The sequence below is a fragment of the Sphingopyxis sp. BE259 genome (assembly GCF_031457495.1).
Taxonomy (GTDB): domain Bacteria; phylum Pseudomonadota; class Alphaproteobacteria; order Sphingomonadales; family Sphingomonadaceae; genus Sphingopyxis.
On the sequence record NZ_JAVDWM010000001.1, the window covers coordinates 1 to 113,395 of the forward strand.

The following is a 113,395-nucleotide window of genomic DNA, read 5'->3' on the forward strand; positions in this document are numbered from 1 at the left end:
TTCGTCATCCCGGACTTGATCCGGGATCCATGCGCCCTCTCAGCAGCGGGCGGCGCATGGCCTCATGGACCCCGGATCAAGTCCGGGGTGACGAGTTCATGAGGGCAGCTTCCCACCCCAATGCTGACGCTCCATCATTAAGCGGTGCGAACGGCCTATCCGTCGTCCGAATCGTTCTGCGGCTTGCGGATTTCGGACACCAGCAACTTGTCGATCTTGCGCCCGTCCATATCGACAATCTCGAACCGCCAACCCTTGTCGGTGAAGCTCTCACCTTCTTTCGGCAGCCGCTTCAGGATCGCCAGCGCATGGCCCGCCGCGGTCGCATAGTCGCGGTCCTCGGCGAGTTCGATCCCCAGCCGTTCGGCCATCTGGTCGGCGGGCATCGATCCGGCGATCAGCAGGCTGCCGTCGTCGCGTTCGACGACGAACGGCTCGCTGCCGATGTCCTGATCCGACGCAAATTCGCCCGCGATCGCCGCCAGCAAGTCGGCCGGGGTCACCAGCCCTTCGAAATGGCCATATTCGTCGTGGACGAACAGCATCGGCACGTCGGCGGCGCGCAGGGCTTCGAGCGCGTCCATCGCATCGATCTGGTCGTGGATGACCTTTGCCGCGCGCATCAGCTGCTCCAGGTCGAGCGCTTCGCCGCGAAACAGCGCCGCGGCGATGTCGCGCGCCTGCACCACGCCGACGATGTTGTCGACCGACCCGCGCGCCACCGGCAGGCGGCTGTGCGGGCTTTCGACCAGTTTGTCGCGCACCCCTTGGGCATCGAGCGCGATGTCGATCCAGTCGACATCCTTGCGCGGCGTCATCACCTCGCGCACCGGACGGTCGGCCAGGCGGACGACGCCCGAAATGATCGCGCGCTCGCTTTCTTCGATCAGCCCCGATTTGGACGCTTCGGCGACGATCAGATGCAATTCCTCGGCGGTCACCCGATCTTCCGATTCCCGGTTCAGGCCGAGAGCGCGAAACACCAGCGCCGAGCTGCGATCGAGCAGCCACACCAGCGGCGCGCCGATTTTCGACAGCCACAGCATCGGCAGCGCCATGAAGATCGCGATCGGTTCGGGCGCGCGCAGCGCGAATTGCTTGGGCACCAGCTCGCCCGCGATCAACGAGAAATAGGTGGTGACCGCGATCACCACCGCAAATCCGGCGGTCAGCGCGGTTTCGTCGTCGAGCCCGAACAGCGGCTGCAACCGGTCGCCGACCGGCCCGCCCAGACTGGCGCCCGAATAGGCACCCGCCAAGATGCCGATCAGCGTGATGCCGACCTGAACCGTCGATAGAAACCGCCCCGGATCGGCGGCGAGTTGGCGCGCGATCGCCGCGCCGCGGCTGCCGCGCTTTTCGGCGGCCTGCAAACGCGGGGCGCGGGCCGACACGATCGCCAGTTCGGACATCGCGAAAACGCCGTTGAGCAGGATCAGGACGGCGATGATCGCCACGTCGGACCAGGGAAATGGGGTCATGCGCGAATCGCGGGGTGGGCGGTCGGGCGGCGCGTCGGCGCCCCGCCCCTGTCGTCGTCGGTCATGCCGCCGCTATAGGGCAAAGGCGCGGCAATGCACAATGGCGGCTGAACACCTGCCTCAGCGATGGTTCAGCCGGATTCGGGAACCAGTTCGCCAGCCATATGTTATCGGCATGACCGGCGGTGCGCGCAGGACCAGTTGCGGCCGCCAAAAAAAGGGAGCGACCAATGAATATCAAGACCATCAAACTCGCCGCAATGGCAACCATCAGCGCCGTGGCGCTGACCGGCTGCGTCACCGATCCGGTGACCGGCGAGCGCAAGATTTCCAAAGCCGCGATCGGCGGCGTCGGCGGCGCGCTCGGCGGCTATCTGCTCGGCGATCTGATCGGCGGCAAGAACAGCCGGACCGAGGAAATCGTCGGCGCGGGCATCGGCGCGGTCGCCGGCGCCGGGGTCGGCTATTATATGGACGAGCAGGAAAAGAAGCTGCGCCAGCGCACCGCAGGCACCGGCATCGACGTCGAACGGCAGGGCGACCAGCTGGTGCTCAACATGCCCGGCGATGTCACCTTCGACTATAACAGCGCGCTGGTGAAATCGCAGTTCCGCACCGCGCTTGACAACGTCGCCTCGACGCTGGCCGAATATCCCAGCACCTATATCGACGTCTATGGCCACACCGATTCGACCGGCAGCGACAGCTATAACCAGGGTCTGTCCGAACGCCGCGCCTCGTCGGTCGCCGACTATCTCGGCGGCCGCGGCATCCAGCGGGCGCGTATGGCGACGATGGGTTATGGCGAATCGCAGCTGAAATGTTCGCCCGAACGCGGCGAGGCCGATTATCAGTGCAACCGCCGCGTCGAAATCCGCATCGCGCCGGTCACTCAGGCCGACGTCAACGCCGCCGGCTGAATTTCCTGCCCGTGGAAGAAAAAAGGGCGTCGCCAACCGGCGGCGCCCTTTTTCATGCGCCCGCGTCGTCGTAGAGCAACCCGCCGCTAACGCGTCACGTCACAAAGGTGAGCGGCGCCGACGCCCCAACCCCGCCCCCGCCAGCGCCACGGCGCGCTGCCCCTGGCACAGAAAAGGGCCGCGAATTGCTTCGCGGCCCCATCCGTTTCCGTACCTTTGATCAGCGATCAGAAGACGCGGGCATATTGTTCGTTGCCGACGAAACCGAGCTTGCCGACGCCGCTGCGCTTGATCACCGCCATCACATTGTCGACGACGATATAGCGCGAGAAGGGATCGGGCTGGACCTGCAGTTCGGGCTCGACCGGCAAAGCCTTGGTCTGTTCCAGATACTGCGCCAGCTGCGCCAGATCGACCGGCGTCCCGTTCCAGGTGATCGTCCCGGCGGGGTCGATCATCACCTTGTTCTTTTCGGGGTCGACATTGCTGGCCGCATCGGTCGGCACCGGCAGATCGATCTTCACCGCGTGGGTCTGGACCGGGATGGTGATGATGAACATGATGAGGAGCACGAGCATGACGTCGATCAACGGCGTCGTGTTCATGTCCATCATCGGTTCGTTTTCGTCCCGATCTCCAACTGCCATGGACATGCGATTATTCCTTCATTCCTAAACGTCGGGCGCCCTTACAGGCGGCCGACCGTGCCCGAGCCAGGAGCCGGTTCCGAAATGAACCCGATCTTCTGGAAGCCGGCATATTGCATCGTATAGATCACCCCGCCGATGCACTGATACGGCGTGTTGACGTCGCCGCGGATATGCACTTCGGGGAAATTTTCCTCGGTGATATTCTGCGGACCGCCGATATCTTCAAGCAGCTGCTCGAGTTTCGCCTGGCCACGTTCCAGCAATTGCTTGGAATCGACCGGCGTTTGGCCCCAATAGACTTCACACGCGGTGCTTTCGGCATTGGGTTCGCCATCGCCATCGGTATCGGCCGAGCGGATCGACAGCAGCACATTTTCAGGCTTGGTCGTCGTCACCTCGAACGCCACGCTCGGCAGCTTGAGGTTCACCGTCTCCAGCACCACGGGAACCGTGATGAGGAAGATGATGAGCAACACAAGCATGATATCCACGAGCGGAGTCGTGTTGATCTCGGACATTGGGGCCTCTTCGCCCCCCTTGTCGCCTACACTCATCGACATAGGATTTTATCCTGTCACAAAATTTCTGTCACGGACATCGGGTCGACGCGCCACCGGCGTATCGCCCTGTCCAGCGGACCCCGCCTGCCGCCACCGGGCGACAGGCAGGGATCCCTTCAGGCCGTTCAGGCCTTTTTCGGTGCCGCGACGGGGGCAGCAGCCTTGGGCGCCTGCGCCGCCGGCTTCACCTGGCCGTTCGACATGATCGAACCAAGCACGTCGTTCGAGAAGGTCGACAGACGGCGGGCGATCGCCTTGTTGCGGCTCTGCAGCCAGTTAAAGGCAAGCACCGCGGGAACCGCCACGATCAGGCCGATGGCGGTCATGATCAATGCTTCACCGACCGGACCGGCAACGGTGTCGATCGACGCCTGACCCGACGCACCGATTTTCACGAGAGCGCGAAGAATACCGATAACGGTACCGAACAGCCCGACGAACGGTGCGGTCGAACCCACGGTCGCGAGGAACGCGAGGCCGCCGTTGAGCTTCGAGTTGATGTGGTTCTGCGAACGTTCCAGCGTGCCGTGCATCCAGTCATGCGCTTCGACGGGGTCGGTCAGCTTGTTATGCTCTTCGTTGGCGCGCAGACCGTCTTCGACGACCTGGCGATAGGCGCTGTTCTTTTCCAGCTTGGCGGCGCCGTCGGCGAGCGTCGGGGCGCGCCAGAAATTGGCATCGACCGCCTTGCCCTGGCTCATCACCTTATTCTGTTCGAACAGCTTGGTGAACAGGATGTAGAGCGTGCCGATGAACATGATCAGCAGCACCAGGAAGGTGACCTGCGACACGATACCGCCTTCGCACAGCGCGGGGATCATGCCGTACGGGCTCGCGCCCTCTTCTTTGACGCACATCGCGGCGGGCATGAGGCTCAGCCCCGCTTCGTGTGCCGGTGCCGCAGCAGCGGCATTTGCGATCAGATTAAACATATTGGATATTCCCTCTCAAGAAATTCGATAAAATTCGAAGCCAGACAGCCGCGCGCCAAATCAGCGCGGAATCTGCCAACGGATACGATTGCTGTAGCTGCCACCCGTCGGGTTGCCCGCCCGGTCCTTGCCCGGATTGAACCGGCCACGACGCTGGATGAGCTTGCAGGTTTCGGCATCAAGGTCAGCATGACCGCTCGACGACGTGACATCGCACGACGTGATACGACCATCGGCCCCATAGGTGACGCGGAAACCCGTCGTGCCTTCGCGTTCTTCACGCATGGCACGCGCCGGATAGTCGTCGTTCGTCGCCCAGCGACCCGGATTGCCGCGCGGTGTACCGGCGGCACTGAGGTCAGGCGACGGCGGTGGTGCGGGCGGAGCCGGCGGCACATAAACGGGCGCAGGCGGACGCGGCGGCGCGACCGGCACCGACTGGACCGTGTTGGTCGTGACCGGCGGCGGAATCGGCGACGGCGGCGTCACCACCGGCGGCGGCGGCGGCAGCTGGTTATCCGGCGGCGGCGGCGGCGGCGGTTCTTCCGGTGGCGGCGGCTCTTCGATGTCCACCACGTCCAATTTTTCGGCGATTTTCTTGACGATGCTGATATTCAGGCCGTTGACCAGGCCGTAGCCCAGAACCGCTGTAAGCAAACCAACCAAGACAATCGCCACTACCCTGTTTTTAGGGTCGACATTATCACCATAAGCCATTCAGGGACGACGCTCCTTGCTAGATCATCCTGACACCAATTCCCTGCCGACGGGTTCGGTTGCCAAATGCCCGGATGATTTCCGATGCGTTCCACAGACCCGGCGGCGCTACGTTCGGCTTATTATGTTCTTGCCGGACGCTTCGACGCCCGTCCTATCGCGGTGGCGGCAAGTTCGCAAACCCTTTATCAGGGGTTAATGTGGCTTGTCCCATGATGGGGACTGATGCACCGCTACCGGTGTCAACAATGATGGAAAGTCAATCGACCATGCGCGTGTACCTGGCAGCAACGATCGCGGGAATTTTGGCTCTCAGCCCCGGATTCGCTGGCGTTTCCGCGATGCAACCGGCGGCAACAACGGCGGCGGCGAGCCCGTATAGCTATGCCGACATCGCCGATCTGGCGAGCGCTGCGCCGATGGCGCTCCATGCGCGTATTCACAGTAGCGTGGCGCTGAAACCCGCGCAGGCGCCGGGCGTCGCAGCGGGTCATAGCCGATTCTATGTCGAGGCTGATGTGATCAGCCTGATTCGCGGCTCGGGTCCGCTGGCATCGCGCGTTTCCTATCTCGTCGACCTGCCGCTGGACGCCAAGGGCAAACCGGCGAAGCTGAAAAAGAAACAGGCGGTCCTGCTGTTCGCCCGCCCCGTCGCGGGCGCCGCAGCGGGCAGCAGCAGCACCGGCAGCGTGCGGTTGATCGCCCCCGACGCCCAACTGCCGTGGGACGCGGCGACCGAGGCGCAATTGCGTGCGATCCTGACCGAACTGGTCAAGCCCGGGGCGCCGCCCGCGATCACCGGCATTGCCAACGGCTTCCACGTTCCCGGTACCTTGCCCGGCGAGGGCGAAACGCAATTGTTTCTCAACACGCGCACCGGCGAGCCGGTATCGCTGACTATCCTGACCGCGGCCGACGGGTCGCGGCGCTGGGCCGCCGCGTTCGGCGAAATCGTCGATGGTTCGGCGGCGGTGCCGGCGCGCGGCACCCTGGCCTGGTACCGACTCGCCTGCGGCCTGCCGCGCCAGCTGGCGCTGAACAAGCTGGCGGGGACGGCGCCCGAGGATCGCCGCAAGGCAGCGTCGGACTATGGCGTGGTGCTGGGCGCGCTCGGCGAATGCACCCGCACCCGCAAACCGCCGATGGGTTGATAAAGTTTTGCTTCAACACCCTCTAGGCGTGCCGGGGTTGTTTCCATTGCAAAAGCCGATAGGGCGCTCGCTAGGCGGGGCTTGACCCCGCGCTTTGCCCGGAGTCTCCCTATGTCGCCTGTTCCCGCCCCGACCGCGCCCCGCCCGCCGCTCCGCGTCGCGCTTGCCGGAATCGGCGTTGTTGGCGGCGGCGTCGTGCGGCTGCTGGAAACGAACCGCGACCTGATCGCCCGCCGCGCCGGGCGCGCGATCGAAATCGTCGCGGTGTCGGCGCGCGACCGGCACAAGGACCGCGGCATCGACCTGGCGCCCTATCGCTGGGAAGATGATATGGACGCGCTGGTCGCGGCGGACGATGTCGATGTTGTCGTCGAGATGATCGGCGGCGCCGACGGATCGGCGCTCACTCTGGCGCGCCACACGCTCGGCGCGGGCAAGGCGCTGGTCACCGCGAACAAGGCGATGATCGCGCATCATGGGCTGGATCTGGCGCGACTCGCCGAGGACCGCGACACCCCACTGAAATATGAGGCCGCGGTCGCGGGCGGCATCCCGGTGATCAAGGCGATCCGCGAGGGTGCGTCGGCGAACGAAATCGCGCGCGTCTATGGCATCCTCAACGGCACCTGCAATTATATCCTCACGCAAATGGAGCGTAACGGCGCGAGTTTCGCCGACGCCCTCGCCGCGGCGCAGGCCGAAGGCTATGCCGAAGCCGACCCGAGCTTCGACGTCGACGGGATCGACGCCGCGCACAAGCTGTCGATCCTGGCGGCGCTGTGTTTCGGCACCCGGCTCGACATCGCGGCGGTGGCCGCCGACGGCATCCGCGGCCTGATCGCCGCCGACATTCGCGAGGCCGAGGCACTGGGGCACCGTGTCCGCCTGATCGGCATGGCCGAGCGTAACGAAACCGGCCTGTATCAGCATGTCCAGCCGTGCCTGGTCCCCGCCGACCATCCGCTCGCCTATGTCCCCGGCGCCTTGAACGCCGTGGTCGCCGAGGGCAATTTTGTCGGGCGACTGTTCTTCGAGGGCGCGGGCGCGGGTGCGGGGCCGACGGCATCGGCGATCGTCGCCGACATCATCGACATTGCGCGCGACGAATATGGCCCTGCCTTTGCGATGCCGGTCGCCTCGCTCGACGCCGCACCGGTCGCCGACGCCGGGGCGCGGGTCGGCAAACATTATGTCCGCCTTATCGTCGAGGACCGCATCGGCGTACTTGCCGAAATCGCGGCAGCGATGCGCGATGCCGGGGTGTCGATCGAAAGTTTCATTCAACGCGGCACCGACGAGGAGGATGGCGTCGTCATCGTGCTGGTTACCCATGAAGGTCCGGCACGGGCAATCCACGCGGCGCTGGCGATGCTGGCCGGATCGGACCATATCGTCGCGGCGCCGATGCTGATGCCGATTCTGGCACTTTAAGCCCGCTTGAAATCGCCGCGCACTTTGTTACCCCGGTCACGGGAGCAGGGGGCGTCATGGACATCGAAATCAGAAGCGGGCTCGCCGAAGCGCGGGCGCTGGCCGGCGAGCATAAGGGCGCACTCGCCGCCTATGTCGCCATGGGGGTGGTGCTGCCGTTCCTGCTGTTGTCGAGCGAACCCATCTTCGATCTTCGGACCGTGATCGCGCTGCTCGCCAACCCCTATGGCTCGCACGTCAGCGGCTCGATCGCGGGGCCGCTCTATCTGCTGGGCATCGTCGCGGCGATCGTCGCGGGCGCCATGCTCGCCGCGTGGAACGCGCTGCTTGCCGAGATGCGCGAAGGCTATGTGTCGGAGATCATGTACGGGATGGTTGCGGGCGCCGCCTTTCTGATCGCCAATATCCTCGTCTATGTCGGGACAGGTCTGCTGGTCGTGCTGCCGATCATCACGACGATCGGCATCTATGAATGGAACGCGCTCGCGGGCGGGTGGATCAGCGAAGCCTATCGCCTGCTGCTGTCCTTGCTCGGAACCTGGATCGGCGCCCGGCTGTGCCTGACCGGTGCGATCATGGGCGCGTCGTCCAGGCTCGAACCCGTGTCGGCCTTTGCCGAATCCTGGCGGCTGACGCGCGAAGCGCAGTGGCGGCTGTTCGGCTTTTATTTCCTCGTCGGCCTGCTCGTCGCCGCGGCGTTCGGCGGGCTGGTCCTGCTGCACGGCGCGGTCATCTGGAACAACGCCCATGTGCCGGGCACCGTGCTGGAAACGGCGATGAGCTTTGGCTGGGTGCTGTTGTTCGCTGTCTATTTCCTGGCGCAAATCTTGTTCGCCGCAGGGTTCTTGCGCGCCGCCCGGCCCGGCGCCGCGCCGGCCGAAGTGTTCGCTTGAAATCACCTGGCCTTGTAGGTCGGATCAATCATCACCGTAGCCCTGAGCCGGTCGAAGGGCGCCTCACTGCGATAGGCGCCCTTCGACAGGCTCAGGGCTACGGTTCAATCTTTATTGAATAGGCTTCAGGGGTCCGGCTCGGGCGGCGGCGGCGTTCCGGTTTCGGGGTCGGTCGCGCGCTTCGCCATCTCGTAAAGCGCATTATATTCGGGGCCAGGGGCATAACGCCCACCCATCGACATCCAGTTATAGGGCAGCTTGTCGAGGCTCATCGCCTTTGCCTCGGCGCGCGGCAGTTTGGGCGGGGCGTCGCGGCCCACGCCCGCGATCGCGCGCAATTCGGGGGTCAGCCGGTGCAACTGGGTGTCGGTGCCGCACACATTGATCGACCCGTCGTCGGCGGGTTTGCAGCGGCGGATCGGATCGACCAGCTCTTTGGCGTTGGCAGCTGCGGTTTCGGCATCGCGGGGCGGAGGCGGTGCTGGCGGGCCCTGGACCTGTGCGGCGGCTGTCACGGGCAGGACGCACAATAGCGCGACGGCAGCTCCGAATCGGGCGAAGCATCCTCGACAAGCAGTGCGACCGGCCATATGGCGCGCACCATGCCAACATGGCACAGCAAGTAAAGGCGGAGAGTGACCCATGACGAATAGCGGCAGCAACCTTGACCGGGTGCTCGTGCTCGAAATGGTGCGCGTCACCGAAGCCGCGGCGATCGCCGCTGCCAAGCTGATCGGTCGCGGCGACGAAAAGGCTGCCGATGCCGCCGCGGTCGAAGCGATGCGGACCGCGTTCAACACGCTGTATATGGACGGCACCATCGTTATCGGTGAAGGCGAACGCGACGAAGCGCCGATGCTGTATATCGGCGAAAAGGTCGGCAATGCGCCCGGCAAAGGCCCGAAAATCGACATCGCGGTCGATCCGCTGGAAGGCACGACGATCACCGCCAAGGCCGGTCCCAACGCGCTCGCGGTATTGGCGATCGCCGAAGAAGGCTGCCTGCTCAACGCCCCCGACGTCTATATGGACAAACTGGCGGTCGGCCCGGGCTATTCGCCGGGCATCGTCAATTTCGACAACAGCATCCGCCAGAATGTCGAAGCCGTTGCCAGGGAAAAGGGCTGCACCGCCGCCGAGGTGATGGTGTGCGTGCTCGACCGCCCGCGCCACGAGGCGATGATCGCCGAGCTGCGCGCGCTGGGCTGCGGCGTCGCGCTGATCCCCGATGGTGACGTCGCTGGGGTGATCGCGACGACCAATCCCGACACCAATATCGACATCTATATGGGCAGCGGCGGTGCCCCGGAAGGCGTGCTGGCAGCGGCGGCGCTGCGCTGCGTCGGCGGCCAGTTCAAGGGCCGGTTGCTGTTCCGCAACGACGACGAGCGTCGGCGCGCCGCCAAATGGGGGGTCGAGGATCTCGACCGCGTCTACGACCTGGAAGACCTCGCCAAGGGCGACGTCATTTTCGCCGCTACCGGGGTCACCGACGGGTCGCTGCTGCGCGGCGTCAAGCACCGCCGCGACGGCGTGATGACCACCGAGACGGTGGTGATGCGCGCGTCGTCAGGCACGGTGCGCTGGGTGCGCGGCGAACACCGCGCGGGATGAGCTAGTTCGCCGCCGGGAAGTCGGCGGTCGCGACGCCCGTATCGTCATAGACCGGCGCTTCCCGCGCAACCGCGAATTTGCGGCTGACCGCATGGGTTAGCCCGAAGCCCGAGATATGCGCCAGCATACCGCGATATTGCGGCCCGGCGAGGTGACTGGCCAACGCCGCGGCGTTTTCCCATTCTTCGAACACATGCACGCGCGCTGGATCGTGCGGATCGGCGGTCCAGAAATAACCGAGGCAGCCGGGCTGCGCCTGCGCGCCTGCGATCCATTGGCGCGCGCCCTCCAGCGCCGCGGCCCGCCGCGCCGGATCAAGATCGACCTTGGCCTCGATGACGATCTTCATGCCGCGTCCTCCTGGCGATGCAGCGCGCGAAAGCGCCGGCTGACGAAATACCAGCGTCCGTCGATCCTGGCGCATTGGTCGTCATATTCGCCCAGATCGCGATGGATCACCCCGCCCCGTCGATAGGTTTCGGCGGTGTAGGACCGCATCGTCGCGCCATCGCCGTCGATCCTCATCGCGCCGGGCCACGCCTGAAAAACCAGACCGGGAAAGCCCTGCATTGCCGCTGTCCAGGTGTCGACCACCGCCGCCTTGCCCGAAAACGCGCCGAAACCGGGAAGCTCCCATTGGCAGTCGTCGGCCCATGTCGCGGCCCAAGCGGCGGCGTCATGGCGGCATACCGCATCGGCATAGCTGTCGAGCAGATCGCGCAATGCGATGCGATCTTCCAGCGGCCCCGAAAAGCCCATCCGTCCCTCCATTTTCCGATCTGCTGGCAAAGCCGATGCTTCACGCCCGACGGACTATGCCGCGCGCTGCGGCGCAACGGGACTAATCATTGCGCTAAGCGCGCGGATCAAAAGATTCCGGCCACCAGTCCCTCGGCCAGCGCTGCCCCCAGATCGCGCGCTTCAGCCAGCCGGTCCGTGGCGATCGTCTTGGGCGCGAGGATCGCTTCGGGTGTCTGCGCCGCGGTGTTGACGATCACCCCTTCGGCCACGCGCTTCAACCGCCACCCCGTCGCGATACGGTCGAGTTGGCGCTGGGCGTTCTCGCCGTCCGATCCGGCGCAGATGATCGTCGCATAGGGGCGCCCCTCCAACTGGCCGAGGCACGGGTAATAGCAGCGGTCGAACATTTCCTTCATCGCGCCCGACAGCGCCGCGAGATTTTCGGGACCGACGAACAGATAGCCGCTCGCTGCCCTCAACCGGTCGGGGGTCACGTCCTCGGCGCGGACGAGCCGGGCCGCCTTGCCCGCCCCCGTCACCGCAGCACGCGCCAGCGCTTCGCTGCCGCCGGTGCGGCTGTGCCAGACGATCAGCAGGGCGGGCGCATCGGTCATCCGCCATGCTTGCCAAGCGCCGGAGCGCGGCGCAAGCTGGCGTCCAAATATGGGGGAGAGACGATATGCGCCGACTGACCACCCTGCTGCTTGCCAGCACCCTGCCCTTCGCCGCCGCCGCGCAGGATGCCGCGAGCGAGGCGACCCGCGCCGCGCAGGCCGAAATCGCCGCGCGCCTGCCGCTCGATGACCCGCGCGACGAAGCCAATGTGCTGCGCGGCAAGCTGGCCGAGATTCCTGGCGGGGTGATTCTGGGCAAGGATGGGAAGACGGTGTGGGACCGGCGGCCTTATGCATTTCTCGACGTCAAGACTGCACCCGATACGGTCAATCCGTCGCTTTGGCGGCAGGCGCGGCTGAACGCGGTGCATGGCTTGTTCGAGGTGGTGCCGGGTCAGATCTGGCAGCTGCGCGGTTATGATATTTCGGTGATGACGATCATCCGCGGGAAGACGGGATGGATCGTCGTTGATCCCTTGCTGTCCGAAGAGGCCGCAGCGGCAGGATGGAAGCTGTTCGCCGATACGGTCGAGGCGAAATCGGGTCGGCGGCCGATCAAGGCGGTGATTTTTTCGCACAGCCATAGCGACCATTTCGGCGGGGTCGGCGGCATCGTGACCCCCGAGCAGGTGAAAAAGGAAAAGATCCGCATCATCGCGCCACACGGCTTTTCGGAAGAAGCGACCGCCGAAAATGTGCTCGCCGGGACCGCGATGGGACGGCGCGCGCTATATATGTTCGGTGCGATCCTGCCGCCCGGACCGGCGGGGCAGGTCGATACCGGGCTGGGACCGAAGCTGTCGTCGGGGACGATCGGCTATATGGAGCCGACCGAGGTCGTCGGCGCGAACGGCGGCACCCTGACGATCGACGGGCTGGCGTTCGATTTCCTCGACGCGGGCGGAACCGAGGCGCCGTCGGAGTTCGTTTTCTATATCCCGGCGTATAAGGCGCTGCACACGACGGAGGTCGTCACCCACACGCTGCACAATGTGCTGACCCTGCGCGGGGCGCAGGTGCGCGATGCGCTGCACTGGTCGAAGGTCATCGACGCGACATTGCTGAAATGGGGCGGCAAGGCCGAGGTGGCATTGGCGTCGCATCACTGGCCGACTTGGGGGGCGGGCGAGGTATCGGCGCTGCTGACGAGCCAGCGCGACATTTATCGCTATGTCCACGACCGCACCCTGTTCCTCGCGAACCGCGGCGCGACGCTGCACGAGCTGGCCGATGCGACGCCCGAGGCACCGGGGCAGGCCAGCGATTTCAGCGCGCGCGGCTATTATGGCACGGTCAACCACGACATGAAGGCGGTGTATCAGCGCTATTTCGGCTGGTGGGACGGCAATCCCGCCAATTTCAACCCGCTGCCCCCCGAAGCGTCGGCGCCCAAATATGTCGAACTGGCGGGCGGCACCGACAAGCTGCTCGCGGCGGGGCGGGCAGCGATCAAGGCGGGCGATTATCGCTGGGCAGCCGAGCTGCTGAACAAGCTGGTGTTCGCCCAGCCCGACAACCAGGCCGCCCGCGCCGCGCTGGCGTCGGCCTACGACCAGATGGGGTATCAGGCCGAATCGGGGGCGTGGCGCAACTATTATCTGGCCGGGGCGGCGACGCTGCGCGGCAATGCGGTGCAGAGCCTGTCGGGCAACGGCCAGAGCCGGTCGTTCGTCAGCGCGATCCCGACCGCGGTCTTTTTCGATGCGCTGGCGACGCGCTTCGACGCCGCCAAGGGCGTGACGCTGAAAGGCACATTCCAGTTCGTCATGCCCGACAGCAAGGAGACGGTGGCGGTGGTCGTCGGCGGCGGGGTTGAGGTGCCACGCTATGGCGTCAAGGATGCGGCGCCGACCGCGACGATCACGCTGAACCGCACCACGCTCGACGATGTCATGCTGGGGCAGGCGCAATTTCCGGCGTTGATGCAATCGGGGGCGATCAAGATCGATGGCGACCGCATGGCGTTCCTATCGTGGTTCGCTCTCCACCCGCCCGCCGACCCGCGCTTCAATATTGTTGTGCCATAGGCCTCTAACACGGTAACGAGGGAGGATGATCGACACCCCTGCCGTCCACCCGACCGATCCGTTCGACCCCGAGGCGCTGAACGCCGCCGAAGGGCTCGATCCGGTCGATCCCGCTTATGCCCAGGCGCTGCGCATCGCGACGGCGCTCAACCTGATCCCGCTGGCGATCGGGGCGAGCGTGTTCGATTATCTGCTGATCCGCCATATCGAGGGGCCATATGGGCTGATCACCGCGCTGGCGTGGCTGATCGCTCTCATCGTCATCATCACCTTTCCGTCGCGGCGCGTGTCGCGCTGGGGGTATAAAATCGGCGACGGGCAGCTGCGCGTCGCGCGCGGCTGGCTGTTCCGCACCGACACCATCGTGCCGTTCGTGCGCGTCCAGCATATCGACGTCGGACAGGGGCCGATCGAACGCTGGTTCGGGTTGTCGCACCTGATCGTCCACACGTCGGGGACGCATAACAGCACCGTCACCCTGCCCGGCCTGCCCGCCGACCTGGCCGCCGCGATGCGCGAGACGATCCGGCGCCACATCCAGACCGATTTCGCATGAGCCAGACCGCCGCGGCTGTGGCCGTTCCGATCAGCGACGATGACGCGGGCTGGCAGCGGCTGCACCCGGCGACGCTGGCGCTGGCGATCGTCAAGCTCGGGCCGCGATCGCTCCAGTTCCTGCCCGCCGTCGCGGCGCTCGGTTTCACTGGAAACTGGGTCTATATCGTCCCGGCGATCCTCGCCTTCCTGCTGTTCTCGCTGGTTGCCGCCTGGTTCCATTGGCTACGTTTTCGCTTCCGCGTCGGCGACGACGAAGTCGTGATCGAAAGCGGGGTCCTGTCGCGCCAGCACCGCACCATCCCCTTCGACCGCATCCAGGACGTCAGCATCGAACAGGGGCTGGTGTCGCGCGCGCTGGGCATCGCCAAGGTCGGGTTCGAAACCGGGGCGGGCGGCAAGGAGAATGACGCGAGCCTCGACGCCATCGGCCTCGACGCGGCGCAGGCGCTGCGGACGACGATTCGCGCCCACCGCAGCGGCGAGGCCGCGGTCGTGGCAACGGCGACGGATACCCCTGACGCCGCGCCGGTCGCCGCCGACCGCTTGCTGTTCGCGATGACGCCGCGCCAGCTGCTGGTCGCCGGGCTGTTCAACTTCTCGCTCGCCGCGCTCGCCGTGGTCGGCGCGGGCATGCAGTTTTTCGACAATCTGCTGCCGTTCGATTTCAACGTCTTTAACCCGCGGGACTGGATCGACATCGCCGAAGATTATGGCCTCGACCAATGGCTGCTCGCGCATCGGTGTATCGCGGGGGTCGGCGCGGCCATTTCGCTCCTCTTCATCGGCTTTGCGAGCGGCATCGCGACGATGGTCTTTGCCAACTGGAATTTCCGCCTGACCCGCGAGCCCCGCACGCTGCGCCGCACCCGCGGGTTGACGACGCGCACCGACGTCGCCGTGCCGGTCAAGCGGGTGCAGGCGGCGATCCTGATCACCGGCTGGTTTCGGCGGCGCTTCGGCTGGCACGAACTACGGTTGCAAAGTCTGGCGAGCGACGGTGAGAAGGAACGCGACCATCAGGTCGTGCCGTTCGCCAAGCTGACCGCAATCGACCCGGTGCTGGACGAGGTTGCGATCGCGCGTCCTGACGCCGCCGCGCCGTGGCAGCACAGCCACCGCGTCATCGCGCTGGGCGGGCTGATCGGCGCGCTGGGGGCGACCACAGGCGGGCTGGTCGCGGTCGGCTTCGGGCAGGCGCTCGGCTGGTTCGGGCCGGGCATCGGCGTGTTGATCGGCGCGGTGTCGCTGTTCGGCGCGCGCTTTCACCGCTGGACCGACATGGGCGAGCAGGTCGCGATCCGCCGCGGCTTCTGGAAACCCAAACTGACCCTGCTGCCGCACGCATCGGTGCAGAGCGTCGACCTCAAGACCGACTTCATCCTGCGTCCGCTGGGCCTCGCGACCTTGGTGTTCGGGGTTCCCGGCGGCAGTTCGCTGGCCAGCCACGAGATTCCTGCCATCCCGCTGGCGACCGCACAGGATTTGCGCGCCCGTATCCTGGCTGCACGAGCGCGGGCATGAGCGAGACAGCACTCGGCATTACCCGGTCGATTCTGGGCCAGCCATGGCATTGGCGCCGTGCCAGCGCCGATATGGCCAGCGAAAATCTCGCCCCCGACGATCTGGTCACCCAGCTGCTGCTGGCGCGCGGGGTTGCCCGCGACGATCTCGATCGCCAGCGCGCGCCTACGCTGCGCGGTTTCATGCCCGATCCGTCGCGGTTCCGCGATATGGACGCCGCTGCGGCGCGGCTCGCCGATGCGGTCGAGCGGCGCGAGGCGGTGACGATCTTCGGCGACTATGACGTCGATGGCGCGACCTCTGCGGCGTTGCTCGTCCGCCTGCTGCGCGGGCTCGGGCTGCCCGCGGGCGCCTATATCCCTGACCGGTTGATGGAAGGCTATGGCCCGTCGGGCGCCGCGCTGGTCAAGATCGGCGAAGCCGGGTCGAAACTGATCGTCACCGTCGATTGCGGTGCGCAGGCGTTCGAGGCGATCGCCGAGGCCAATGCCGCGGGGGTCGAGGTCATCGTCGTCGATCACCACCAATGCGCCACCACCCTGCCTAAGGCGCTGGCGCTGGTGAACCCCAACCGGCTCGACGAAGCCCCCGACGCCGCGATCCACGGCAATCTGGCCGCGGTCGGAGTCGCGTTCCTGCTCGGCGCTGCGCTGCTCCGCACCTTACGCGGGCGCGGCTTTTTCGCGAGCCGCGACGAGCCCGCGCTGATCGACCTACTCGATCTGGTCGCATTGGGCACCGTCGCCGATGTAGCGCGGCTGACCGGGTTCAACCGCGCGCTGGTGACGCAAGGGCTGAAGGTGATGGCGCGGCGCGGCAACACCGGGCTGGCGGCGTTGATGGACGCGGCGCGGCTGACCAAACCGCCGACCGCCAGCGACATGGGCTTTGCCCTCGGCCCGCGGATCAACGCGGGCGGGCGGGTCGGCAAATCGGACCTGGGCGTGCGGCTGCTGACGACATCGGACCCGCAGGAAGCCGCCGACATATCGCTGGAACTCAACCGATTGAACGAGGAACGCCGCGCGATCGAGGCGGGGGTGCTCGACGAAGCCATCGCCGCCAGCACCGCGTGCGGCAACGCTCCGGTGGCGATCGTCGCCGGGCAGGGTTGGCATCCCGGGGTGATCGGTATCGTCGCCGGACGTCTGAAGGAACGGCTGCACCGCCCGGCAATCGTCATTGCCATCGATGACGCGGGGGTCGGCAAGGGATCGGGACGCTCGATCAGCGGCGTCGATCTGGGCGCCGCGATCCTCGCCGCCAAGGAAAACGGGCTGCTGGTCGCGGGCGGCGGTCATGCGATGGCGGCGGGGCTGACCGTCGCCGCCGATCAGGTCGATGCCCTGGGCGCGTTCCTCAATGACCGGCTCGCCGCCGATGTGGCGCGCGCCAGCGGCGACAAATCACTGCTCATCGATGCGGTGCTGGCGCCGCGCGGCATCTCGCCGCTCTGGTGCGAGGCAATCGAAAGCGCCGGACCCTATGGCGCCGGTTGGCCCGCGCCGCGCGTTGCCACCGGGCCGGTGCGAATCGTCGAGGCCAGCATCGTCGGCACCGACCACGTCCGGCTGATCGTGGCGGGCGACGACGGCGCGCGGTTCAAGGCGGTCGCCTTTCGCAGCGCCGAAACCGAACTGGGCCAGACCCTGCTCCACGCGCGCGGCGGCCGCAAACTATGGCTTGCAGGCCGCGCCAAACGCGACGATTGGGGCAGCCGCCCCGCGGCCGAGCTCCACTTGGAGGACGCGGCGTGGGCGGATTGATGGCCGATTGAACGCAGCCCGCGCAACATTTTACGCGCGGCGCCCTGCGAGCGTGTCGAACGGCGCTTGACCGCATCAAGATGCCCGTCTAATGCGCCGCTTCACCGAACGACGGCCCCTTCGTCTAGCGGTCTAGGACGTCGCCCTTTCACGGCGAAAACACGGGTTCGAGTCCCGTAGGGGTCACCACGGTCAAGCGCGCGGTCGGCGGGCTTTCTTTCCGAAAATTTCCGACCCTGCGGCCCCTTCGTCTAGCGGTCAGGACGTCGCCCTCTCACGGCGAAAACACGGGTTCGATTCCCGTAGGGGTCACCAGCGCCACGTCCCGCTTAAACTATCCTTCACAGCAACTCCGGGCATCCTGCCGCTCCGGCAGCAGCACCGGAAAATGGCGCGCCGAAGGGGTTGGCGACGACCCGTGCACGCCGCCTTAACCCATCGCTCCCCCCCGATTAATCGAGCGTCAGCGGCCCATGGTCGAGATGCGGCAGGACATGGCGCGCGAACAGGTCGCATTCGGCAGCGTGCGGATAGCCCGACAGGATGAAGGCATCGATGCCTTCGGCCTGATAGGCGCGCAGCTTGGCGAGTACCTGATCGGGATCGCCGACGATCGCCGCGCCGCAGCCCGAACGCGCCCTGCCGATCCCGGTCCACAGATTATCCTCCACAAATCCGTCGTCGCCCGCCGAGGCGCGCAATTCGGTCTGGCGCGCGACCCCGGCGGTCGCGGTATCGAGCGATTTCTGGCGAATCGCCTCGCCGACCCCGGCGTCGAGTTTCGAGAGCAGGCGGCCCGCGTAGGCGCGGGCTTCGGCCTCGGTCTCGCGGACGATGACATGGGCGCGATAGCCGAATTTCAGCTGGCGCCCTTTGGCCGCCGCACGCGCGGTCAGGTCGCCGACGACGTCGCGCACCTTGTCCATCGTGTCAGGCCACATCAGATACACGTCCGCCGCTTCCGCCGCCGCGTCGCGCGCCGCGGGGCTGAGCCCGCCGAAATAGAGCGGCGGGCAGCGGCCCGACACCGTCGTCATCCGCGGCGGGTCGAGCTCGAGATCGTAAAATTCGCCATGGTGCGACAGATGCTGCCCCGACAGCATCGTCTTCAGGATTTTCATCACCTCGACCGTGCGTGCATAGCGCGGTTCGCTGTCGAGCGTCTGGCCCGGCAGGTCCGATGAGATGATGTTGACGGTCAGGCGGCCGCCCAGGATACGATCGAGGGTGGCGATGCGCCGCGCCAGCTGCGGCGGCCAGTCCTCGCCGATCCGCACCGCCATCAGCAGGCGCATCCGGTCGAGGAACGGCGCGATCGCCGCAGCGAACACCGTGGTGTCGAGCCCGAGCTGATAGCCCGACGGCAGCAATATATTGTCGAAACCGCCCTTTTCGGCGGTCAGAACGATATTGCGGCAATGCTCCCAGCTCGATTGCAGCATCGGATCGGGCTGGCCCAGAAATTCATAATCATCGTCGCACAGCGCCGAAAACCAGCTCACCTCGCACGGACGATGCGCTTCACCCTGGGTCATGGCAATTTCTCTCCTCGCGCCGCGACGAACACGTCGTACCAGCTGGTCCGCGTCCAGCCGACGGCAAAGGCGTCGGCCGCCTCGGCGATCCGCGCGACATTCTGCGTCCCGACGATCGGGATGGGCCGCGCCGGATGCGCCATCAGCCAGCTATACGCCGCCGCGGTGCGGCTGACCCCATGCGCCGCGGCCACGGCATCGAGCGCCGCGACGACCGCGCGTTCGCGGTCATTGGTCGGTTCGGCCAGACGCCCGCCGCCCAGCGGCGACCAGGCGAGCACCGCCATGCCCATCTGCATCGCCTGATCCAGTTCGCCATTTTCGAACGGGTCGATCCGCAAGGGAGACAGTTCGGGCTGGGTGCTGGCGAGCGGCACGTCGAGGAAATGCTGGAGCGCCGCGATCTGTGCCGGGGTGCAGTTGGACACGCCGATCGCACGGATTTTCCCGGCGGCCAGCGCCTTGTGCACCGCGCCCGCGACCTCCTGCGGATGGGTCAATATGTCGGGCCGGTGGACCTGCCACAGGTCGATGACGTCGGTCTGGAGCCGCTGCAGCGACGCATCGATCGCCTGCACCAGATAGGCGGCGCTGCTGTCGTACGGCAGCGGCGGCATGATCCCGCCCTTGCTGGCCAGCACCATGCGCCCGCGCAGGCCGGGATCGGCGGCGAACAGTTCGCCGAGCAGGCTTTCGGCGTCGCCAAAGCCGCCGCTGCCGTCAAAGCCATAGATGTCGGCAGTGTCGAACAGCGTAATCCCGATGTCGAGCGCCGCATCGACCAGTTGGCGGGCGGCGGCGGCGGGTCCGGCAAAGCGCCACATGCCCCACGCAAGCGAGGATATGGTGATGCCGCTCTGGCCGAGGGCGCGGGTGGTGGGGACGGCGGGAAGGTCGCTCATATACCAATCTATTCCTTATTGGGTCGCAGGATCGCGCACGCGGACCGAATCGCGCTCGACAAGGTCGTGTTGCAGACGGCGGTGGACAAGATTTTGGCCGGTCAGCAGCAGGTCGGTGGCGGTGTGCGCCAGATCGAACACCGGCTGGCGGATCGTGGTCAGCGCAGGCCACACCATCCGCGCCAGTGTCGTATCGTCGAACCCCGCCACCGACAGGTCGTTTGGCAGATCGAACCCGGCACGGTGCGCCGCGGCCAGTACCCCGGCCGCCATATCGTCGTTTGCGGCAAAAATGGCGGTGGGGCGGTGCGGCATCAGCAAAAACCGCTCGCACGCCGCATAACCACTGTCGAAATCGAACAATCCGTCGGCGATCATCTGCGGTTCGAAAGGCAGCCCGGCGCGGTCGAGGGCGCGGCGATACCCGAACAATCGTTCGTCCGACGCCATATGATTGGGATGGCCCTTGATAAAGCCGATGCGGCGGTGCCCCATGTTGATGAGGTGGGTGGTCATGTCGTCGGCCGCCTGCGCGTCGTCCATGAACACCGACGACGTCATCGCGTGGTTGGTGCCCGGCGAGATGCGGACAAAGGGGATGCCAAGCTGTTCCAGCGTTCGCAGCACCGGGTCGCAATCGGTCACCGGCGACGACAGGATGATGCCGTCGACATGGGTTTCGCTGACCAGTCCGCGCACCTGATCGCCGACGTCGGGATCGTCGACATCGACCGGCTGGCCAAGCAGGCGGATACCGTCCTGATGACAGCGCGCCCAGCACCCGGCCTGGATCTGGTTGATGTAATAGGGGCTGTGGTTGTCATAGATCAGCGCAATCTGCGCCGACTTGGTCCCGGCCAGGATGCGCGCCGCAACGCTGGGGCGAAATTCCAGATCGCGGATCGCGGCTTCGACCTTTTTGCGGGTATCCTGGCTGACATAGGGATGGTCGTTGAGCACCCGGCTGACCGTCTTGACCGACACCCCGGCGCGCGCCGACACATCGCGGATATTGCTGCGCTGGCTCATCAAACAAGCTCCCCCCGCTGCACGGATAGCGACTCGAACACCGACGTAAAGGCGCTACCGGCGCGATAAAAGACCGGCGGGGCACCAAAGGGCGCGGCGACGTTGTGCCATCCGGCGGCCATCGCCTCCCCGGTCCATACATCGATCCATGTCTCGCCCGCGGGGATCAGGACGTCGCGGTCAACCGCACCTTCGTGAAGGATCGGGGCCACCAGCAGATCGCCGCCGAGCAGATACTGATCCTCGCAGGCGTAGCAGGCTTCGGTCGGGTAATGCAGGAACAACGGGCGTTGCACGGGCAGTCCCAGGTCGGCGGCGTCATCGCACAGCGACCGCATATACGGGGCGAGCGCCGCGTGGACCCGCGTCATCGCCGCGAAATGATGCAGAATGTCGTCACTGCTGTCGATTTGCAGATTGTCGTCGGGGCGGTTGCCCTCATGCGTCCGCATCACCGGCGAAAATGCCCCCAGTTCGGCCCACCGCTTGAGCAGGTCGGCGGTGCGGACCAACCCGTGGAGCGACGTGTAGCCGCCGACGTCGCCGTGGCTATAGGCGTTGCCGACCAGCCCCGCGGACAGCGCCGCGGTGATCACTGTGCCGATCCCGTCGTGGCGCGAAAAATCGACGCACTGGTCGCCCGCCCACAGCAACGGACAATGTGCCTGCACCCCACTATGCCCGGCGCGCATGAAGAACAGCGCCTCGCCGGTGAGCCCCCTGGCGGCGATCGCGCGGGCGTTGACCTCGGCCCACAGCACCGGCCAGCGATTATGCGCCAGCATCGGATCGCTGCCGTCGTAAAGCCGCAGGTCAGTCGGCAGATATTCGCCGAAATCGGCCATCCAGCCCGTCATGCCAATGTCCAGCATCTCGCGCCCGATGACCCGGTCGGCAAACCAGGCGGCGGCGGCGGGGTTGGTGAAATCGACGATCCCGCAGTCGAATTCGCCGAAATCGACGACATAGACCTCGTCGCAGTCCAGCCGCAGCGCCAGCAGTCCCAGATCGCGCGCCTCGGCGAACATGCCGCCGTCAATCGCCAGATAAGGGTTCACATAGCCCAGAAAACGGACGCCGTCGGCGCGCAGCTTGGCGATCCGTTCGGGGAGGTCGGGGTAGCGCGCCGCGCTCCAGCGCCAGTCCCAGAACAGGCGGCGGCCAAAGCTGGTTTCGCGGATGCCGACCCAATCCTCACACCACAGCCCGGAAACCACCGCACCCGCGTCGCGAATGCGTTGCAGCCGGTCAAAACTCTGGATCCCCTGCTTCAGACCGATGATCGCGCCTTCCATCGCCCAATCGGGCAATTTCGGTTGCCGGCCAAAGCGGCTCGACACGATGCCGACCAGATCGGGCAAGCTGCTCGCAAAGCTGAACTCGATCCGACCGCGCCCTTCCCACCATGCGATCCGGTTCACCGCCGGATCGGTAAAATCGAGCACCGCATGAGCGGTGCTGGTCAAATGGCAGGCATAATGGTGCGACGACAGAAAGGTTGGCTGGGGGTAGTTGGTGGTCCAATAATCGCCGCCCGCCATCCCCTCGCGGTCCATGATCTGCGTCAATTCGCGATCCTTGTCACGCCCCACCCCGGGTTCGCTGGTCCAGATCGGAAAACGGCGACCATTCAGGCGCAGATAACTCATCTGCTCGCCGCCGCCCCAAATATGTTCATCCGGCAGCGCCGCCAGATCGAGGGCCAGGCGATTGCAGGCCGGATCGTGGCTTTCGACGTCCAGCGCGAAGCCTTCGCCGAGCGGGACAAGGCTGAGCGTCACGCCCGGCGCCGCCCCCGCCTGCGGTCGCAGTTCGACCCGGTCGGGCAAGACATCGACGATCGGCAGGGACGCCAGATCGGTGCACCTATCGTCCATCCGGAAATTGCCACGCACCATGACGACATCGGGGTCACCGATGGCGGCGGCAATCGCCGGGTCGGCGGCGCGGTGGCGCAGCAGGGTCATCGTGCCCGCGACCAGGTCGAACCCGCCTTTCTGTACTCGAAACTCCGCGTTCACGGTCGCTTCCCATCCCCCATCACCATGTTGCCATCGCGCCACAGGTCCCAAACAAAAGGCCATATCGCGTCGTTACAACGGTCATTGTCTATATGACACCGCTTGACATATCAATCGTCATATTTCATTTCAGCAGCGGTTGAAGGCCAACAGGCCGCCGCCCGCGACATTCGCTCGGGCACCGATATTGGGAGGGATATGACATGAATCGCAAGTCCGAAATCACGACCCGCGCGCGCAAATTCTGGCTCGCCGGATCGGCGTCGCTGCTCGCGATCGGCGTGGCAACCCCCGCCGCGGCCCAGGTCGAAGAAATCATCGTAACGGCACAAAAAGTCGAGGAAAATGTGCAGGATGTGCCGATTTCGATCACCGCCGTCACCGGCGATCGGCTGATCCAGAGCGGCACCAGCAGCCTCGAGAATATCGGCGATCTGGTTCCTTCGGTCACCTTCCGCAAGGGCACGACCAGCGCCAACAGTGCGATCATCATGCGCGGCGTCGGCACCATCACCTTTTCGGTCGCGGCCGAACCCAGTGTGTCCACCGTTGTCGACGGCGTCGTGCTGAGTCGGTCGGGACAGGCGTTCAGCGATCTGCTCGACATCGACCGGATCGAGGTGCTGCGCGGGCCGCAGGGGACGCTGTTCGGCAAGAATGCGTCGGCCGGCCTCGTCAACATCGTGTCGAAAGGCGGCACCGACACACTCGAAGCCGATTTGCGCGGCGAATATTATGAAGGCAGCGAATATCGCATCAAGGGATCGGTGTCGGGCCCGCTCGCGCCCGACCTGTCGGCGCGCGTCACCGGTTTTTACGGCAGCTATGACGGCAATATCCGCAACGTCTTTTTCGACACCGACGTCAACGGCTATGAACATTATGGCGCGCGCGGCATCCTGGATTATGATGGCGACGGCGCCCGGCTGCGCTTCATCGCCGATTATTTCAAGGCCAACGACGATTGCTGCGCCGACGTCACCGGGGTTAGCCGCGGCGCCGTGCTCGATGCCGAGCTGGGCTTTCCGGTCGCGCTTGGCACCGACCAGCGCACGGTCAATCACAATCTGATCACCCGCACCCGCGACAAGCAGTGGAGCCTGACCGGCAGCCTCGACCTCGACGTCCCCGGCGAGCATGTGCTGAGCGTCATCCTGGGCTATCGCAACTGGCAGAACACCGAAATCCGCGAGGGCGATTTCCTGCCGCGCGCGATCGTCGGGACCAACGAACTGCACGACAATGGCTTTGTCAAAACCGACCAGATGTCGGCGGAAATCCGCCTGTCGTCGGATCAGGCGATGCCGTTTTTCTATCAGGTCGGCACCTTCATCTGGCATTCGAACAACCAACAGGATTTCACCCGCCGCGACATCGTTTGCGCATCATCGACCCTGCCGCTGGCATCCAGCGGGGCGCGGCCGTGCAACCTTAATGACCCGGTCAACACCACATATCCGACCGCGACGTCGTTCAGCGACGTCAACAGCAACAATTTCGCGGTGTTCGGCCAGGCAACCTATCGCCTGACCGAGCAGCTCAGCCTGACCGGCGGGCTGCGCTGGACGCGCGACACGCTGAGCTACACCCACACCCGCGCGCCCGGGGTCAACGCCGCCACAGGCCTGCCCCTGTCGGGGCCGGGCGTGTCGGGCAGCCCGGCGGGCGGCACCATCGCGGGCGGCGGCACGGGGCTCAACACCTCGAGCGGCAGCACCCAGAACAACAATATCTCGGGCAAGGCGTCGATCCAGTTCGAACCGAGTGACGACCTGTTATTCTATGGCAGTTTTACCCGCGGCTATAAGGGGCCGGCGTTCAATATCTTCTTCAACTACACCGCGCCGACCAACGCGGTGCCGATCGACGAAGAATCGTCCGACGCCTATGAAGTGGGCGTGAAATCGCAGTTCTGGGATCGCCGTATCCAGTTCAACGCCGCGTTGTTCCAGGCGACCTATGACGGGTTTCAGGCGAACAACTTCGTCCTCTTGAACGGCCAGATCATCACCAACCTGACCAACGCCGGGACGGTGCGGACCAAGGGCTTCGAAGTCGATACGATCATCGCGCCGGTCGATGGGCTGACCCTGCGCGGCAGCGTCGCCTATGCCGATGCCAAGGTACGCCGCTTCAACCCCAATCCGCTGACCAACGCCCCCGACGCGCGCGACGGGACGCGCTTGCCGCTGGCTCCGAAGTGGAGCTGGAACGTCGGCGCCGATTATGAAACCCCGATCGGCAGCGCGCTGAAATTCTTCGCCGGGACCAGCTACAGCTACACCGGCAAGCAATTTTCGGACCTGGGCGAAGGCGGGCCGCTGGACAGCTATGGCATCTGGAATGCGTCGGTCGGGTTCAGCGACGCCGAAGAACTGTACCGCCTGACGTTCCATGCCCGCAACATCGGCGACAAAAGCTACGCGTTGCTGAACGTCGGCAATGGCCAACGCTATCAGATCCCGCGCGACGCCGACCGCTATTTCGGGGTCAGCCTAAGCGCCAAGATCCGCTGACCACGCAAGGTCGGCCAACATAAAAGGGGCGCCGTGGTCACAAACCGCGGCGCCCCCTTTTTTATGTGTGATGGCCAAACCACGCGAAGCGAAGCCATGACGATACCAGCTTAAGGTTGGCAGCTATCCCTTCGATCACGTATCTGTTCCCCGGCGAAAGCCGGTGGCCCAGAGCGTCAGAAACCGGCGTCCGCTTGCCAACGCCTTGGGCCCCGGCTTTCGCCGCGGAATGGTCGCCTATTTGGCTCAAGGGGACAATTGCCGATAAGGTCACCCTTAATTGCCCCGTCATCAGCCGGAGGCGTTAACCCTCCTCGCTGTTCACCACCACCAGCCGCGGCTGCATCAGATGGATCCAGCCCAGCGCCAGCAGATAGGCACTCGCCGACATCAGGAACATCGGCGCATAGCCAAGCCCGGTATCGAGCGCCCAACCGGTGAATTCCAGCATCGCCGCGCCCGACAGATTGCCCGCCAGCGCCCCCATCGCGATCACGCTGCCGACCTGACGCGCCGGGACGATGTCGGCGGTCATGCCGAAAATGTTGGTCGAAAAGCCCTGATGCGCGAACAGTCCAAGGCCGATCACCAGGGCCGCGATCCACTGGTTCGGCGCCATCAGCGCCAGCGGCAGCGGCAGGATGAGCAGCGCATAAAAGAACATCGACGATTTGCGCGCCCGGTTCTCGCTGAGGCCGCGGCTGAGCAGCGCCGGAAACAGGAAGCCGCTCGACAGCGCGCCGGCCGCCGCCATGACATAGACGATCGCGGTCGGATAACCGATCTCCGCCTGCCCCAGCGAGAATTGGCGGGCAAAGAAATCGGGGGCCCAGAACAGGATGAACCACCACACCAGATCGGTCAGCGTCTTGGCTCCGATGACCGCCAGGGTGCGCCGGTCCTTTATCAGCTTGCGCCACGGATCGGCGCGCTCCTGCGCCGCATCCGCCGTCGTTGGCGTGCCCACCGGGCGCAGCTTGGCGGTGCCGAGCCACCAGAAGAACAGCCAGACAAAGCCCAGCGCGCCGGTGATCAGGAACGCCGCCTGCCAGCCGAGCGCCAAGGCCAGCACCGGGACCGCCAGCGGCGCCAGAATCGCCCCAATGTTCGACGCGCTGTTGATCACGCCAAGCCCGACCGAACGTTCCTTGACCGGCAGATAGGTTGCCGCCGCCTTGATCGCCGCGGGGGTGTTGACCGATTCCGCCACCGCCAGCGCAACGCGTGCCGCGACAAATTGCTGGACGCTGGCCGCCAGCGCATGGGCCATCCCCGCCAGACTCCAGATACCGACGGCAAGGCCATAGCCCCAGCGGACCCCGACCCGGTCGATGAACCAGCCGACGCCGAGCAGCGAAAATGCCGCCGCAATCTGGAACGACGAGCCAAAATGCGCGAAATCCTGGTCGCTCCACTGGAAGTCGGCCTGCAACATCGGCTTGAGCAGCGCGAGCACCTGGCGGTCGAGATAATTGAGCGCAGTGCCGAAAAAGATCAGTGCGATCAGGCCGATACGAATGGCACGCTGTGCTGCGTCGGTTCTCGATACGCTAGTGTCAGCCATGTCGGCCCTCCCTCTCAGGGCCGCACGCTATGGGCTGCGCGTCGACCGTTCTAGCCCAATTAAGGCTTGCGTTGCGCCATTTCAAAGGCCTAGAGAATCGTATGACACCGTGAGACATAAGGCAAGCCGCTTTGCCGTCCGCGTTGGCGCGTTACCGACGAAAGCAGGAGCCCGGACCATGAGATCGATCGTTGCGCTTGGCGGCACGCCGCGTCCCGGGTCATCGACCGAAAAGATACTGGAGATCTGCTGCCGCGCCGCCGCAGCGGAGGGCGCTGCGATCACCCGGTTTGATGGCGCCTATATGAGCGCCCTGCCCTATTACCGCGGCCCGGGCCACAATGACCAGGCGGGTGCCGAAATGGTCGCCGCCGTCCGCGATGCCGACGGTTTGATCATCGCCTCGCCCGGCTATCACGGCAGCATTTCAGGGCTGGTCAAAAACGCCCTCGACTATTTCGAGGATCTATCGACCGACGCGCGCCCCTATTTCCACGGTCGCCCGGTCGGTCTGATCGCGACCGCGTTCGGCCATCAGGCCGCGATGAGCACCTTGCTGACCCTACGCAGCATCACTCATGCTCTGCGCGGGTGGCCGACACCGATCGGCGCCGCGATCCGCACGACCCCTGAAACCTTTGACGACCTGGGCGAAATCCTGGACGTCGGGGCGCGGATGCAGCTGGAATTGGTCGGCAAACAGGTCGTCGGAGCGGCGGGCATCCTGTCATGAACGCCTTCGGCGACAGCGCGCTGGACGCCATTGGCCAGCATCTGGCGGACGGCGGGCTGATCATATTGGCGGGCGACGCGCTGCGCGATGGCGACCTCGACTTTGCGATGGCGGCAAGCCGGGTGACACCGCAGGCGATCAATTTCATGGCGCGCCATGGCCGCGGCCTGATCTGCCTGGGACTGACCCAGCCGCGGGCGTGGAAATTGGGGATCACACCACAAAACAGCGGCGAAGGCGGCGACAGCGGGCGACCGTTCGGGGTGTCGATCGAAGCACGACATGGTGTCGAAACCGGAATTTCGGCGCATGATCGCGCGCACACCATCGCGGTCGCCATGGCGCCCGATGCGCGCGCCGCCGATCTGGTCAAACCCGGCCATGTCTTTCCGCTGATCGCGAATCCGGAGGGCCTTGCCGCCCGACGCTCGACGCTCGAGGCGGGGATCGCGCTATGCGATCGTTTCGATCTGGGGGAAGGCGTCGTGCTGTGCGCGATCATGCGCGACGACGGCACGATGGCGCGCCGCGCCGACATGGAAGGTTTCGCCACCGAGCATGACACGCCGATCGTCGACATCGGCAATCTGCTCGTTGGATAGCAAGCGTCGGACGGCGCGGGTCGGCGCCGACCTTTACGGCGAAATCTGGCTCGCCGACGCGACGTCCCGCGCGGCACGATCGTCGGTCAAATTGTGGCTTCCCGGCCTTTGCGTCATCGCCATCGCAGCGGCGGCGGCGGCGTGGCTGTCCGACCATTATGCCATGCCGATCATTCTGGCCGGTTTGCTGATCGGACTCGCACTCAATTTTCTGGCCGCCAATCCGCGCCTGCATCCCGGCATGGACCTGTGCGGCACGGCGGGACTGCGGTGGGGGATTGTGCTGCTCGGCACGCAGGTGACGGCGGCGCAAATCGCCACGCTGGGAGTCGCCAGCTTTGTCGCCTTGATCGTGATCGTAGCGCTGGTCCTTGCCGCTGGTCTGGTCGGGGCGCGGCTGAGCGGCGACAGCCGCTTCGTCGGCCTGCTGGCGGGCGGCGCGACCGCGATCTGCGGCGCATCGGCGGCCTTGGCGATCTACGCCGTGATCGGGCGCGAGCGGCTGGACCAGCACCGCTTTACCTTTACCTTGGTTGGGATTTCGCTCGCCAGTGCCATTGCAATGTCCTTTTATCCCGTGCTCGCAGCGCAATTTCACTTCACCGACCGCCAGGCCGGATTTCTGATGGGCGCCGCCATTCACGACGTCGCCCAGTCGCTGGGCGCGGGATACAATTATTCGGCGGGGGCCGGCGAAGTGGCGGCGATCGTCAAGCTCACCCGGGTGGCTTTGCTGGCGCCGGTGGTGGCGGTGCTGGCGCTGATCGTCGGCCGCTCAGATCAAGCGGTGCGGCGGCGTTTCGAACCGCTGGGGATGCCATGGTTCATCTGGGCCTTTTTGGCGGTGGTCTTGGCCGGATCGCTTTTCCCACTGCCCGCATGGCTCAAGGATTATGGCCTGTTGGCGTCGAAAGCGCTGCTGTTGTTTGCGGTCATCGCGACGGCGATGCGGTCCCGGCTCGACACCTTGCTGTCGGACGGTTGGCGGGGGCTTATCCCGATCCTGGTCGCGACCCTGGTCTCGCTGTTCGCCGCATTCGGTTTTGCGTGGCGATACCTCTGACCTCAGTGTTGGCGGAGCCTATGACAATTTACGGCCGCTCATAGCGATTGTCGGCGACGAGTTGCCAGCAGGTTTCGGTCGGATAGAGCAAGAGCTGGCCATCAACCCGGCCACCAGCGTCATAGGGTTGACCGTCCAGATCGACAGCTTGGCCCAGATCGTCGCCGCCTTCCGATTTCCCGTCATAATGGACGCGCGTCCACTCGACCGAAATCTGGTTGCTCTGGCTCTGGTTGAATTGCAGGATGACATGCTCGTCGGTGTCACCGGGGCGCGCCGGAACGACGCTTTGGCGATAATGATCCACCATCTTGATCGGAAAGTCGCTGTAGTCGGACGCCGCGATCTTTTTCGTTTCGATCGCGGTGTAGGGCGTTCGCGCCGCATCGTAACGGACGACGTCGATCTTCGCCGCCGAATAGGTCCGGCGCACCGCCACCGACGCGATCATCGCATCGAAAAAGGCCTTATAGTCTTCCGCTTTGCACGCCGAACCGGCCGCGGCGAGCATGATCGCGTCGGTTTCGTCCGGAGCGGTTGGCGCAGGAGCCGTTGGCGCAGCCGACACAGTGGCGGCGACAGGCACCATTTCGTCGTCGTCGGCCGCCGCCGCGCCACCGGGTGCGCCGCACGCGGCAAGGGTAATCAGCGTCAGGGCGGCAAGCGTGGGGCGCATGGTCGCGATACTCCTTCATATTTCAGACAAGGCTATGACGTTGAACGCGAAATGAAAAGCGCTGGCGGCCGCGGATGTATCGGTACGGCCACGCGCCAATCGTCGCGAACTCCCCAGCGCTGGGCAATCGCGGCCCGCGCACCGGTTCATTTCAACTCGATCCGCATCGGCGCCGATGCCGCGCGATCCGCGCTGTTCGCGGTCGCGCGGTCGCGCCAGACGGGACGTGTGAGCGATTTCGCGGCCCATATCCACCTTGTCCTGCCCGACCCGACCGAGCGCACCGCCTGTTTTCGCGCGCTGTCGGGGGACGGGAACCGCATCGTGCGCAGCTTTGCCAACGGCGATGCATGGCTGGATGCTGATGGCGATAGCGGCGGCGCGATTCTGGTCTTTCGCTGGTACCAACCGGGCCGGATCGACGGCGCGGCGCTGCTCGACAGGATCGCCGCGCGTGACGACATCGCCGCCTTTGTCGTCGCCGAACAGCTGAGCATCGCCGAATCGCGCGCGATCCTGCGCGGCGGTGCGCGCGATCTGCTGCCCGCGCCGCTCGATCCGCGCGTTGTTTGCCGCGCCATCGATGCCCAACTGGGGGACTGGACGGCGCAGCGCGCGGCGCAGCGCAAGCGCCGCGACGCCGCGGCGCGGCTGGCGGCGCTGACCCCGCGTGAGCGCGACATATTGGAGGCGATCGCGGCGGGGCTGGGGAACAAGGCGATCGCGCGGCAACTGGATTTGAGCCCGCGGACGGTCGAGGTGCACCGCGCCAACATCATGCGGCGCGCCGGGGCGAGCAATGTCGCCGAACTGCTGCGGTTGCAGTTTACCGCCGAACAGGCGCGCGGCGCGGCAGGCAATCCGGTCCATTATGGCGCATGATCCACCGACCGCGCGGCCAAGGTCGCGCCATGCCGTCTATAAGGACGATGAACGGCGCCCCGCCCTTGTGTTGGTCCCCATGGGCGCTGCCGTTCATCCGCAACGGGTCAACCCCACCTGACCCCGCGCAACCGACAGGGCCGGCAGAGGATGTTCCTTCCTCTGCCGGTTCTATCCGTGGCCGCCTTTACGCCCCAACGACCATCGCGCGCTGATCGGCGCGGCCCATCGCGAGCACGACCGGATCGGTCGCCTGTCGCGCCGCGAAATCGGCCTTGCTGGCGATCCCCTGCCAGCCGATGCCGATCAGCGCCTGCGCGATCGCGCCGCCCAGCGTGTCGCCGGGGCCGGGCAGGATGATGACGTCGGGGGCAAATTCCCTGACCGCGACCTGCACGGATAGCGCAAAGTCATAAGGCGCGAGGATCTGGTCGCCGAAGGTATAATCCCACACGGCGGCCGGGTCTGACGCGAAACGGCGCCAGATATGGCCGCGGCCATCGACCATCGGCAGCGTCGGCGCGCCGAACAGCGCGGGCGGCAATTCGGCCTTTGCCTTGTCTGAGCTGCCGAACATCAGCGGGGTGTGGAACGGGCCATGCCCCGCGAGGCGCAGCGGATCGCGGCCGGGGATCGACGGCGCTTCGGCGAGCAGCGCGGCGAGGCCCGCCTCATTGCCCGCGAAGACGAGCATCCCGGCGAGGTCGATCGACAGCGCGAGGGCGTTGTCGGGGCGCGACGCGATGGCAGCGGCGAGGTTGAGGAGCTGCTCGCGAAGGCCGGGAACGGGGCGCCAATCCTCATCGACGACTTGCAGCAAAATCTGGCCGCCGGGGCCGTGCGTCTGGCTGTTAAGCCCCATCGCGTTGCTGATGCGGAAACCATCCTCGACCGACACCGCACCGCCGAGCGCCAGCGCGCTGTACCACCCCATCGAATTGCCCGCGACGCCGACGATGTCATAGGCGTCGCGGTCGATGCTGAGAAAATCGAGCGCGGTCGCGGTGTAGATCAGCGGCGCCGCGACATCGCCGCGCATATGCGTCGCGACGCTGAAGCGGTCGGCACCGTCAAGTTCGGTCACCGTCGGCTGGCCGCGTTCACGGCGCTGGGTATCGAAATTGGCAATGAGGTCCGCGAAGCGCGCGCCATGAAGCCGCGCGATGCTGCCGAGCTCGTTCTTGCCATAGGTGCCGCGCCCCGGAGCGACGACGAGCGCAGTTTTGCGGGCGCTCATGCCAAGAGCTCCTGCGCCGCGGCAACGATGCTGTCGCGGCTGGGCAGGGTCAGCGTCGCGGCCTTGCCCAGCGGGATGAAGCTGTCGTCGGCGGCAAGACGCGCCACCTTCTTGTCCGGCGTGCGCTCGACGAACAGCGCCATCAGCGCCTCGCTCTGCGAACCCGTGATGCGGCATTCGTCGACGATCAGGATGCGCTTGGCGTCCCCGACCGCCGCCACCAACTTGTCCTCGTCAACCGGGCCGAGCCAGCGCAGGTCGATCACGCGCGCCTTGACGCCATCGGCCGCGAGGAGTTTTTCGGCCTGGCGAGAGAGGTAATAGCCATTGCCATAGGTCACGATCGCGAGGTCGCTCCCGTCGCCGTGCACGCCGACATCGCCGAAGGCGATCGGCGCACCCTCGCCCGGCGTCTCATAGACACTGGTCCACAGGCCATCGCCTTCCTCATTGAGGTCGCGGGTCATGTAGAGCGCGATCGGTTCGACAAAGACGACCACCCGCTGCTCCTCGCGCGCCAGCCTTACGCATTCGCGCAGCATTGCGACCGCATCGTGCCCGTTCGAAGGCACCGCGAGGATGACGCCCGGAATATCGCGGAAGACCGCCAGGCTGTTGTCATTATGGAAATGACCGCCGAAACCCTTTTGGTACCCAAGCCCCGCGATGCGCAGCACCATCGGGTTGGTATATTGCCCGTCCGAGAAGAAGCTGAGCGTCGCTGCCTCGCCGCGAATCTGGTCCTCGGCATTGTGGACATAGGCGAGGAACTGGATTTCAGGCATCGGCAGGAAGCCGTTGTGCGCCATACCGATTGCGAGCCCGAGGATCGCCTGTTCGTCGAGCAGCGTGTTGACGACGCGCGCCGATCCGAAACGCTGATGCAGCTTTGCGGTGACGTTATAGACGCCGCCCTTGGGGCCGACATCCTCGCCCGCGACGACTATCTCCTTGTGCGCGAGCATCAAGTCGGCAAGCGCCCAACTGAGGAGCCGCGCCATATGCTGCGGCTTGTCCATCGCGCCCGCGTCGCTGCCGAACATCGTGCGGCGATCCTCGTCCGACGGGGTGTTGGCGCGGGCAAGCTCGCGCCTGGGCGGGACGATGCTTTGCATGACATGCGCGGGGGTGGTTATCTTGGGGCGCAGGATTGCCGCCTCGGCTTGCCGTGCCAGCGTGGCGCCGATGTCCTCATAGGCATCGGCGATCTCGGCGGGGGTCATCCAGCCTTGCTGGGCCATCAGCGCCGCGCCGGCGAGCAAGGGGTCGCGCGCCTCGTCGGCCTCGATCAGCGCCTTGGGCAGATAGGCGCCCTGCACGTCGGACCCGGCATGGCCATAAAGCCTTACCGTCGCCATGTGGAGGAACACCGGTTTGCGGAACCGCCGCGCATAGTCGGCCGCTTCGCACGCGCCGGCATAGGCCGAGACAAGGTCGCTGCCGTCGCACTGAATATAATGCAGCCCGGCGCGGTGGCGGAATTGCGCCTCGATCCAGCCCGTCGGGGTGCGCGTCGAGATGCCGATACCATTGTCTTCGCAGAGGAAAATCAGCGGCATCGGCGACCCTTGGAACGCTGCCCAGCCCGCGGTGTTGAACGCGCCCTGCGCGGTGGAATGATTCGCCGAGGCGTCGCCGAAGCTGGTCAGCACGACCGCATCGTCGGGCAGCGGCAGCCCGGTCATGCCCAGCCGGCGCGCGATGCCGATCGAAAAGGCAGCGCCGACCGCCTTCGGCAGGTGCGAGGCGATGGTCGAGGTCTGCGGCGGAATATTGAGCGGTTTCGACCCGATCACCTTGTGTCGTCCGCCCGAGATCGGGTCTTCGCTCGACGCGGCAAAGCTGAGCAGCATGTCCCAAGTCGGGGTCTGCCCCGGCACCTGCCGCGCGCGGTGCAACTGGAAGGCGTTCGAGCGATAGTGGAGAAACGCCATGTCGGTGACGCGCAGCGCCGCGGCGACCGCGGCATTGCCCTCGTGCCCCGACGATCCGATCGTATAAAACCCCTCGCCGCGCGCTTGCAGCGTGCGCGACAGCCGGTCCATCTGGCGGCTGGTCAGCTGCGACAGGAAAATATCGGTGGCGTCGGCGCGCGACAGTCCGATCGCGGCGGGATCGGGCGCGTCGCCGCGGTCGGGCAGCTTGTTATTCGCCAGCGCGGCGAGGAATTTTTCATGTACTGCCTGCGCCGCGTCCACCGACATCCTCCCCTTCGGCCCTGCCTAAGTGTGGCGGCTGGTTACCCGCGCGACCATCGGACCCGTGCGTCCGCGCGCTATAACGGGGCAGACCGGTACGCAAGCATCTCTTGCCTTGGCGCGCCGCCTCGCGCTACCAACGGTGCTGATGAGCGACCGGGGCGGAACCAATATTTCAACATGATATCGCTGTGGATCGCTCAGGCGTCGGCAGCCGCCGACACGTCCGACCGGGGGTGGCTGGTCGATCCCGAGCTGGTCGATCCGGCCTATAGCCAGACGATCGCCGGCGGCGAGATCCAGACCGGCTTTCCGCCCCCCGAACTGCCGAGCCCGCCGCCCGAATGGCTGGCATCGCTGTTCGACGCGATCGCGAGCTTTTTTCGGTGGAGCGCGCCGGCTGCCAAGCCGCTGCTATGGCTGTTTGTCGCGCTGGTGGCGCTGTTCCTGCTCTATCATTTCGTGCCCGCCTTTGCGCGCTGGGTCGACAATCTGCCGTTTCGGCGCAAGGCGGGCGATGATGATGCGGCGGACGACATCGGGCTGGCCGAAGCGGGGGCGGCGCGCGCGCTGCTCGCCGAGGCCGACGCGTTGGCCGCGGCGGGACGCTTTGGCGAAGCGGTGCATCTGCTGCTCTATCGCAGCGTTGAGGACATCGAGGGCCGCCGTCCCGGACTGGTCAAACCCGCGATGACGTCGCGCGACCTGGCCGAGGCGCGCGACCTGCCGGTGGCGGCGCAGGGCGCGTTCAGCCGCATCGCGCGCGCGGTCGAAATCAGCCTGTTCGGCGGCCGCTCGATCGACGCCGGGGCGTGGGACCAGTGCCGCGCCGCCTATGCCGAACTGACCGTGCCGAAGAATTGGGCGCGCACATGAGCGGGAACGCGGCAAGCGACGGCGGTTTCAATCCGCGGCTGGTCGCAGGCGTCGTCGCCATCGGCATCGTCGCATTTATCGCACTCTGGGCGCTGATCGCGCTCGGACCCCAGCTTAGCAGCGGCAATGACGGCGGCGGCCACGCGCTGTCGAAAGCGGCGCCCGGCTATGCCGGGATCGTCGATCTGCTCGAACGCAGCGACGCGCTGGTTGACCTGCGGCGCAGCGAAGAGGCGCCCGAATATGACGATGACTGGCGCGAGTTGCTGGTGCTGACCCCGACGCACAACACCAAGCCCGACGATCTGGCACGGTTGATCAAGGGGAATCGCGGCGGCCCGATCCTGATCGTGCTGCCAAAATGGCAGACCGGACGGCATCCGGAAAAGGCGGGCTGGTCGGGAAATGCTGCGCCCATCAGCCCGTCGCCCAAGCTGTTGCCGGCGACCGTCGGTTCGATCGACAAAATCGTCAGCGAGCCACATGCGCGCGGCGCCACGGCGACGGGGTTTGTCGGGGGACGCAATATTGCGCTGCCGCTGCGCGGGCTCCGCGCGCAGGTGATGATGTCCGACGGCTTTGACACGATGATCGGCTTCCCGCACGGCGGCACGCTGCTCGCCAAGCGGACGCGCGACGACGTCTACATCCTGTCCGACCCGGATTTCGTCAACAATCTGGCCTTTGCGAGCCGCGACAGCGCGCGCGCCGCGGCGATGCTGGTTGATGCGGTGGCCGAGGATGCCGACGCCGACGGGCTCGCTTTCGACCTGACACTAAACGGCTTCGGCAGTCAGCGTTCGCTGCTGCGCTTTGCCTTTGTGCCGCCGTTCATCGGGATCACCCTGTGCCTGATCGCCGCCGGGCTGCTCGCCTTGTGGCAGGCGTGGATGCGCTTTGGTCCGGCGCTGAAACCGGCGCGCGCGATTGCGGTGTCGAAGGCGGCATTGATCGCCAACAGCGCCGACCTGATCAAGCAGGCGCGGCGCGAACTCGACGGCGCCGACGCCTATGTCCGCAGCCAGCGCAGCGCGATCGCGCGGCGGCTGCACGCGCCCGGCGGGCTCGACGAGGCGGCGACCGACCGCTGGATCGACAAGCATCTGCGCGGCGGCAGCGAATTGTTTTCGGCGCTCGCGCGGCGGCTGCCGCTCGCACGCAACACCCACGAATTTTTGGCAGACGCACAGGCGCTGCACGACATCAGGAAGGATCTACTGCGTGACAGCCAATAATGACATCGCGAGCGTTCAGGCGCTCGGCGCCGCGATCGAGGCCGAGGTCGCCAAGGTCGTGTTCGGGCAGGGACCGCTGACCCGCATGGTGACGATCGCGCTGCTCGCGGGCGGCCATGTCCTGCTCGAAGGCCCGCCGGGGACGGCCAAGACCTTACTGGCGCAGGCCTTTGCCCGCGCCACCGGGCTGGATTTCGGGCGCATCCAGTTCACCCCCGATCTGATGCCCGGCGACATTTTGGGATCGAACCTGTTCAATTTCCAGACGTCGAGCTTCACCCTGACCAAGGGGCCGATCTTTACCGAACTGCTGCTCGCCGACGAAATCAACCGCACCCCGCCGAAGACGCAGGCCGCGCTGCTGGAAGCGATGCAGGAGCGGCGGGTGACGATCAACGGCGAGGCGCATGTGATGAGCCCGCGCTTTACCGTGCTGGCGACGCAGAACCCGATCGAACAGCAGGGCGTCTATCCGCTGCCCGAAGCGCAGCTCGACCGCTTCCTGTTCAAACTGGTCGTCGATTACCCTGCCGCCGACGAGGAACGGCGCATCGTCGCCGACCATGGCGGGCGCTTCAAAAGCCCCGCGGTCGCCGATTTCGGCGTGACGCAGGTCGCCGACGCCAAGACGATCGGCGAAGCGATCGACGCCATCGCGACCGTCCGGCTGGCCGACGAGATCGTCGATTATATCGTCCGCCTGGTCCGCGCGACGCGCGAGAGCGCCGATCTGGAATGCGGCGCCAGCCCCCGCGCCGCGACGCTGCTGGCGCGCGCTGCCTGCGCCGCGGCGGCCCTCGACGGGCGCGACTATGTGATCCCCGATGACATCCAGCGGCTGGCATCGGGCGTGCTGCGCCACCGCGTCATCCTGTCGGCGGCCGCCGAGATCGAAGGCCGCAACGTCGAACAGGTCGTCGCCGCACTGCTCGATCGCGAGGAAGTGCCGCGGTGATCTACCCAACCCGGCGAGCGATCTATCTGCTGCTGCTCGGCGCGCCGATGGCGCTCGCGCTGGGGCTGGTGCGGCCCGAGCTGTGGCTTGTCGCGCCCGGCTGGATCGGCGTCATCGCCGCCTGCCTGATCCTCGACGCGATTGCCGGCGCCAATCCGCGCCACCTCAGTCTCGACGCCCGTTTTCCGGACCAGGTCGGGGTCGGCGACGCCTTCGGCCTCTCGCTTGCTGCCAGCGGCGGCGCGGTGCCGCCGCGCGCCGAACTGGCGCTCGCGCTCGACGATCGGCTCGCCGAGGGCGGACGGCTGGCGGGCGACATGCGCGCCGTCGCGGTCGACAGCGGCGCCCCTCACACGCTGGCCCGCACGCTTTCGCTCACTGCGTCGCGGCGCGGTCAGGCGCTGGTCGAGGCGCTGTGGATCCGCTGGGCCGGGCCGCTCGGTCTGGTCTGGAAGCAGCGCAAGTTTGCGATCGGCGGCACGATCAGCGTCGTCCCCAGCCTGCGCGCGGTGACCGAGGAAGGCAGCCGGTTGTTCCAGCGCGACAGCTGGTTCGGGCTACGCCAGCAACGGTTGCGCGGCGAAGGCACCGAGTTCGAGGCGCTGGCCGAATATCAGCCGGGGATGGACCGGCGCGCGATCGACTGGAACGCGTCGGCGCGCCACGTCAAATTGCTGGCCAAGGAATATCGCGTCGAGCGCGACAACCGCGTGGTGCTGGCGATCGACAGCGGACGGACGATGGCCGAGCCGGTCGGCGGGATGCCGCGTGTCGACCGCGCCGTATCGGCGGCGCTGCTGCTTGCCTATGTCGGGCTGAAGCTGAACGACCGGATCAGCCTGTTTTCCTTCGCGGCCAAGCCGCAGGCGCTGACTCCCGCCTATATGCACACCCAGGATTTCCCGGCGTTGCAGCGCGCCGCGAGCCTGATCGACTATGCTCATGTCGAAAGCAATTTCATCCTCGCCCTCACCACCTTGTCGGCGCAGCTCAGCCGCCGTTCGCTGATCATCCTGTTCACGGAATTCACCGATGCAACAAGCGCCGACCTGATGATCCGCGCCGCCGGACGGCTGGTGAAGAAACACCGGCTGCTGTTCGTCGTCATCAAGGACGAAGAGGTCGAGAGTGAGGAGCGCCGCCGCCCCGAAACCGGCGCCGACGTCACCCGGTCGAACGTCGCCGCGGCGATGCTGCGCGACCGCCAGCTGGTGATCGCGCGGCTCCAGCGGCTGGGCGCCGATGTCGTTGAAGTGCCCGCCGACGCGATGGGCGCCAGCGCGGTCGAGGCCTATCTGGGCATCAAGCGGGCGGGCACCTTATGATCGCGGCCACTCCCACCATGCGCGCGCTCGACGCGCCGAGTTTTTCGACCAGCCGCTTTCGCGCCGAACGCGAGGCCGACTGGATCGCGTTCGACCTGTTGCTGACGACGCTGGAAAAAAAGGGCGCCAAGGCGCTGACCAGCGACGAACTGCTGCAACTGCCTTTGCTCTATCGGGCTACGCTGTCGTCGCTGTCGATCGCGCGGGCGACCAGCCTCGACAAGGCGCTGCTCGATCATCTCGAGGCGCTCTCGATCCGCGGCTATTTCCTGGTTTACGGCGTGCGCGAGACGCGGCTCAACCGTCTGCGCCGCTTCTTCCTCTACGACTGGCCTGCGGCGGTGCGGTCGGTGTGGAAAGAGACGATCATCATCGCGCTGGTCATCTTGTTGGGGGCGCTGACCAGCTATTCGCTCGTCGCCAGCAACCCCGAATGGTATTTCAATTTCGTCGACGAGGAGATGGCGGGCGGGCGCGATCCGCGCGCGACAAAGGAATTTCTGCAATCGACGCTGGGACATGGCAAGGCGGCGGCGGGCAACAGCGAAAGCGGCCTCCACGTCTTTGCGACCTATCTCTTCACCCACAACAGCCGGGTGTCGATCCTGTCCTTTGCGCTGGGCTTTGCCTTTGGCGTCCCGACGATGATGCTCGAATATTATCAGGGCATCGGGCTGGGGGCGATGATCGCGGTGTTCGCAGGCAAAGGGCTGGGTTTCGATTTCGGCGGCTGGCTGTTCATCCACGGCACCACCGAGCTGTTCGCGGCGGCGCTATCGGGGGCCGCGGGCCTTAGAATCGGGACCGCAGTCGTCTTTCCCGGCGCCAAGGGCCGGTTGCAGGCTGCCGCCGATGCCGGGCGGACCGCGGGCAAAGTGATGGTCGGGGTCATTTTGATGCTGTTCGCGGCGGGGCTGCTCGAAGGATTCGGGCGCCAGCTGATTACCGATACGATGCTGCGCTATGCGATCGGGTCGCTAATGCTGCTCGCGTGGATCGCCTATTATTACATTCCGCGGCGCGAGGATGTCGCATGACCGCCGCCGCCAGCAATGCCCGGCGCCATGCATCCGATGCCAAGAAAATCCGCCAGTTCATCACCCCGGAGGGGGTCGATCTGGAGTTGAAAATCGCGAGTTCGGGGCTACGGTTCGGCGCCCTGATGATCGATCTGGGCATCATCCTGATCGCGCTTATCCTGTTCACGCTGCTCGTTGCCTGGTTTGCGCCGGGGGCGGGCGACGACATCAGTACGATTATCTGGATGCTCGGCTTTTTCATCCTGCGGACCTTCTGGTTCATCGGTTTCGAGCTGGGTTCACGCGCCGCGACGCCGGGCAAGCGGTTGATGGGTATTCGCGTCGTGGCGCGCGACGGTGGCCGCCTGACCGCTGATGCGGTGGTCGCGCGCAACCTGATCCGCGAGCTGGAGCTGTTCCTGCCTCTGATGATGCTGGGCGTCAGCGCCGCCGAAGATATGGCGTCGACCTGGACCATCGTCGCCGGGGTGGCGTGGTCGCTGACGCTCAGCCTGTTCCTGCTGTTCAATCGCGACCGGATGCGGATGGGCGACCTGATCGCCGGCACCTGGGTGGTGATGGCGCGGCGCGCCAAGCTGGACGCCGACATTGCCGTCGATGCAGCGGGCGATGCGATGATGTTCAGCGAGACCGAACTGGCGGTCTACGGCATTTTCGAATTACAGGAGCTCGAACGGGTATTGCGCGGCCGCGACCCGCGCGCGATGCGCGAGGTCGCCGACGCGATCCGCGGCAAGATCGGCCGCCCGGTCGCCGAAGAGGATGACGTCTTCCTGCTCAGCTACTATCGCCAGCTCAAATCCCGGCTCGAACGCAAATTGCTGTTCGGCAAACGGCGCGAGGATAAATATGCCAGTGACTGACCCGCTTTCCGTAACCGCCGCCCTGCACCAGCGACGATCGATCCGCAAATTCACCGATCAGGCGGTCGATGAGGCGCTGCTCCGCGACATTTTCGCCGCGGCGCAGCGCGCGCCGTCGGGCGGCAATCTTCAGCCGTGGCAAGCGGTGGTGGTCACCGGCGATCGCTGGGCGGCGGTCAAGGACGCGGTCGCGGCGCGGCTGGCGATGGGGCGCGAAGGCTATCAGCCCGAATATGATATTTATCCCAAGGGGCTGACCGACCCGTGGGAAGCGCGGCGCTTCGGGGTCGGCGAGGGGCTTTATGCGGCGCTCGGCATCCCGCGCGAGGACAAGGCGGGGCGGCTGGCTCAGTTCGTGGAGAATTACCGGGGTTTCGGCGCACCGGTGATGCTTTTCCTCCACTGCTCGCGCATCATGGGGCCGCCGCAATGGTCGGACATGGGCATGTGGCTGCAATCGGTGATGCTGCTACTCGTCGAGGCCGGTCTGGCCAGTTGCCCGCAGGAATGCTGGGCGATGTATGGGGCGACAGTGCGGCAGGCGCTGGCGCTGGGCGACGACCAGATTTTGTTTACCGGGCTGGCGATCGGCTATGCTGACGAGGGTGCTTCGGTGAACCAGTGGCCAGTGCCGCGCGTATCGCTGGATGACGTGATTGATTGGCAGGGATTTTGAGGATGAAGCGGCAGGCGATGTGGACAGGATATGGGCTGGTGGTGCCGGTGATGCTGGCGGTCGCAGGTTGCGCCGCTGTCCCGACCCCTGCGCCGCCACCGCCACGCCCGGCACCGGTCGCGGCTGCGCCGACCCCCGCCCCGCTGCCAACCCCGACCCAAGGCTGGGAGGACCGCGCCGTCGATGCCGGTGCTTGGCGCTATGATGCTGGCAGCCGCACCGCGGCGTTCGTGCCGACGGGCGCCGCGAGCCCGTTGCTGACGATGGCGTGCAGCGGCGGCGGCATCCGCCTGACCTCGACGCTGTCGGGCAATGTCAGCTTGCGGACCAGCGCCGGAACCGATCAGATCCGCTTCGACGGCGGCAGCGCGAGTTTGGCAAACCGCGACCCACGGCTCGACCGCATTGCCTTCAGCCGCGGGCGCTTTGCGCTCGAGACGCCGGGTGGCGGCGCGTTGACGCTGCCAGTGCAGTCGGAAATCGGCCGAGTGATCGAGGATTGCCGGTAACGCAGCGGCGCCCCGCCTGAGCAAGGTGACGGCTGGACTTACCCGCCCAACTGCACCGTGCCGCCCTTGATCCAGCCCCAGCGGCATGGGCCCTGATATTCGCGGGCGTTGCGGACCGATTTGCCGACCCCGCACATATCGGGATCGGTCCCCGGAGCGGCAAAGACGATGCCGAACCACGCGTCGCTCTCGGCCGCCTCGCACAGCGACACATTGGCGCCGCCGGCGAGCTTCGCTTTGACCGCGCGCGTTTCGCCGGGCGCCCAAAACACGTCAGTGCCGCCGGGCTTGACCCGGCTGATGCTGGAACAGGCAGGGAGGCTGGGTCCTTCGGTGCCGACCATTACCGCGCGGGTCGCCAGCGGCTCGCCCCCGACGGCGGGAGCGTTTTCGGCGGGCGGCGCGGGCTGGCTGCACGCGGCGAGCGGCAGGGCCAGCACGGCGATCAGCGGCAGCGACAGGCGAGGGGGTAATAGGGTTTTCATGCCCTGAATCTAGCCGCCACAGGCGGACCATGCAACGATCGTCGCGAAAGCGCCAAGACCCGCATTTTCGCTTGGGTTTTGCCGCCTGCGACCCTATATAATCGGCATGACGGACACCCCTGAAAATAAGGCGCCGAGCGCCAATACCAACCTGCCCAATGCCAACACCTATGGCGCCGATTCGATCAAGGTTCTCAAGGGCCTGGATGCGGTCCGCAAGCGCCCTGGCATGTATATCGGCGACACCGACGACGGGTCGGGGTTGCATCACATGGTGTTCGAGGTGTCGGACAATGCGATCGACGAGGCGCTCGCGGGGCATTGCGACCTGGTTCTGATCACGCTCAACAGCGACGGATCGGTCAGCGTCGAGGATAATGGCCGCGGCATTCCGACCGGCATTCACGCCGAGGAAGGCATTTCGGCGGCCGAGGTCATCATGACCCAGCTTCACGCCGGCGGGAAGTTCGAGAATACCAGCGACGACAATGCGTATAAGGTGTCGGGCGGCCTCCACGGCGTCGGCGTTAGCGTCGTCAACGCGCTGTCCGAATGGCTGGAGCTGACGATCTGGCGCGACGGCGAAGAACATTGGATGCGCTTCGAACATGGCGATTCGGTCGGCCCGCTCAAGGTCACTGGCCCCGCTCCCGCGGGCAAGAAGGGCACGCGCGTCACCTTTCAGGCATCGACTGAGACGTTCAAAAATGTGCTGGAGTTCGATTTCGAGAAGCTCGAGCATCGTTATCGCGAACTCGCCTTCCTCAATTCGGGGGTCCGCATCAAGCTGGTCGATGCGCGCCACGCCGAGCATGTCAGCCACGACCTGTTTTACGAAGGCGGCATCGCGGCGTTCGTCAAATATCTGGACCGCAACAAGAATGCGCTGCTGCCCGATCCGATCGCGATCAGCAGCGAGCGCGACGGCATCGGCATCGACGTCGCGCTGGAATGGAACGACAGCTATTATGAAAATGTGCTGTGTTTCACCAACAACATCCCGCAGCGCGACGGCGGCACGCATCTGGCCGCCTTCCGCGCCGCGCTGACCCGCACGATCAACGGTTATGGCGACAAATCGGGCATCCTGAAGAAAGAGAAAGTCTCGCTGACCGGCGACGACATGCGCGAAGGGCTGACCGCGATTGTATCGGTCAAGCTGCCCGACCCCAAGTTCAGTTCGCAGACCAAGGACAAGCTGGTCAGCAGCGAGGTGCGCCAGCCGCTCGAAAGCCTGATGGCCGACCGGATGACCGAATGGCTCGAGGAAAATCCCGCTTATGCCAAGGCGGTGATCCAGAAGGTCATCGACGCCGCCGCGGCGCGCGAAGCGGCGAAAAAGGCGCGCGAATTGACGCGGCGCAAGGGGGCGATGGACATTGCGAGCCTGCCCGGCAAGCTCGCCGATTGCCAGGAACGCGACCCGGCCAAATGCGAATTATTTCTGGTCGAGGGTGATTCGGCAGGTGGATCGGCCAAACAGGGCCGCGACCGCCATGTCCAGGCGATCCTGCCGCTGAAGGGCAAGATCCTGAACGTCGAGCGCGCGCGGTTCGACCGCATCATCTCGTCGAAAGAAGTCGGCACGCTAATCCAGGCGCTCGGCACCGGCATCCGCGACGAATTCAACCTCGAAAAGCTGCGCTATCACAAGATTGTGATCATGACCGACGCCGACGTCGATGGCGCGCATATCCGCACCTTGCTGCTCACCTTCTTCTATCGCCAGATGCCCGAAATCATCGAAAATGGTCATCTCTACATCGCCCAGCCGCCGCTCTACAAAGTCGCCAAGGGGCGCAGCGAAGTCTATGTGAAGGACGATAGCGCGCTCGAAAACTATCTGGTCGACGGCGGCATCGACGCGCTGATGCTCGAAACCGCCGGCGGCGCACGGTCGGGCGCCGACCTGCGCGAGCTGATCGAACATGGCCGCCGCCTGCGCGCGCTGATGCGCTATGTGCCGCGCGGTCATAATTATGAGTTGATTGAGGCGCTGGCACTGAACGGCGCACTCGATCCGGCGCTCGACAGCGCCGAGCGCACCGCCGCCGCGGTGCGCGCCGCCGGATGGCTCAACGCCGCCGAACGCGCGCTGACCGGCGGCGCCGAGGCGAAATGGACGATCGTGGCGAGCGACGGCGGCTACACGCTGGAAAAACGCTGGCGCGGGGTCAGCGATCATCATGCGATCGACGCGGCGTTTCTCGCCAGCCAAGAAGGCCGCCGCCTGCACAAGCTGGCTGCTGAACAGGCCGAAACCTATGCGCACCCCAGCCGCCTGGTGAAGGGCAGCAGCGCCGCGGCGCTGGCGGCCGATGCCGCCGCGCTCGCCGCCGCTGAAGCCGTAGAGAGTGAGGCCGAAGCGGGCGACAGCGATCTGCCCACTTCAACGGCAGGCAAGGTCACGCCGATCACCCGGCCATCCGAGCTGCTGGAGGCGATTTTTGCGCACAGCCGCAAAGGGCTGGCGATCAGCCGCTACAAGGGGCTGGGCGAAATGAACGCCGAACAATTGTGGGAAACCACGCTTGATCCCGCCAACCGTTCGCTGCTGCGCGTCGAGGCCGAACAGGCCGACATCGCGCATGAAATCTTTGAACGGCTGATGGGTGACGAGGTCGAACCGCGGCGCGATTTCATCCAGACCAACGCGCTGTCGGTGGCCAACCTCGACGTCTGACGGCTCGGCAACGCCGGTCGTGGCCGCCGTTACGCTAGTTCTGATCCTCGGCGACCAGCTGAGCACGGAGATCAGCAGTCTTGCTGGCGCCGACCCTGCGACGTCGATCATTCTGATGGCCGAGGTAGCGGCGGAGGCCGACTATGTGTGGCACCACCGCAAGAAACTGGCGTTCGTGTTCAGTGCGATGCGGCACCATGCCGATGCGCTGCGCGCCGCAGGCTGGACGGTCGATTACGTCCGCCTCGACGATCCGCAGAACCGTGGCAGTTTGGAGGGCGAGGTCGCGCGGGCGCTGACGCGCCACGACGCTGAGCGGTTGATCGTCACCGAAGCGGGCGAATGGCGGTTGCGACGGGCGATGGCTGGTTGGGCGGCGGCGCTCGCGGTGCCGGTGGAGATTCGCGCCGACGACCGCTTTTTCGCCGACGACGCCGATTTCGCCGCATGGGCCAACGGGCGCAAGGCGCTGCGGATGGAATATTTCTATCGCCAAATGCGGCGCGCCACCGGATTGCTGATGGAGGGCGACGATCCGGCAGGCGGCCGCTGGAATTTCGACAGCGAGAACCGCAAACCCGCAGCGCGCGACCTGCTGATGCCGCGCCCGCGGCGGACCACGCCCGACCCGATCACGCAGGACGTGCTAACCACGGTCGCGGCGCACTTTGCCGATCGCTTCGGCAGTCTTGACGATTTCTGGTTCGCGGTGACCGCGGAAGATGCCGAGGCGCAGTTCGATGCCTTCGTCGCCGAGGCGCTGCCGCGGTTCGGCGATTATCAGGACGCGATGCTGGTCGGCGAACCCTGGCTCTATCACAGCGTCATCGCGCTCTACCTCAACATCGGCTTGCTCGACGCCCGCGCTGTGTGCTGGCGTGTCGATGCAGCATGGCGCGCGGGCGATGTGCCGATCAACGCCGCCGAAGGCTTTATCCGGCAGATTTTGGGCTGGCGCGAATATGTCCGCGGCATTTATTGGCGCGAGGGGGCGGATTATGCGCAGCGCAATGCGCTGGATGCCCGCCATCCACTGCCCGATTTTTATTGGACCGCCGACACCGACATGGCGTGCGTGCGCGCTTGCGTCGAACAAACGCGCGATACCGCTTATGCCCATCATATCCAGCGGCTCATGGTCACGGGCAATTTTGCACTGCTGGCGGGGATCGATCCGCACGCGCTGCATCTTTGGTATCTGGCGGTCTATGCCGATGCCTATGAATGGGTCGAGCTGCCCAATACGGTGGGGATGAGCCAGTTCGCCGACGGCGGGCTGCTGGCGTCAAAGCCCTATGCGGCGAGCGGCGCCTATATCGACCGCATGTCGGATTATTGCCGCGGTTGCCGCTATGATGTGAAGGCGAAAACGGGTTCCGGTGCCTGCCCGTTCAACCGCCTGTACTGGCCGTTCCTGATCCGTCACCAGCGGCTGTTGAGTGGCAATCCCCGTATGGCGCCGATGTACCGCACCCTGGCGAAATGGGACGCCGGACGGCGCGCGGCGCTGGTCGCCGACGGCGAAGCCTGTCTGGCCGAATTGGGGATCGGTGGCGCCTGAGCCCGCGCGCCCGACCGCAATTTCGGCGCGGCATGTCGCTGCCCGCTTGCATCAAGCGCATCTGCGGCGAAGAAGCGGCCCCGCAATTTGGGGGATGACATCATGCGCCGTCTTGTCGCTTTCGCGCTGCCGCTTTTGCTGGCCCTTCCGGTAGCCGCGCAGGATCTGCCGGGCGAAGAAGGGATCGAAGAGACCGCCGAACACACCGAAATTGGCGGCGGCATGGCCAGCTATTACGGCCGCGAACTTGCCGGAAATCGCACCGCCAGCGGCGAACGCTTCGACCCCGCCCAGCTCACCGCCGCACATCGCACGCTACCCTTTGGCAGCCTCGTCCGCGTGACCAACGTTGCCAACGGCGACAGCGTCATCGTCCGCATCAACGACCGCGGCCCCTTTTCGCACGGCCGGGTGATCGACGTCAGCCACGCCGCGGCGCGCGAAATCGGCATGCACCGCAGCGGTACGGCGCGGGTGAAACTGGCGCTGCTGGACGATTGAGCTAGGCGCCGGCCCGCCCGCCCCCCTTCTGGCGGGCCGGTGTCGTTTCCCGATCAGCCAGAATCAATCGAACACCGACCACCCCGCCGCATAAGCGAAATGTTCGAGTGCCACCGCCCCCGCCAGCGACGTCCCCGCCTCGTTGAGCCCCGGCGACCATACCGCGATCGATCCCTGCCCCGGCGCGATGCACAAGATGCCGCCGCCGACGCCGCTCTTGCCCGGCAGGCCGACGCGGAAGGCGAATTCGCCGCTATTGTCGTAGTGACCGCACAGCATCATGATCGCGTTGATGCGCCGCGCCCGGTGCGGTTCGACCAGCTGCTCGCCGGTGAGCGGATCGCGCCCCTCCATCGCCAGGAACAGCCCGGCGCGAGCCAATTGGCGGCAGGACATCGCAATCGCGCATTGACGGAAATAGACCCCGACGACGGTTTCAACCGGATGCTGCAAATTGCCGAAGGCATCCATGAAATGCGCCAGGCTGCGGTTGCGGGCGCCCGTGGCGGATTCGGAAAAAGCGACGTCGAAATCGATGGCGACACCCTCATCGCCCGCCCGCGCCCGCATGAAATCGACGATTTCGTCCGCCACCGCATCGCCCTCGCGGCCATCGATCAGCCGGTCGGTCGTGGCGATCGCCCCGGCGTTGATCAGCGGATTGCGCGGGATGCCACCCTCGTTTTCGAGCTGGACGATCGAATTGAACGCGCTGCCCGATGGTTCGCGCCCGACGCTGGTCCACAGGTCGCTGCCAACGCGGCGCAGCGCCAGCGCCAACGTAAACACCTTCGACACCGACTGGATCGAAAACGCTTCGTCGGCGTCGCCCGCAGTGTGGACGGTGCCATCGGGAAGCGCGAGCGCAAAGCCGAGCTTGTGCGGGTCGACCTGTGCCAGGGCGGGGATATAATCGGCGACGCGGCCTTGGCCAAGCTGCGCGGCGGCGAGCCGCATCGCTTCGTCGATATGCTGTGCAAGATCGGTCATGCCCGGTGCCTAGCATAGTTGCCGACGCGATGCGCCTGTGACACGACAGCCCCATGGCCCTCCCCGCCCCCTTCACCGACTGGTTCGCGGCGCGCGGGTGGCGGCTGCGGCGGCATCAGGCCGACATGCTGCGGGCGGGCGAGCGCGGCGAACACGCCTTGCTGGTCGCCGCGACGGGGGCGGGCAAAACGCTGTCGGGGTTTCTGCCGACGTTGGTCGATCTGGCCCAAAGCCCGACCGACCGGCTGCACACGCTCTATGTCTCGCCGCTGAAGGCCTTGGCCGCCGACGTCGAGCGCAATCTGCTCGGCCCGATCGCCGACATGGTCCTCGATATCAGCGTCGAGAGCCGCAGCGGCGACACCTCGTCGGACAAGAAGGCGCGTCAGCGCAGCAGGCCGCCGAACATCCTCCTGACCACCCCCGAATCGCTGTCGCTGCTCATTTCCTATCCCGACAGCTTCACGATGTTCGCCGACCTGAAGACGGTGGTGATTGACGAAATCCACGCCTTTGCGCCGGGCAAGCGCGGCGATTTGCTCAGCCTCGCGCTGGCAAGGCTGCAACGGATCGCGCCCGGACTGCGCCGCGTCGGCCTGTCGGCGACGATCGCCGACACCGACGCCTATTGCACGTGGCTGGCGCCGGAAAGCAATGCCGAAAGCGTGACGCTGGTCGAAGGCGAGGCGGGCGCCGATCCCGACATCCAGATCTTGCTGCCCGAAGGCGCGGTGCCATGGGCCGGCCATTCGGGGCGCTATGCGGTGCATCAGGTGATGGCCGAGGTCGCGAAGAACCGCACCACGATCATCTTTTGCAACACCCGCGGGCTGGCCGAGTTGATCTTTCAGGAGCTGTGGAAGGTCAACGACCTGTCGCTCCCGATCGGCATCCATCATGGCAGCCTCGACCGCGAAGCCCGCCAGCGCGCCGAGGCGGCGATGGCCGAGGGGCGTTTGCGCGCGCTCGTCGCGACCTCCAGCCTCGACCTCGGGCTCGATTGGGGCAACGTCGATTGCGTGATCCAGATGGGCGCGCCGAAGGGGTCGTCGCGGCTGCTCCAGCGCATTGGGCGCGCCAATCACCGGCTCGACGAACCGAGCAAGGCGCTGATCGTACCGGGCAACCGCTTCGAGTATCTCGAGGCGCAGGCAGCATTGGATGCGGTCGAGGCGGGCGAGCGCGACGCCGACCGCTTCCGCCCCGGCGCGCTCGACGTGCTGGCGCAGCATGTCATGGCGCTGGCCTGCGCGGCGCCGTTCAAGGAAGACGACCTGCTCGCCGAAATCCGCAGCGCCGCCCCCTATGCCTGGGTCGATGCCGCGCTGTTCACCCGGCTGCTGGGGTTTGTCCGTGACGGCGGCTATGCGCTCAAAAGCTATGACCGCTTTCGCCGCCTTGCCCCCGACGGACAAGGTGGGTGGCGCATCGCGCACCCGCGGCTGGCCGCGCAGCACCGGCTGAACGCCGGGATCATCGTCGATGCCCCGACGCTCGACGTGCGGTTCAGGAACGGCCGGCGGCTGGGCACCGTCGAGGAATATTTCGCCAGTAGCTTGAGCCCCGGCGACACCATCGCATTCGCGGGGCTCAGCCTGGAGGTCGAAGGCATCCGCGACACCGACATCCTGGTTCGCGCGACGAGCAAGCCGGCGCGCATCCCATCCTACGTCGGCGCGCGCATGGCGCTATCGACGCGGCTCGCCGACCGCGTGCGCCGTTTCCTTGCCGATCCGGCGAGCTGGGCGCGCTTTCCTGCCGATGTGCGCTTCTGGCTGGAAATGCAGGCACTGCGCTCGGTGCTGCCGCGTCCCGGCGAGCTGCTCGTCGAGACCTTTCCGCACGAGGGCAATCATTATCTGGTCGCCTATCCTTTCGAGGGGTGGAACGCGCATCAGTCGCTGGGCATGTTGATCACCAAGCGGATGGAGCGCGCCGGGTTGCAGCCGCTGGGCTTCGTCGCCTCCGACTATGCGCTGGCGATCTGGTCGCTGCGCCCGGTCACCGATCCGGCGGCGCTGTTCGACCCGGCGATCCTTGAGGCTGAATTTGTGGAATGGGTCGAGGGATCGCACCTGCTGAAGCGAGCATTTCGTGAGGTCGCGGTGATCGGCGGGCTGATCGAACGCCAGCACCCCGGCAAGCGCAAGACCGGCAAGCAGGTGACCTTTTCGACCGACCTGATTTTCGACGTGCTGCGCAAATATGAGCCCGATCATTTGCTGCTGGAGGCGGCGTGGGCCGATGCGCGCGAGCGGTTGACCGATGTGGCGCGATTGGGAGACCTGCTCGACCGCGCGGCGGGAACGATGCTCCACCAAAAACTTCCGCGGATCAGCCCGCTGGCGATCCCGGTGCTGGTGCTGATCGGCCGCGAAAGCGTCGCGGGCGCCGATGTCGACGATGCGCTGCTCGGCGAGATGGCCGACAGCTTGGCTGAGCAGGCGATGGGGCCAGCGTAGCGGCCACCGCATTCGTCATTAGGGCGTTTCGCTTGCTGCGCCGGGGGATGAGGCGTAGATTGCGCCAAAATACATAGAGGATGCCCGCGATGAACCACCCTTTCAGGCGGTCGATGGTCTGGACGGCACTACTCGCCGCGCCGGTGCTGATCGGCGCCACCCAAGTCCCACCTGCGCCGCCCGCCGTTGCGGTGCCAGCCGCGTCCGATGCAATCGACGAGGTCGTCGAACCGGGCATGGCGAGCGACATCGTCCCGTTCATTCAGCCCTTCGACCTTGATGCGACACGGCGGATGTCGGTGAAGGTCATGGTCGGCGGCAAAGGGCCGTTCGCCTTTCTGGTCGATACCGGCGCCGAACGGACGGTGATCGCGCGCGAACTCGCCGCGCGGCTCGACCTGATCGAGGGCGCGAAATTGCGGCTGGCGACGATCGGCGGATCGGCGACGGTGCCCAGTTTCCGCATAGCAGCCCTCCAAATGTCAAACCTGCACCTCGCCGCAGTCGACGCCCCGGCGTTTTACGGTCGCCACATCGGGGCGGCGGGGCTGATTGGCGTCGACATGCTCGAAGAGCGGCGGGTGCTGATCGATTTCCGCAAGGAGACGATGCAGGTGCTGGAAACGCGCAAGCGCGCGCAGCCGATCATCCGCGATGACGACGCGATCGTCGTCACGGCGCGCAATTCGGCGGGGCGCCTGATCCTGTCCGACGCGCGGCTGAACGGCAAACGCATCGACGTCATCGTCGATACCGGCGCCCAGACCAGCGTGGGCAACATGGCGCTGCAAAAATTGGTCGCCAGCAAACGCGCCAACCGTTTCCCCTTTTTCCCCACCGAATTGATGGCGGTGACTGGCGAAGACGTTCCGGCACTCCGCACCGCGATCAAACGGATCGTCATCAATGGCATGGACGTCAACGACCTGCCGGTCAGCTTTGCCGACAGTCAGGCGTTCCGCGCGCTGGGGCTCGAAGACCGGCCGGCCATGCTGCTCGGCATGGACAGCCTGTCGCTGTTCGACCGGGTCGAGATCGACTTCCCCAACCGCCGCGTCGTTTTCGACCTGCCCGATGCAGCGGGCCGCCAGAGCGGACAGCGGATGGCGCTGAATATCGTCGCCAGCGGCGGTTAGGGCGCTTGTCGGCGGCGAAGCGCGGCGGCATAGCAGCGCAATGACCGCCGCCGCCGCTTTCGATTTTGCCGACCAGAAATTTTTCATGCTGGCCGACCGGGCGCTGTTCTGGCCGCGCCACGCCGCGCTGATCGTCGCCGACCTGCATCTGGAAAAGGGCAGCTGGTATGCGGCGCTCGGCCAGCCGCTACCCCCCTATGACAGCCACGATACGCTCGACCGGCTCGCACTACTGGCCGCCGAAACCGGCGCTCAGGCGATCTGGTGCCTGGGTGACAGTTTTCACGACCGCGACGCCGCCAGTCGCATCGCCCCCACGATCGCGGCGCGCCTGCACGGACAGGCGGCAGCGACGCGGTTGCTGTGGATCGCGGGCAACCATGACGGGCTGACCGCCGGTGCCTGGGGCGGCGAAATCGCCGATGAACATATCGTCGATGGCATCGTCTTTCGCCACCAGAGCCGGGCCAGCGAGATACGGCCCGAAATTTCGGGGCATTTTCACCCCAAGCTGCGGCTGACGGTCCGCGGCCGCAACGTCTCGCGCCCGTGCTTTGCAGGCGATGAACAGCGCTTGATTCTGCCCGCCTTCGGCAGTCTGACCGGCGGACTCGCCGCCACCGACCCGGTGATCGCCGAAAATTTCACCGGTCCCTATCGGGCGATGCTCGTCGCAGGCGGGCGGCAACTTTGCTTCCCCTGCCCCGGCCGCGGGCGCGATGACGCTACGGCAACCCGCCTCCTCCGCGCGAACTAGCCGCTAAGCATCACCGAACGGGTGCTTTTTTGGCTGTGGCCAAAAAGCATCACACTGCCAAAAACGACGCAAATGCGGGCCTCCAGCTAGATCGCGCACGCAATTGAGTTATGTTCCGGCGGCAACAAAAATAATGAAATGTTGAGAGGAGTGCCCGACATGAAATCATCTTCCCTTTGTGCTGCCCGATTTATGCGCACCAGCGCGCTCGGTGTTTCGCTGGCGATCGCGGTCGTTGCCGCGCCCGCCTTCGCGCAGGATGCACCGGCTGACGAGACTGTCGTCGATGACAGCGACAACACCCCGATCATCGTCACCGCGCAGGGCCGCTCGCAGCTCTTGTCCGACGTGCCGGTCGCCATTTCGGCGGTGAACGCCGAAACGCTGCAGAACAGCGGCGCGAACGACATTCGTCAGCTCAACCAGGTCGCGCCGTCGCTGCTCGTGTCGTCGACCGGTTCGGAAGCCAATGGTTCGGCGCGTATCCGCGGTATCGGTACCGTCGGCGACAACCCCGGCCTCGAAAGTTCGGTCCCGGTGTTCATTGACGGCGTGTATCGCTCGCGTTCGGGCATCGGCCTCAACGAACTCGGCGAAATCGACCGCGTCGAAGTGCAGCGCGGCCCGCAGGGCACACTGGGCGGTCGCAACTCGTCGGCGGGTCTGATCAGCATCTATTCGAAAAAGCCCGAGTTTGATTTCGGCGCCAATGGCGAAATCACTTACGGCAACTATGACTTCCTGCGCTTCACCGGCAGCGTCACCGGCCCGATCAGCGAAACGATCGCGGCACGGCTCGACGGTGTTTATGTCCAACGCGACGGGTTCTATCGCGACACGACGAACAACACCGACGTCAACGACCGCGACCGCTATTTCCTGCGCGGCCAGATCCTGTTCGAACCGACCGACGCGCTGTCGATCCGGTTGATCGCCGACTATACCTATCGCGACGAGAAATGCTGCGCCGCGACCTATGTCGACAACAGCGTCAACCCGTTCATCGGCAATCTGAACAACCCGTCGACGCCGCTGGCGCCGCTGCAAACCACCGGCAATAACATCATCAACGTGCTGCGCGATCTGGGCCAGCCGCTGTCGGCGTTTAACCAAGGCTATGCCCGCAATATTTCGGTCAGCCCCGGTCGCAGCTATGCCGGTCAGACCAAGGATTACGGCTTTTCGGGCCAGATCGATTATGATTTCGGCGGCGCGACGCTGACCTCGATCACCGCGTACCGCGAATATCGTTCGGGTCAGGCGGGTGACGTCGATTACGGCTCGGTTGATATCCTCTATCGCGGCGAAAGCGACGACGCCTATCGCCAGTTCCACACCTTTACCCAGGAGCTGCGGTTGCAGGGCGAAGCGTTCGACGGGACGCTCGACTGGCTGGTCGGCGGTTTCTACGCCAATGAAAAGCTGACCGTGCAGGACAATCTGCGTTTCGGCAGTCAATATGGCCGCTTCGCAAACTGCCGCATCGTGTCGGGCGGCGCGCTGGCCGCCGGTTATTCGCCGACCTCGCAAAGCTGCCTTGCCGCGCCGGTGCGCGGCCTGATTGCCAGCGGCGGCTCGGCGCTCGGCGCGGGCGGGCCGGCAATCCTTGCCGCACTCGACCGGCTCGACACGCTGAACGACCGGGGGAGCACCATCGACCGCTATTTCCAGAATGGCACGAACTGGGCACTGTTCACCCACAATATCATCCACATTACCGACCAGCTCGATCTGACGCTGGGGCTGCGGTATACCAACGACAAGAAGAAGTTCGACGCGACCTTCGGCAACGACAATAACATCTGCACCGCCAACCAGGCGGCGCTGGCGCCGTTCCTCGCAGGCCCCCTCGCTGCCACCGCAGGCGGCATCATCGGGCTGTCGTGCCAAGGCAATTCGACCGCCGAGCTGAACGGTGTGTCGATCAACGACGAACGGAGCGAGGACGAATGGACCGGTACTGCGATCCTGTCGTACAAGCCCACCGACGATCTGCTGCTCTACGCCAGCTTTGCCCGCGGGTATAAAGCGGGCGGGTTCAACCTGGATCGCTCGGCGCTCAAGAACCCGGTGGTCACCTTTGCCTCGGCAGGTGGAGCTCAGGCACTGGTCGGCAATCTGCAATTCGACCCCGAGCTGGTCGACAGTTATGAAGTCGGCGCCAAATATTCGACCGGTCCGTTCAGCCTGAGCTTGTCGGGTTTCCGGTCGGATTTCAGCAATTTTCAGCTGAACACGTTTAACGGCACCGTCTTTCTGGTCGCGACCGTCAACGGCTGTGACAATCTGATCGGGGGGTCCGGGGCCGATAGCGACTTCGGGACGACCGCCAACGCCACCGGCGCCTGCGCGCCGGGTGATGTGACTTATGGCGTGCGCACGCAGGGCGTCGAGATCGAAGCCCAGCTGGTTCCAGCCCCCAACTTCCGCCTTGCGGCCGGTCTGACCTATGCGCGCACCAAATATCGCAGCGACCTGATCGGCAATAAAAATGGCACGCCGCTCGACCAGGCGCTGCGTAAATTGCCCGGCGACAATCTGTCGAACGCGCCCGAACTGGTCGCCACCGGCAGCGTGACCTGGACCCCCGACATCGGCAGCAGCGGCCTGAGCGGCCTGGTCTATATCGATGGCCGCATGACCAGCGATTACAACACCGGGTCCGATCTGTTCCCGCAAAAGGCGCAGGACGGCTACGCCCTGTTTAACGCTCGCGTCGGGGTGCGCGGCCCCGATGAGAAATGGGGCGTCGAATTGTGGGCGCAGAATATCTTCAACAAGAACTACGCTCAGGTCGCGTTCAACTCGCCGTTCCAGGCAGGGACGACGTCGGCCCCGTTCACCGACCCGCAATATCCGGGCGGCCGCCAGATTTTCTCGCAGTTCCTGGCCGAACCGCGGACCTATGGCGTGACGCTACGCGGCAAATTCTGACCGCACGTCATCTTGAAAAGATTGAGGGCGGGGCCATTGGTCCCGCCCTCTTTTTTTCCATTGCGCGCCGCGGCAAGTCGATTTTTCGCGTTGGACAGCTGTGACCAAAAAGCCGCGCTTGCGCAGCAATCCTATCATGTCGGCGGCTGGCGCTAGCGTCCCACCACGATGTCGTGATACGTTCATTTTCAAATATAAAGTCACGCTGCTCTCCCGCGAAAAACAGAACCGTTTGAGGAGGGCCAGATCCATGCAAACCAATTCCTATCGTGCCGCCCGCTTGCTGCGCGCCAGCGCCGCCGGCCTGTCACTGTCATTCGCCATGCTGGCACCGCCCGCCATGGCGCAGGACGCCGGGGCCGAGGCCAGCGACGAAACGATCATCGTCACCGCCACCCGGCGCAGCGAAGCATTGTCCGATGTGCCGATCGCCGTATCGGCGGTCACCGGCGAAACGCTGGAAAAGACGGGCGCGACCGATGTCCGCGCCCTGGGCCAGGTCGCGCCGTCGCTGCTGGTGTCGGGGGCGACCAGCGAGGTCAATTTTTCGGCGCGCATCCGCGGCATCGGCACGGTAGGGGAAAATCCCGGACTGGAATCGTCGGTCGGGCTGTTCATCGACGGGGTGTATCGCAGCCGCACCGGGGTCGGCCTGTCCGAACTGGGCGACATCGAACGCGTCGAAGTGCTGCGCGGCCCGCAAGGCACTTTGTTCGGCCGCAACTCGACCGCGGGTCTGATCAACATCGTCACCAAAGGCCCCGATCTTGGCGCATTCGGCGCCAAGGGGTCGATCAGCTATGGAAATTATGACTATTGGCGCATCGACGGCATGGTCAACGCGCCGCTGGGCGAAAAGGCCGCGGTGCGCGTTGATGGGGTGTGGCAGCGCCGCGACGGCTTTATCGAGAATGCAACCGCGGGCGAGCCCGACATCAACGACCGCGACCGCTGGCTGGCGCGCGGCCAGTTGCTGCTCGAACCGAGCGAGACGGTGAAGCTGCGCCTGATCGCCGATTATAGCGAGCGCAGCGAAAATTGCTGCGGCGGCGTGCTGCTCAATCCCGTTCGCAACCTGACCCGCGGCGCCGACGGTTTTCCGGTCGCGTCGGCGAACACATTGCTGCCGGTGCTGCAAGCGCTGGGCGCCAACCATCAGGTGCCGCCCGCCGGCACCAGCTTTATCCGGAGCCAGGCGACCACGCCCGGCGTGACCTATCGGTCGGACACCAAGGATTGGGGCGTTTCGGGCGAGGTCAATTGGGATCTGGGGGCGGCGTCGCTAACCGCGATCACCGCCTATCGCGATTACAAGAATGCGCAGGGTCAGGACGCCGATTTCAGCGCGCTCGACATCCTGCGCCGTACCGATCTCGACCGACGGTTCCGCCTGTTCACGCAGGAATTGCGGCTACAGGGTGAAGCGTTCGACGGGCGGCTCGACTGGCTGGTCGGCGGCTATTACGCCAACGAAAAGCTCAACGTCGACGACGACATCGTCTACGGCAATAATTACGAGCAATTCGCCAATTGCCTGCTGTTCGCCAGCGCGCTGCCGACCGCGGTGCTGCCGTCGAACCCGCAATGCGTGAATGTGCCGGTCGTGCAAGGAACGATCGCCGGGCTGAACGCCTTACCCGTCGGCGACCCGCGCCGTGCGTCGATTCCGCTGCTGTCCGCGCTGATCGCCAATCCGGCGCGCCCCGGCTTCGGCTCGCTCGCCGCGGCATTGGGTCAACCGGCGCTGGCGATCAACGGCACCGGTAACCAGGGATCGACCTTCGCCCAAAAAAGCCGCAACTTCGCGATCTTCACCCACAACAGCTTCGACATTGTCCAGGACGTGCTGACCCTGACCGTCGGTGCGCGCTATACCAGCGAGCGCAAGACGCTGGATGCTGACGCCAATTTCAACAACGGCATCTGTTCGCTGGTGGTCAATTCGCCGTTCCAGTCGCTCGCGACTTTGCCCTGCGTCATCAACGGTACTGCGCCCGACCTGCCGCGCGGCACCGCCGGGACCAAGTTCAAGGACAATGAATGGACCGGCACCGCGGTGCTCAGCTGGAAACCAACCCCCGACGTGCTGGTCTACGGCTCGGTGTCCAAGGGGTATAAGGCCGGGGGGTTCAACCTCGACTTCTCGGCGCTCGACCGCACCTGCAACGCCGCCTTTGACACCGCCTGCGCAGCGCGGCTGGCGCTGCCCGCGAACACCAGCGGCAATGGCCGTCCCGAGGCGAGCGACCTGCAATTCGCCAGCGAAAAGGTCGATGCCTATGAACTCGGGGTCAAATATGACGGCCCCGGTTTTGACCTCAACGTCGCCGCCTTTTTTCAGGAATATAGCAATTACCAGCTCAACACCTTCAACGGGGTCAATTTCGAAGTCACCAACATCCAGGCGTGCAAGGACGATCTGAACGGCGCCGATGCCGACGGGTCGGCGACCACCGGCGGCTGTGCCGCCGATCGGCTGAAACCCGGGGTGCGGTCGAAGGGGGTCGAGATCGAGGCGTTTATTCGCCCCGCCCGCTATCTGTCGGTGAACATGGGGCTGACCTATGTCGACACCCTCTATCGCCGCAATCTGGTCGGCACCGGTGGACGACCGCTGTCGCCGGTGTTGTTCCAGCTGCCCGGCCGCGGGGTATCGAACGCGCCGCGCTATGTGGCGACGGCGGGGATCAGCTGGACGCCGCCGATCGGCAGCTCGGGGATGAGCGCGCTCGTCTATTTCGACACCCGCCTGCAAAGCGACACCAACACCGGGTCCGACCTCGACATCGAAAAGGTGCAGGACGGTTTTGCAATCTTTAACGGGCGCATCGGCCTCTATGGTCCAGATCGGCGCTGGGGCATCGAGCTGTGGGGCCAGAATTTGTTCAACAAGCGTTATTACCAGATCGGCGCCGATATGCCGTTGCAGGGCGGCGGCACCTTCCGCGCCGTCGCGGCCCCGGCATCAAGCGGACTCAGCGGCACCGCCAACCAGCTGTTCGTCGGCTTCCCCGGCGAGCCGCGCACCTATGGGGTGACGCTTCGCGGCCAGTTCTGATCCGGCCTCTCCCCCTCCCCGACCGGGGAGGGTGTCGGAGGGCCTGCCGCAACCGGGCACTGTTGCGGTGGGCTCTCTTGCTTTAGGGAACCCATCTCGTCATCCCGGACTAGATCCGGGATCCATCCGCTCTCTCGGAATAGGGGGGCAAGGGGTCGTGAATCGCGGATCAAGTCCGGGATGACGAAGGTGTCGGTCTGCGTCCGGCTATCAACCGCTCCAGTTCCTACCGCGCGCGCGCTGCCTGATGCGCGATGTCGGTCATCAACTTGCGGAACAAGATCCCGCCGGGCGTCCCCGATGATTTGAGCGCGCGCTCGCAGTCGATCAGGCGGCTCATCAATCGCGCGACGCGCACCGAATCCCAGATACGCAGCTGCGCGGTCACCGCGTCGCGCTCTTTCCAGAAAATTCCGCTGGTGCGCGCCGCGACGACGGTCGCGGGATGCGCTCCGGCATCGACCTCGGCGCGCAACCGCGCAAGCGCCATTGCCCGGATCGCCAGCGCGCGGATGATGCGGATTTCGGCGACGCCGACGGCGGTCGCCTTCGCCAGCATCGCAGGCAGGTCGCGCACTTTTCCGCCTAGGGCGACGTTGATGCACTCGCTGACGTCTTCCTCATGGGTTGCGGCGCCCAGCGCGGCGATGTCGGCGGCGGTGACCTGCCGCTGGCGATCGGCGGCGGCGTCGAGATACAGCGCCATTTTCTCTATTTCGCGACGCATCAACGCCTGATCGCCCGACACCAGATCGATCAGTAATTGCGCCTCGGCATTGGCCAGCCGCAGACCCTGCTCCTGCGCGGCCGCCATCGCGATGCCGACCAGTGCGCGGCGATCGGGCTGGTAACAGATCGCGGCGACGGCGTGGTTCGATCCTTCGACCAGCTTGACCAGTTTCGATTTGGCGGTGACCGACGCGCCGGTGGCGATCACCGGGTTGATGACGATGTCGGCGGCTAGCAGCGCCTCGACCGCCGCCAGGCTGTCATCGCCGCTGCCAGCGAGTTCGAGCCGGATGACCCGCGCCGAAGAAAAGAGCGACATTGATGCGGCTTCGGCGGCGAGCAGCGAGGGATCCTGCGCCAGCTGCGATCCCGACAGGTCGAGCCGTTCGGCATCCTTGCCCGCGAGACCGACCAGATGATTCGCAACTGCGGCCATCGTCGCCTCGTCGGGACCAGTCAGCAGGATGAAGCGGACCGCAGGTTCGAGGCGCGACTGGCGTTCGAGGTCGGCGGGCTTGACCGTCTTCATCGCCGGTTACGGGGTTGGCGCGGGCATCGCCGGTGGCAGGGCCGATGTTCGCCCGCCGCCGCGATCGGCATAGACGGCGAGCCGCGCGACAATCTGATCCGAGATTCCAGAGGCAAGCCGCTCGAGCACCGACGATTCGGCAGCGATCGTCGCATATTCGCTGCCGACGACATCGATCCCGGCATCTTGCGCCGCGGTCGCGTCGAGCAGCACCTCGCCCGATGCGGCATCGACGAGCTGATAGCGCGCGCGCAACGTCCGGCGTTCGCGGGTGACCGCATCATCGGCGCGGACCCCGAAACCAGTGATCGAATCTTCGAGCCGGACGTCGAGCCGCAGCCGCTTGCCGGCGCCTTGGCCGCCCTGCGTCGCCTGCAACCGGTCGCGCAGCGCGTTGCGGACCAGCCAGCCGCTATGCCCCTCGATCGCAGCGACATCGACGTCGGCCAGCACCTGCGCCACCGCGCCCTGACTGCCGTTGGCATACAAGGGACGCAGCCCGCAACCGCCAAGGGTCAGCGAGGCGGCGACAAGGGTGGAGGTTAGGAGGCTGCGCATCTTGGACACTAATGACCCTTATTCCGTTCGTGTCGAGCGAAGTCGAGACACCTCGACGGCGTGCACGAACGATTGGCATCTCGACTTCGCTCGATGCGAACGGAGTTGGCGAGATGCGTTTGAAACCATCTTCTAAGGTACGATATTCACCAAACGGTCGGGGACCACAATCACCTTCTTCGGCACTGCGCCGCCCAGCAGTTCGGCGATGCGTGGGCGCGACAGCGCTGCGGCTTCGATCGCGTCCTTGTCGAGCCCTTTGGCGAGCGTCATCGTGTCGCGCAGCTTGCCCGCCATCTGGATCGCGATGGTCACCTCGTCATCGACGAGCAGCGCCGGATCGGCGGCGGGCCATGCGGCATCGGCGATCATCGCGGTCGTCCGCTGCGCCGGGGGCAGCGCCGCCCACGCTTCCTCGGCGAGATGCGGCAGCATCGGCGCGACGAGGCGGATCAGCGTCAGACAGGCTTCGGCGCGGGTCGCCGACGGTTTCGCCTTTTCGATGTCGTTGGCAAGCGCGTGGATCTTCGCCACCGCCTTGTTGAAGCCAAGCGATTCGATGTCCGCTGCGACGCCAGCGATCGCTTGGTGCAGCTTGCGGGCGAGACCCTTGTCTTCACCGCCGTCGCCGATGTTTTCGGTGTCGCCGAACAGCCGCCATAGACGCTGGACGAAACGCCAGGCGCCCTCGATGCCGGCCTCGCTCCACGGCAGGTCACGCTCGGGTGGGCTGTCGGACAGCATGAACCACCGCGCCGCGTCGGCGCCGTACTGGTCGAGGATGGCGTCGGGATCGACGACATTCTTCTTCGACTTCGACATCTTGATCACGCGGCCGACATTGAGTGGGGCTTGCGGATAATTGCCTTCAACATAAGGCTTTCCATCGTGCCACTCGATTTCGGCAGGGCTAAAAAACACCTCTCTGTCGCCGACATCCTCTTGCATGAGCATCGAATAGGTTTCGTGCGTCACCATGCCCTGCGTGAACAGGCTGGCGAAGGGTTCCTTGATATCGATCATCCCCAGCTTGTTCAGCGCGCGCGTCCAGAAGCGCGCGTAGAGCAGGTGGAGAATCGCATGTTCGATGCCGCCGATATATTGGTCGACGGGCAGCCAGCGGCGGATGACGTCGGGATCGAAAGGCTTGTCCGACGGCGCGCTGGCGAAGCGCAGGAAATACCAGGACGAATCGACGAAGGTGTCGAGCGTGTCGGTTTCGCGCACCGCCGCACCGCCGCAAGTCGGGCATTGGGCGTGCTTCCATGTCGGATGGCGGTCGAGCGGATTGCCGGGGACCGAAAAATCAGCGTCCTCGGGCAGCACGATCGGCAGCTGGCTCTTTGGCACCGGCACCAGGCCGCAGGCGTCGCAATGGATGAAGGGGATGGGCGTGCCCCAGTAACGCTGGCGCGACACGCCCCAGTCGCGCAGGCGCCAGACAGTCGTGCCCTTGCCCCAGCCCTCATGCTCGGCACGCGCGATCACCGCGGCCTTCGCCTCGTCGATGCTCATGCCATCGAGGAAATGACTGTTCACCAGCTTGCCGGGGCCGGTATAGGCCTCGGTGCCGGTGAAATGCTGGGCGGTTTCGTCGCTCCCCGCTTTCGCGAGGGCAGGCTCGGCAATCACGCGGTGAACCTGCAGGCCATATTTATGTGCGAAATCAAGGTCGCGCTGGTCGTGCGCCGGGCAACCGAAAATCGCGCCGGTACCATAATCCATCAGCACATAGTTCACCACCCAGACCGGCATATGCCAGTTCGGATCGAGCGGATGTTCGACCGCCAGGCCGGTGTCGAAACCCATCTTCTCGGCGGTGTCGATCTGTTCAGCGGCGGTGCCCTGACGGCGGCATTCCGCGATGAACGCCGCCAGTTCGGGCGAATCCTTCGCCAGTTTCTCCGCCAGCGGATGGTCGGGCGAAATCGCGGCGAAGCTCGCGCCATAGAGCGTGTCGGGGCGCGTCGTGAAGACGTCGAATCCCGGTGCACCGCCCGCGAGTTTGAACGAGAACTCCAGCCCCTGCGACTTGCCGATCCAGTTTTCCTGCATCAGCCGAACCTTGTCGGGCCAGCTTTCGAGGCTGTCCAGCCCCTCAAGCAATTCCTCGGCAAAGTCGGTGATCTTCAGGAACCACTGCGACAGCTTTTTCTTTTCGACCAGCGCGCCCGATCGCCAGCCGCGACCGTCGATCACCTGCTCATTGGCGAGCACGGTCATGTCGACCGGGTCCCAATTGACATAGCTGTGCTTGCGCGTGACCAGACCCGCGGCGAACAGATCGAGGAACAGCGCCTGTTCCTGGCCGTAATAATCGGGCTCGCACGTCGCGAGTTCGCGGCTCCAGTCGATCGCCAGGCCGAGGCGTTTGAGTTGCCCGCGCATCGCCGCGATATTGTCGCGGGTCCAGCCGCCCGGATGGACGCCCTTTTCCATCGCGGCATTTTCGGCGGGCATACCGAAGGCGTCCCAGCCCATCGGGTGGAGCACGTCGTGGCCGGTCATCCGCTTGAAGCGCGCCAGCACGTCGCCCATCGCATAGTTGCGGACATGCCCCATATGGATGCGCCCCGACGGATAGGGGAACATCTCGAGGATGTAGGCTTTCGGCCGATCTGCGCTGTCGGTCGTGGCAAAGCTGTTCGCCGCCTCCCACGCCTTTTGCCAGCGGGCGTCAGCGGCGAGGGCGCCAAAGCGCGGTTCGCGGGTCATTCGTCGGTTACCCCGTTCGTCTGTCGTGTCGGCGCGGGCGCGCCGCCGGATTAGCCCTCGATGGCGCTACGGCGCAGGTCGCGGGCGCGGGTGAGGATGATTTCCTCGAGCTTTTGCACGGTCGCCGCCTGCACCGGGGCATCGACCCAGGCGCCGCCCTGGGCGACCTGGCGCGATGCCGCGACGCGCAGCGCATCGGCCCGAAGATCGCGGTCGAGGATCGACACGGTGACCTTCATCCGCTCGCCCGGATTGCCGGGGTTCGCATACCAGTCGGTAATGATGACGCCGCCCGACGAATCGGCCTGGAGCAGCGGCATGAACGACAAGGCGTCGAGCGAGGCGCGCCACAAATAGCTGTTCACGCCGATGGTCGTGACCTGGCTGGCGGCGAGGTCGGCGCGCGGCCGGTCCTTGCTGGCGCAGGCCGAAAGCCCGAGCGCCGCGAGCCCGAGCAGCACGAACTGGGCCGGACGGCGACCACGTGCGGCAGTGCGCTGGGCAAAGACGGAAAGCTGGGACATGCCGATAACACCTTATATTATAGGCGCCGCCGGATCATAAGATCCGCGCCGCGCAGAACGGAATTGCCAGCGTCTCTATCGTCGTTGCCGCCGCCGGGCAAGCGCGGCAATTTCGGTGGGGTGGCGGTTCAGATTCTGGTCAGATTGAGGACCGACTGTGGTGATCGCGCAACAATTTTACCCAAAAACGGTTTTGCCATAATAATTTGCCGGGATTCACTGGCAAAATCATGCCAGGAGGCCTATCTCCTGAATCACTTGGGGTTGGAGTCGCAGGGTCATGGCGCGGAAATCGCGACATTTTTGGAAGGGCAGTCTCACCGCTTTGGCGGTGGTTTCGCTTGCCTTGCCGCCTGCTCTCGCTGCGATGTCACGCTCTGAGCGCATCCGCGATACAGCTTTGTCCGAAACGCTGCTGGGTCAATTTACCCCGGCATCGGGCGATCCGCGACTGATCGCGCGCTATGCCAAAATGTCGGCCGAACAGCGCCGCAGCTTCAGCTTCACTCCCGCGCTGACCGATGACAGCCGCAAGAACCGCGCAATCACCGTCGTGATTCGCGCCCGCGACGATGCATCGAGCGCCGCACGCACCTCCGCCATTGCCGCGGGACGCACGGCACCGATCGCGATCACGCCCGTGGCCTACAATCTGGGCGCATCGGTCGGGTTCGAAAAATTCGTCACGCCTACGCTGCCGCGCGGCACCGACCTGCGCAACTTGCCGGTCGCCAAAGCGCCCGAACAGGCCGAGAAAAAGTCCCGTTTTGCGACGCGCATGCTCAACCGGCCGAGCGATCCCAGCGGCGCGACCGACCGCATCACCACACCCGGCGAAGCCTCTGCGGTCGATGTCGTCAGCAGCTATCGCCTGACCAAGAATATCGATGTCACCGCCGGGGTCCGCTATCGCAGCGACGATCGCGTCGAACCGTTGACCGATACCCGCCGCGACAGCCAGGCGGTCTATGTCGGAACCGCGTTCCGCTTCTGACGCGTCCGGCGCTTCACCGCCGCATTTTCCCAAGCATCGATCGCCGCCCAGCCGGGTATGATCCGACTCATCCGGCGGTTCAGTTCGCGCGCCCGCGCGGGAGTCATTCCGCCAAGCGCGACCGGCTGCCCCCCCGCGAGACGCGCCAGCCGCAGCCAAGCGGCCAAGCCGAGCGCCGCGACGCTACGATGCGAGCGCGTCGAATGCAGTGGCGAGATGAAAGCGCCGGTGGCTCCTACGCGGCGGGCGCGGCGCGCCTCGCGCCCATCATGGACCGGCATCGTCAACAGCAAGTCCAGCCGCAGCGCCTGCGCGGCGCGGTGCGTGTCGTGCTGCCGCAGATGGACGCCATGAGCGCCCCAGCGCCGCGCGAGTTCGGGCGGGCCGGCGAGAAATATCGTCAGGCTCCGTGTCCGCGCCATATGCATCAGCCGCCGCAACAGGCGCCAGCGCGCGCCGGGGGCCAGGCTGTCATGGCGCAGGACGATCCCGCTGCCAGGTGGCAGCAGCGCCGCCAGCCGCGCGACACTGACCGTCAGCCGTTCGTCGCTAAATAGCCATTGCGGCGGCAGGGGGTGGCGTCGGACCATCGCCCTTCCTATAGGCGCGTCGCGGGCGCACGCAACGCGCCGGGATGGGACGAATGATGAGCGACGCGGCAGACAGGCTGGCTGAAGTAAAGGCAAAGATCGCCGACGCGGCAACGCGCGCGCGGCGGCGCGCCGACGACATCTGCCTGATCGCGGTGTCGAAAACGCACGACGCCGCCGCGATCCGCCCGCTGATTGCGGCGGGCCAGCGCCACTTCGGAGAGAACCGCGTTCAGGAGGCAGCGGCGAAATGGCCCGAACTGCGCGCCAAAACCCCCGACGTCAAACTCCACCTGATCGGCCAGCTGCAATCGAACAAGGCCGACGAAGCGGTCGCGCTGTTCGACGCCATCCATTCGGTCGATCGCAGCTCGCTGGTGCAGGCACTCGCCAAGGCTTGTGAACAGGCGGGCAAGCAGCCGCAGCTGTTCGTTCAGGTCAATATCGGCGACGAGGCGCAAAAGGGCGGCTGCAAGGTCGCCGACCTGCCCGCATTGCTGGCCGAAGCCGCGGCCGCAGGGCTGACGATCGACGGCCTGATGGCCATCCCCCCCGCCGACATCGAACCCGCGCCTTTCTTTGCGCTGCTCGACGAACTGGCCGAGCGGAACGACTTGCCCGGACGCTCGATGGGGATGAGCGGCGATTATGAAACCGGGGTGATACTGGGCGCGACGCATGTGCGCGTCGGGACGGCGTTGTTCGGGATACGTGGGCAGGTAGACGGCTAGCGATCGAGAACTAGCCGTCGCCCCCGCGAAGGCGGGGGCCGCTGTCGGTTTGCGCAGCAGCGTACGGAAAGGATGCTTGCGGCCCCCGCCTTCGCGGGTGCGACATTGGGGTGAAACGTCCACTTCCTACCCCGAAGCACACCTCAAACGCCCGATCTACTGATACTCCACCGTCACCGGAATTCGCCCGCGATAGTCGCCGTCGTCGGCGCCTGCGATCTGCAGACGACCGCCGAAGCGAAAGACAAGGCGGCCATCGGGGCCGAGGCGCGGGGCGGCGTTGAGGTCGGTGGCGAGGCCGGTGACGCGCGCGGTGCGGCCGTGACTGCCCTCCAGATCGACGCTGGTCGGCAGGATGACACGCACTTCGGCGCCCGGGGCGCCGCGCACGGTGACCACACCCGTCAATGCAAAGCCGCCGAGATCAACGACGTCGCCGCTGAGGCGGCGCGTGCCCGATACCGGGTCGACCGCGACCTCGCCGCCCATCGCGCCGACCGCGATTCGCCCCATGTCGAGCCGCGTTTCGACCTCGACGCGCAGCGGCACCTCGGCCTCGCGCGCCGCCAAGCTGGACGCCTTTTCCGGCGCGCAGAGCAGGCACTGCGCCGATGCCGCGGGCGCGGTGGCGAACATCAGCACACAGGCAAGGAAAAGGCGCAGTTTCACCCCTGAACGCATAGCCGCGCTATGGTTAACCCCGCGTAAAACGCCCGCGCCGCTAATCGCTGGCTAGTTTTCCGCTTTTCGGCCACAGATGCGCGATGCAGACACCCCCGCCGTCCCCCCGGCTGAACGCGCTCGCCACCGCCGTGCCGGGCCACGACATCCATCAGGCCTTTATCGACTGGGCGACCCCGCGGCTGGCCGACGAACGCGTGCGCGCGGTGTTTTCGCGGATGACCGCGCGGTCGGGGATCGACCATCGCTGGTCGGTGCTGCCCCCCACAGCGGGCGGCGGATCGCCGGTTGCGGCGGGCGGCTTTTACGACGTTCCCGGGCTGCCGCCGACGTCGGTGCGGATGCGCGCTTATGCCGACCATGCGCCTGAGCTCGCGATGCAAGCGATTGCGGCGCTGGGCGATGCGTTCGATGCGGCGCGCATCACCCATATCGTCGTCGCCAGCTGCACGGGCTTTGTCGCGCCGGGGATCGACCAGATATTGGCGCGGCGGCTGGGGCTGGCGGCGACCGTCGAGCGGGTGCTGATCGGGTTCATGGGCTGCTACGCCGGGGTCACCGCGCTGCGCACCGCGCGGCATATCGTACGGTCCGAGGCCGATGCGGTGGTGCTGGTGGTCAGCGTCGAATTGTCCACCTTGCACCTGCAGCTCGCCGATCAGCCCGAACCTTTGCTCGCGATGCTCCAGTTCAGTGACGGCGCCGCAGCGGCGATCGTGTCCGCCGATGCCGCCGGGTTCGAATTGGGCGACGGCGCCAGTCTGGCGCTGGAGGACAGCGCCGACCTGATCCGCTGGGACATCGGCGACACCGGCTTTGCGATGCAATTGTCGGGCGAAGTGCCGGGTCGGCTGCGCGATGCCTTGTCTGCCCTGGAGGTACGAAGCCAGCTGTTCGGCGCGGGCAATCCGCCGCCGCTGCTCGCTGTCCATGCCGGGGGCCGGTCGGTGCTCGATGCGGTCGAACATGCGCTCGGCGTTCCCTCCGAAGCGCTGGCCGACAGCCGCGCCGTGCTCGCGCGCTTTGGCAACATGTCGTCGGCAACGATATTGTTCGTGCTGGCCGACATGATGGCCCGCGGTGCAAAGGGCGACGGGCTGGCGATCGCCTTCGGTCCCGGACTCGCCGCCGAAGCGATCCGCTTCACGGCATGACCCCCTTCACCAGCCTTCGCGCGCCGATCGACGCCGAGGAGGAAATGGACGCGGTAGAGCTGGCGCCCGCACGCTACGCCAAAGTGCTCGCCGACCTGTCGCGGATCAACGCGCTGACGCTGGCGGCGCGGCCCACGCTGGGGTTTCTGGACCGCGTCGCCGCACGCGGGGTGGGGACAAGGCCGTGGCGCATCCTCGATGTCGGCTTCGGCAGCGGCGACATGCTGGCGCGGATCGACCGTTGGGGAGCGCATCGCGGCGTCGCGCTCGATCTGGTCGGCGTCGATCTCAACCCGAACAGCGCGCCGGTTGCCGACGCGCGGCTCGGCGGGCGGGCGCGGCTGGTCACCGGCGATTATCGCGATCTGGCGGGGCAGGGGTGGGACATCATCCTGTCCAGCCTGGTCACCCATCATATGAGTGCGGCCCAGCGCACGGAATTCCTGCGCTTCATGGACGCCGAAAGCGCGCGCGGCTGGCTCGTCAACGATCTCCACCGTCAGCGCCTGCCCTTTGCCGGTTATCCGCTGCTCGCGGCGCTCGCGCGGGTCGATCCGATCGTCCGCCGCGACGGTCAGCTGTCGGTCGGGCGCAGCTTCCGCCGCGCCGAATGGCAAGCGATGCTGGCGGAGGCTTTGCCCGAAACCGCCACCCACGCGCGCATCTTTCGCAGCTTTCCCTATCGGTTGTGCGTCGAGCGCCTGAGATGACCGATGCAATCATTATCGGCGCCGGACCGGCGGGTGCCGCAGCCGCGATCGGGCTGGCGCGCGCCGGGGCCAAAACATTGTTGCTCGAACGGATGCGTGAAACCGGCGATGCGCTGTGCGGCGGGTTCTTGAGTTGGCACTCGCTGGCGCGGCTCGACGCGCTCGGGATCGATCGCGCCGCGCTGGGCGGGCAGCAGCTTACGCAGGTGCGGCTGTTTGCCGGGCGGCGGTCCAGCGAAACCAACTTGCCGCAAACAGCCATGGGCGTATCGCGCCGCCGTCTCGATACGCTCTTGCAGGCAGCGGCGGTTGCCGCCGGGGCGGATATGCAGCGCGGCGTGTATGCGACGATGATCGATGGAGCGACCGTCCAGACCCGCGACGGCGCGACGCTGGCCGCGCCCGCGTTATTTCTGGCTGCGGGCAAGCACGGTTTTCGCGGCCAACCGCGCGCCCCGGCGCCGTGGCAGCAGCGCGATCCGGTGATGGGTCTGCGCTTGCGGCTGCCACACCACATCGCGCTCGACCGCCTTATCGGCGACGCGGTCGAGCTCCACCTGTTCGACCGCGGCTATGCCGGGTTGGTGCGGCAGGAGGACGGCAGCGCGAACCTGTGCCTGGCGACCCACAAGTCGCGGCTCGACGAAGCAGGCGGCGATCCGGAGGCGCTGCTCCGCGCGCTCGGCGCCGCCCATCCGGTGCTGGGCGAGCGGCTGGCATATGCCGACTGGTCGCAATCGATCGATGCGATCGGGCATGTCCCCTATGGCTGGCGCACCGCCGATGCCATGCCGGGACTGTTCCGCCTCGGCGATCAGGCGGGGGTGATCCCCAGTCTGGCAGGCGAAGGCATGGGGTTGGCGCTCGCCAGCGGCAACGCGGCGGTGGCGGCATGGCGCCGCGGCGGCGGCGATGCTGCGCCCGCGTTCCAGCGCGCGCTTGCGGCGCGCATGACGCGGCCGTTTGGCATCGCGAGCGCTGTTTGGCGTACCGGCGAAAATCCGCGCACCGCGGGCGGTTTGACCTCGCTGGCGGCGGCCTTTCCATCGCTGGTCCGCTGGGCGTCGCAAGCAACGCGGATCCGGGACGACTGAACGGCCCGCCCCTTGCGGGACCGCGGTTTCGACCCGATATTAGGGGCAACCGTAATGCCGCCGACCATTGGCCCGCATCCACTGCCGCACGCCCGAGGAGAAATCCGCCATGACCGATCCGAACCCCGACAAGCCGCTCGACCCGATGGCGCACCATGTGCTGCGCGAAGGCGGCACCGAGCGCGCCTTCACCGGCAAATATACCGATCACAAGGGTGACGGCATGTACCGCTGCGCCGGATGCGGCGAGCCCTTGTTCGACAGCCGCACCAAATATGACAGCGGCTCGGGCTGGCCCAGCTATTCCGCACCTGCCCAGGGCGGCGCAGTGACGGAGTTGACCGACACCAGCCACGGAATGGTCCGCACCGAAGTGCGCTGCGCCAATTGTGAAGGCCATCTCGGCCATGTCTTTCCCGACGGCCCCGGACCGACGGGGCTGCGCTATTGCATCAACAGCGCGGCGCTTGACTTCGCGGGGCGCGCGCCGGATGAGGCGCAGACCGACGAAGGCTGAACCAGCCATCGCCGGGGGGCTGCAATGAAGGGCTGGCGCTGACAGGGCGCGGCGAGGGAAGGAATACACCGCTTTGCGCCGCGAACGAAAGTCGTCATCGTCAGGTAATTCATCATCGTCGGGTCAGCGCGGCGGCAAGACGCCAACAAGCGAGCCGTCGCGCTTTCGCATCTGGGTGCGGCGGCTTTTCCGCTGGGGGCTGGGCTTGGCCGTCGTCGCGCTCGTCGCGCTGGCGGTCGCGGTCGGCATCGCCGTGCAGCGGATGCCGAGTTTCGAGGAACTCAAGAAATCTCCGGCGGGTCAGACGATCCGCGTCCGCGCCGCCGATGGCACCGTGTTCCTGTCGCTCGGTCCCAATTACGGGCGCTGGCTGACGCTGCGCGAAACGCCGCAGGTGATGCAGGACGCGATGGTCGCGGTCGAGGACCGGCGCTTTCGCTATCATCCGGGGCTCGATCCGGTCGGCATGGCGCGCGCCGCGGTGGTCGCGGTGCAGAATCGCGGCAGCGGGCGGCGGCTGCAGGGGGCCTCGACAATCACCCAGCAACTGGCGCGCAACGTGTTCCTGTCGAACAGCTATGATTTCAAGCGCAAGGCGCGCGAAATGATCCTGGCGATGGCGCTCGAATGGAAATTTTCGAAGGACGAGATCCTCGAACTCTATTTGAACAAGGTCTATTTCGGCGGCGGCAGTTATGGCATCGATGCCGCCTCACGCCGTTTTTTCGGGCATAGCGCCACCGAAATGTCGCTATCCGAAGCTGCCGTGGTCGCGGGACTGGTCAAGGCGCCGTCGCGCTATTCGCCGACCGCCGACGCGGGCGCGGCGCTGGGCCGCGCCGGGGTCGTGCTGAGCGTCATGGTCGATGCCGGGGTGATCACCCAGAGTCAGGCCGACAGCGCCAAGCCTGCCGATGTCCAGCTGGCACAGGAAACCGGCCAGAACAGCGCCCGATATTTCAGCGACTGGGCATTGCCCCAGCTCGACATGCTGATCGACGAAGGCAGCGAGGCGCTCGACGTGTACACGACGATCGACCTCAATATGCAGCGCGCCGCGACCGCGGCAATCCAGGCGAACACTCCGCGCGGGGTGCAGGGCGCACTGGTCTCGCTCGACCGCGACGGCGCGGTGCGCGCGATGGTCGGCGGCACCGATTATGTCACCTCCAACTATAACCGCGCAACGCAGGCATTGCGCCAGCCGGGGTCTGCGTGGAAATTGTTCGTCTATATGGCGGCGCTCGAAGCCGGATATAAGGTCGACGATCCCGTGGTCGATGAGCCGGTGACGATCAACGGCTGGAGCCCGCGCAACTCGTCGGGGCGCTTTGCCGGGACGATGGATCTGCGCAGCGCCTTTGCCTATTCGGTCAACACCGTCGCCGCCAAGCTGGGCGACGAGGTCGGATTTTCGTCGGTCGCCAACATGGCGCGGCGGTTCGGCATCACCACCCCGGTCAACACTCACCCGTCGATGGTGCTGGGCAGCGCCGAAGTGCGGGTGATCGACATGGCGGCCGCCTTTGCCGCGGTGTCGCGCGGCGGCATTTCGGTCGAACCTTACGGCATCACCAAGGTGACGACCGCCGACGGCCGCCTGCTGTACCAACGCCCCGCGACCCGCGGCCAGGTGCTGGTCGACAATTGGGTCGCCGCGGGCATCACCGACCTGCTCCAGACCGCGGTCAACACCGGCACCGGCCGCGCGGCGCAGATCGGCCGCCCCGTCGCGGGCAAGACCGGGACGACGTCGAGCAACAAGGACGGCTGGTTCCTGGGCTTTTCCAGCGGGCTGACGACGGGCGTGTGGATGGGCCGCGACGATGCCAAGGCGGTCGGCGGGCTGCAGGGCGGCCGCGCCCCGGCACAGGCCTTTGCCGATTATATGCGGGTCGCTGTCGCGCGGCGGCCGGTCGAGGCATTCGACACCGAAGTCGTCCTGCCCGAATGGCAGCTGGAGGACGAAGGCGAGGCCTATATGGGCGAGCCCGGCGAGGGCGGGCTGGTCGATGAGAATGGCATGCCGATCGAACTGCCTTATGACCTGCGCCCGCCCGAAAGCACCGAACCTGCCCCGGCGCCGGAGGACGGTCCGGTGCTTGATCAACAATGGATCGAGGAACAGACCGGACGGCGTGGCCCCGGCGACCCCGGCGCAGCGCCCAAGAACGGCGCGCCACCCAAGGGACAACCGCCGGTGGCAAAGGCACCGGCGCAGCGCCCGCCGCCGGCCGAGTTCAATTAGGTCAAAAACCTACTTTTATGAACCGTTTGTCCTGAGGAGCCATTGAGCTTGTCGAAATGGCGTCTCGAAGGACGCTCCCACCCACGTCCTTCGAGACGGGCCTTCGCAAAGCTCAGACCCTCCTCAGGACCAACGGTCTTTTGAATCTGTCTAATCAGAACCGAACTCAGGCCTCAAACCGATACCGGTGCAGCCCGCGTCCCTCGCGGCGCAACCAGCCGCGCGCCGCGGCGACATCGCCGTCGTGCAATTCGTCGACCAGCGCGTGGAAAGCGGCGCCATGATCCATATGCACCAGATGTGCGACCTCGTGTGCCACGGTGGCGCGGCGGACATGGTCGGGCGCCATGATCAGTCGCCAGCTATAGCGCAGGTCGCCGTCATAGGTGCAACTACCCCAGCGGCTGCGCGGATCGCCGACCCCGACACGCCCGACTGACAGTCCGGCGCGGGCGGCAATGTCGCGGCTTTCACGGTCAAGCAGCGCCAGTGCCTGCCCTTTCAGCCAGCGCTCGACGCGACGTCCGACGGTTTCGGCGGGACCGCCCACGCACAACGCATCGGGGCCGACAGCAATGGCGCGCGGCGCGGCAGGCATCCAGTCGATATGGCGATCGATGCCGAGGAACGGCACTGAAGCGCCGGGGCCGACGATGACCGGCTGCGCCGCCTTGCCCACCTGTTCGGCGAGCCAGGCCTGCTGCTCGCTCGCCCATTTCAGCGCCGCGCGGACGTTGGTGCGGCGCGGCACGGTCAGCCGCAACTGGCCGCGCGCCGCGTCGAACACCAGCCGGTAGCGTCGCGACTGGGCGTGGTGGACGACGCGCACCGGCCACGCCTCGTCACCGACCTGGATGTGCGGCGCCTCGGCGCGCGAATCAAACCACGCGTTCGACAAGATGATTTTCCAGCGGCCCGGCGACATCCTCGCTGACGGTCCAGCCGACGATCGACTGACCCGCGCGATGGACCGCATCGCGGTCGCCCGACACCAGATAATGCCACGCGGGCAGCGGCCGGTCCTCGGCGCGCAGGCGGTAAGCGCAGCTTTGCGGCAACCATTCGATGTCGGCGACCTTCGCCTTGGTCAGCGTCAGGCAGTCGGGAACGTGACGACGGCGATGCTTGTAATCGCCGCAGCGCGCGGTGGCGAGGTCGAGCAGGCGGCACGCGACGTTGGTGGGATAGATGCGCCCCGTATCTTCATCCTCGATCTTGTGCAGACAGCATTTGCCGCAGCCGTCGCACAGGGCTTCCCACTGGCCGGCGTCGAGGCTGGCGAGCGGCGCTTCCCAAAAGGGACGGGGCGCCGCAGCGCCGGTCACTTGACCCATTTCGCCAGATCGGCGGCAACCGCTGCGGGGGCACCCTCGTCGGCGTCGGTCGACGGATCGTCCAGCGGCAGCAGCGCGAGCGGCTTGCCCGCCGGGTCCATCAGAAACGCGAGCTGGCTGTGCGCCATCAGATAGCGGTCGGGGGCGGACCCATCGACCTTGTTATAGGTGACGACATAGGCTTTGGCGACCGTGGCAATCTGTTCGGGGGTGCCGGTCAGGCCCAGCAGGCGCGGATGATAGCGCGCCACGAAGGGTTTCAGCGCCGCGGGGGTATCGCGCGCCGGATCGACGGTGATGAACAGCGGCGCAATCTTCGCGCCGCGTGCCGCGTCAGCCTTTTCGAACTGCGCCAGCCCGCGCATCAGCTTTTGCAAGTCGACCGGACAGATGTCGGGGCAGAAGCTGTAGCCGAAATAGACGAGGCGATACTGGCCTTTGAAATCCGTATCGCGCACGGTCTTGCCGGTCTGATCGGTGAGCGTGAAGGGACCGCCGATGCGCGCGCCTTCGAGCGGCGGGGTCGACGGCGGCGCCTCGGCCGCGCCATTGCATCCCGACAGCATCGCGCCGAAAGCGACGATCAGGCTTGCACGGATCAGCGTTTGTCCCATATTTGCGATATTCATCATGTGGCCAGCCTTGGTCGGCTAGGCCGCGAAAATCAACCATTGTCGTCGCGGCGTCGCGGCGGTGCTTGCCAAGGGTCACCCAGATCATGTTCCGACGCGCGGAGTTCCGCCTCGCCACTCTCCTCCTTGCCGTCATCGCGGCGGCGAGCCTGCTCCACGGCCCGGCCCAAGCGCAGTTCCGCGGCGGTTACGCCTTTTTGCAGGCGGTCGAAAACCGTGATGGGACCAAGGCGACCGACGCGCTGAAAGATGACGCGACGCTGATCAACACCCGCAATCCCGACACCGGTGAAACCGCGCTGGCCATCGTCGCGAAGCGCCGCGACGGTACCTGGCTGCGTTTTTTGCTGGCGAAGAACGCCGACCCGGCGATCGCGGACCGCCAGGGCATGACCCCGCTGATGCACGCGGCGCTGCTCAACTTTACCGACGGCGCGCAGGAATTGCTCGATGCGAAGGCACCGATCGACCAGACCAACCGCCGTGGCGAAACCGCGCTGATCCTGGCGGTGCAGACCAAAAATGTGGCGATGGTCCGCCTGCTGGTGCGGGCCGGCGCCAATCCCGGTAAGGCCGACCATGCCACCGGGATGAGTGCCCGCGACTACGCCAAGCGCGACGACCGCACCGGACAAATCGTGACGATCCTCGACGCCAAACCCGATGGGCCGACGCGCAATCTGGGGCCCAGCTTCGGCCCCAATTGATCTCTAAATGTGATGTACTGATTGACAGTCACATCACAGTGTGAGACAGTCCGCCCATGTCCACACAGTTGATCGAGCGCATCCGCGCCATCGTCGATGACGGCAGCATGTCGCGGTCGGGCCTTGCCCGCGCCGCGGGTCTGCACGCCAACAGCCTGCGCGATCTGGATTCGCCCGGCTGGAACCCCACCGCCGAAACCTTGCGCAAGCTGGAACATTGGCTCGCGCACGGCAGCGACCTGTCGCCGATGGCGACGCCGGAAGAGATTATCGCCGAGGCGCGCAACGGCCGGATGTTCATTCTGGTCGATGACGAGGATCGCGAAAATGAGGGTGATCTGGTCATTCCGGCGCAGATGGCGACACCCGACGCAGTCAATTTCATGGCGACCCACGGCCGCGGCCTGATCTGCCTGACGCTGACCAGGGCGCGCGTCGATCAGCTCGGGCTCGAGTTGATGAGCCGCGCAAACGGCACCCGCCACGAAACCGCGTTCACCACGTCGATCGAGGCGCGCGAGGGCGTCACCACGGGTATTTCGGCGGCCGATCGCGCGCGCACCGTGTCGGTCGCGATCGACGGCGGCAAGGGCCGCGACGACATCGTCACCCCCGGCCACGTCTTTCCGCTGATCGCCCGCGACGGCGGCGTGCTCGTCCGCGCCGGCCATACCGAGGCGTCGGTCGATATTTCGCGGCTCGCCGGGCTAAATCCGTCGGGGGTGATCTGCGAGATCATGAACGACGACGGGTCGATGGCGCGGCTCGACGACCTGATCCCCTTCGCACGGCGCCACGGGCTGAAGATCGGGACGATCGCCGACCTGATCGCCTATCGCCACCGCAACGACCGGCTGGTCGAATGCGTCGCCGACGACCCGTTCGAATCGGATTATGGCGGCGACTGGCGACTCAAATCCTATCGCAACAAGATCGACGGCAGCGTCAATCTGGTGCTGCAAAAGGGCGCGATCGATCCCGCAGGCGTGACGCTGGTCCGGATGCATCCGGTGTCGATCTTTGACGACATCATGGGTCGTCCCGGCCCAAAGAAGCGCCGGCTGCAACGCTCGATGGAAGCGATCGGCGAGGCCGGGTCGGGGGTCATCGTCATGCTGATGCGCCCGCTACCCGGATCAGCGGCGGCCGAGGAAATCCCGCCGCCATCGGGCGGCATGGACCTTCGCACCTATGGCATCGGCGCCCAGATCCTTGCCGACCTGGGCGTCCATGCGATGGAATTGCTGACGCCGTCGCACAACAATCTCGTCGGGCTGGAGGGCTATGGCCTGTCGGTCGTCGGCGAACGTTCGATCCCCGGGGAGGCCGCATAATGGCGCATGTTCTGATCGTCGAAGCCCGTTTCTACAGCCAGCTCAACGACATGCTGCTCGACGGCGTGCGTAGCGCGCTCGACGCGGGCGGCCATAGCCACGAGACGGTGACCGTCCCCGGCGCGCTCGAAGTGCCCGCGGCGATCTCGCTCGCCGCCGACACCGGCCGCTACGACGCTTATGTCGCGCTTGGCGTCGTGATCCGCGGCGAAACCTATCATTTCGAGGTGGTGTCGAACGAAAGCGCGCGCGGCATCATGGCGCTGACCCTCGATGGCTTGGCGATCGGCAACGGCATCTTGACCGTCGAGAATGACGAACAGGCGCTTGCGCGCGCCGACAAGACGCGCAAGGATAAAGGCGGCGAAGCGGCAAAGGCCGCGCTCGCCATGCTGTCCCTGAAGGAACAATTCGGCATTGGTTGATCGCCCGCCCCCGAGCCGTTTTTCCGTCGTCGAGCGCGGCGGGCGGCTGGTGGTGATCGACAAGGAAACCGGCCAGACGCCGCTTAGCGCCGCCGAGCGCATGGAAATTCACGATCGCCAGCTGGGCATCGAATCAGTCCGACCCGAACGGCGGGCCAATGCGCCCGACCTGTCGGCATCCGCGCGCGCCGAATCGGGTCTCAGCGCGCGGCCCGCGCCGAACCAGCCGCAGGCGGTGACCCCCGCCCCCAGCAAGCCGCGCAGCGCCGCCGCGCCGCAGCAGCAGCAGGGCAAGCGGCCCTGGACAACCGAGCCCGGTGACCGGCCAGCCCTGAAATCGAATAGCGCGCCCGCGCCAGCCCGCGTCCCCAGCCGTCCGGCACCGCAAGGCGGCGCCCGCAAGACGATCGTCACCGGCAAATGGTGGGACAGCAAAGGCCCGCGCATGATCGAGCTGGGGCCAAAGGGGCAGCAGACGCTGAGCGGCGGGTTCGTCACACTGTTCGCCGTCGCAGTCATCGCAGCGATCGTCGCGCTGATCATTCAGCCGGTGCTGCTGTTCGTGGGCGGCTTCCTGCTGTTCCGGTTCGGCAGTAATATCCTCGGCCCGCTGGGCGCAGGGATTGTCGATAAGGCGATTGCGGAGAGGAACTGATCGTCGCCCCCGCGCTAGCAAGGGCGACGATGACGTTTTACGCGTCCACCAGCGCCGGATAGTCGGTGTAACCCTCGGCGCCCGGCGAGTACCAGGTCTGCGGGTTATCCGCGGCCCATGCGGCGCCGCTTTTGATCCGTTCGACCAGATCGGGGTTGCCGATATAGGGGCGACCAAAGGCGATTGCGTCCGCCACCCCGCTCGCCAGCGCCGCTTCGGCCTTGGCGACATCATAGTCGCTGTTGAGGATCAGCGGGCCTTTGAACACCTTGCGGATCGCCGGCGACTGCTTCGGCACGTCGGTGTTGCCGAAGGTGCCGTCAGGACCGGGCTCGCGCAGTTCGAGGAAGCCGATGCCGAGCGTATCGAGCGCCGCCGCGGCCGCCGTGAACAAGGGCTCGGGATTGCTGTCATCGACACCCTGCGAATTGCCATTGGGCGACAGGCGCACCGAGACGCGGTCGGCGCCCCAGACGCCGATCAACGCTTCGGTCACTTCGCGCAACAGCCGGATGCGATTCTCGACCGGGCCGCCATAATCATCATCGCGCAAATTGCTGTTGTCGCGCAGGAACTGGTCGATCAGATAGCCGTTGGCGCCGTGGAGCTGGACCCCGTCGAACCCGGCGCGCTTCGCATTCTCGGCCGCCTTGGCATAATCGGCAATCAGTCGCGGAATTTCAGCCAATTCGAGCGGGCGCGCGACTTCAAGATCGCGGCGACCGACCGGCGTATGCGCCCGGCCCTCACCCTGCGTTGCCGATGCCGACACCGGCGGCTTGCCATCGTTGAACACCGAATGGACCAGCCGCCCCATGTGCCACAGCTGTGCCACGATGCGTCCGCCCGCGGCATGGACAGCGTCGGTCACCGGCTTCCAGCCTTCAACCTGTGCGTCGGTCCACAGCCCGGGCGCCGACGGCCAGCCGAGGCCTTCCTGCGAAATGCCGGTTGCTTCCGAAATGATCAGCCCCGCCGAGGCGCGCTGGCGGTAATATTCGACCGCGAGTTCAGTCGGGACAAACCCGGCGGCCGCGCGGCCGCGGGTCAGTGGCGCCATGATGATGCGGTTCGGCGCCGCGATGGCGCCCAGCTTGATCGGGTCGAAAAGCGATACGGCCATAAATCCTCCACGTTCCAAATTTCCGGCGACGACCGTTCGGGGCGCCGCTATGGCCCGCAGAGCTATGGATGCTGCGGTGCCTGCACAATGGTGAGTATCAAAAGAAAATCTAAATGACAGCCAAGATCGAAAGCCTCGACGCGAAAGACGCTGCGCTGCCGATCACCGGGCGCTGGGCCTTTCTGGCCTTGCTGGCGGGCAATATTTCGCTGTCGATCGGCGCGCTGCTCGTCCGACTGGCCGACTCCGGACCCACCGCCTCGGCCTTTTGGCGCATGGCGATTGCGCTGCCCTTCCTGCTCGCGCTGGCGTGGCGCGAGAGTGGCGGGCGGCTGCCGCCGCGAAACGCCATCATCGTGGCGAGCGCCGCGGGCATTTTCTTCGCGCTCGACCTCGTCGCCTGGCACATCGGCATCCTCCAGACCAAGGTCGCCAACGCCACCCTGTTCGGCAATTGCGCCAGCCTGCTGCTGGTGATCTGGGGGATTTTTCTCGCGCGCAGCTGGCCGCGCGGGTGGCAGGCGCTGGCGATCCTGCTCGCTTTTGCCGGATCGGCGCTGCTGATGGGGCAAAGTTACGAACTGTCGCCCGCCTATCTGGTCGGCGACCTGCTCAGCCTGCTCGCGGGGGTGCTCTACACCGTCTATGTGATCCTGATGCAGCGGGTGCGCGACACGCTCGAACCGTGGACCGCGCTGGGCATTTCGTCGATCGTCTGCGTCCCGATCCTGCTCGGCACCGCGCTGGCGCTGGGCGAGGCGATCATGCCGCAGAACTGGACCCCGCTGATTCTGCTGGCGCTGACCAGCCAGATCATCGGGCAGGGGCTGATGACCTGGTCGCTGCCGCGTTTCTCGCCGCTCGTCATCGGACTGACCCTGCTGGTTCAGCCCGCGGTCGCCGCGCTGGCGGGCTGGCTGGCGTTCGGCGAACTGCTGGGGCCGATCGACATTTTCGGCGGAATGCTGGTCGGTGCGGCGCTGGTGCTGATCCGGTTGCCGAACCGCCGCGCCGCGCCTATCTGATGCCTATGGCCTCGATCCTTCCTGCCGATCCGACCCTCGACGAGATTCGCGCCGCGCTGGCGCCGCTGATCGCGCAATCGGCGGCGTTCGACGGATTCAGCGCCGCCGCACTCGCCGATGCCGCGCAGCGCGCGGCGGTCGATCCCGACGTCGCCCGCCTCGCCTTTCCGGGCGGCGGGCGCGACATGGTCAGTGCGTGGTTCGCCGCCATCGATGATCGCATGGCGGAGAAATGGCCCGCCGAAAAGCTGGCGGCGCTCAAAATCCGCGAGCGCATCACCACCCTCGTCGAAACGCGCATCGACCTGCTGGCCCCCGATCGCGAGGCGCTGCGCCGCGCGCTCGCGCTGCTGGCGCTGCCCACCAATGTGCCATTTGCTGCCAAGCTCGGCTGGCGCAGCGCCGATGCGATGTGGCGGCTCGCGGGCGACACCGCGACCGACTATAATCACTACAGCAAGCGCGCGATCCTCGGCGCCGTCTATGCCGCTACGATGGCTGTATTCCTGAATGACGAGAGCGAGGGGTTCGCCGATACCCGCGCCTTTTTGGGCCGCCGGATCGATCAGGTGATGCGTTTCGAAAGCTGGAAATACCGCCGCGCGTCACGCAGCATCGAACGCCCCAGCCTCGCCCGCTTCGTCGGGCGGCTCCGCTATCCGGGGCGTTAGGCTGTATCCACGCGCATCAATCTTCGGACTGGCGCTCGCGCACCGATATTGATAATCGCTCGCAAATGACAGCTTTGCTCGACAAGACGCCGCTCGGCGTCACCGTGCGGATTACCCGTATCGACTGGAACGCGATGTCCGAAGACGAGGGGCGCCGCCTGCGTGAATTCGGCTTGCTGGAAGGGTGCGAGGTCACCCCTCACCACCGCGGCAGCATTTTTTCGCGCGATCCGCTGGCGCTGACGATCGGGCGGATGAAGGTGATCATCCGCAGCAGTCAGGCCGCGGCGATCGCCGTCGAGGACATCGTGGGCCAAGAGGGCGCCGCATGACCGCCGCCATTCCCTCCATCGCGCTCGTCGGCAATCCCAATGCGGGGAAATCGAGCCTGTTCAACGCGTTGACCGGCGCGCGGCAAAAGATCGCCAACTATCCGGGGGTCACCGTCGAGCGCAAGGCGGGGCATAGCAGCTTTTCCGATGGCCGGCCGCTGTCGCTGATCGATCTGCCCGGCACCTACAGCCTGACCCCCGCCAGCCTTGACGAAGCGGTGACGCGCGACGTGATTCTGGGTCGTCAGGCGGGCGAGACGCAGCCCGACGCCTTGATCGTCGTGCTCGACGCGGCGAACCTCGACAATCATCTTTGCTTCGCGCTCGAACTGCTCGCCCTTGGTCTGCCAACCGTGGTCGCGCTTAACATGCTCGATCTGGCGACACGCGACGGGCTGACCCTCGATGCCGAGCGACTGTCGAAAGAACTCGGCGTCCCGGTCGTGCCGACGGTCGCGGTGCGCAAGCGCGGCCTCACCGAATTGCTCGCTGCGGTCGATGGCGCGATCCGGTCGCACCAGCCGCGCGCCGCCCTCGCTGCTCCGTTAAACGACGCCGCGCTGCACCAGCGCGCCCGGGCGATCGCGCGCGCCGCGACCGTCGACGAGACGCCGGTGCGGCGCTGGACCCAGCGCGTCGACAATATTGCGCTCCACCCTGTCGGCGGACTCGTCATCCTGGTCGCGTTGATGTTTTTGATGTTCCAGGCGGTCTTTTCCTGGGCAACACCGTTCGCCGACGCGCTCGAAGGCGTGATCGGCGTAGTCCAGGCATGGGTGGTCGGCACGTTCGCCGACAATTTCCTGCGCGGGCTGGTGGTCGAGGGGCTGCTCGCGGGGGTCGGCGCGGTCGTCGTCTTTCTGCCGCAGATCCTGATCCTGTTCCTGTTCATCCTGCTGCTCGAAGCGTCGGGTTATATGACGCGCGCCGCCTTTCTGATGGACGGGCTGATGGGCAAGGTCGGGCTGTCTGGCCGCGGCTTCATCCCGCTGCTGTCCAGCTTTGCCTGTGCGGTGCCCGGGATCATGGCAACGCGCGCGATCCCGGATGAAAAGGACCGGCTGACGACGATCCTGATCGCGCCGCTGATGACCTGTTCGGCGCGCATGCCTGTCTATACGCTGATCATCGGCGCCTTCATCCCGGCGCGGAATGTCGGCAATACGCCGATCGGGTTGCAGGGGCTCGTCTTGTTCGGCCTGTTCCTGAGCGGCATCGTCGGCGCGCTGCTCGTCGCCTTTTTCCTCCGCCGTTCGGTGACCAAGGGCAATGCCACGGGCTTCATGATGGAAATGCCGCGCTATCAATGGCCGCGGGTGAATGACATCGCCATCGCGCTATGGCAGCGCGCCTGGATCTTCCTGCGCCGCGCCGGGACGATCATCGCTGCGACGACGGTGGTCCTGTGGCTGCTGCTGACCTTTCCGCAGGCACCGGCCGGTCAGAGCCAGGTCGAATATAGCGCCGGCGGCCGCATCGCGAGCGCGATCGAGGTCGTCGTCCAGCCGATCGGTTTCAACCACGATATCGCGCTGGCACTGATCCCCGCCATGGCGGCGCGCGAGGTTGCGGTGTCGGCGATGGCAACCGCCAATGCGATCGACGCAGGCGACGATGAGGAAGCAATGGCCGAGGCGCTCGGCGACCGCATCGCCGGTCGCTGGAGCATCGCGACAGCGCTCGCCTTCTTGGCGTGGTTCGTGTTCGCGCCGCAGTGCATTTCGACGATCGCGATCACCCGGCGCGAGACCAATGGGTGGAAATGGCCGCTGTTCATGGTTGGCTATTTGTTCGCGCTCGCCTATGCCGCGGCAGGTATCACTTACTGGACAGCCGTTGCCTTCGGACTAGGCTGATCCTTCCCACAATCAAGCGGAGCGGAGCGGCATGGCTGGCAGCGTCAACAAGGTAATATTGATCGGCAATCTGGGCGCCGATCCCGAAATCAAGTCGTTCCAGAATGGCGGCAAGATCGCCAACATCCGCATCGCGACGTCCGAACAGTGGAAGGATCGGATGACCGGCGAGCGCAAGGAGCGCACCGAATGGCATAATGTCGTGATCAACGGCGAAGGGCTGGTCGGGGTCGTCGAACGTTTCCTGAAAAAAGGCTCGAAAGTCTATATCGAGGGCAGCCTGCGCACCCGCAAATGGCAGGACCGCGACGGCAACGACAAATATACCACCGAAGTGGTGATCGCCGGCATGGGCGGCACGCTGACGATGCTCGACGGCGCGCCCGGCGGCGGCGGCGGTTCGCGCGGCGGCGGCGGCGGGAACGATGACTGGAGCGGCGGTTCGTCGGGCGGTGGTGCGGGCGGCGGCTGGAACCAGGGCGGCGGCGGCTCATCGGGCGGCGGCTTTGGCGGCGGTTCGAGTGGCAGCGGCAGCGGCGGCGGACGCCCGCCCTTCGACGACGATCTGGACGACGACGTTCCGTTCTGAGCAAAACCCCAAATCCGTTCGTGCTGAGCTTGTCGAAGCACCGTCCTTTCTTATGACGTCGCAGCAAAGAAGAACGGCCCTTCGACAAGCTCAGGGCGAACGGTGGTAGGTAAGACCGTGGTTGGACTAGTCGGCACCAGCGCCGAGATGGGAATCACCGCCGCCGACGTCGCGCGCGGCGTGTGCCGCCTGTTCGCGCAGGCGGGACTGGTTGCGATCCCGGAAGTGCCATTGCCGAACGGACGGCGTACCGACCTGACCGCGATCGACGCCAAGGGCAACATCACCATCGTCGAGATCAAGGTCAGCCGCGCCGACCTGCACGGCGACGGCAAATGGCCCGACTATTGCGACTGGTGCGACCGTTTTTACTGGGCATTAGCGTCGGGGCTCGACCCCGCGATCCTCGACACCGCCGATTATCGTCCTGCAACATCCGGATTGATCATCGCCGACCGCTATGGCGCCGCCGTGGTGCGCGAGGCGGCGAGCTGCAACCTCGCCCCCGCGCGCCGCAAGGCCGAACTGCTGCGAATCGGACGGCTCGCAATGCGGCGGTCGATGGTGGCGGCGGATCCGGAGCTGGCGGCGGGTTGGGTCGACGGATAGTCGGTCACAAACTTCGTCATTGCGACGAGCGAAGCGACGCGGCAATCCAAGAGTGTGCGTAGACCGCTCTGGATTGCTTCGCTTCGCTCGCAATGACAAAAAGAAACTAGGCGCCGCGCGCCTGCATCCGCGCCAGATAGCGCGCGAGAATGTCGATTTCGAGATTGACCGGGCGCCCCGCCGCTGCTTCGTCCAGCGTCGTCATTTCCTGGGTATGCGGGATGATGTTGAGCGTGAAATGCGCTTCGCCATTCGGCTGGTCGGTCACGTCGTTCACGGTCAGCGATACGCCGTCGACGGTAATCGATCCCTTCGGCGCGATATGCGGCGCGAGCGACGCGGGCGCTGCGACGGTGACCGTCACGCTGTCGCCGACCGGGACGACCGACACGATGGTCCCCACCGCATCGACATGCCCGGTGACAATATGCCCGCCCAACTCATCGCCGACCCTCAGCGCGCGTTCGAGATTCAGGCGGCGACCCGCATCCCACATTCCCGCCGCGGTGCGCGCCAGCGTTTCGGCACTCGCATCGATCGCGAACCAGTCGCCGTCGGCGTCAGCACCCTTGTCGACCACCGTCAGGCACGCCCCCGAACAGGCGATCGACGCCCCCAGGTCGATGGTCCCGGTGTCATAGCGCGTGGCGATGACCAGCCGTGTGTCGCCGCGATCCTCGCGCGAACGGACGGCGCCGATGTCGGTAATGATGCCGGTGAACATGGGGAACGCTTATCCTTCTCTGACCCGCTGGTAGACGTCCAGCCGGTCGCTGCCAAGCAGGCGGCTGTCGGTCAGGTGCCAGCGGCCGTGGGCGTCACTTAGATCGGTGAGACCAATGTCCCCCAGCGCAGCTTTGCCGCCACCGATCAGGATCGGAGCGCGGTAAAGCAGCAGCCGATCGACGCGGTCGGCGGCAAGGAAGGCAGATGCTGCCCCCGCGCCGCCCTCGACCAGCACCGAATCGACGTCGAGCGAATCGACTCCCGCCGGCGCGCGCACCGCCGTCCAGCCGTCGGGAGCATCGCCGCTCGTGAGCAACAGCTTGCGCGGGCTGCGCGCAGCAAGGTCGGGGAGGCGCACGTCGAGCCTCGGCGCATCGGCTTCGAGCGTCCCGCGCCCGACGAGGATCGCCTGATGCTGGGCGCGTTCGAGATGACCATGCGCCCGCGCGCGCTCGCCAGTGATCCAGCGGCTCGATCCATCGGACCGCGCGATGCAGCCGTCGAGCGACGTCGCGAGCTTGAGCGTGACGAAAGGCCGACCAGCAGCCTGCCGCGTCCACCACGGCGCCATCGCGGTGCGCGCCTCGGCGGACAAGACGCCTACGACCACCTCGGTCCCGGCATCGCGCAGGCGCGCAATGCCCGCTCCATCGGTGCGCGGATCAGGATCCTGCGCCGCGATGACAACGCGCGCGATACCCGCGGCGATCAGCGCGTCGGTGCAGCAGGGGCCGCGCGGGCTGGGGTGGGCGCAGGGTTCGAGGGTGATGTATGCGGTGGCGCCCTGCGCCGCGTCGCCCGCTGCGGCGAGTGCTGTCGCCTCGGCATGCGGGCGGCCACCGGGCTGGGTCCAGCCGCGCGCGACGACCCGGTGATCCTTGACGATCAAGCAGCCGACATTGGGATTGGGCGCCGACGCGGGCCGGCCGCGCCGCGACAGCGCAATGGCGGCCGCCATCCAGTCGGCGTCGGCTGGCGGACGCTGCATAAGCTCAGTCGGCAGTTTGCGGTTGCGGTGCGCGCGCGGCGCGTTCGGCGAGGGTCGAACGCGTGGCAGCCACCGGCTTTTGCTGCTTCGCCGCCGCCGCCGCTTCGGCGCCCAACGTTTCGCGCGTCACCTTGTCGGCCTCGGCCGAATCATATTCGACCCCCAGCCGATCGGCGAGCCGCTGATATTCGGCGCGCTTTTCGGCGTTGGCGCGGGTGGTTTCCTTGGCGCGCGCAACCCAGTCGGCGCGAATCTCGGCCGCGCTGCGGTCTACCGACCAGTTTTCGAAATAGATGATCTCGGCCTTCGGCTCTTCGGTGCGAATCAGATGTTCGGAAAAGCCGTACAAGATAACGAACGGCAGGACGATCGCCACGCCCCAGCTGGCCCAGCGGTGCGGACGCGGTTCGCGGATATACGCCCAGAAATCGGACAGGCCGCCGCCGACATCGACGTTGTTGAACATTCCCATGTGTTCAATTTAGGCGATGTCGCGGCAATTTGCGAGGGGGAGGTGGATTGCACCGGATGATGGCTTGGCCCGCCGACGATTGCAAAAAATGCAAGTGCAGATGTCTATTTCGCAGTTGCACAATTTTTTGTGCGCTGCAATATGAGCATGCCTTTTAGGCATCCTCTCCCAAAACTTTCATGGGCCACCCCCGGGTGGCCCTTTTTTTTCGACCTTTTTGGTTGAGAGATTGCGATTTCCGGCGCCGCCTGTGCTTCGCGAATCACGCCTGCGCTGGCATCCGCTTTTCGAATCGGCGCACTTCAGCGATAAAACTACCCGGCAGCGGGGTAGCACCACCGCTGTCCAAGTCGAGATGCGCATAGCTGATCGCGATATCGGTCAGCCGTTCGGTGCCGCGAAAAATCGCGCAATGAACGGTGAAGCTGGTCCGTTCGAACTGGCTTACCCGTGCCGCGATCGTGATCTGCTCGTCCAGCCGCGCGGGCGCATGATATTCGATTTCGCACCGCGTCTCGCGAATATCCGTACCATATTGGTGAAAATAGGGCCCAGGCTGGCCTTCTCCGAGGGCGCGGAAATATTCGGTCACGCCGATATCGGCATAGACCAGATAATTGCCGTTGAAGACGATGTTCTGGCCGTCGATCTCGTTGAAACGCACCCGAATCGTCTCATGAACGCGAAAATCTTCACGCGGCACGTCCCAGTTGCTGCGATCCATGACCGCGTCAGGCCGCGAGTGCGGCGGGGGTGCGGTCGAGCGGCGCGCACGCCGCTTCGAGCCAGGCGCGATCGACGTCCGTCATCCCAGGTGCCAGCTTGGCGAACACGCTGGCATGATAGGCGTCGAGCCAATCGGCCTCGGTGGGCGACAGCAGCGCGGTTTCGACCAGATTCTGCGCGATCGGGGCGAAGGTGATCGTCTCGAACCCCAGCATGTCCTCCTCTGCCCCGTCGATCGCCAGCGGCACGACGATGACCAGATTTTCGATGCGGATGCCAAAGCTGCCCGCCTTGTAATAGCCGGGCTCGTTCGACAGGATCATGCCCGCGTGCAGCGGTTCTTCGGTCCCCGCCTGCCCGCCGGCGGGCTTGGCGATGCGCTGCGGCCCCTCATGCACCGCCAGATAGGCGCCGACACCATGGCCGGTGCCGTGGGCATAATCGACCCCGTCGGCCCACAGATATTGGCGCGCGAGGATGTCGAGCTGGCTGCCGCGCGTCCCTTTCGGAAAGCGTGCCGTCGCGAGCGCGATATGGCCCTTCAGCACCTGCGTGAAGCGGCGGCGCATCTCGGCGGTCGGCGCGCCGATCGCAATCGTTCGCGTGATGTCGGTGGTGCCGTCGGCATATTGGCCGCCCGAATCGACCAGATACAGCGTCCCGGTCTCGATCGCCCGGTTCGTCGTTTCATCGACCTTGTAATGCGGCAGCGCGCCGTTCGGCCCCGCCGCCGAAATGGTATCGAAGCTCAGATCGACCAGCGCGCCATTTTCGTCGCGGAACGCGCGCAGCTTGGCGGCGGCGCCGAGTTCGTCGAGGCCGCCTTGCGGCGCGACATCCTCCATCCATCGCAGGAAGCGCGACACCGCGACCCCGTCGCGGACATGCGCGGCGCGGGTGCCGCCGAGTTCGGTCTCGTTCTTGATCGCCTTGGGCAGCACCGCGGGATCGCGGTGGCGTTCGATCTTCGCGCCCGCGGCGTCGAGGGCGGTGAAGATCGCGGCGACCGCACGGTCAGGGTCGACCGCGACCTTTTTGTCCTTGAGCGCGGCCAGCGCCGCTTCGAACGCATCGCGATCATGGATGCGCACGCTGTTGCCCAGATGCGCGCGCACCGCATCGGTCATTTTCTCGGGCGCGATGAACAGATCGGCGGTCGCGTCGGCATGGAGCAAGGCAAAGGCCAGCCCCACCGGGGTGTGGCTGACGTCGGTGCCGCGAATGTTGAAGGCCCAGGCGATCGAATCGAGCGCGGTCATCACCGTGGTGTCGAGACCCTGCGCCTTCAGCCAGTCGGCGATGACTTCGCGCTTCTCGACCGCGCTCTGGCCAGCCAGCGCGGCATCATGGACCGTCACCACCGCGGCGCTCGGCGCGGGCTGGTCTTCCCACGCTGCGTCGATCGGGTTCTGATCCACCGCGACCAGCTGCGCGCCTTTGGCAGTCAGCGCCTTGCCCAGGCTGCGCGCCCAGTCGATGCCGTGCAGCCACGGGTCGAAGCCGATTTTCTGCCCCGCGCTGACGTTCGCGCTCAGCCATTCGGCCACGCTCGACTGCGGCACCCCGACATAGTCGAACAACGACCCGTCGACCTGATCGCGGACCTGCACCGTATAGCGCCCGTCGATGAACACCGCCGCCTTTTCGGGCAGCACCGCCGCAGTCCCCGCCGACCCGCCAAAGCCGGTCAACCACGCCATGCGCTGGGCATAATCGCCGACATATTCGCTCATATGCTCGTCGCTGATCGGCACGACAAAGCCGTCGAGCCCGCGCGCAGCGAGCGCCGCGCGGACGCGGGCGAGACGATCGGCATATGACAATCCGGGGATGGCGCTGGACATCACAGGTTCCTTGTTCCTACATCGCGGACGATCCCGCCCATATCGGGCGACACCGCGGGGGATTTTCCGATGCGCGCTATTTGGCTGTTTCTGGCAGTAATTGCCACCCCGCTTGTCGCATCATCGCCCCTGCTTGCCCAACAGAAAGACCCCGCATTGACCAGCCCAACCCCTGCCCTGCCCGCCGCGCCCGTCGCCGCCAAGCGTCCGCACGACACGGTGCTGCACGGCAAAAAACTGTCCGATCCCTATCATTGGCTGAAGGACGACAGCTATCCGGTGATCGATGATCCGGATGTTCTCGATTATGTGAAGCAGGAAAACGCCTATTTCGACGCGGCGATGAAACCGCACGCGGCGCTGGTCGAAACGTTGTTTCAGGAGATGAAGGGGCGGATCAAGGAGGCCGATTCGAGCGTGCCGCAAAAGGACGGCGACTGGATTTACTGGGTCGAATATGAAGAAGGTGCCGAGTATAAGAAATGGTATCGCAAGTCGGCGTCAGGCTCCGGCGATCCGGTCCTGATTCTCGATGAGGTCGCGATGGCAGCGGGCAAGGAATATTTCCGCCTGTCCGACGTGTCGATCAGCCCGAATGGCACGCTGATGGCCTATGCCGTCGATGACAATGGTTCCGAACGGTTCGAGGTGCGCTTCACCGATTTGTCGACCGGCAAGGCATTGCCCGACGTCATTCCCGGCACGCTGTCTTCGTTGGTGTGGACCGCGAATAACGACGCGCTGCTCTATGGCCTGGCCAACGAAAATTGGCGGACTGACAATGTCCGGCTGCACAAGCTCGGCACCCCGGTAAGCACGGACAAATTGCTCTATAAGGAGGCGGACATCGGTTTCGGGGTCGGCATCGGCAAGACCGCCGCGGACAATTATATCGTCATCGCGACGGGCGATAATGAGACGAGCGAAGTCTATCTGCTGCCCGCCGACAATCCCGAGGCGACGATGCAGCTGGTATCGGCGCGCAAAAAGGGCCGCGAATATAGCGTCGATGAGCGCGACGGCACGCTCTACGTCCATACCAATGACGAGCACGCCAATTTCCGCGTTGCGACCGCGAGCCTCGCCAAGCCCGACGCGTGGACGACTTTGATCGCCGGGTCGGACACAACATACATCACCGGACTCGCGATATTCCGCGACTATTTCGTCCTCGAATCGCGCGAAAAGGGGGTCGATCAGGTCGATGTCCGCCGCTACGACGCGCCGCTGACTGCGGGCCGGATCCAGTTCCCCGAGGCGACCTATGTCGCGGGTCTTGGCGACAATCCCGAATATCATCAGGACAAGCTGCGGCTCGATTATGAATCGATGGTCACCCCCGATACGGTGTTCGATTATGATCTGGCGAGCGGCAAACTGGAAACGCTGAAGGTGCAGGAAATTCCATCGGGTTATAATCACGATGACTATGTAACCGAATTGGTAAATATGCCAGCGCGTGACGGCACCCCGGTGCCGGTGTCGCTGGTCTATAAGAAAGGCACGCCGCGCGACGGCAGCGCGCCGACGCACCTCTATGTCTATGGCTCCTACGGCTACCGCGTCCCGCCGGGGTTCTCGACGACGCGGCTCAGCCTGGTCGATCGCGGCATGATCTATGCCATCGCGCATGTCCGCGGCGGCGACGACCTAGGCCGGGCCTGGTATCTGGCGGGCAAGACCACCGAACGCAAAAACACGTTCCACGATTTCATCGACGTCGCCAAAGGCCTGATCGCGGCGAAATATACCAGCGCGGGCAAGATTGCGATCGAGGGCCGTTCGGCCGGCGGGCAGGTGATGGGGGTCGTTTATAACGAGGCGCCCGAGCTGTGGGGCGCCGTGCTTGCGGGCGTCCCCTTCGTCGATGTGATCAACACGATGGTCGACGAAACGCTGCCGCTGACCCCCGGCGAATGGCCCGAATGGGGCAATCCGATCACCGACAAGGCGGCGTTCGACTATATGCTGAGCTACAGCCCCTATGACAATGTCACCGCGAAAGCCTATCCGCCGATGCTGGTGTCGGCGGGCCTCAACGATCCGCGCGTGACCTATTGGGAGCCCGCCAAATGGGTCGCCAAGCTGCGCGCCACGCGCACCAACGATGCCCAGCTGCTGCTCCGCACCAACATGGGCGCGGGCCATGCGGGCAAATCGGGCCGCTGGGGCGCGCTGCGCGAAGATGCTGAGGAGTTTGCGTTCGTGCTAACGCAGCTCGGCGTGGAGAAATGATGTACCGGTACCGATAGCCCGAAGGCCTGCGACAAGCGCACGACATTTCGGCACATCGGTGCGACAGCTCGCGATCACCGCCTCCCCTTTACCGAGGGAGAGACGGAATGAAGACAAGATCGACCGCGTGCGTTGCAGGCCTCATGGCTTTGCTGGCGAGCGCATCAACCGCCCAAGCCGAAACGGTCGCCGACGCCGCCATCATAGCCCAGCGCCTGCTCGATACACTGCGCGAGAGCAACGGCGTGCCGGGCATGGGCGCCGCTGTGTGGCAGGAGGGGCAGATCGTCTGGGAGGGATCGAGCGGGCTGCGCGATGTCGAAGGCGATGCGCCGGTGACGCGCGATACACTGTTCCGCCTCGCCAGCGTGTCCAAGCTTTTCACTGTCACCGCCGCCGCGAAGCTCGCCGAAGAGGGCGCGCTCGACCTTGACGAACCGGTGCAAGCGCAGCTGCCATGGCTCGACGCCCGCTGGCCCGCGATCACCCCACGCCAGCTCGCCGCGCATACATCGGGGCTGCCGCATTATCAGGACGTCGATCGCGATCGCGGCGCCGTGCATTATCGCACCGGGCGCGAGGCGGTCGCGATTTTCGCCAATCGCGACCTGCTCAGCACGCCCGGCACCGCCTACAGCTATTCGTCATGGGGATACACTCTGCTCGGCACCCTGGTCGAGGAGCACGCGGGCCGATCCTTCCCCGACTATGTGGCGCAGAAGCTGGTGCCGGGACTCGCGATCCGCGCCGACGCAACACACGGCGGCGATCCCAATGCATCGCTCGCCTATGGCTTCGAAACCGGACGCATGGTCGAAATGCCGCGGCACGACTTCAGCTATACCTGGGGCGGCGGCGGGCTGAGCGGGACGGCGGGCGCGGTCGCCACCTTCGGTGGGCAGATGATCGACGCCAAGATTGTTCGCCCCGCCACCTTCGATGCCATGCTGGTGCCGGTGCTGCTCGCCGACGGGCGGCCTGCGGGCGAACCCGATTATGACGTCGGCTTTGGCTGGCGGATCAGCCGCGACCCCGATGGCGCACCTTTTGTCCATCACAATGGCAGCGCGATCGGCGCGCGCAGCACCGTCGGTCTGTGGCGCGCCGAACGCTCCGCGGTCAGCGTGCTGGCAAATGCCTCATGGGTGTCGCGGATGGAGCCGACGGCACAGATGATCGCGGCGCCGTTCCGGCCAGCCCCGGCAGAGCTGACCGCCGCCGCCTGCCCGATCGACACGCAGCGCTACAGCGGCACCTTCGGTGACGTCGCGGTCGAGGGCACCGTCCGCTTTCGGATCAAACAGGGCCTGTGCATCGGCACCGCCGACCAGCATACGGCGATGCGCCGCTATTTCGGTACCGCGATGCAGCGGACCGACGCGCCGCTCACGCTGATCGGGCTCGACCCGAAAGGCGGCCTCGCCCGCGCCGGACTCGTCAATCCGTTCGGTATCGCCGATCTGCGCGCGCAGGCTGATGGCAGCTTTGCCGCGGAGATTGCGACCGGACGACGCCTCGTGCTGCGCTTCGATCAGCCCGGCAAATAGCCGCGCCGGACCAGATCACCTTCGAGCATCGCCGCGCCTTTGAACAGATGTCCCGCAATTCCGACCGATTCGGCGCCCGCGACATTTGCCGCCACATCGTCGATGAAAAGCGCGCCCGCGGGGTCGATGCCGAATTGCTCGATCGCGAGGCGGTAGATCGCGGGGTCGGGCTTCATCAATTTCTCGGTCCCCGACACGATGATGTCCTGGAAGCGGTCGAAGATCGGTTGGGTCGGGCGGAAGCCTTCCCAGAATTCATGGCCAAAATTGGTGATTGCGAACAGCGGCACGCCCGCATCGTCCAGCCGTTGGATCAGCTCGAGACTGCCCGGCATTGGGCCGGGGATCGTTTCGTTGAAGCGTGCGGCATAGGCGTCGATCAGCGACGCATGATCGGGAAACTCGGCCTTGAGCTCGGGCAGCATGTCGGCGAGCGGGCGGCCCGCGTCGTGCTGAAAATGCCACTGCGGCGTCACCACGTTCGACACGAACCATTCCAGCTCGTCCGAATCGGTGATCAGCTTGGCAAACAGATAACGCAGGTCCCAGTCGAACAGGACGCGCCCGACGTCGAAGATCACGCTTTGCCGAATCATGCCCGTTCCACCCACGCGAAAGCGCCGCCGGAAGTATCCGACGGCGGTTCGCTGTTCGTCAAAAGCAAACGGGGCGATTCTGCCCCGCGCCGGGGCATCAGCCCTGGCGCGCCTTGAAGCGGCGGTTGGTCTTGTTGATCACATAGGTGCGGCCACGGCGGCGGATAACGCGGTTATCGCGGTGGCGGTCCTTCAGCGACTTCAGGCTGTTGCGAATCTTCATGGTTCTTATCCGTAAATCTTGGCGTGTTGACGCGAAGCGGCGCAACTATGGGGATGCGGGTAAAAAGTCAACCGGCTGCCGCCCTTTTTCGTCATCCCGGACGTGATCCGGGATCCATCGCCGCGCTCGACCGCGTGGACCCCGGATCACGTCCGGGGTGACGAGGGTAGGGCGGCGCTTTACCCCGCCAACGCCTTTTGCCGCCGCCTTTGCACCGACGAGCCATAACCCATCGCCTCGCGGTATTTCACCACGGTGCGCCGCGCGATGTCGTGGCCTTCGGCCGACAATTTCTGTGCGATCGTCTCGTCGGACAGGATCGCCTTGCCGTCTTCGGCCTCGATCATTGCCTTGATTCGGCTCTTCACCGCTTCGGCCGACACCGCACCATCGCCCTCGGTCGCCGAAATGCCGCTCGAGAAGAAATATTTGAGTTCGAACAGTCCGCGCGGGCAGCTGAGATATTTGTTGCTGGTGACGCGGCTGACGGTCGATTCGTGCATACCGATTTCCTCGGCGACCTGGCGCAGGGTCAGCGGGCGCATGTGCGCGACGCCGTGCAGGAAAAAGCCCTCCTGCTGCTTCACGATCTCGCTCGCGACCTTGACGATCGTGCGCTGGCGCTGATCGAGCGCGCGGACCAGCCAGTTGGCGCCCGCCAGTTGCTCGGACAGCCACGCCTTGCTCTTCGCCGCGGCGCCGGTCGCCAGTTCGGTGTAATAGCGGCGGTTGACGAGCAGCCGCGGCAAGGTGCCGCTGTTGATTTCGACCGCCCAGCCTGCCGCGGTGCGGCGGATATAGAGGTCGGGGACGACCGCCTGCGCCGCATCGCCGCCGAATTTCAGCCCCGGCCGGGGATCATAGCCGCGCAGCTCGCGGATCATGTCGGCCAAATCCTCGTCATCGACCCCGCAGATGCGCTTCAATTGCGGAAAGGCACCCTTGGCGACCAGATCGAGATGCGCGATCAACGTCGCCATCGCGGGGTCGTAGCGGTCGGCCTCGCGCGCCTGGATCGCGATGCATTCGGCGAGGTCGCGGCCGCCGACGCCCGACGGATCGAAGCCTTGTACCCCCGCGAGCACGCGCTCGACCAGCGCCAGCGGCACGCCCAGCCGCTGCGCGACGTCGGCGAGGTCGGCGCGCAGATACCCCGCCTCGTCGATCAGCGCGACCAGCTGTTCGGCGATCATCGCCTCCAGCCCGCCGAAGCGTTCGCCAACCTGCGCCAGCAGATGGGCGTGCAGCGTTTCATCCTCGCCCGCGAAGCTGTCGAAATCGATGCCTTCGCTGTCGGCCCCCGACAGGCCGACGTTGTCGCTGGCGCTGTCGTGGTGAAAGCTGTCGGCGGTCAGATCGACGTCGAGGTCGTTGGCGGTGCCGCTGTCCGCCGCCAGCGCCTGATCGGCGTCGAGCGACGCCGCCTCGGTCGCGGGGGCATCGTCACCGCGATCATCGGTCAAGTCGTTTGCGCCGCCATCGCTGTCGGGCGACGCCGTATCGAGCAGCGGATTGCCCTCCAGCGCCTCGGCCAGATAGGTTTCGAGTTCGAGGTTCGACAGCGCCAGCAGCTTGATCGCTTGCTGCAGCTGCGGCGTCATCACCAGCGATTGCGACTGGCGGAGATCGAGGCGCGGACCCAACGCCATGGATCGTTATGACCTCACAGGGAAAAGCCTTCGCCGAGGTAGAGGCGGCGCACTTCGGGGTCGGCGACCAGCTCTTCGGGCGAACCCGCGAGCAGCACCTTGCCGTCATAGATGATGCAGGCGCGGTCGACGAGGTCGAGCGTTTCGCGGACATTGTGATCGGTGATCAGCACCCCGATGCCCCGTGTCTTCAGATCGGCAACGAGGTCGCGAATGTCGCTGATCGACAGCGGGTCGATCCCGGCAAAAGGTTCGTCGAGCAGCATGATCGACGGGTTCGCGGCCAGCGCGCGGGCGATTTCGGCGCGGCGCCGTTCGCCGCCCGACAGCGCCATCGCCGCCGAATCGCGCAGCCGGGTGAGGCCGAATTCGTCGAGCAATTCTTCGAGCCGCCGCTCGCGCGACACCTTGTCGGGCTCGCTGAGTTCGAGCACCGCGCCGATGTTCTGCGCAACGGTCATGCCGCGAAAGATCGAGGTTTCCTGGGGCAGATAGCCGAGGCCAAGAATCGCGCGGCGGTACATCGGCAGTGCGGTAATGTCCGATCCGTCGAGCATGATGCGCCCGGCGTCGGGCTTCACCAGCCCCATGATCGAATAGAAACAGGTGGTCTTGCCAGCGCCGTTGGGGCCGAGCAGGCCAACCACCTCGCCCTTGCCGACCGACAGCGACACGTCGGACAGGACGGTACGCTTGTCATAGCTTTTGGCGATCGAAATGACCGCGAGGCCGTTGCCCGACGCGGCATCGTCGCGTGCGTGCGCCTGATGTTCGGCGACGCCGTGGTCGGCGTCGGAAAGCGTATTCACCGTGGATTCGTCGGTCATAGGCTGGTCAGTTCCATGTCTACCCTCATGCAGCCGTTACCCCAGCGACGCGGCGAAGGTCAATCTGGCAAGATATTTGCAGGGCAGTCTGCTCCCCTCCCGCTTGCGGGAGGGGAGAAAAGGCTAATGCCCCGCCTGCTCCCCGCGCACGATCCCCGACAGCGCCAGTTGTTCGTCGATCGCAGCGAGCAGGCGTGCCAGCGCCGCTTCGTCGGTGGCCTCGGCGCGCGCCACCAGCACATCCTGGGTATTCGAGGCGCGCAGCAGCCACCAGCCATCATCGGTCAGCACCCGCGCGCCATCGGTGCGATCGACCTTGGCCCCCGATGCGGTGAGCCGCGCCAGAACTTCCTCCACAATGGCAAACTTTCGCACCTCATCGACCTGAAAGCGCAGCTCGGGGGTGTTGACCATCGGCGCCATGCCGCCGCGCAAGTCGGTGACGCTCTGTCCCAGCTTCGTCGCCGCCTCGATCAGCCGCACCGCAGCATAGGGCGCATCGTCGTAGCCGTAATAACGGTCGGCAAAAAACACATGGCCGCTCATCTCGCCCGCCAGCGGGCTGCCGGTTTCCTTCATCTTCGCCTTGATCAGGCTGTGGCCGGTCTTCCACATCAAAGGCGTTCCGCCGAGCTCGGCGACGCGGTCGAACAGCGCCTGGCTGGCCTTCACATCGGCGATGATCGTTGCCCCCGGCAGATCCCGCAGCAGCGCCGCGGCATAGATTTGCAATAGCTGGTCGCCCCAGATCACGCGACCTTCGCCATCGATCGCACCGATGCGGTCGCCGTCTCCATCGAATGCGACGCCAAAATCGAGGCGCTTGTCGGCGACCAGCGCCTTCAGGTCGGCCAGATTCTTTTCCTCGGTGGGATCGGGATGGTGGTTGGGAAAATGGCCGTCGATGTCGGTAAACAACAGATGATGCTCGCCCGGCAGCTTCGCGGTCAGCTTTTCGATGACGGTTCCGGCGGCGCCGTTGCCGGCGTCCCAGCCGATGCGGAAAGCGCCGCCGCTGAACCCGTTGACCAGCCGGTCGACATAGGCGTCGACGATGTCGATGCTCTGCACCGTGCCCTCGCCCGCCTCCCAATCACCCGCGGCGGCCATTTCGCCGATCCGCTGAATATCGGCGCCATAGAAGGGCCGCCCCTGCATCACAAATTTGAAGCCGTTATAGTCGGGGGGATTGTGGCTGCCGGTTATCTGTATGCCGCCGTCCACCTCTTCGGTTGAAGCCGCATAATAGAGCATTGGCGTCGGCCCCAGCCCGACATTCAGCGCGTCGATCCCCGCCGCGTTGATCCCCGCGACCAGCGCATCGCACAGCATCGGCGACGACAGCCGCCCGTCATAGCCCACCGCGACCCGGCTGCCCCCGGCGCGCGCGACCAGCGTCGCAAAACTGCGCCCGATCGCATAGGCGTCGGCGGCGGACAAAGTGTCGCCGACGACGCCGCGGATGTCATATTCGCGCAGCATCGTGGGATGGAAGATATGAGTCATTGGGGTGTCCTCATTGGGGGGAGAGAAGATTGGGAGCATGGCGCCATTCTCTTAACCCGTTCGCCCTGAACTTGTCGAAGCCTGTCCTGAGAGCGTGCCTTGCAGGCAGTCGAAGGGGGCCGTTCTTGCCTTTACCTCAAGATAAGAGCGGTGCTTCGACAAGCTCAGCACGAACGGAAAATTGGGTAGCGGATGACTTTCTAGGCGGCGGCGAAGAGGTCGCCGTCGGGATGGAAGCGTTCGCGCGCGGGCAGGTTCAAGCCGCCCATCGCCTCGCGTAACTCCTGCCGCGCGACGACATGGCCGATGCCCATGCCGCCCAGATGCGCCTTGTCGAGCAAGGTCAGCCCGGCGGGAAATAATTCGCGATAGATGACGCGCTCGCCCAGCCCGGGGATGACGCGAAAGCCGACGCGGCGCGACAGCTGGCTGAGCGCCTCACCGACGCGGCGCATATTGTGCGCGTCGACATGCTGGAGCCGGTTGCGCAGGATGATCCAGTCGATCGTCCGCCCGTCGGTCTTGGCACGCGCCTTGCGCGTGTCCCAGATCAGTTCGGAATAAAAGCTGGGGCGGGTGACCTGAAACGTCTCGGGATCGACCTGCCCAATCAGGTCGAAATCGATGAAGCTGTCGTTGATCGGGGTGACCAGCGTGTCGGCGGTCATCGCCAGATGGCGCGCGAACACATCGTCGCGGCCGGGGGTGTCAGCGACAAAATAGTCGCAATCGGCGGTCAACCGCGCGACCTGCGCGTCGAGTTCCTCGATCGTGGAGCCTTCGAACACCTCGAAATGCGGCATCGGCAGCTCGATATCGCGGCGCTTTGCGGTGTTCGTCCGATTTTCGAGATAGCGGTGGAACGTGCGCTGGCGCGGATCGAGATCGAGCCCGGCGACTTTCCAGCCCTGGCTCGCCAACGCGACCGCAAAATGCACCGCGCAGGTCGATTTTCCGGTCCCGCCCTTTTCATTGGCAAAGATGATGCGGTGCGGTGCGGGCTTGGTCGCGCTGTTCGTCATGGGCAGTTGCGATTTTCCGGTTGGCGGCGCATGGCGGCGCCGCGAGTGGTGCAGTTGCGCCGCCAATATCGGAGGCTGGGCAAGCGTGCAAATCATCCGTGATATCGCCACGCTGCATCGCGCCATCGCAGCGCTGAAACAGGGCGGCAAAAGCGTCGCCCTGGTGCCGACGATGGGGGCGCTGCACGACGGCCATCTCTCGCTCGTGCAGATGGGACGGCGCGTTGCCGACCATGTCGTCGTTTCGATCTTCGTCAACCCGACCCAGTTCGGCCCCAACGAGGATTTTGCCGCCTATCCGCGCGACGAAGCCCGCGACGCCGCGCTGCTGGTCGATGAAGGCGTCAGCCTGCTGTGGGCGCCGGACGTCAGCGTCATGTACCCCGGCGGTCACAGCACCCATATCGAGGTCGCCGAGCTGGGCGCCGATTATTGCGGCGCCGCGCGTCCCGGCCATTTCGACGGCGTTGCAACCGTCGTCGCCAAATTGTTCAATCAGGTCCGCCCCGATATCGCCATTTTCGGGGAAAAGGACTGGCAGCAGCTCGCGATCATCCGCCGCATGGCGCGCGATCTGGATTTTCACCTCGACATCCTGGGCGCGCCGATCGCTCGCGATCCCGACGGCCTCGCGCTGTCGTCGCGCAATGCCTATCTGTCGCCCGCGCAGCGCGCCGGTGCAACGGCCTTTCCCGATGCGCTGAAAGCCGCCGTGATGGCCATCGCACGCGGCGACGATGTCGGCGAAACGCTCGCCCAAGCTGCGGCGGCAATCGTCGCGGGCGGCTTCGACAGCGTCGATTATGTCGCGCTCGCCGACGCCGACAGCCTTGAAAGATTGCGCGAATTTCGCACCCCGGCGCGACTGCTCGCCGCGGCGCGAATCGGCAAAACGAGGCTGATTGACAATTATCCGGTCGATTGACGCCGACCGGAAACGGCTGAATTCCGCCATTTCGGCGTGCTATCCACAAGAAATCGCCGGGTGCGTTAACGCTTTGTTGACCATAAGCCGCAAGATTGAGCCCCGAAGCCTCCTGTGGGGGGAGGCGACAGGGGGTTTTTATGGCCAACAGTCTGAAGTCCGCGCAGTATCTGATCGAAAGCCGCTTGCTCGATGCGGCCCGCGGCGACGCCAATGCTTATTTCGATCTGGGGATCGCATTTTCGACCGGCACCGGCGGGGTTGATGTCGACCTGATCCAGGCGCATAAATGGTTCAACCTTGCGGCGCTCGGCGGCAACAAGGAAGGCCAGCAATGCCGCGCCGACCTGTCCGACGAAATGAGCCGCGACGAAATCGCCGAAGCGCAGCGCCAGGCACGCGCCTGGCTCGACGAAACCGCACGCCGTCCGGCGGCACGGCGGTTTGCGGCTTAAGCCTTCACGATATTATTCTCGTCATGCCGGACTTGATCCGGCATCCAGTCTGGCCACGACGCATAGACCCCGGATCAAGTCCGGGGTGACGAAAGTGGCGAACGACTAGTCGGCCCGCCGGAAGGGCATGTGCCCTTCAAGCCATTCCATCTCGACTTCTTCGGCGCGGCGTTCCTGGTCCAGAAAATCGGCCACCGCGCGGCGGAAGCCGGGATCGGCGATGAAATGCGCCGACCAGGTGGCGACTGGGCCATAGCCCCGCGCCAGTTTGTGGCCGCCCTGTGCGCCCGCTTCTACCCGCGTCAGCCCGCGCGCGATCGCGATGTCGATCGCGCGGTAATAGCACAGCTCGAAATGCAGATAGGGAATGTCGGTCAGGCACCCCCAATAGCGTCCGTAGAGCGTATCAGCGCCAAGGAAATGCAACGCCCCCGCCACCGGCCGCTCGCCGTCATACGCCAGCAGCAGGATGATCTGCTCCGCCATTCGGTCGCCGATCAGGTCGAACGCCGCACGGGTGAGATACGGCTGCCCCCATTTGCGCGCGCCGGTGTCCTGATAGAAGAGCCACATCGCGTCCCAATGCTCGGGACGGATCGCATCGCCGGTCAATTCCTCGATCCGCAGACCTTGAACAGCGCGGGCCCGCTCCTTGCGAAGCTGCTTGCGCTTGGCGGACGTCAACGTGGCAAGGAAATCGTCGAAGCTGGTGTAACCCGCATTGGCGAAATGAAACTGGATGTCGCGGCGCACCAGCCACCCCGCGCCTTCGAACAGCGGCATCTGTTCGGGTGCGACAAAGGTGGCATGGGCGGACGACAGACCGTTCTGGCGGATCACCGCTTCCGCCGCACGGATCAGCAGCCGCGCATCGTCGATGTCCCGCGCCAGCAGCCGCGGCCCCGGCACCGGGGTGAAGGGCGCCGCGATCTGGAGCTTGGGATAATAGTCGCCGCCCGCGCGCGTCCAGGCGTCGGCCCACCCCTGGTCGAACACATATTCGCCCTGACTGTGCGATTTCAGATAGGCGGGCGCGGCGGCAACCAGCCCGCCCGCTTCATCCTCGACCAGCAGCGGCGCCGCCTGCCACCCGGTGCCCGGCCCGACGCTGCCCGATTCCTCCAGCAGCGACAGGAAAGCATGGCCGACAAACGGATTGCTGCCACCCGTCAGCGCGTCCCACGCTGCGGGATCGAGCGCAGCGACACCGGTGCCGAGCGAAATCGTGCGGGCAAGCGGGTCGGCTTCAGCCATCTATATGCATCCTTCGCTTGCCGTTCGTCCTGAGGAGGGACTGAGCCCGGCGAAGGCCCGTCTCGAAGGACCATGCACCGCGCCAAGTCCTTCGAGACGCCATTTCGACAAGCTCAATGGCTCCTCAGGACGAACGGGGAAGGTGCTGACCAACGGCTCGTCAAGGCTCGCTTATGCCGACTTCACCGCGACGATCGCGTCAGCCTCGACCGCGGCGCCGAGCGGCAGTACCGCGACGCCGACCGCGGCGCGCGCATGGCGGCCCGCGTCACCGAACAGCGTCTCGAACAATTCCGATGCGCCATTGGCCACCTTCGCCTGATCGGTGAAGCTGGGGGCGCTGTTGACGAACACCCCGAGCTTGACGACGCGCTCAATGCGCGACCAGTCGCCGCCGAGCGCCTGGCCGATCTGCGCGACGAGCATAAGCGCGACGCGCTGCGCCGCGTCCTGGCCGCCCGCGACGTCCATGTCGTCGCCCAGCCGTCCGGTCACGACCTGTCCGTCGCGGAAGGGCAGCTGGCCGCTGACGTACAGCATCCCACCCTGTTCGACGACGGGGACATAGGCGGCGACCGGCGCGGCCGCCTTGGGCAGTTCAAGACCGAGTTCGGCGAGTTTGGCGGTGATGTCCATGATATGTCCTTACGATGCCGTCTGGGGGGCGGGGGCGGGAATGTTTTCGGCGAGACGCGCGAGGATCCAGTCCTGCGCCGCGGTCCAGTCGTCGATGCGGGCATGGGCATGTTTCGACGCCGCGATCTTGTCCGCGATCGCAGGCTCGCCGACCAGATGCAACCGCCACACGTCGGGCGCTTCCTGCGCCACGGAATGATGATGCCCCGCCAGATCGTCGATGAACACCGCGACCGGCGGCCGATATTGTTCGATCAGGCGGCGCACCGGTTCGCCCTTGCCGCCGCGGCTGCCGATCACCGGGGCGTGGAAATCATGGAGCGCCAGCTGGTCGATTCGCGCCTGCTGATGGTCGGGGCCGACGTTGGTCAGCACGACGATGTCGGCCTGTTCGGCGATCGCCGCCATGGCGGCGAGCGCGCCGGGGATCGGATATTGCCGGGTCATCTCGGTGCGGAAAAAACTGTCGAGCAGCGGCCAGACCTCGGCCGCCTCCAGCGGTGTCCCGCATTCCTTGCGCTTGAGCGCCCCGGCAAAGCTCGCGTCCTCGATGCGGAACAAGACGCCATGTTCGGCGTCGACCCATTCAGCGAAGGGGACGACCATGTGCATCAGCACTTCGTCGCAATCGGTGATGACGAGCGGGCGGCTCATGCCTCGATCCTCTCGTCGCCCGCCAGCCGAAGCGCGGCGGCCACCAACGCCTCCGGCCGCACCGCCAGAGCTTCGGCGCAAGTCACCAGGTCGGGCTCATGCGCCGCGAGGAACGACAGGATCGCGGCGAGGGTCGCGGGATCACCGAGCGACCCGCGCAGCGTATCGGGACCAAGCCCGGTCATCGCCAGCAGCCGTTCGGCGCGCGGTTCGTCGCTCAATATCCAGCCGAGCGCGTGAAGCGCCAAAGCTGCGTCGTCGTCGTGCAAGGCATTTTTCCCTTCAACGGGAGGCAATTGTGTCGCGCCGCCGATTCGCCTAAACGGGCCGCGAACGCAAGGTGGGGAAGCGAAGTATCATGGGCAAGACCATATTGGTCGTCGAGGATAATGAGCTGAACCTGCGCCTGTTCTGTGACCTGCTCAACGCCCATGGCTACACCGCCCACCCGGTCCGCGACGGCCGCGATGCGGTGGCGAAGGCGCGCGAAGTGACGCCCGACCTGATCATCATGGACATCCAGCTGCCGCATGTCAGCGGGCTTGAACTGATCGGCCAGATGAAGGCGGATTTGACCTTGCGCAGCGTTCCGATCATGGCGGTCACCGCCTATGCGGGAAAAGGCGACGAGGAACAGATCCGCGCCGCGGGCGCCGAAGCCTATGTGTCGAAACCGATTTCGGTGATCAAGTTCATCGAAAGTGTCGGGGTGTTTGCCTGACCCGAGTGAGCGACCGGTTTCGACCGGTTGCTGCCGTCCCCGCGTAGGCGGAGGCCGATGTCGGTTTACGCAGCGACTCCGGGTAAGGCCGTTGGCGGCCCCCGCCTGCACGGGGCTACGATAGCGCGCAATGTTCGCTTCCGCCCGAAAGCGGGCAATCGGTTCCTAATGTCCCCCACCCCCCGCGCCCGGCGGCCCGCGCCCGCCGTTGCCCTCGCCCATCACGGCCGTATCCTCCTGCGCCGCGACATCACGGCGGAGCGGCTTCACCGCCAGCGCTCCAAGCCGCACCCGCGGCGTCGCCTTGCCGGGCATCGCCGCCATCGCGAAATTGCTATCGAGCCGCAACGCCGCCGCCGACGCCTGCCCCAGCCGCACCGTATAACGTCCGTAAGCGACGCTTTCGAAAAGGAAATATCCGTCGAACTCGGTCAGCGTCGTCGCGCGCACCCGCCCTTCGGCGTCGACCAGCTCGAGGCTCAGCCCCTCGATCGGGTTGCCGCCGTCGCGCCGCACGACCCCCTCAATCTCGCCCGCTGCCGCCATCGGCAGCGACACCCGCGTCGCGACGCCGGGACGCGGCGACACCACGACGCCCGGCAGCGCGGGCTGGACATAGGGATCAGGCAGGCTGCCGGCATCGATGCCGATCAACACCGGACGGAACGGCTCCAGCCCGTCGATCGTTGCCTGCCCCTGCTGATCGGTCGCCGCGTCGATAAAGCCGTGGCCCGCGGTCAGCGGCACCCCCGCCAGCGGTGCCTCGCCAGGCTGACGAATGCCGTCGCCATTATCGTCCATCCATATGTCGGCGATCACCTGACCGCGGCTCGCCAGCTTTTCGCTCGACACCCGCCAGCCGCCATTCGGCTTCGGACCAAAGCTGAACGCGAGCGACAGCGACGCCGCGAGCGAGCCGTCGCTCGCCACTTCGCCAAAAGCGCTCAGCTGTAACCGATTGAAACGGCGGGTATATCCAGCGCCAACCCGCGCCCGGTCGAACCCGCGATCATAGCCGAGTTCGGCGCGCCATTCGGCATCGCCCTTCCCGGCCCATTCGCCGATCAGCGCCACGCGCGTGTCGCTGCTGTCGCCCGACAGCGCAAAACGCGCCTCTCCGCGGACGCGAACACGCCCGATCCGGGCATTGGCGAGCAGGCTGGCGGTCAGATTGTCGGGCGGATCGGGGCCGATCGGCACCTTGGTCCGGCTCCAGTCGAGCTGGCCGGTAAAGGTCAGCGCGCGAAAACTCGCCGATGCGCGCGCGCTGGCTTCCAGACTGGCGATCCCCGACCGCCGGTCGATCTGGCGGACGTCGAAATGCAGCGGCAGCACGGTGCGCCCCAGCTTGACCGCCTGATCGACCGAAATCGAATAGAGGCCGTTGATATTGCCGAGAAAACGGTCGGAGACAAAGCCGTTCCAGCCGCGCATCGCATCGGCGCGGACATAGGTTTCGCCGAACGCCGCCAGCCAGCTGGCGCGAACCGCGCCGCCGCGATCGTCGGCATAGCTGCCGCCGACCTCGAGTAGCGTCGGCCCGAGCGAGCGGCGCAGCGCGACCTCGGCATAATTGCGCCGAACGTCTTCAATCATCAGGCTGTGTGCATAAGCCGCGATCGACGTGCGCGCATCGAGCCCGCGCTCGGCCCCCAACGTCCCGCGCCAGCCGCGACGGAACGGCCCGCGCCGCCGCCCGCCAAATTCGATCAGGTCGGCGTCCTCCTGCGCGAATCCCGCCCAATACCAAGTCTGCTGCGGCGGGATCGAGTCCATCCCAACCTGCACCTGCTTGATTTCGCGCCGGATTTGCCCCTGCGGCCCGTAAAGGACGATTTCGAAGCGGTTCGATCCATATTGCAGCGGCACGTCGAGAAATTCGTAACGGCCATCGCCATTGGGGCTGGTGAACGCCAGCAATTGCCCGTTGCGATAGAGTTCGGCGTCCCAGCCCGCGGGCAAATCGCCGCGAAAATCGGTCTTGTCGAAGCTGTCGGGGCGCTCGACCGGGCGATTGGTCACCACCGCGCCGCGCCCCGGCGCCGACGATGCGACGAGTCCGGTCGACAGCAGGCTGACATCGCCCGCCGCATAATGCGTCGCTTTCAACGGGCCGAGCAGCCGCCCCTCGGGATCGGTGCGATACAGTCGCATCCGCAGACTATCGGGTACCCCCTTGTTGTCCGACGACAAGCGCGCGTCGAAACTCTGCCCTATCACCTCGCCCGCGGCGAAAATCTCGTACCGTCCCTGAACATAAGAGCCCGCGCGCTTGTCAGACACAAATCCTGCCGACGCGACGACATCGACCGAGGGGGTCGCCCACGTCTGATACGGGCGCGACGCCTGCGGCAGGCTGGCGAGGTCGAATTGCGCCGCTGGCCGAATCCCGGCGGCGCGGGCGCGCCGTTCGGCGGCGAGCTGGAACGGCAGTTTGTCCTTGGTGTCGATCCGCAGCACCGCGTTCGACAGATCGGCGGCGATCGGCACCCCCAACCAGCTGTTGAGACTGTCCAGATCGACGCACCAGCCCGCGGGCGTATCGCGAATCATCGTCGCGGACAGCCGGAAACTCTGGCTCCCCGCGCGCACCTCGCCCGCATCGCGGTCGATCGTCAGGCTGCGCCGCTCGTCGAACACCCAGCCGGTTGCGCGGCGCAACTTCTTGTCGACGCGCACCGCCAGGTCGAGCGCGAGCACGATGTCGGCGAGGTCGACGCACACCCCCTGCGGCGTCTGATAGCCGCGCACCCCGTCGCCGAGCCGATACTGCCCCGACCGCAAGTCGAACAGCCAGCTGTCATCCTCGTTCGGCGCCCAGCCATCGTTGGCGAGCGACACGGGCTGGCTGTCAACGGCCTGAGCGCCGGTCGGGACAAGCCCGGCCAGCGCCAGCCCGGCGAGAATCGCCGGTTTCCATCGAGCAAGCACCGCGCCGATCACGGTCCTGGCTTTCGCCCCATCCTTACTCGATCATTTCACCACCCGATCGGCTTCGTCGATCGTGCCACCGCCGATTTCGCGATCCTCGGAATAGCGGATATGCACCGGTCCCTTGAGCTTGGCCGCAAGTTCGGGCGGCACGCGCAGCGACACTTCGCGCGCGGCAACCTCGGGATATACCGCGATGCCGCGGGCAACGAGCAGCGGCTCGGGCGCGCCCGGCCGCGTCACTTCGATGTCGCCATAGACCGAACGATTGCCGCTGCGCGTCAGGCCAAAATTGAACGCCGGGCCGTCGGGCGTTTCGGCGACCCATGCGTCGCCGATCACCGCTTCGGCGCCGAGATCGCCGACGCGAACGATCACCGGGATGGTGATGCCGTAAATCGGGGTCAGCGCAATCGAAACACCGCTGGCTGGCTTTGCCGTTTCGGCAGGCGCCGCGGCCACAGCATCGGGCACGGCGCGGAACAGCATATGCGCGCGATATTCGCCCGCCGGGGTGCCTTCGGGAATCCGCACGCCGACGCGGATGACCTGTGGCTGATTGGGCGGCAGGGTGACGCGGCGCGGGCTGAACGCGATCATGTCGAGCGCCGCACGCTCGGCGGGGCTCATATTTTCCTCGGCGATCTCGTCGAGCCCGCCCGCCGCGGTCATCCGCTTGATCTCGAGGCTGATGCGATAGGTTGCCGGCTCGGCACCGATATTGTTGAGCACCACTTCGGTGCCGCGCGATCCGTCGAGCACCACCCGGGTTGGCGCGACGAGCAGGTCGCCCGCCGCCTGGACCGGCAGCGCGGCGCCGCCGAACGCAAGCGCGAAAAACAGGCCGAAGCCTTTGAAAAATCTAGGCATGGATACGATCCCCACAATCGTTGGTCCGGAATGGCCCACACCATTCCGCTGGTCGCATCCTGCCTGCGCCAACATGGTTGATATTTCGCTAACCATGGGGCGCTTATCGTGCCGAAACGGCACGTAAAAAGGGGTCGCCAGCTTGTCGCTGGCGACCCCTTGATGTGATCGGCGAGCCGGAACCCGCCGGTCCCCCACCCTTATCGGCCTTTGGCCTTACTGGTAGTTGGCGGTGACGTTGAACGTCCCGGTGTAATCGCCCGCCGTCTGGTTGGCGCCGACGCTCAGCGTGCCGCCGACCTGAAAGCTGCCGCCGGTCGCGCCCAGCGTGATGTTCGCCGCCGAATAGGTCAGCGTCGAGGCCATCGTGCCGCCGAGCGAACCGTTGAGCGTGACGTTGGCGTCGCCACCGACGAGGACCACAGCACCACTGGTGCCCTGGACGTCGAAATTGGCGGCCGTCGTCGTACCAGTGCAGGTCAGACCCGCGCCGCAAGTGCGCGCGCCAGCCGTGGTGACGGCGACGGTCGAAGCGGTGGCACCGCTGATGATCGTCGCATATTGCAGGGCGCTGGTGTTGGTCAGCGTGATCTGGCGCAGGATCTTGGCCGTGGCCGTCCCGGTTGCCGTTGCTGCATGGGCCGCCGAAGCGTTCATGGCGAGGGCAGCAATCGCGGCGCCGACGATGGCGCGCTTCATTCCAAATTTGCGCATATGTTTGGTCCCTTGAATTCGAAGACTGAAAGTCGAAACACGAATGGATATCCCACCCCATTCGCCGACCTGTTTAGCGGCGCACAGGTTCAACCTTTGCCAGCAAGATTGGTTAACGGTGCAATAGGAATTGACCCGCCTTACCCATGGTAAGCGAGTGGAATCAGGGTCTTAGCCTGATTCAGAGAGGGTCGCGGGGACCGCCTGTTCTTCTTTAACGGCCCGGACTGGCACAATTTAAGCGCGGTGCTGGGCCGATTCGCACCACCTTGTTCGTCATCCAGGCGAAGGCCGGGATGACGAGCCAGATAATCAAATCCCCTCGCCGCTCAGCCGCTGACAAATCATGTCGAGCTGATCGAGCGACGCGAATTTCAGCGTCAGCGCGCCCTTGCCGCCGCCCGAATAGTGGATCGCGACACCGATGCCGAGCAGCTCGGACAAGTGGCGCTCGACCGCGACGATATCGGGATCGCGCCCGACGCCGTCCATGCTCTTATATTCCAGCGGCGCCTTGCGCCCGCCGCCCTTGTCTTCGCGCACCAGCGCCTCGACCGCGCGGACCGACAGGCCGTCCTTGACGACGCGTCGCGCAATCGACTCGGCGTCGGCGGCACCGATCAGCGCGCGCGCATGCCCCATCGCCAGCGATCCATCGCCGACCAGCGCCTGCACCGCTTGCGGCAGGTCGAGCAGCCGCATCAGATTCGCCACATGGCTGCGCGATTTGCCGACCAGCTTGGCCAAAGCCTCGTGATTATGGCCGAAATCGTCGATCAGGCGGCGATAGGCGCCGGCTTCTTCGATCGCGTTGAGGTCTTGCCGCTGGATATTCTCGACCAGCGCGATTTCATAGGTCGCCGCATCGTCGAGTTCGCGCACCAGCGCCGGAATCTGGTGCAGCCCGGCGCGCTGCGCCGCGCGCCAGCGCCGCTCGCCCGCCACCAGCTGATACCCGTCGCCATCGGGGGCGCGGCGGACGATGATCGGTTGCAACAGCCCGCGCAGCCCGATCGAATCGGCGAGCTCGGCGATCGCATTCTCGTCGAAATGGCGCCGCGGCTGCCCTGGCAGCGGCCGAATCGCACCGACCGGCACATGCTGCACGGCATCGCCCGACACCGTCGGCGCGGCCTTTGCGGCGCTGCCCGCACTGGCGAGCACCGGCGCCTCGGCGGCAACGTCACCAAAGAGCGCGTTCAGCCCGCGCCCCAGCCCCGACGGCCGCTTGCGCGCTGGAGATGCTCCACTTTCATCTTTATTATCAGTCATTTATGCAGCCTTGCGGACATTGGGCAAGCGATCGATCAATTCGCGGGCCAGCGCGATATACGCCGCCGACCCGGCGCAGCGATGGTCATAAATCAGCGCCGGCAGCCCATGACTTGGCGCCTCCGACAGCCTGACGTTGCGCGGAATCACGGTTTGGAACACCACCGGGCCCAGAACTTCGCGCACATCGTCCGACACCTGATCGGTCAACCGGTTGCGGCGGTCGAACATCGTCAGCGCAACACCCAGGATAGAGAGTTTCTGGTTGAAGCGCTCGCGCACGCGTTCGACCGTGGTGAGCAATTGGCTCAGCCCTTCGAGCGCGAAAAATTCGCATTGCAGCGGCACGATGAGCGATTCGGCGGCGATCAAGGCATTGAGCGTCAACATCCCAAGCGACGGCGGACAATCGATCAGGCAGATGTCCCACTGTCCTGCTTCAGCCCCCGACAACGCCTGCTGCATCCGGTGCAGCCGATCCTGGAACTCGATCAGTTCGATCTCGGCGCCTGACAGGTCGACCGTTGCGGGCACGATGTCGAGCCGCGGCACCGCGGTCGGGATCGCACATTCGGCGAGCGTCGCGTCGCCGCGTAGCAATTCGTAACTCGAATATTCGCGCTGCGCCTGCTTGATGCCCAGCCCGGTCGACGCATTGCCCTGCGGATCAAGGTCGATGATCAGCGTCCGCCAGCCGGTCGCGGCGAGCGCCGTTGCCAGATTGATCGCGGTCGTCGTCTTGCCGACCCCGCCCTTCTGGTTCGCCACGGCAATGCGGATCATGCTTTTCCTCGCTGTCTTGCCGGGATTTTTCCGGTGCCGACCAATATCTGGCTGTCGGCGTCGGTACGGCTTTGTTCCACGTGAAACAGATTCTGCCACGCCTGCGGCAGCAACGCCAGTTCCTTAACGGCGTTTCGTCCCTTTGGCAGCAGCCAGCGCGTCGATTCGGTGGAAAAACGCGCGGATAAATCGATCAGCTTGTCGAGCGGCGCGAAAGCTCGCGCACTGATCGTCGCGGCCGGTCGCGTTTCGACACGTTCAAGCGGCGCCTCGACGACCTCGACATGGCCCAGGCCGATTTGCAGGGCTGCGTCACGCAGGAAGCCACAACGCAGCTTGCGCGATTCCACCAGCGCCACCGGACGCTCACTCAGAATTGCCACCACCAACCCCGGCAAGCCTGCCCCGCTCCCAAGGTCGAGCCACATTCCGTCACCGCCCATGTTGTCGAGCGTCACCAGCTGCGCGCTGTCCGCAATATGGCGAACCCACAGATTCGGGATCGTCGAGGCGGCGATCAAATTCTGCTTTTCGGTCCCGGCGATCAGCATCGCCGCATATTGGTCAAGCTGCGCCCATTGCCGTACCGTCGGCGCAAAGGTCTCGCCGATCCAGGCTCGCGCCCCATCTTCGCTATCCAGAATTTGCGTCGTCAAACTGATCCCGTCCTTTTGACTAGGGGTGTTGCGCTAGTCGTGGCGCCCTCGTTTGTTCCTCTCAAGACGGCGGAAAGAACGCCCCCCGCATCCGCGGCTCATCCTATGCCGCGCGCCGCCGGCTGTGCACCATGATCGCAGTCAGCGCAGCCGGGGTTACCCCGTCGATGCGCGCCGCCTGCCCCAGCGTTTCGGGACGCGCCTTGCCCAGCCGCTCGACCATCTCGCGCGACAGCCCACCGATCGCGCGATAATCGAGTGCGGGGTCGAGCGTGATTGCTTCATTTGCCGCCAGCGATCGGAGCTCGGCATCCTGCCGCGCGATATAGGGCGCATAATGGGCATCCTCGACCAGCTCGGCCAGGATCGTGCGGTCGATCGCGGCAAGTTCGGGCGCAAGCGTCACCAGGGTCGCGATCGTCACATCGGGAAAGCGCAGCAGCTCGATCCGCGTTCGCGCGATGCCGTCGCCGGGGGTGCTCATCCCGATCGCGCCATAGTCGCCGCTCGCCACCGGCACCGCCAGCAGCGCTTCGGCAGCGGCGCGTGCGGCCTGCCGTGCCGCGAACAATTCGGCAGTCGCGGGCCGCACCAGACCCAGCGCGATCCCGGTCGGGGTCAGCCGCGTCGCGGCATTGTCGGCGCGCAGTCGCAGTCGATATTCGGCGCGTGCGGTGAGCATGCGATAGGGTTCGCTCACCCCCTGCAACACCAGATCATCGACCATCACCCCAATGTAGCTTTGCGACCGGTCGAGGATCAGCGGCGCACGCCCTTGCGCCGCCAGCGCGGCGTTCGCGCCCGCGATCAGCCCCTGCGCCGCCGCTTCTTCATATCCGGTCGTGCCATTGATCTGCCCCGCACAATAGAGGCCGGGCATCGCGCGGACCTGCAATGTCCGGTCGAGCGCGCGCGGGTCGATATGATCATATTCGACCGCATAGCCCGGCACGACCATCTCGACCGCCGCCAGCCCGTCCATCGTCCGCAGCATCGCGAGTTGGACATCGGCGGGGAGCGAGGTCGAAATGCCGTTCGGATAGACAAGATGCGAGTCGAGGCCCTCGGGTTCGAGAAAGACCTGATGCCCGTCGCGGTCGGCGAAGCGGTGGATCTTGTCCTCGATCGACGGGCAATAGCGCGGTCCCGCCGCACCAATCGCTCCCGTGAACAGAGGTGAACGATGCAAATTCTCGGCGATAATCCGATGCGATTCAGCGTTGGTGCGCGTAATTGCACAAAAAATCTGCGGGACCGTCCGCTCACTGTTCCACGTGGAACAGGTCCATGCCCCGCCGTCCGACGGTTGTTCTTCGAGCCGCGCCCAGTCAATTGTCCGTCCGTCGAGCCGCGGCGGTGTCCCCGTCTTAAGCCGCGCCATCGGCAGATCGGCGGCGCGCAACTGCTCCGCCAGACGATGCGCGCCATCTTCGCCGATGCGCCCGCCGGCCATCCTTTCCTCGCCGCGGAACATCCGTCCGCCCAGAAAGGTGCCGGTCGCCAGCACCACTGCGGGTGCGGTCAGGACCGTTCCGTCGCCAAGCTCAAGCCCCACCACCGTCGCCTCGTCGGCGGACAACCGCAGCGCGGCGGCTTCCCCGGCGATGACCGTGATGCCATCCTCGGCCGCCAGCAGACTCTGGATCGCATCGCGATAGCGCGTCCGGTCGGCTTGGACGCGCGGCCCCTGCACCGCGGCGCCCTTCGACGCATTGAGCATCCGGTAATGGATCGCAGCGCGATCGGCGGCGCGGGCCATCCAGCCATCAAGCGCATCAACCTCGCGCATCAGATGCCCCTTGCCGAGCCCGCCGATCGCAGGGTTGCAGGACATTGTACCGATCAGTGCTGGATCGAAACTGACCAGCGCGACGCGCGCACCGAGCCGTACCGCGGCGGCGGCCGCCTCGGTCCCGGCATGCCCCCCGCCGACGACGATGACATCATAGATGGTGCTGCTGCGCATGATTGCGGCGCCCTTAGCCCAAATGCGGTGCCAAATCCACCGCCGTGCGACCGAAGCGATGTTTCACGTGAAACATCATTTCCCGATACAGAAACGTCCGAACAAGGTGTCGAGCATATCTTCGACGCCCGCCCGCCCGGTGATCCGGTCGAGCGCACCGCTCGCGAGCCGCAGCCGTTCGGCGAGCAGGATCAGATCGTCCGCTTCGCGCGACCCCGCTTCGATCCGCAGCCAATCGCGGGCTTCGCCCATCGCCGCGCGCTGACGCTGACGCAGCGCCGCCTCCCCTTCGCGCGGCAACAATGTGCGCGCCATCTTGACGATCATCCGATGCAGCGCCTCCATGCCCTCGCCCGTCGCCGCCGACAGCACCAAGTCGCACCGCGCTGCATCGGCTTCCGCCGCCGCATCGCCGCGCCACCGGTCGGCTTGCGCCGCGATCAGGATCGTGCGGGCATGATCGGGCGCCTCCTTGGGCGCGCCTAACCACAGCAGGATGTCCGCCGCCGCGACCGCCGCCTTGGCGCGGTCGATCCCGATCATCTCGATTTCATCGCCACTTTCGGGGCGCAGGCCCGCGGTATCCGAAAAGCGCATCGCGATCCCGTCGAGCGCCAATGGGGTCTCGATCACATCGCGCGTCGTCCCCGCCACGGGCGACACGATAGCCAGCTCCCGTTGCACTAAAGCATTGATTAAAGTTGATTTTCCGGCGTTTGGCGGTCCTGCGATAACCACCGCGACCCCCTCCGCGATCACCTCCGCCGCGGGCCGCGCCAACCATTCGTCCAATTCGCCCGCCAAAGCTGCCATCCCCGCAATCAACCGCTGCGCGACACCTTCGCCAACTTCGACATCATCCTCATCGGCAAAATTCAGCTCGGCCTCGGCCCCCGCCATCAAGGTCAGCAGCCGTTTCTGCCATTCTGCAACGGCACGCGACACATGCCCGCTCGCTAGCCCCAGCGCCTGCACCCGCTGGCTCTCGGTCTCCGCCGCCAGCAAATCGGCCAGACCTTCTGCTTCCGCCAGATCGATCCGCCCGTTCAGGAACGCCCGCCGGGTAAACTCCCCCGCTTCGGCGCGGCGCAGCCCCGGCATCGTCGCCAGCGCCGCTTCGACCGCGGTGACAACCGCGCGGCCGCCATGGAGGTGCAGCTCGGCCAGATCCTCGCCGGTCGCCGTCGCCGGACCCGGAAACCACAGGATCAGTGCGCGATCGAGGATCGCGCCCGTGGCGCCTGCGAGTTCGGCAAGCGACGCCCGCCGCGGCACCGGCAGCTGTCCGGCCAGCGCCCGCAGCGCCTCCCCTGCCTGCGGTCCGCTCACGCGCACAACCGCGATCGCCGCCGGCGGCATTCCGCTCGACAGTGCAAAAATCGTGTCGCTTACACCGTCTTGGTTCAGCTCTTGCGCCCCTTGGCACCCTTGTCGTCATCGCCCTTCTCGGTCGATTTCGCCGCGCCGCCCATCAAGCCGCCGCCGAACTGGCCCAGCAGCGACTGCACCAGCCCCAACCCGCTTTCGCCCATCGGCACCCATGTCTTGACC

The 113,395-nt window shown here is 65.8% G+C and carries 105 protein-coding genes and 2 tRNA genes (1 of these 107 cut by a window edge); 54 read left to right on the forward strand and 53 right to left on the reverse strand.

All coding sequences use genetic code 11. The features are described from left to right. Positions 1-155: 155 nt before the first annotated feature. A complete protein-coding gene (locus tag J2X44_RS00005) occupies positions 156-1,481 on the reverse strand; it encodes a hemolysin family protein (protein WP_310087130.1) in 1,326 nt (441 codons plus the stop codon). A gap of 230 nt (positions 1,482-1,711) precedes the next feature. Here J2X44_RS00005 and J2X44_RS00010 point away from each other — a divergent pair, with 230 nt between their 5' ends. After that, complete coding sequence (locus J2X44_RS00010; RefSeq protein WP_310087132.1) at positions 1,712-2,401, forward strand: OmpA family protein; 690 nt, start codon at positions 1,712-1,714, stop codon at positions 2,399-2,401. Between the two features lie 227 nt (positions 2,402-2,628). Here J2X44_RS00010 and J2X44_RS00015 read toward each other — a convergent pair whose 3' ends face one another. The 4 genes from J2X44_RS00015 to J2X44_RS00030 all read right to left on the reverse strand — a co-directional run bounded on the left by J2X44_RS00015 (position 2,629) and on the right by J2X44_RS00030 (position 5,260). Beyond that, a complete protein-coding gene (locus J2X44_RS00015; RefSeq protein ID WP_310087134.1) occupies positions 2,629-3,054 on the reverse strand; it encodes a biopolymer transporter ExbD in 426 nt (141 codons plus the stop codon). Between the two features lie 35 nt (positions 3,055-3,089). Beyond that, on the reverse strand, positions 3,090-3,611 hold the full coding sequence (locus J2X44_RS00020) for a biopolymer transporter ExbD (RefSeq protein WP_310087136.1): 522 nt from the start codon (positions 3,609-3,611) through the stop codon (positions 3,090-3,092). A 125-nt stretch (positions 3,612-3,736) separates the two neighbouring features. Further along, entirely contained in the window at positions 3,737-4,543 is an 807-nt protein-coding gene (locus J2X44_RS00025) for a MotA/TolQ/ExbB proton channel family protein (protein WP_310087138.1), read from the reverse strand. A 60-nt stretch (positions 4,544-4,603) separates the two neighbouring features. Then, positions 4,604-5,260, reverse strand: coding sequence for an energy transducer TonB (locus J2X44_RS00030; protein WP_310087140.1), 657 nt, complete (start codon positions 5,258-5,260; stop codon positions 4,604-4,606). Positions 5,261-5,601: 341 nt separating this feature from the next. Here J2X44_RS00030 and J2X44_RS00035 point away from each other — a divergent pair, with 341 nt between their 5' ends. The 3 genes from J2X44_RS00035 to J2X44_RS00045 all read left to right on the forward strand — a co-directional run bounded on the left by J2X44_RS00035 (position 5,602) and on the right by J2X44_RS00045 (position 8,735). Then, a complete protein-coding gene (locus J2X44_RS00035) occupies positions 5,602-6,411 on the forward strand; it encodes a hypothetical protein (RefSeq protein WP_310087143.1) in 810 nt (269 codons plus the stop codon). Between the two features lie 111 nt (positions 6,412-6,522). Continuing rightward, positions 6,523-7,842: a homoserine dehydrogenase gene (locus J2X44_RS00040; protein ID WP_310087145.1), complete on the forward strand. Its 1,320-nt coding sequence runs from the start codon at positions 6,523-6,525 to the stop codon at positions 7,840-7,842. 56 nt (positions 7,843-7,898) lie between these two features. After that, positions 7,899-8,735 carry a hypothetical protein gene (locus J2X44_RS00045; protein WP_310087147.1) on the forward strand — a complete coding sequence of 279 codons (837 nt, stop codon included), beginning with the start codon at positions 7,899-7,901 and terminating at the stop codon, positions 8,733-8,735. A 125-nt stretch (positions 8,736-8,860) separates the two neighbouring features. Here the strand turns inward: J2X44_RS00045 and J2X44_RS00050 are convergent, their stop codons facing one another. Next, positions 8,861-9,250, reverse strand: a complete 390-nt coding sequence (locus J2X44_RS00050; protein WP_310087149.1) for a hypothetical protein — start codon at positions 9,248-9,250, stop codon at positions 8,861-8,863. A gap of 127 nt (positions 9,251-9,377) precedes the next feature. Here J2X44_RS00050 and glpX point away from each other — a divergent pair, with 127 nt between their 5' ends. Next, positions 9,378-10,349, forward strand: coding sequence for a class II fructose-bisphosphatase (gene glpX, locus J2X44_RS00055; protein WP_310087151.1), 972 nt, complete (start codon positions 9,378-9,380; stop codon positions 10,347-10,349). Position 10,350: 1 nt separating this feature from the next. Here the strand turns inward: glpX and J2X44_RS00060 are convergent, their stop codons facing one another. The 3 genes from J2X44_RS00060 to J2X44_RS00070 all read right to left on the reverse strand — a co-directional run bounded on the left by J2X44_RS00060 (position 10,351) and on the right by J2X44_RS00070 (position 11,704). After that, positions 10,351-10,698 carry a putative quinol monooxygenase gene (locus tag J2X44_RS00060; RefSeq protein ID WP_310087153.1) on the reverse strand — a complete coding sequence of 116 codons (348 nt, stop codon included), beginning with the start codon at positions 10,696-10,698 and terminating at the stop codon, positions 10,351-10,353. Beyond that, a complete protein-coding gene (locus tag J2X44_RS00065) occupies positions 10,695-11,120 on the reverse strand; it encodes a nuclear transport factor 2 family protein (RefSeq protein ID WP_310087154.1) in 426 nt (141 codons plus the stop codon). The genes J2X44_RS00060 and J2X44_RS00065 overlap by 4 nt, the downstream gene beginning before the upstream one ends. Positions 11,121-11,215: 95 nt before the next feature. Beyond that, entirely contained in the window at positions 11,216-11,704 is a 489-nt protein-coding gene (locus J2X44_RS00070) for an NAD(P)H-dependent oxidoreductase (protein ID WP_310087156.1), read from the reverse strand. 65 nt (positions 11,705-11,769) lie between these two features. On the opposite strand from J2X44_RS00070, the gene J2X44_RS00075 reads away from it, so the two are divergent. The 6 genes from J2X44_RS00075 (at position 11,770) to J2X44_RS00100 (ending at position 17,891) form a co-directional block, all read left to right on the forward strand. Continuing rightward, positions 11,770-13,731, forward strand: coding sequence for an alkyl sulfatase dimerization domain-containing protein (locus J2X44_RS00075; protein ID WP_310087158.1), 1,962 nt, complete (start codon positions 11,770-11,772; stop codon positions 13,729-13,731). 25 nt (positions 13,732-13,756) lie between these two features. Then, positions 13,757-14,287 carry a PH domain-containing protein gene (locus J2X44_RS00080; protein WP_310087160.1) on the forward strand — a complete coding sequence of 177 codons (531 nt, stop codon included), beginning with the start codon at positions 13,757-13,759 and terminating at the stop codon, positions 14,285-14,287. Next, complete coding sequence (locus J2X44_RS00085; RefSeq protein WP_310087162.1) at positions 14,284-15,810, forward strand: PH domain-containing protein; 1,527 nt, start codon at positions 14,284-14,286, stop codon at positions 15,808-15,810. The genes J2X44_RS00080 and J2X44_RS00085 overlap by 4 nt, the downstream gene beginning before the upstream one ends. Further along, complete coding sequence (recJ, locus tag J2X44_RS00090) at positions 15,807-17,576, forward strand: single-stranded-DNA-specific exonuclease RecJ (RefSeq protein WP_310087164.1); 1,770 nt, start codon at positions 15,807-15,809, stop codon at positions 17,574-17,576. The genes J2X44_RS00085 and recJ overlap by 4 nt, the downstream gene beginning before the upstream one ends. A gap of 113 nt (positions 17,577-17,689) precedes the next feature. Further along, a tRNA-Glu gene (locus J2X44_RS00095) sits at positions 17,690-17,765 on the forward strand. Positions 17,766-17,816: 51 nt separating this feature from the next. Further along, a tRNA-Glu gene (locus J2X44_RS00100) sits at positions 17,817-17,891 on the forward strand. Positions 17,892-18,028: 137 nt separating this feature from the next. Here the strand turns inward: J2X44_RS00100 and J2X44_RS00105 are convergent. The 4 genes from J2X44_RS00105 to J2X44_RS00120 are packed head-to-tail and all read right to left on the reverse strand — an operon-like array spanning position 18,029 to position 23,063. Beyond that, complete coding sequence (locus J2X44_RS00105; protein ID WP_310087166.1) at positions 18,029-19,111, reverse strand: LLM class flavin-dependent oxidoreductase; 1,083 nt, start codon at positions 19,109-19,111, stop codon at positions 18,029-18,031. Next, complete coding sequence (locus J2X44_RS00110; protein ID WP_310087168.1) at positions 19,108-20,013, reverse strand: aldo/keto reductase; 906 nt, start codon at positions 20,011-20,013, stop codon at positions 19,108-19,110. Before J2X44_RS00110 ends, J2X44_RS00105 begins: the two co-directional genes overlap by 4 nt. 15 nt (positions 20,014-20,028) lie before the next feature. Then, on the reverse strand, positions 20,029-21,042 hold the full coding sequence (locus J2X44_RS00115; protein WP_310087170.1) for a LacI family DNA-binding transcriptional regulator: 1,014 nt from the start codon (positions 21,040-21,042) through the stop codon (positions 20,029-20,031). Continuing rightward, on the reverse strand, positions 21,042-23,063 hold the full coding sequence (locus J2X44_RS00120; protein WP_310087175.1) for an alpha-glucosidase: 2,022 nt from the start codon (positions 23,061-23,063) through the stop codon (positions 21,042-21,044). The genes J2X44_RS00115 and J2X44_RS00120 overlap by 1 nt, the downstream gene beginning before the upstream one ends. Before the next feature lie 203 nt (positions 23,064-23,266). On the opposite strand from J2X44_RS00120, the gene J2X44_RS00125 reads away from it, so the two are divergent. After that, positions 23,267-25,579: a TonB-dependent receptor gene (locus J2X44_RS00125; RefSeq protein WP_310087177.1), complete on the forward strand. Its 2,313-nt coding sequence runs from the start codon at positions 23,267-23,269 to the stop codon at positions 25,577-25,579. A 304-nt stretch (positions 25,580-25,883) separates the two neighbouring features. On the opposite strand, the gene J2X44_RS00130 is transcribed toward J2X44_RS00125, so the two are convergent. Further along, positions 25,884-27,143, reverse strand: a complete 1,260-nt coding sequence (locus J2X44_RS00130; RefSeq protein WP_310087179.1) for an MFS transporter — start codon at positions 27,141-27,143, stop codon at positions 25,884-25,886. 178 nt (positions 27,144-27,321) lie between these two features. Between J2X44_RS00130 and J2X44_RS00135 the strand changes: the two genes are divergently transcribed. The 3 genes from J2X44_RS00135 to J2X44_RS00145 are packed head-to-tail and all read left to right on the forward strand — an operon-like array spanning position 27,322 to position 29,541. Then, positions 27,322-27,876 (forward strand): NAD(P)H-dependent oxidoreductase, encoded by a 555-nt coding sequence (locus tag J2X44_RS00135; protein WP_310087182.1) that lies wholly within the window; start codon positions 27,322-27,324, stop codon positions 27,874-27,876. Then, positions 27,873-28,478, forward strand: coding sequence for a 3,4-dihydroxy-2-butanone-4-phosphate synthase (locus tag J2X44_RS00140; RefSeq protein WP_310087184.1), 606 nt, complete (start codon positions 27,873-27,875; stop codon positions 28,476-28,478). Before J2X44_RS00135 ends, J2X44_RS00140 begins: the two co-directional genes overlap by 4 nt. Next, on the forward strand, positions 28,471-29,541 hold the full coding sequence (locus tag J2X44_RS00145; RefSeq protein ID WP_310087186.1) for a putative sulfate exporter family transporter: 1,071 nt from the start codon (positions 28,471-28,473) through the stop codon (positions 29,539-29,541). The genes J2X44_RS00140 and J2X44_RS00145 overlap by 8 nt, the downstream gene beginning before the upstream one ends. Before the next feature lie 28 nt (positions 29,542-29,569). Here the strand turns inward: J2X44_RS00145 and J2X44_RS00150 are convergent, their stop codons facing one another. Beyond that, positions 29,570-30,217, reverse strand: a complete 648-nt coding sequence (locus tag J2X44_RS00150) for a hypothetical protein (RefSeq protein WP_310087187.1) — start codon at positions 30,215-30,217, stop codon at positions 29,570-29,572. A gap of 51 nt (positions 30,218-30,268) precedes the next feature. On the opposite strand from J2X44_RS00150, the gene J2X44_RS00155 reads away from it, so the two are divergent. Then, positions 30,269-31,099, forward strand: coding sequence for a LuxR C-terminal-related transcriptional regulator (locus tag J2X44_RS00155; protein WP_310087189.1), 831 nt, complete (start codon positions 30,269-30,271; stop codon positions 31,097-31,099). Between the two features lie 187 nt (positions 31,100-31,286). Here the strand turns inward: J2X44_RS00155 and J2X44_RS00160 are convergent, their stop codons facing one another. After that, a complete protein-coding gene (locus J2X44_RS00160; RefSeq protein WP_310087192.1) occupies positions 31,287-32,336 on the reverse strand; it encodes an ACP S-malonyltransferase in 1,050 nt (349 codons plus the stop codon). After that, the gene (locus tag J2X44_RS00165; protein WP_405053329.1) at positions 32,333-34,534 is read right to left on the reverse strand and encodes a dehydrogenase E1 component subunit alpha/beta; all 2,202 of its coding nucleotides are present in this window, start codon (positions 34,532-34,534) and stop codon (positions 32,333-32,335) included. Before J2X44_RS00165 ends, J2X44_RS00160 begins: the two co-directional genes overlap by 4 nt. Before the next feature lie 180 nt (positions 34,535-34,714). Here J2X44_RS00165 and J2X44_RS00170 point away from each other — a divergent pair, with 180 nt between their 5' ends. The 8 genes from J2X44_RS00170 to J2X44_RS00205 all read left to right on the forward strand — a co-directional run bounded on the left by J2X44_RS00170 (position 34,715) and on the right by J2X44_RS00205 (position 42,013). Further along, positions 34,715-35,410: a DUF4129 domain-containing protein gene (locus tag J2X44_RS00170; protein ID WP_310087195.1), complete on the forward strand. Its 696-nt coding sequence runs from the start codon at positions 34,715-34,717 to the stop codon at positions 35,408-35,410. After that, the gene (locus J2X44_RS00175; protein WP_310087197.1) at positions 35,407-36,645 is read left to right on the forward strand and encodes a DUF4350 domain-containing protein; all 1,239 of its coding nucleotides are present in this window, start codon (positions 35,407-35,409) and stop codon (positions 36,643-36,645) included. Before J2X44_RS00170 ends, J2X44_RS00175 begins: the two co-directional genes overlap by 4 nt. Positions 36,646-36,730: 85 nt before the next feature. Then, a complete protein-coding gene (locus tag J2X44_RS00180) occupies positions 36,731-37,600 on the forward strand; it encodes an AAA family ATPase (protein WP_405053383.1) in 870 nt (289 codons plus the stop codon). Beyond that, positions 37,597-38,925, forward strand: coding sequence for a DUF58 domain-containing protein (locus J2X44_RS00185; RefSeq protein WP_310087199.1), 1,329 nt, complete (start codon positions 37,597-37,599; stop codon positions 38,923-38,925). Before J2X44_RS00180 ends, J2X44_RS00185 begins: the two co-directional genes overlap by 4 nt. Then, positions 38,922-39,962, forward strand: a complete 1,041-nt coding sequence (locus tag J2X44_RS00190; protein ID WP_310087201.1) for a stage II sporulation protein M — start codon at positions 38,922-38,924, stop codon at positions 39,960-39,962. The genes J2X44_RS00185 and J2X44_RS00190 overlap by 4 nt, the downstream gene beginning before the upstream one ends. Beyond that, on the forward strand, positions 39,959-40,828 hold the full coding sequence (locus J2X44_RS00195) for an RDD family protein (protein WP_310087202.1): 870 nt from the start codon (positions 39,959-39,961) through the stop codon (positions 40,826-40,828). The genes J2X44_RS00190 and J2X44_RS00195 overlap by 4 nt, the downstream gene beginning before the upstream one ends. Continuing rightward, on the forward strand, positions 40,815-41,504 hold the full coding sequence (locus J2X44_RS00200) for a nitroreductase family protein (protein ID WP_310087204.1): 690 nt from the start codon (positions 40,815-40,817) through the stop codon (positions 41,502-41,504). Before J2X44_RS00195 ends, J2X44_RS00200 begins: the two co-directional genes overlap by 14 nt. 2 nt (positions 41,505-41,506) lie before the next feature. Further along, a complete protein-coding gene (locus tag J2X44_RS00205; protein ID WP_310087206.1) occupies positions 41,507-42,013 on the forward strand; it encodes a hypothetical protein in 507 nt (168 codons plus the stop codon). A gap of 38 nt (positions 42,014-42,051) precedes the next feature. Here J2X44_RS00205 and J2X44_RS00210 read toward each other — a convergent pair whose 3' ends face one another. Beyond that, entirely contained in the window at positions 42,052-42,498 is a 447-nt protein-coding gene (locus J2X44_RS00210; protein WP_310087208.1) for a hypothetical protein, read from the reverse strand. A gap of 106 nt (positions 42,499-42,604) precedes the next feature. On the opposite strand from J2X44_RS00210, the gene gyrB reads away from it, so the two are divergent. The 3 genes from gyrB (at position 42,605) to J2X44_RS00225 (ending at position 47,243) form a co-directional block, all read left to right on the forward strand. Then, positions 42,605-45,181, forward strand: coding sequence for a DNA topoisomerase (ATP-hydrolyzing) subunit B (gene gyrB, locus J2X44_RS00215; protein WP_310087209.1), 2,577 nt, complete (start codon positions 42,605-42,607; stop codon positions 45,179-45,181). 19 nt (positions 45,182-45,200) lie between these two features. Continuing rightward, the gene (locus J2X44_RS00220) at positions 45,201-46,742 is read left to right on the forward strand and encodes a cryptochrome/photolyase family protein (RefSeq protein ID WP_310087211.1); all 1,542 of its coding nucleotides are present in this window, start codon (positions 45,201-45,203) and stop codon (positions 46,740-46,742) included. Between the two features lie 102 nt (positions 46,743-46,844). Beyond that, a complete protein-coding gene (locus tag J2X44_RS00225) occupies positions 46,845-47,243 on the forward strand; it encodes a septal ring lytic transglycosylase RlpA family protein (RefSeq protein WP_310087213.1) in 399 nt (132 codons plus the stop codon). Positions 47,244-47,306: 63 nt separating this feature from the next. On the opposite strand, the gene J2X44_RS00230 is transcribed toward J2X44_RS00225, so the two are convergent. Then, on the reverse strand, positions 47,307-48,233 hold the full coding sequence (locus J2X44_RS00230; RefSeq protein WP_310087215.1) for a glutaminase: 927 nt from the start codon (positions 48,231-48,233) through the stop codon (positions 47,307-47,309). A gap of 53 nt (positions 48,234-48,286) precedes the next feature. Between J2X44_RS00230 and J2X44_RS00235 the strand changes: the two genes are divergently transcribed. From J2X44_RS00235 to J2X44_RS00255, 5 genes are all read left to right on the forward strand, one after another. After that, positions 48,287-50,695, forward strand: coding sequence for a ligase-associated DNA damage response DEXH box helicase (locus tag J2X44_RS00235; RefSeq protein ID WP_310087218.1), 2,409 nt, complete (start codon positions 48,287-48,289; stop codon positions 50,693-50,695). Between the two features lie 89 nt (positions 50,696-50,784). Further along, positions 50,785-51,831, forward strand: a complete 1,047-nt coding sequence (locus tag J2X44_RS00240; RefSeq protein WP_310087219.1) for a retroviral-like aspartic protease family protein — start codon at positions 50,785-50,787, stop codon at positions 51,829-51,831. A gap of 40 nt (positions 51,832-51,871) precedes the next feature. After that, positions 51,872-52,588 carry a ligase-associated DNA damage response endonuclease PdeM gene (gene pdeM / locus J2X44_RS00245; protein WP_310087221.1) on the forward strand — a complete coding sequence of 239 codons (717 nt, stop codon included), beginning with the start codon at positions 51,872-51,874 and terminating at the stop codon, positions 52,586-52,588. Between the two features lie 159 nt (positions 52,589-52,747). Further along, complete coding sequence (locus J2X44_RS00250; protein WP_310087223.1) at positions 52,748-55,522, forward strand: TonB-dependent receptor domain-containing protein; 2,775 nt, start codon at positions 52,748-52,750, stop codon at positions 55,520-55,522. 250 nt (positions 55,523-55,772) lie between these two features. Next, a complete protein-coding gene (locus tag J2X44_RS00255) occupies positions 55,773-58,580 on the forward strand; it encodes a TonB-dependent receptor (protein WP_310087224.1) in 2,808 nt (935 codons plus the stop codon). Positions 58,581-58,806: 226 nt separating this feature from the next. Here the strand turns inward: J2X44_RS00255 and holA are convergent, their stop codons facing one another. The 4 genes from holA to J2X44_RS00275 all read right to left on the reverse strand — a co-directional run bounded on the left by holA (position 58,807) and on the right by J2X44_RS00275 (position 63,635). Beyond that, positions 58,807-59,838, reverse strand: coding sequence for a DNA polymerase III subunit delta (gene holA / locus J2X44_RS00260; RefSeq protein WP_310087226.1), 1,032 nt, complete (start codon positions 59,836-59,838; stop codon positions 58,807-58,809). Between the two features lie 6 nt (positions 59,839-59,844). Then, a complete protein-coding gene (gene lptE / locus J2X44_RS00265) occupies positions 59,845-60,396 on the reverse strand; it encodes an LPS assembly lipoprotein LptE (RefSeq protein ID WP_310087228.1) in 552 nt (183 codons plus the stop codon). A gap of 132 nt (positions 60,397-60,528) precedes the next feature. After that, positions 60,529-63,111 (reverse strand): leucine--tRNA ligase, encoded by a 2,583-nt coding sequence (leuS, locus tag J2X44_RS00270; protein ID WP_310249169.1) that lies wholly within the window; start codon positions 63,109-63,111, stop codon positions 60,529-60,531. Positions 63,112-63,161: 50 nt separating this feature from the next. Continuing rightward, positions 63,162-63,635, reverse strand: a complete 474-nt coding sequence (locus J2X44_RS00275) for a DUF3576 domain-containing protein (protein ID WP_310087232.1) — start codon at positions 63,633-63,635, stop codon at positions 63,162-63,164. A 367-nt stretch (positions 63,636-64,002) separates the two neighbouring features. Between J2X44_RS00275 and J2X44_RS00280 the strand changes: the two genes are divergently transcribed. Beyond that, complete coding sequence (locus tag J2X44_RS00280) at positions 64,003-64,629, forward strand: hypothetical protein (protein WP_310087235.1); 627 nt, start codon at positions 64,003-64,005, stop codon at positions 64,627-64,629. On the opposite strand, the gene J2X44_RS00285 is transcribed toward J2X44_RS00280, so the two are convergent. Next, complete coding sequence (locus J2X44_RS00285) at positions 64,602-65,219, reverse strand: thiamine phosphate synthase (protein WP_310087236.1); 618 nt, start codon at positions 65,217-65,219, stop codon at positions 64,602-64,604. The genes J2X44_RS00280 and J2X44_RS00285 overlap by 28 nt on opposite strands. Positions 65,220-65,275: 56 nt before the next feature. On the opposite strand from J2X44_RS00285, the gene J2X44_RS00290 reads away from it, so the two are divergent. Beyond that, a complete protein-coding gene (locus tag J2X44_RS00290; protein ID WP_310087238.1) occupies positions 65,276-65,950 on the forward strand; it encodes a YggS family pyridoxal phosphate-dependent enzyme in 675 nt (224 codons plus the stop codon). A gap of 156 nt (positions 65,951-66,106) precedes the next feature. Here the strand turns inward: J2X44_RS00290 and J2X44_RS00295 are convergent, their stop codons facing one another. Continuing rightward, a complete protein-coding gene (locus J2X44_RS00295; protein WP_310087240.1) occupies positions 66,107-66,619 on the reverse strand; it encodes a DUF4402 domain-containing protein in 513 nt (170 codons plus the stop codon). 95 nt (positions 66,620-66,714) lie between these two features. On the opposite strand from J2X44_RS00295, the gene J2X44_RS00300 reads away from it, so the two are divergent. From J2X44_RS00300 to J2X44_RS00320, 5 genes are all read left to right on the forward strand, one after another. Then, entirely contained in the window at positions 66,715-67,785 is a 1,071-nt protein-coding gene (locus J2X44_RS00300) for a 3-oxoacyl-[acyl-carrier-protein] synthase III C-terminal domain-containing protein (RefSeq protein WP_310087242.1), read from the forward strand. Beyond that, the gene (locus tag J2X44_RS00305; RefSeq protein ID WP_310087244.1) at positions 67,782-68,495 is read left to right on the forward strand and encodes a methyltransferase domain-containing protein; all 714 of its coding nucleotides are present in this window, start codon (positions 67,782-67,784) and stop codon (positions 68,493-68,495) included. Before J2X44_RS00300 ends, J2X44_RS00305 begins: the two co-directional genes overlap by 4 nt. After that, positions 68,492-69,589: an FAD-dependent monooxygenase gene (locus J2X44_RS00310; RefSeq protein WP_310087246.1), complete on the forward strand. Its 1,098-nt coding sequence runs from the start codon at positions 68,492-68,494 to the stop codon at positions 69,587-69,589. The genes J2X44_RS00305 and J2X44_RS00310 overlap by 4 nt, the downstream gene beginning before the upstream one ends. A gap of 109 nt (positions 69,590-69,698) precedes the next feature. Beyond that, positions 69,699-70,106: a peptide-methionine (R)-S-oxide reductase MsrB gene (gene msrB, locus J2X44_RS00315; RefSeq protein ID WP_310087248.1), complete on the forward strand. Its 408-nt coding sequence runs from the start codon at positions 69,699-69,701 to the stop codon at positions 70,104-70,106. 175 nt (positions 70,107-70,281) lie between these two features. After that, on the forward strand, positions 70,282-72,354 hold the full coding sequence (locus J2X44_RS00320) for a PBP1A family penicillin-binding protein (RefSeq protein WP_310088296.1): 2,073 nt from the start codon (positions 70,282-70,284) through the stop codon (positions 72,352-72,354). Between the two features lie 166 nt (positions 72,355-72,520). Here the strand turns inward: J2X44_RS00320 and J2X44_RS00325 are convergent, their stop codons facing one another. Genes J2X44_RS00325 through J2X44_RS00335 form a run of 3 tightly spaced genes read right to left on the reverse strand, consistent with a single transcriptional unit; the run spans position 72,521 to position 74,320 of the window. Then, on the reverse strand, positions 72,521-73,252 hold the full coding sequence (locus J2X44_RS00325) for a YgjP-like metallopeptidase domain-containing protein (RefSeq protein ID WP_310087250.1): 732 nt from the start codon (positions 73,250-73,252) through the stop codon (positions 72,521-72,523). Continuing rightward, positions 73,233-73,688 carry a YcgN family cysteine cluster protein gene (locus tag J2X44_RS00330; protein ID WP_310087252.1) on the reverse strand — a complete coding sequence of 152 codons (456 nt, stop codon included), beginning with the start codon at positions 73,686-73,688 and terminating at the stop codon, positions 73,233-73,235. The genes J2X44_RS00325 and J2X44_RS00330 overlap by 20 nt, the downstream gene beginning before the upstream one ends. Beyond that, positions 73,676-74,320, reverse strand: coding sequence for an SCO family protein (locus tag J2X44_RS00335; protein WP_310087254.1), 645 nt, complete (start codon positions 74,318-74,320; stop codon positions 73,676-73,678). The genes J2X44_RS00330 and J2X44_RS00335 overlap by 13 nt, the downstream gene beginning before the upstream one ends. Before the next feature lie 86 nt (positions 74,321-74,406). Here J2X44_RS00335 and J2X44_RS00340 point away from each other — a divergent pair, with 86 nt between their 5' ends. From J2X44_RS00340 to J2X44_RS00355, 4 genes are read left to right on the forward strand one after another with little or no spacing between them, the layout of a single operon-like run. Next, positions 74,407-75,027, forward strand: a complete 621-nt coding sequence (locus tag J2X44_RS00340; protein WP_310087256.1) for an ankyrin repeat domain-containing protein — start codon at positions 74,407-74,409, stop codon at positions 75,025-75,027. Between the two features lie 56 nt (positions 75,028-75,083). Next, positions 75,084-76,361, forward strand: a complete 1,278-nt coding sequence (gene ribB, locus J2X44_RS00345; RefSeq protein WP_310087258.1) for a 3,4-dihydroxy-2-butanone-4-phosphate synthase — start codon at positions 75,084-75,086, stop codon at positions 76,359-76,361. Next, entirely contained in the window at positions 76,361-76,786 is a 426-nt protein-coding gene (gene ribH / locus J2X44_RS00350) for a 6,7-dimethyl-8-ribityllumazine synthase (RefSeq protein ID WP_310087260.1), read from the forward strand. Before ribB ends, ribH begins: the two co-directional genes overlap by 1 nt. Continuing rightward, on the forward strand, positions 76,779-77,441 hold the full coding sequence (locus J2X44_RS00355; protein WP_310087262.1) for a hypothetical protein: 663 nt from the start codon (positions 76,779-76,781) through the stop codon (positions 77,439-77,441). Before ribH ends, J2X44_RS00355 begins: the two co-directional genes overlap by 8 nt. A gap of 37 nt (positions 77,442-77,478) precedes the next feature. Here the strand turns inward: J2X44_RS00355 and J2X44_RS00360 are convergent, their stop codons facing one another. Further along, entirely contained in the window at positions 77,479-78,564 is a 1,086-nt protein-coding gene (locus J2X44_RS00360; protein WP_310087264.1) for an alkene reductase, read from the reverse strand. 113 nt (positions 78,565-78,677) lie between these two features. Here J2X44_RS00360 and J2X44_RS00365 point away from each other — a divergent pair, with 113 nt between their 5' ends. From J2X44_RS00365 to J2X44_RS00390, 6 genes are all read left to right on the forward strand, one after another. Beyond that, positions 78,678-79,589, forward strand: a complete 912-nt coding sequence (locus tag J2X44_RS00365; RefSeq protein ID WP_310087266.1) for a DMT family transporter — start codon at positions 78,678-78,680, stop codon at positions 79,587-79,589. Beyond that, complete coding sequence (locus J2X44_RS00370) at positions 79,589-80,260, forward strand: COQ9 family protein (protein WP_310087269.1); 672 nt, start codon at positions 79,589-79,591, stop codon at positions 80,258-80,260. Before J2X44_RS00365 ends, J2X44_RS00370 begins: the two co-directional genes overlap by 1 nt. A 65-nt stretch (positions 80,261-80,325) precedes the next feature. Further along, positions 80,326-80,592 carry a FeoA family protein gene (locus J2X44_RS00375; RefSeq protein ID WP_310087272.1) on the forward strand — a complete coding sequence of 89 codons (267 nt, stop codon included), beginning with the start codon at positions 80,326-80,328 and terminating at the stop codon, positions 80,590-80,592. Then, positions 80,589-82,448: a ferrous iron transporter B gene (locus J2X44_RS00380; RefSeq protein ID WP_310087274.1), complete on the forward strand. Its 1,860-nt coding sequence runs from the start codon at positions 80,589-80,591 to the stop codon at positions 82,446-82,448. The genes J2X44_RS00375 and J2X44_RS00380 overlap by 4 nt, the downstream gene beginning before the upstream one ends. 31 nt (positions 82,449-82,479) lie before the next feature. Further along, positions 82,480-83,037: a single-stranded DNA-binding protein gene (ssb, locus tag J2X44_RS00385; protein WP_310087276.1), complete on the forward strand. Its 558-nt coding sequence runs from the start codon at positions 82,480-82,482 to the stop codon at positions 83,035-83,037. Positions 83,038-83,184: 147 nt separating this feature from the next. Then, entirely contained in the window at positions 83,185-83,646 is a 462-nt protein-coding gene (locus tag J2X44_RS00390) for an MmcB family DNA repair protein (RefSeq protein ID WP_310088297.1), read from the forward strand. Positions 83,647-83,752: 106 nt separating this feature from the next. On the opposite strand, the gene J2X44_RS00395 is transcribed toward J2X44_RS00390, so the two are convergent. From J2X44_RS00395 to J2X44_RS00415, 5 genes are all read right to left on the reverse strand, one after another. After that, positions 83,753-84,370 (reverse strand): riboflavin synthase, encoded by a 618-nt coding sequence (locus J2X44_RS00395; protein ID WP_310087278.1) that lies wholly within the window; start codon positions 84,368-84,370, stop codon positions 83,753-83,755. A gap of 9 nt (positions 84,371-84,379) precedes the next feature. Next, positions 84,380-85,330: a bifunctional diaminohydroxyphosphoribosylaminopyrimidine deaminase/5-amino-6-(5-phosphoribosylamino)uracil reductase RibD gene (gene ribD, locus J2X44_RS00400; protein WP_310088298.1), complete on the reverse strand. Its 951-nt coding sequence runs from the start codon at positions 85,328-85,330 to the stop codon at positions 84,380-84,382. 34 nt (positions 85,331-85,364) lie between these two features. After that, on the reverse strand, positions 85,365-85,832 hold the full coding sequence (locus J2X44_RS00405; RefSeq protein ID WP_310087280.1) for a hypothetical protein: 468 nt from the start codon (positions 85,830-85,832) through the stop codon (positions 85,365-85,367). Between the two features lie 262 nt (positions 85,833-86,094). Next, positions 86,095-86,556, reverse strand: coding sequence for a thioesterase family protein (locus tag J2X44_RS00410; RefSeq protein WP_310087282.1), 462 nt, complete (start codon positions 86,554-86,556; stop codon positions 86,095-86,097). A 7-nt stretch (positions 86,557-86,563) separates the two neighbouring features. Further along, the gene (locus J2X44_RS00415; RefSeq protein ID WP_310087284.1) at positions 86,564-88,402 is read right to left on the reverse strand and encodes an aminopeptidase P family protein; all 1,839 of its coding nucleotides are present in this window, start codon (positions 88,400-88,402) and stop codon (positions 86,564-86,566) included. Positions 88,403-88,471: 69 nt separating this feature from the next. Here J2X44_RS00415 and J2X44_RS00420 point away from each other — a divergent pair, with 69 nt between their 5' ends. Next, positions 88,472-90,637 (forward strand): S9 family peptidase, encoded by a 2,166-nt coding sequence (locus J2X44_RS00420; protein WP_310087286.1) that lies wholly within the window; start codon positions 88,472-88,474, stop codon positions 90,635-90,637. Between the two features lie 107 nt (positions 90,638-90,744). Then, positions 90,745-92,184, forward strand: a complete 1,440-nt coding sequence (locus J2X44_RS00425) for a serine hydrolase domain-containing protein (protein ID WP_310087288.1) — start codon at positions 90,745-90,747, stop codon at positions 92,182-92,184. Here the strand turns inward: J2X44_RS00425 and J2X44_RS00430 are convergent. The 6 genes from J2X44_RS00430 to J2X44_RS00455 all read right to left on the reverse strand — a co-directional run bounded on the left by J2X44_RS00430 (position 92,169) and on the right by J2X44_RS00455 (position 98,007). After that, entirely contained in the window at positions 92,169-92,780 is a 612-nt protein-coding gene (locus J2X44_RS00430) for an HAD family phosphatase (RefSeq protein WP_310087290.1), read from the reverse strand. The genes J2X44_RS00425 and J2X44_RS00430 overlap by 16 nt on opposite strands. A 97-nt stretch (positions 92,781-92,877) precedes the next feature. Next, positions 92,878-93,003 (reverse strand): type B 50S ribosomal protein L36, encoded by a 126-nt coding sequence (gene ykgO, locus J2X44_RS00435; RefSeq protein WP_003046794.1) that lies wholly within the window; start codon positions 93,001-93,003, stop codon positions 92,878-92,880. A gap of 179 nt (positions 93,004-93,182) precedes the next feature. Further along, the gene (rpoN, locus tag J2X44_RS00440; RefSeq protein WP_310087291.1) at positions 93,183-94,652 is read right to left on the reverse strand and encodes an RNA polymerase factor sigma-54; all 1,470 of its coding nucleotides are present in this window, start codon (positions 94,650-94,652) and stop codon (positions 93,183-93,185) included. A 14-nt stretch (positions 94,653-94,666) separates the two neighbouring features. Beyond that, positions 94,667-95,479: an LPS export ABC transporter ATP-binding protein gene (gene lptB, locus J2X44_RS00445; RefSeq protein ID WP_310087293.1), complete on the reverse strand. Its 813-nt coding sequence runs from the start codon at positions 95,477-95,479 to the stop codon at positions 94,667-94,669. A 123-nt stretch (positions 95,480-95,602) separates the two neighbouring features. Continuing rightward, complete coding sequence (gene pgmG, locus J2X44_RS00450; RefSeq protein WP_310087295.1) at positions 95,603-96,985, reverse strand: phosphoglucomutase/phosphomannomutase PgmG; 1,383 nt, start codon at positions 96,983-96,985, stop codon at positions 95,603-95,605. A 200-nt stretch (positions 96,986-97,185) separates the two neighbouring features. Beyond that, complete coding sequence (locus J2X44_RS00455) at positions 97,186-98,007, reverse strand: division plane positioning ATPase MipZ (protein WP_310087297.1); 822 nt, start codon at positions 98,005-98,007, stop codon at positions 97,186-97,188. A gap of 85 nt (positions 98,008-98,092) precedes the next feature. Here J2X44_RS00455 and panC point away from each other — a divergent pair, with 85 nt between their 5' ends. Further along, on the forward strand, positions 98,093-98,932 hold the full coding sequence (gene panC / locus J2X44_RS00460) for a pantoate--beta-alanine ligase (protein WP_310088299.1): 840 nt from the start codon (positions 98,093-98,095) through the stop codon (positions 98,930-98,932). 140 nt (positions 98,933-99,072) lie between these two features. Next, a complete protein-coding gene (locus tag J2X44_RS00465; protein WP_054589726.1) occupies positions 99,073-99,387 on the forward strand; it encodes a sel1 repeat family protein in 315 nt (104 codons plus the stop codon). Positions 99,388-99,492: 105 nt separating this feature from the next. On the opposite strand, the gene J2X44_RS00470 is transcribed toward J2X44_RS00465, so the two are convergent. The 4 genes from J2X44_RS00470 to J2X44_RS00485 all read right to left on the reverse strand — a co-directional run bounded on the left by J2X44_RS00470 (position 99,493) and on the right by J2X44_RS00485 (position 102,200). Beyond that, positions 99,493-100,641 carry a GNAT family N-acetyltransferase gene (locus J2X44_RS00470; protein ID WP_310087299.1) on the reverse strand — a complete coding sequence of 383 codons (1,149 nt, stop codon included), beginning with the start codon at positions 100,639-100,641 and terminating at the stop codon, positions 99,493-99,495. Positions 100,642-100,812: 171 nt separating this feature from the next. Continuing rightward, positions 100,813-101,277, reverse strand: coding sequence for a RidA family protein (locus J2X44_RS00475; protein ID WP_310087302.1), 465 nt, complete (start codon positions 101,275-101,277; stop codon positions 100,813-100,815). 9 nt (positions 101,278-101,286) lie between these two features. Beyond that, complete coding sequence (locus tag J2X44_RS00480) at positions 101,287-101,931, reverse strand: HAD family hydrolase (protein ID WP_310087304.1); 645 nt, start codon at positions 101,929-101,931, stop codon at positions 101,287-101,289. Next, on the reverse strand, positions 101,928-102,200 hold the full coding sequence (locus J2X44_RS00485) for a DUF3572 family protein (RefSeq protein WP_310087305.1): 273 nt from the start codon (positions 102,198-102,200) through the stop codon (positions 101,928-101,930). The genes J2X44_RS00480 and J2X44_RS00485 overlap by 4 nt, the downstream gene beginning before the upstream one ends. Positions 102,201-102,289: 89 nt before the next feature. Between J2X44_RS00485 and J2X44_RS00490 the strand changes: the two genes are divergently transcribed. Next, positions 102,290-102,652, forward strand: a complete 363-nt coding sequence (locus tag J2X44_RS00490; RefSeq protein WP_310087307.1) for a response regulator — start codon at positions 102,290-102,292, stop codon at positions 102,650-102,652. Positions 102,653-102,817: 165 nt separating this feature from the next. On the opposite strand, the gene J2X44_RS00495 is transcribed toward J2X44_RS00490, so the two are convergent. From J2X44_RS00495 to J2X44_RS00535, 9 genes are all read right to left on the reverse strand, one after another. Continuing rightward, positions 102,818-105,595, reverse strand: a complete 2,778-nt coding sequence (locus J2X44_RS00495; RefSeq protein WP_310087308.1) for a carboxypeptidase-like regulatory domain-containing protein — start codon at positions 105,593-105,595, stop codon at positions 102,818-102,820. A 30-nt stretch (positions 105,596-105,625) separates the two neighbouring features. Continuing rightward, positions 105,626-106,453 carry a molecular chaperone gene (locus tag J2X44_RS00500; protein ID WP_310087309.1) on the reverse strand — a complete coding sequence of 276 codons (828 nt, stop codon included), beginning with the start codon at positions 106,451-106,453 and terminating at the stop codon, positions 105,626-105,628. A 216-nt stretch (positions 106,454-106,669) separates the two neighbouring features. Next, the gene (locus tag J2X44_RS00505; RefSeq protein ID WP_310087310.1) at positions 106,670-107,167 is read right to left on the reverse strand and encodes a DUF4402 domain-containing protein; all 498 of its coding nucleotides are present in this window, start codon (positions 107,165-107,167) and stop codon (positions 106,670-106,672) included. Between the two features lie 312 nt (positions 107,168-107,479). After that, the gene (locus tag J2X44_RS00510) at positions 107,480-108,439 is read right to left on the reverse strand and encodes a ParB/RepB/Spo0J family partition protein (RefSeq protein ID WP_310087312.1); all 960 of its coding nucleotides are present in this window, start codon (positions 108,437-108,439) and stop codon (positions 107,480-107,482) included. After that, positions 108,440-109,222, reverse strand: a complete 783-nt coding sequence (locus J2X44_RS00515; RefSeq protein ID WP_310087314.1) for an AAA family ATPase — start codon at positions 109,220-109,222, stop codon at positions 108,440-108,442. Continuing rightward, entirely contained in the window at positions 109,219-109,878 is a 660-nt protein-coding gene (gene rsmG / locus J2X44_RS00520) for a 16S rRNA (guanine(527)-N(7))-methyltransferase RsmG (protein WP_310087316.1), read from the reverse strand. The genes J2X44_RS00515 and rsmG overlap by 4 nt, the downstream gene beginning before the upstream one ends. A 103-nt stretch (positions 109,879-109,981) precedes the next feature. Further along, complete coding sequence (gene mnmG, locus J2X44_RS00525) at positions 109,982-111,844, reverse strand: tRNA uridine-5-carboxymethylaminomethyl(34) synthesis enzyme MnmG (RefSeq protein ID WP_310087318.1); 1,863 nt, start codon at positions 111,842-111,844, stop codon at positions 109,982-109,984. 75 nt (positions 111,845-111,919) lie between these two features. Then, positions 111,920-113,224, reverse strand: a complete 1,305-nt coding sequence (gene mnmE / locus J2X44_RS00530; protein WP_310088300.1) for a tRNA uridine-5-carboxymethylaminomethyl(34) synthesis GTPase MnmE — start codon at positions 113,222-113,224, stop codon at positions 111,920-111,922. 23 nt (positions 113,225-113,247) lie between these two features. After that, positions 113,248-113,395, reverse strand: the 3' end of a protein-coding gene (locus J2X44_RS00535; RefSeq protein WP_310087320.1) for a DUF6489 family protein. It continues 149 nt past the right edge of the window; only the last 148 of its 297 coding nucleotides appear in the window; its start codon lies beyond the right edge, outside the window; its stop codon occupies positions 113,248-113,250.

Bases quoted from the DNA above. Each gene is read 5' to 3' on its own strand.
- J2X44_RS00005 (WP_310087130.1), bottom strand. From the start codon at position 1,481: ATGACCCCATTTCCCTGGTCCGACGTGGCGATCATCGCCGTCCTGATC.
- J2X44_RS00010 (WP_310087132.1), top strand. From the start codon at position 1,712: ATGAATATCAAGACCATCAAACTCGCCGCAATGGCAACCATCAGCGCC.
- J2X44_RS00015 (WP_310087134.1), bottom strand. From the start codon at position 3,054: ATGTCCATGGCAGTTGGAGATCGGGACGAAAACGAACCGATGATGGAC.
- J2X44_RS00020 (WP_310087136.1), bottom strand. From the start codon at position 3,611: ATGTCGATGAGTGTAGGCGACAAGGGGGGCGAAGAGGCCCCAATGTCC.
- J2X44_RS00025 (WP_310087138.1), bottom strand. From the start codon at position 4,543: ATGTTTAATCTGATCGCAAATGCCGCTGCTGCGGCACCGGCACACGAA.
- J2X44_RS00030 (WP_310087140.1), bottom strand. From the start codon at position 5,260: ATGGCTTATGGTGATAATGTCGACCCTAAAAACAGGGTAGTGGCGATT.
- J2X44_RS00035 (WP_310087143.1), top strand. From the start codon at position 5,602: ATGCAACCGGCGGCAACAACGGCGGCGGCGAGCCCGTATAGCTATGCC.
- J2X44_RS00040 (WP_310087145.1), top strand. From the start codon at position 6,523: ATGTCGCCTGTTCCCGCCCCGACCGCGCCCCGCCCGCCGCTCCGCGTC.
- J2X44_RS00045 (WP_310087147.1), top strand. From the start codon at position 7,899: ATGGACATCGAAATCAGAAGCGGGCTCGCCGAAGCGCGGGCGCTGGCC.
- glpX (WP_310087151.1), top strand. From the start codon at position 9,378: ATGACGAATAGCGGCAGCAACCTTGACCGGGTGCTCGTGCTCGAAATG.
- J2X44_RS00060 (WP_310087153.1), bottom strand. From the start codon at position 10,698: ATGAAGATCGTCATCGAGGCCAAGGTCGATCTTGATCCGGCGCGGCGG.
- J2X44_RS00065 (WP_310087154.1), bottom strand. From the start codon at position 11,120: ATGGAGGGACGGATGGGCTTTTCGGGGCCGCTGGAAGATCGCATCGCA.
- J2X44_RS00070 (WP_310087156.1), bottom strand. From the start codon at position 11,704: ATGACCGATGCGCCCGCCCTGCTGATCGTCTGGCACAGCCGCACCGGC.
- J2X44_RS00075 (WP_310087158.1), top strand. From the start codon at position 11,770: ATGCGCCGACTGACCACCCTGCTGCTTGCCAGCACCCTGCCCTTCGCC.
- J2X44_RS00080 (WP_310087160.1), top strand. From the start codon at position 13,757: ATGATCGACACCCCTGCCGTCCACCCGACCGATCCGTTCGACCCCGAG.
- J2X44_RS00085 (WP_310087162.1), top strand. From the start codon at position 14,284: ATGAGCCAGACCGCCGCGGCTGTGGCCGTTCCGATCAGCGACGATGAC.
- recJ (WP_310087164.1), top strand. From the start codon at position 15,807: ATGAGCGAGACAGCACTCGGCATTACCCGGTCGATTCTGGGCCAGCCA.
- J2X44_RS00105 (WP_310087166.1), bottom strand. From the start codon at position 19,111: ATGACCCAGGGTGAAGCGCATCGTCCGTGCGAGGTGAGCTGGTTTTCG.
- J2X44_RS00110 (WP_310087168.1), bottom strand. From the start codon at position 20,013: ATGAGCGACCTTCCCGCCGTCCCCACCACCCGCGCCCTCGGCCAGAGC.
- J2X44_RS00115 (WP_310087170.1), bottom strand. From the start codon at position 21,042: ATGAGCCAGCGCAGCAATATCCGCGATGTGTCGGCGCGCGCCGGGGTG.
- J2X44_RS00125 (WP_310087177.1), top strand. From the start codon at position 23,267: ATGAATCGCAAGTCCGAAATCACGACCCGCGCGCGCAAATTCTGGCTC.
- J2X44_RS00130 (WP_310087179.1), bottom strand. From the start codon at position 27,143: ATGGCTGACACTAGCGTATCGAGAACCGACGCAGCACAGCGTGCCATT.
- J2X44_RS00135 (WP_310087182.1), top strand. From the start codon at position 27,322: ATGAGATCGATCGTTGCGCTTGGCGGCACGCCGCGTCCCGGGTCATCG.
- J2X44_RS00140 (WP_310087184.1), top strand. From the start codon at position 27,873: ATGAACGCCTTCGGCGACAGCGCGCTGGACGCCATTGGCCAGCATCTG.
- J2X44_RS00150 (WP_310087187.1), bottom strand. From the start codon at position 30,217: ATGCGCCCCACGCTTGCCGCCCTGACGCTGATTACCCTTGCCGCGTGC.
- J2X44_RS00155 (WP_310087189.1), top strand. From the start codon at position 30,269: ATGAAAAGCGCTGGCGGCCGCGGATGTATCGGTACGGCCACGCGCCAA.
- J2X44_RS00160 (WP_310087192.1), bottom strand. From the start codon at position 32,336: ATGAGCGCCCGCAAAACTGCGCTCGTCGTCGCTCCGGGGCGCGGCACC.
- J2X44_RS00170 (WP_310087195.1), top strand. From the start codon at position 34,715: ATGATATCGCTGTGGATCGCTCAGGCGTCGGCAGCCGCCGACACGTCC.
- J2X44_RS00175 (WP_310087197.1), top strand. From the start codon at position 35,407: ATGAGCGGGAACGCGGCAAGCGACGGCGGTTTCAATCCGCGGCTGGTC.
- J2X44_RS00180 (WP_405053383.1), top strand. From the start codon at position 36,731: ATGGTGACGATCGCGCTGCTCGCGGGCGGCCATGTCCTGCTCGAAGGC.
- J2X44_RS00190 (WP_310087201.1), top strand. From the start codon at position 38,922: ATGATCGCGGCCACTCCCACCATGCGCGCGCTCGACGCGCCGAGTTTT.
- J2X44_RS00195 (WP_310087202.1), top strand. From the start codon at position 39,959: ATGACCGCCGCCGCCAGCAATGCCCGGCGCCATGCATCCGATGCCAAG.
- J2X44_RS00200 (WP_310087204.1), top strand. From the start codon at position 40,815: ATGCCAGTGACTGACCCGCTTTCCGTAACCGCCGCCCTGCACCAGCGA.
- J2X44_RS00205 (WP_310087206.1), top strand. From the start codon at position 41,507: ATGAAGCGGCAGGCGATGTGGACAGGATATGGGCTGGTGGTGCCGGTG.
- J2X44_RS00210 (WP_310087208.1), bottom strand. From the start codon at position 42,498: ATGAAAACCCTATTACCCCCTCGCCTGTCGCTGCCGCTGATCGCCGTG.
- gyrB (WP_310087209.1), top strand. From the start codon at position 42,605: ATGACGGACACCCCTGAAAATAAGGCGCCGAGCGCCAATACCAACCTG.
- J2X44_RS00225 (WP_310087213.1), top strand. From the start codon at position 46,845: ATGCGCCGTCTTGTCGCTTTCGCGCTGCCGCTTTTGCTGGCCCTTCCG.
- J2X44_RS00230 (WP_310087215.1), bottom strand. From the start codon at position 48,233: ATGACCGATCTTGCACAGCATATCGACGAAGCGATGCGGCTCGCCGCC.
- J2X44_RS00235 (WP_310087218.1), top strand. From the start codon at position 48,287: ATGGCCCTCCCCGCCCCCTTCACCGACTGGTTCGCGGCGCGCGGGTGG.
- J2X44_RS00240 (WP_310087219.1), top strand. From the start codon at position 50,785: ATGAACCACCCTTTCAGGCGGTCGATGGTCTGGACGGCACTACTCGCC.
- pdeM (WP_310087221.1), top strand. From the start codon at position 51,872: ATGACCGCCGCCGCCGCTTTCGATTTTGCCGACCAGAAATTTTTCATG.
- J2X44_RS00250 (WP_310087223.1), top strand. From the start codon at position 52,748: ATGAAATCATCTTCCCTTTGTGCTGCCCGATTTATGCGCACCAGCGCG.
- J2X44_RS00255 (WP_310087224.1), top strand. From the start codon at position 55,773: ATGCAAACCAATTCCTATCGTGCCGCCCGCTTGCTGCGCGCCAGCGCC.
- holA (WP_310087226.1), bottom strand. From the start codon at position 59,838: ATGAAGACGGTCAAGCCCGCCGACCTCGAACGCCAGTCGCGCCTCGAA.
- lptE (WP_310087228.1), bottom strand. From the start codon at position 60,396: ATGCGCAGCCTCCTAACCTCCACCCTTGTCGCCGCCTCGCTGACCCTT.
- leuS (WP_310249169.1), bottom strand. From the start codon at position 63,111: ATGACCCGCGAACCGCGCTTTGGCGCCCTCGCCGCTGACGCCCGCTGG.
- J2X44_RS00275 (WP_310087232.1), bottom strand. From the start codon at position 63,635: ATGTCCCAGCTTTCCGTCTTTGCCCAGCGCACTGCCGCACGTGGTCGC.
- J2X44_RS00280 (WP_310087235.1), top strand. From the start codon at position 64,003: ATGTCACGCTCTGAGCGCATCCGCGATACAGCTTTGTCCGAAACGCTG.
- J2X44_RS00285 (WP_310087236.1), bottom strand. From the start codon at position 65,219: ATGGTCCGACGCCACCCCCTGCCGCCGCAATGGCTATTTAGCGACGAA.
- J2X44_RS00290 (WP_310087238.1), top strand. From the start codon at position 65,276: ATGAGCGACGCGGCAGACAGGCTGGCTGAAGTAAAGGCAAAGATCGCC.
- J2X44_RS00300 (WP_310087242.1), top strand. From the start codon at position 66,715: ATGCAGACACCCCCGCCGTCCCCCCGGCTGAACGCGCTCGCCACCGCC.
- J2X44_RS00305 (WP_310087244.1), top strand. From the start codon at position 67,782: ATGACCCCCTTCACCAGCCTTCGCGCGCCGATCGACGCCGAGGAGGAA.
- J2X44_RS00310 (WP_310087246.1), top strand. From the start codon at position 68,492: ATGACCGATGCAATCATTATCGGCGCCGGACCGGCGGGTGCCGCAGCC.
- msrB (WP_310087248.1), top strand. From the start codon at position 69,699: ATGACCGATCCGAACCCCGACAAGCCGCTCGACCCGATGGCGCACCAT.
- J2X44_RS00330 (WP_310087252.1), bottom strand. From the start codon at position 73,688: ATGGGTCAAGTGACCGGCGCTGCGGCGCCCCGTCCCTTTTGGGAAGCG.
- J2X44_RS00335 (WP_310087254.1), bottom strand. From the start codon at position 74,320: ATGATGAATATCGCAAATATGGGACAAACGCTGATCCGTGCAAGCCTG.
- J2X44_RS00340 (WP_310087256.1), top strand. From the start codon at position 74,407: ATGTTCCGACGCGCGGAGTTCCGCCTCGCCACTCTCCTCCTTGCCGTC.
- ribB (WP_310087258.1), top strand. From the start codon at position 75,084: ATGTCCACACAGTTGATCGAGCGCATCCGCGCCATCGTCGATGACGGC.
- ribH (WP_310087260.1), top strand. From the start codon at position 76,361: ATGGCGCATGTTCTGATCGTCGAAGCCCGTTTCTACAGCCAGCTCAAC.
- J2X44_RS00360 (WP_310087264.1), bottom strand. From the start codon at position 78,564: ATGGCCGTATCGCTTTTCGACCCGATCAAGCTGGGCGCCATCGCGGCG.
- J2X44_RS00365 (WP_310087266.1), top strand. From the start codon at position 78,678: ATGACAGCCAAGATCGAAAGCCTCGACGCGAAAGACGCTGCGCTGCCG.
- J2X44_RS00370 (WP_310087269.1), top strand. From the start codon at position 79,589: ATGCCTATGGCCTCGATCCTTCCTGCCGATCCGACCCTCGACGAGATT.
- J2X44_RS00375 (WP_310087272.1), top strand. From the start codon at position 80,326: ATGACAGCTTTGCTCGACAAGACGCCGCTCGGCGTCACCGTGCGGATT.
- J2X44_RS00380 (WP_310087274.1), top strand. From the start codon at position 80,589: ATGACCGCCGCCATTCCCTCCATCGCGCTCGTCGGCAATCCCAATGCG.
- ssb (WP_310087276.1), top strand. From the start codon at position 82,480: ATGGCTGGCAGCGTCAACAAGGTAATATTGATCGGCAATCTGGGCGCC.
- J2X44_RS00390 (WP_310088297.1), top strand. From the start codon at position 83,185: ATGGGAATCACCGCCGCCGACGTCGCGCGCGGCGTGTGCCGCCTGTTC.
- J2X44_RS00395 (WP_310087278.1), bottom strand. From the start codon at position 84,370: ATGTTCACCGGCATCATTACCGACATCGGCGCCGTCCGTTCGCGCGAG.
- ribD (WP_310088298.1), bottom strand. From the start codon at position 85,330: ATGGCGGCCGCCATTGCGCTGTCGCGGCGCGGCCGGCCCGCGTCGGCG.
- J2X44_RS00405 (WP_310087280.1), bottom strand. From the start codon at position 85,832: ATGGGAATGTTCAACAACGTCGATGTCGGCGGCGGCCTGTCCGATTTC.
- J2X44_RS00410 (WP_310087282.1), bottom strand. From the start codon at position 86,556: ATGGATCGCAGCAACTGGGACGTGCCGCGTGAAGATTTTCGCGTTCAT.
- J2X44_RS00415 (WP_310087284.1), bottom strand. From the start codon at position 88,402: ATGTCCAGCGCCATCCCCGGATTGTCATATGCCGATCGTCTCGCCCGC.
- J2X44_RS00420 (WP_310087286.1), top strand. From the start codon at position 88,472: ATGCGCGCTATTTGGCTGTTTCTGGCAGTAATTGCCACCCCGCTTGTC.
- J2X44_RS00425 (WP_310087288.1), top strand. From the start codon at position 90,745: ATGAAGACAAGATCGACCGCGTGCGTTGCAGGCCTCATGGCTTTGCTG.
- J2X44_RS00430 (WP_310087290.1), bottom strand. From the start codon at position 92,780: ATGATTCGGCAAAGCGTGATCTTCGACGTCGGGCGCGTCCTGTTCGAC.
- ykgO (WP_003046794.1), bottom strand. From the start codon at position 93,003: ATGAAGATTCGCAACAGCCTGAAGTCGCTGAAGGACCGCCACCGCGAT.
- rpoN (WP_310087291.1), bottom strand. From the start codon at position 94,652: ATGGCGTTGGGTCCGCGCCTCGATCTCCGCCAGTCGCAATCGCTGGTG.
- lptB (WP_310087293.1), bottom strand. From the start codon at position 95,479: ATGACCGACGAATCCACGGTGAATACGCTTTCCGACGCCGACCACGGC.
- pgmG (WP_310087295.1), bottom strand. From the start codon at position 96,985: ATGACTCATATCTTCCATCCCACGATGCTGCGCGAATATGACATCCGC.
- J2X44_RS00455 (WP_310087297.1), bottom strand. From the start codon at position 98,007: ATGACGAACAGCGCGACCAAGCCCGCACCGCACCGCATCATCTTTGCC.
- J2X44_RS00465 (WP_054589726.1), top strand. From the start codon at position 99,073: ATGGCCAACAGTCTGAAGTCCGCGCAGTATCTGATCGAAAGCCGCTTG.
- J2X44_RS00470 (WP_310087299.1), bottom strand. From the start codon at position 100,641: ATGGCTGAAGCCGACCCGCTTGCCCGCACGATTTCGCTCGGCACCGGT.
- J2X44_RS00475 (WP_310087302.1), bottom strand. From the start codon at position 101,277: ATGGACATCACCGCCAAACTCGCCGAACTCGGTCTTGAACTGCCCAAG.
- J2X44_RS00480 (WP_310087304.1), bottom strand. From the start codon at position 101,931: ATGAGCCGCCCGCTCGTCATCACCGATTGCGACGAAGTGCTGATGCAC.
- J2X44_RS00490 (WP_310087307.1), top strand. From the start codon at position 102,290: ATGGGCAAGACCATATTGGTCGTCGAGGATAATGAGCTGAACCTGCGC.
- J2X44_RS00500 (WP_310087309.1), bottom strand. From the start codon at position 106,453: ATGCCTAGATTTTTCAAAGGCTTCGGCCTGTTTTTCGCGCTTGCGTTC.
- J2X44_RS00505 (WP_310087310.1), bottom strand. From the start codon at position 107,167: ATGCGCAAATTTGGAATGAAGCGCGCCATCGTCGGCGCCGCGATTGCT.
- J2X44_RS00510 (WP_310087312.1), bottom strand. From the start codon at position 108,439: ATGACTGATAATAAAGATGAAAGTGGAGCATCTCCAGCGCGCAAGCGG.
- J2X44_RS00515 (WP_310087314.1), bottom strand. From the start codon at position 109,222: ATGATCCGCATTGCCGTGGCGAACCAGAAGGGCGGGGTCGGCAAGACG.
- mnmG (WP_310087318.1), bottom strand. From the start codon at position 111,844: ATGCGCAGCAGCACCATCTATGATGTCATCGTCGTCGGCGGGGGGCAT.